The organism is Catalinimonas alkaloidigena (assembly GCF_900100765.1).
Classification (GTDB): Bacteria; Bacteroidota; Bacteroidia; order Cytophagales; family Flexibacteraceae; genus Mooreia; species Mooreia alkaloidigena.
Genome location: NZ_FNFO01000016.1, coordinates 1 through 82,474, shown reverse-complemented (window position 1 = coordinate 82,474; position 82,474 = coordinate 1). Strand labels below are relative to the sequence as shown.

64 protein-coding genes are annotated in these 82,474 nt (G+C 57.9%); 34 read left to right on the top strand and 30 right to left on the bottom strand.

Going from position 1 to position 82,474, the window contains the following annotated elements; translation table 11 throughout:
* Positions 1 to 202 precede the first annotated feature (202 nt).
* Positions 203 to 979, top strand: a complete 777-nt coding sequence (locus BLR44_RS26885; RefSeq protein WP_143017499.1) for an SGNH/GDSL hydrolase family protein — start codon at positions 203 to 205, stop codon at positions 977 to 979.
* 112 nt (positions 980 to 1,091) lie between these two features.
* Here the strand turns inward: BLR44_RS26885 and BLR44_RS26880 are convergent, their stop codons facing one another.
* Positions 1,092 to 2,597: a tail fiber domain-containing protein gene (locus BLR44_RS26880; protein ID WP_089688305.1), complete on the bottom strand. Its 1,506-nt coding sequence runs from the start codon at positions 2,595 to 2,597 to the stop codon at positions 1,092 to 1,094.
* 404 nt (positions 2,598 to 3,001) lie between these two features.
* Between BLR44_RS26880 and BLR44_RS26875 the strand changes: the two genes are divergently transcribed.
* Entirely contained in the window at positions 3,002 to 3,883 is an 882-nt protein-coding gene (locus tag BLR44_RS26875) for a hypothetical protein (protein ID WP_089688303.1), read from the top strand.
* Between the two features lie 58 nt (positions 3,884 to 3,941).
* Here BLR44_RS26875 and BLR44_RS26870 read toward each other — a convergent pair whose 3' ends face one another.
* The 5 genes from BLR44_RS26870 to BLR44_RS26850 all read right to left on the bottom strand — a co-directional run bounded on the left by BLR44_RS26870 (position 3,942) and on the right by BLR44_RS26850 (position 11,002).
* Complete coding sequence (locus BLR44_RS26870; RefSeq protein ID WP_089688301.1) at positions 3,942 to 5,081, bottom strand: FAD-dependent oxidoreductase; 1,140 nt, start codon at positions 5,079 to 5,081, stop codon at positions 3,942 to 3,944.
* A 187-nt stretch (positions 5,082 to 5,268) separates the two neighbouring features.
* On the bottom strand, positions 5,269 to 5,793 hold the full coding sequence (locus tag BLR44_RS26865) for a Rid family hydrolase (RefSeq protein ID WP_176956232.1): 525 nt from the start codon (positions 5,791 to 5,793) through the stop codon (positions 5,269 to 5,271).
* A gap of 51 nt (positions 5,794 to 5,844) precedes the next feature.
* Positions 5,845 to 6,309, bottom strand: a complete 465-nt coding sequence (locus BLR44_RS26860) for a hypothetical protein (RefSeq protein WP_089688298.1) — start codon at positions 6,307 to 6,309, stop codon at positions 5,845 to 5,847.
* Positions 6,310 to 6,383: 74 nt separating this feature from the next.
* The gene (locus BLR44_RS26855) at positions 6,384 to 7,844 is read right to left on the bottom strand and encodes a SusD/RagB family nutrient-binding outer membrane lipoprotein (protein ID WP_245706186.1); all 1,461 of its coding nucleotides are present in this window, start codon (positions 7,842 to 7,844) and stop codon (positions 6,384 to 6,386) included.
* A gap of 29 nt (positions 7,845 to 7,873) precedes the next feature.
* On the bottom strand, positions 7,874 to 11,002 hold the full coding sequence (locus BLR44_RS26850) for a SusC/RagA family TonB-linked outer membrane protein (RefSeq protein ID WP_089688294.1): 3,129 nt from the start codon (positions 11,000 to 11,002) through the stop codon (positions 7,874 to 7,876).
* A gap of 676 nt (positions 11,003 to 11,678) precedes the next feature.
* Between BLR44_RS26850 and BLR44_RS26845 the strand changes: the two genes are divergently transcribed.
* From BLR44_RS26845 to BLR44_RS26810, 8 genes are all read left to right on the top strand, one after another.
* Positions 11,679 to 12,365 carry a hypothetical protein gene (locus BLR44_RS26845; RefSeq protein WP_089688292.1) on the top strand — a complete coding sequence of 229 codons (687 nt, stop codon included), beginning with the start codon at positions 11,679 to 11,681 and terminating at the stop codon, positions 12,363 to 12,365.
* A gap of 166 nt (positions 12,366 to 12,531) precedes the next feature.
* Positions 12,532 to 13,785 (top strand): ABC transporter permease, encoded by a 1,254-nt coding sequence (locus tag BLR44_RS26840; RefSeq protein ID WP_089688290.1) that lies wholly within the window; start codon positions 12,532 to 12,534, stop codon positions 13,783 to 13,785.
* A 43-nt stretch (positions 13,786 to 13,828) separates the two neighbouring features.
* Entirely contained in the window at positions 13,829 to 16,255 is a 2,427-nt protein-coding gene (locus tag BLR44_RS26835) for an ABC transporter permease (protein ID WP_089688288.1), read from the top strand.
* Between the two features lie 143 nt (positions 16,256 to 16,398).
* Positions 16,399 to 18,813, top strand: coding sequence for an ABC transporter permease (locus BLR44_RS26830; protein ID WP_089688286.1), 2,415 nt, complete (start codon positions 16,399 to 16,401; stop codon positions 18,811 to 18,813).
* Positions 18,814 to 18,997: 184 nt separating this feature from the next.
* On the top strand, positions 18,998 to 20,404 hold the full coding sequence (locus tag BLR44_RS26825; RefSeq protein ID WP_089688284.1) for a T9SS type A sorting domain-containing protein: 1,407 nt from the start codon (positions 18,998 to 19,000) through the stop codon (positions 20,402 to 20,404).
* A 10-nt stretch (positions 20,405 to 20,414) separates the two neighbouring features.
* A complete protein-coding gene (locus BLR44_RS26820; protein ID WP_089688282.1) occupies positions 20,415 to 22,859 on the top strand; it encodes an ABC transporter permease in 2,445 nt (814 codons plus the stop codon).
* A 239-nt stretch (positions 22,860 to 23,098) separates the two neighbouring features.
* Positions 23,099 to 25,519: an ABC transporter permease gene (locus BLR44_RS26815; protein ID WP_089688280.1), complete on the top strand. Its 2,421-nt coding sequence runs from the start codon at positions 23,099 to 23,101 to the stop codon at positions 25,517 to 25,519.
* 198 nt (positions 25,520 to 25,717) lie between these two features.
* A complete protein-coding gene (locus BLR44_RS26810) occupies positions 25,718 to 26,908 on the top strand; it encodes an acyltransferase family protein (protein ID WP_089688279.1) in 1,191 nt (396 codons plus the stop codon).
* Here BLR44_RS26810 and BLR44_RS26805 read toward each other — a convergent pair.
* The 3 genes from BLR44_RS26805 to BLR44_RS26795 all read right to left on the bottom strand — a co-directional run bounded on the left by BLR44_RS26805 (position 26,905) and on the right by BLR44_RS26795 (position 28,675).
* Positions 26,905 to 27,345 carry an SRPBCC family protein gene (locus BLR44_RS26805; RefSeq protein ID WP_089688277.1) on the bottom strand — a complete coding sequence of 147 codons (441 nt, stop codon included), beginning with the start codon at positions 27,343 to 27,345 and terminating at the stop codon, positions 26,905 to 26,907. The two genes, BLR44_RS26810 and BLR44_RS26805, sit on opposite strands and share 4 nt — an antisense overlap.
* A 105-nt stretch (positions 27,346 to 27,450) precedes the next feature.
* Positions 27,451 to 28,029 carry a Crp/Fnr family transcriptional regulator gene (locus BLR44_RS26800; protein ID WP_089688275.1) on the bottom strand — a complete coding sequence of 193 codons (579 nt, stop codon included), beginning with the start codon at positions 28,027 to 28,029 and terminating at the stop codon, positions 27,451 to 27,453.
* A 13-nt stretch (positions 28,030 to 28,042) separates the two neighbouring features.
* Positions 28,043 to 28,675 (bottom strand): hypothetical protein, encoded by a 633-nt coding sequence (locus BLR44_RS26795; RefSeq protein ID WP_089688272.1) that lies wholly within the window; start codon positions 28,673 to 28,675, stop codon positions 28,043 to 28,045.
* Positions 28,676 to 28,821: 146 nt separating this feature from the next.
* Between BLR44_RS26795 and BLR44_RS26790 the strand changes: the two genes are divergently transcribed.
* From BLR44_RS26790 to BLR44_RS26780, 3 genes are read left to right on the top strand one after another with little or no spacing between them, the layout of a single operon-like run.
* Positions 28,822 to 29,121 carry a DUF427 domain-containing protein gene (locus BLR44_RS26790; protein ID WP_089688324.1) on the top strand — a complete coding sequence of 100 codons (300 nt, stop codon included), beginning with the start codon at positions 28,822 to 28,824 and terminating at the stop codon, positions 29,119 to 29,121.
* A 2-nt stretch (positions 29,122 to 29,123) separates the two neighbouring features.
* The gene (locus tag BLR44_RS26785; RefSeq protein WP_089688270.1) at positions 29,124 to 29,591 is read left to right on the top strand and encodes a DUF1569 domain-containing protein; all 468 of its coding nucleotides are present in this window, start codon (positions 29,124 to 29,126) and stop codon (positions 29,589 to 29,591) included.
* Between the two features lie 33 nt (positions 29,592 to 29,624).
* Positions 29,625 to 29,831, top strand: coding sequence for a hypothetical protein (locus BLR44_RS26780; protein ID WP_089688268.1), 207 nt, complete (start codon positions 29,625 to 29,627; stop codon positions 29,829 to 29,831).
* A 147-nt stretch (positions 29,832 to 29,978) separates the two neighbouring features.
* Here the strand turns inward: BLR44_RS26780 and BLR44_RS26775 are convergent, their stop codons facing one another.
* The 5 genes from BLR44_RS26775 to BLR44_RS26755 all read right to left on the bottom strand — a co-directional run bounded on the left by BLR44_RS26775 (position 29,979) and on the right by BLR44_RS26755 (position 34,825).
* The gene (locus tag BLR44_RS26775; RefSeq protein WP_089688267.1) at positions 29,979 to 30,833 is read right to left on the bottom strand and encodes an SMP-30/gluconolactonase/LRE family protein; all 855 of its coding nucleotides are present in this window, start codon (positions 30,831 to 30,833) and stop codon (positions 29,979 to 29,981) included.
* 108 nt (positions 30,834 to 30,941) lie between these two features.
* Entirely contained in the window at positions 30,942 to 32,306 is a 1,365-nt protein-coding gene (locus tag BLR44_RS26770; RefSeq protein WP_089688264.1) for a DUF2254 domain-containing protein, read from the bottom strand.
* 170 nt (positions 32,307 to 32,476) lie between these two features.
* A complete protein-coding gene (locus BLR44_RS26765) occupies positions 32,477 to 33,112 on the bottom strand; it encodes a flavodoxin family protein (protein WP_245706185.1) in 636 nt (211 codons plus the stop codon).
* 11 nt (positions 33,113 to 33,123) lie between these two features.
* Positions 33,124 to 33,966, bottom strand: a complete 843-nt coding sequence (locus BLR44_RS26760; RefSeq protein ID WP_245706184.1) for a DUF4440 domain-containing protein — start codon at positions 33,964 to 33,966, stop codon at positions 33,124 to 33,126.
* A 7-nt stretch (positions 33,967 to 33,973) separates the two neighbouring features.
* On the bottom strand, positions 33,974 to 34,825 hold the full coding sequence (locus BLR44_RS26755) for an aldo/keto reductase (protein WP_089688319.1): 852 nt from the start codon (positions 34,823 to 34,825) through the stop codon (positions 33,974 to 33,976).
* A gap of 168 nt (positions 34,826 to 34,993) precedes the next feature.
* On the opposite strand from BLR44_RS26755, the gene BLR44_RS26750 reads away from it, so the two are divergent.
* The 4 genes from BLR44_RS26750 to BLR44_RS26735 all read left to right on the top strand — a co-directional run bounded on the left by BLR44_RS26750 (position 34,994) and on the right by BLR44_RS26735 (position 39,252).
* Entirely contained in the window at positions 34,994 to 35,890 is an 897-nt protein-coding gene (locus BLR44_RS26750) for a helix-turn-helix domain-containing protein (protein ID WP_089688262.1), read from the top strand.
* Between the two features lie 97 nt (positions 35,891 to 35,987).
* The gene (locus tag BLR44_RS26745) at positions 35,988 to 36,707 is read left to right on the top strand and encodes a carboxymuconolactone decarboxylase family protein (RefSeq protein ID WP_089688260.1); all 720 of its coding nucleotides are present in this window, start codon (positions 35,988 to 35,990) and stop codon (positions 36,705 to 36,707) included.
* Positions 36,708 to 36,726: 19 nt separating this feature from the next.
* Positions 36,727 to 37,221, top strand: a complete 495-nt coding sequence (locus BLR44_RS26740) for a cupin domain-containing protein (RefSeq protein ID WP_245706183.1) — start codon at positions 36,727 to 36,729, stop codon at positions 37,219 to 37,221.
* Positions 37,222 to 37,482: 261 nt separating this feature from the next.
* Positions 37,483 to 39,252 carry a glycosyl hydrolase family 28-related protein gene (locus tag BLR44_RS26735; RefSeq protein WP_143017498.1) on the top strand — a complete coding sequence of 590 codons (1,770 nt, stop codon included), beginning with the start codon at positions 37,483 to 37,485 and terminating at the stop codon, positions 39,250 to 39,252.
* A 42-nt stretch (positions 39,253 to 39,294) separates the two neighbouring features.
* Here the strand turns inward: BLR44_RS26735 and BLR44_RS26730 are convergent, their stop codons facing one another.
* Positions 39,295 to 40,281 carry a glycoside hydrolase family 43 protein gene (locus BLR44_RS26730; RefSeq protein ID WP_245706187.1) on the bottom strand — a complete coding sequence of 329 codons (987 nt, stop codon included), beginning with the start codon at positions 40,279 to 40,281 and terminating at the stop codon, positions 39,295 to 39,297.
* 354 nt (positions 40,282 to 40,635) lie between these two features.
* On the opposite strand from BLR44_RS26730, the gene BLR44_RS26725 reads away from it, so the two are divergent.
* Positions 40,636 to 41,073, top strand: coding sequence for a hypothetical protein (locus tag BLR44_RS26725; protein ID WP_089688254.1), 438 nt, complete (start codon positions 40,636 to 40,638; stop codon positions 41,071 to 41,073).
* 51 nt (positions 41,074 to 41,124) lie between these two features.
* Positions 41,125 to 41,898, top strand: a complete 774-nt coding sequence (locus tag BLR44_RS26720) for a DUF3667 domain-containing protein (protein ID WP_089688252.1) — start codon at positions 41,125 to 41,127, stop codon at positions 41,896 to 41,898.
* A gap of 21 nt (positions 41,899 to 41,919) precedes the next feature.
* Here the strand turns inward: BLR44_RS26720 and BLR44_RS26715 are convergent, their stop codons facing one another.
* Positions 41,920 to 43,278, bottom strand: a complete 1,359-nt coding sequence (locus tag BLR44_RS26715) for a Gfo/Idh/MocA family protein (protein ID WP_089688250.1) — start codon at positions 43,276 to 43,278, stop codon at positions 41,920 to 41,922.
* Between the two features lie 431 nt (positions 43,279 to 43,709).
* Between BLR44_RS26715 and BLR44_RS26710 the strand changes: the two genes are divergently transcribed.
* Positions 43,710 to 46,163 carry an ABC transporter permease gene (locus tag BLR44_RS26710; RefSeq protein WP_089688248.1) on the top strand — a complete coding sequence of 818 codons (2,454 nt, stop codon included), beginning with the start codon at positions 43,710 to 43,712 and terminating at the stop codon, positions 46,161 to 46,163.
* Positions 46,164 to 46,177: 14 nt separating this feature from the next.
* On the opposite strand, the gene BLR44_RS26705 is transcribed toward BLR44_RS26710, so the two are convergent.
* Together BLR44_RS26705 and BLR44_RS26700 are read right to left on the bottom strand one after the other, a co-directional pair.
* Positions 46,178 to 46,603: a thiol-disulfide oxidoreductase DCC family protein gene (locus tag BLR44_RS26705; protein WP_089688246.1), complete on the bottom strand. Its 426-nt coding sequence runs from the start codon at positions 46,601 to 46,603 to the stop codon at positions 46,178 to 46,180.
* A 90-nt stretch (positions 46,604 to 46,693) separates the two neighbouring features.
* On the bottom strand, positions 46,694 to 47,155 hold the full coding sequence (locus tag BLR44_RS26700) for a hypothetical protein (RefSeq protein WP_089688244.1): 462 nt from the start codon (positions 47,153 to 47,155) through the stop codon (positions 46,694 to 46,696).
* A 218-nt stretch (positions 47,156 to 47,373) separates the two neighbouring features.
* On the opposite strand from BLR44_RS26700, the gene BLR44_RS26695 reads away from it, so the two are divergent.
* Both BLR44_RS26695 and BLR44_RS26690 read left to right on the top strand, forming a co-directional pair.
* Positions 47,374 to 48,651 (top strand): Gfo/Idh/MocA family oxidoreductase, encoded by a 1,278-nt coding sequence (locus BLR44_RS26695; protein WP_089688241.1) that lies wholly within the window; start codon positions 47,374 to 47,376, stop codon positions 48,649 to 48,651.
* Positions 48,652 to 48,686: 35 nt separating this feature from the next.
* Positions 48,687 to 52,100 (top strand): DUF1080 domain-containing protein, encoded by a 3,414-nt coding sequence (locus tag BLR44_RS26690; protein WP_089688239.1) that lies wholly within the window; start codon positions 48,687 to 48,689, stop codon positions 52,098 to 52,100.
* Between the two features lie 141 nt (positions 52,101 to 52,241).
* Here the strand turns inward: BLR44_RS26690 and BLR44_RS26685 are convergent, their stop codons facing one another.
* Positions 52,242 to 53,933 carry an alpha-amylase family glycosyl hydrolase gene (locus tag BLR44_RS26685; protein WP_089688237.1) on the bottom strand — a complete coding sequence of 564 codons (1,692 nt, stop codon included), beginning with the start codon at positions 53,931 to 53,933 and terminating at the stop codon, positions 52,242 to 52,244.
* 154 nt (positions 53,934 to 54,087) lie between these two features.
* On the opposite strand from BLR44_RS26685, the gene BLR44_RS26680 reads away from it, so the two are divergent.
* Positions 54,088 to 56,640 (top strand): glycoside hydrolase family 95 protein, encoded by a 2,553-nt coding sequence (locus BLR44_RS26680; protein WP_089688315.1) that lies wholly within the window; start codon positions 54,088 to 54,090, stop codon positions 56,638 to 56,640.
* 61 nt (positions 56,641 to 56,701) lie between these two features.
* Here the strand turns inward: BLR44_RS26680 and BLR44_RS26675 are convergent, their stop codons facing one another.
* The 5 genes from BLR44_RS26675 to BLR44_RS26655 all read right to left on the bottom strand — a co-directional run bounded on the left by BLR44_RS26675 (position 56,702) and on the right by BLR44_RS26655 (position 61,852).
* A complete protein-coding gene (locus tag BLR44_RS26675) occupies positions 56,702 to 57,610 on the bottom strand; it encodes an SDR family oxidoreductase (protein WP_218127208.1) in 909 nt (302 codons plus the stop codon).
* An 87-nt stretch (positions 57,611 to 57,697) separates the two neighbouring features.
* Positions 57,698 to 58,213 (bottom strand): glycosyl-4,4'-diaponeurosporenoate acyltransferase CrtO family protein, encoded by a 516-nt coding sequence (locus tag BLR44_RS26670; protein ID WP_218127207.1) that lies wholly within the window; start codon positions 58,211 to 58,213, stop codon positions 57,698 to 57,700.
* Between the two features lie 90 nt (positions 58,214 to 58,303).
* Positions 58,304 to 59,260 (bottom strand): hypothetical protein, encoded by a 957-nt coding sequence (locus BLR44_RS26665; protein WP_089688235.1) that lies wholly within the window; start codon positions 59,258 to 59,260, stop codon positions 58,304 to 58,306.
* A gap of 498 nt (positions 59,261 to 59,758) precedes the next feature.
* A complete protein-coding gene (locus tag BLR44_RS26660; RefSeq protein WP_089688233.1) occupies positions 59,759 to 60,553 on the bottom strand; it encodes a TIGR03915 family putative DNA repair protein in 795 nt (264 codons plus the stop codon).
* A 36-nt stretch (positions 60,554 to 60,589) separates the two neighbouring features.
* Entirely contained in the window at positions 60,590 to 61,852 is a 1,263-nt protein-coding gene (locus BLR44_RS26655; protein ID WP_089688231.1) for a putative DNA modification/repair radical SAM protein, read from the bottom strand.
* 218 nt (positions 61,853 to 62,070) lie between these two features.
* Between BLR44_RS26655 and BLR44_RS26650 the strand changes: the two genes are divergently transcribed.
* The 5 genes from BLR44_RS26650 to BLR44_RS26630 all read left to right on the top strand — a co-directional run bounded on the left by BLR44_RS26650 (position 62,071) and on the right by BLR44_RS26630 (position 67,447).
* Entirely contained in the window at positions 62,071 to 62,973 is a 903-nt protein-coding gene (locus tag BLR44_RS26650) for a CHAD domain-containing protein (protein WP_089688229.1), read from the top strand.
* Between the two features lie 83 nt (positions 62,974 to 63,056).
* Positions 63,057 to 63,653, top strand: coding sequence for a TlpA family protein disulfide reductase (locus BLR44_RS26645; RefSeq protein WP_089688227.1), 597 nt, complete (start codon positions 63,057 to 63,059; stop codon positions 63,651 to 63,653).
* Positions 63,628 to 64,740, top strand: coding sequence for a DNA polymerase IV (dinB, locus tag BLR44_RS26640; RefSeq protein WP_218127206.1), 1,113 nt, complete (start codon positions 63,628 to 63,630; stop codon positions 64,738 to 64,740). Before BLR44_RS26645 ends, dinB begins: the two co-directional genes overlap by 26 nt.
* Positions 64,741 to 65,061: 321 nt before the next feature.
* Positions 65,062 to 66,297 carry a pyridoxal phosphate-dependent aminotransferase gene (locus BLR44_RS26635; protein ID WP_089688224.1) on the top strand — a complete coding sequence of 412 codons (1,236 nt, stop codon included), beginning with the start codon at positions 65,062 to 65,064 and terminating at the stop codon, positions 66,295 to 66,297.
* Positions 66,298 to 66,538: 241 nt separating this feature from the next.
* Entirely contained in the window at positions 66,539 to 67,447 is a 909-nt protein-coding gene (locus BLR44_RS26630; protein ID WP_089688222.1) for a helix-turn-helix transcriptional regulator, read from the top strand.
* A 14-nt stretch (positions 67,448 to 67,461) separates the two neighbouring features.
* Here BLR44_RS26630 and BLR44_RS26625 read toward each other — a convergent pair whose 3' ends face one another.
* From BLR44_RS26625 to BLR44_RS26615, 3 genes are all read right to left on the bottom strand, one after another.
* A complete protein-coding gene (locus tag BLR44_RS26625; RefSeq protein ID WP_176956230.1) occupies positions 67,462 to 67,863 on the bottom strand; it encodes a response regulator in 402 nt (133 codons plus the stop codon).
* 82 nt (positions 67,864 to 67,945) lie between these two features.
* Complete coding sequence (locus tag BLR44_RS26620) at positions 67,946 to 69,436, bottom strand: sensor histidine kinase (protein ID WP_089688218.1); 1,491 nt, start codon at positions 69,434 to 69,436, stop codon at positions 67,946 to 67,948.
* A gap of 120 nt (positions 69,437 to 69,556) precedes the next feature.
* Complete coding sequence (locus BLR44_RS26615) at positions 69,557 to 71,380, bottom strand: sensor histidine kinase (RefSeq protein WP_089688216.1); 1,824 nt, start codon at positions 71,378 to 71,380, stop codon at positions 69,557 to 69,559.
* A 277-nt stretch (positions 71,381 to 71,657) separates the two neighbouring features.
* On the opposite strand from BLR44_RS26615, the gene BLR44_RS26610 reads away from it, so the two are divergent.
* From BLR44_RS26610 to BLR44_RS26600, 3 genes are all read left to right on the top strand, one after another.
* Entirely contained in the window at positions 71,658 to 73,295 is a 1,638-nt protein-coding gene (locus BLR44_RS26610) for a CTP synthase (protein WP_089688214.1), read from the top strand.
* Positions 73,296 to 73,443: 148 nt separating this feature from the next.
* Positions 73,444 to 75,288, top strand: coding sequence for a membrane protein insertase YidC (gene yidC, locus BLR44_RS26605; RefSeq protein WP_089688212.1), 1,845 nt, complete (start codon positions 73,444 to 73,446; stop codon positions 75,286 to 75,288).
* 5 nt (positions 75,289 to 75,293) lie between these two features.
* Complete coding sequence (locus tag BLR44_RS26600; protein WP_218127205.1) at positions 75,294 to 76,502, top strand: glycosyltransferase family 87 protein; 1,209 nt, start codon at positions 75,294 to 75,296, stop codon at positions 76,500 to 76,502.
* Here BLR44_RS26600 and BLR44_RS26595 read toward each other — a convergent pair.
* From BLR44_RS26595 to tgt, 3 genes are read right to left on the bottom strand one after another with little or no spacing between them, the layout of a single operon-like run.
* Positions 76,492 to 77,394, bottom strand: a complete 903-nt coding sequence (locus BLR44_RS26595; protein WP_089688210.1) for a DMT family transporter — start codon at positions 77,392 to 77,394, stop codon at positions 76,492 to 76,494. The genes BLR44_RS26600 and BLR44_RS26595 overlap by 11 nt on opposite strands.
* Positions 77,394 to 78,470, bottom strand: coding sequence for an LptF/LptG family permease (locus BLR44_RS26590; RefSeq protein WP_089688208.1), 1,077 nt, complete (start codon positions 78,468 to 78,470; stop codon positions 77,394 to 77,396). Before BLR44_RS26590 ends, BLR44_RS26595 begins: the two co-directional genes overlap by 1 nt.
* A gap of 25 nt (positions 78,471 to 78,495) precedes the next feature.
* Positions 78,496 to 79,626, bottom strand: a complete 1,131-nt coding sequence (gene tgt / locus BLR44_RS26585) for a tRNA guanosine(34) transglycosylase Tgt (RefSeq protein WP_089688206.1) — start codon at positions 79,624 to 79,626, stop codon at positions 78,496 to 78,498.
* Positions 79,627 to 79,884: 258 nt separating this feature from the next.
* On the opposite strand from tgt, the gene BLR44_RS26580 reads away from it, so the two are divergent.
* From BLR44_RS26580 to rsmG, 3 genes are read left to right on the top strand one after another with little or no spacing between them, the layout of a single operon-like run.
* Complete coding sequence (locus BLR44_RS26580; RefSeq protein ID WP_089688204.1) at positions 79,885 to 81,003, top strand: glycosyltransferase; 1,119 nt, start codon at positions 79,885 to 79,887, stop codon at positions 81,001 to 81,003.
* On the top strand, positions 80,994 to 81,602 hold the full coding sequence (locus BLR44_RS26575) for an RNA polymerase sigma factor (RefSeq protein ID WP_089688202.1): 609 nt from the start codon (positions 80,994 to 80,996) through the stop codon (positions 81,600 to 81,602). Before BLR44_RS26580 ends, BLR44_RS26575 begins: the two co-directional genes overlap by 10 nt.
* A gap of 45 nt (positions 81,603 to 81,647) precedes the next feature.
* Positions 81,648 to 82,271, top strand: coding sequence for a 16S rRNA (guanine(527)-N(7))-methyltransferase RsmG (gene rsmG, locus BLR44_RS26570; protein ID WP_089688200.1), 624 nt, complete (start codon positions 81,648 to 81,650; stop codon positions 82,269 to 82,271).
* The last annotated feature ends 203 nt before the right edge of the window (positions 82,272 to 82,474 follow it).

Below are 82,474 nucleotides of genomic sequence, written 5' to 3'. Positions count from 1 at the left end.
TTTAAACTCAGAGGAAAATGATCTTCTCTTTTGCATAGGACTTTAAGTTAAAAGTTTACACTTATACTGCTGTCCTATTTTTCGGGTCCACTATAACCGTCTGGAAACGGATCTGCTCTCTGCATTCAATTCCTGCTTTTGCCGTACCCCGATTGCATTTTCCCCGGGGTTGTCGTAGTCTTACCCCCTACGTTTGAATGGCATGATTGAACCTACGTCCCGCCGGGAGTTTCTGCAACGGGTCGGACTGACCGGCCTGGCCGCAATGGCCGCCCCCGGTCTGCTGGCCGCCGCGCCCCAGCCCCTCCCCCCGTCCCAGGCACCGAAAAAAGGCATAACCCTTCTGTTTCAGGGCGACTCCATCACCGACGGCAACCGCACCCGCGACCAGGACTGGAACCACGTGATGGGCCACGGGTACGCCTATCTGATCGCCAGTCGGCTCTGGTACGACTACCCGCAGGAAGGTCTGATGTTTTACAACCGGGGAATCAGCGGGAATAAAGTGAGCGATCTGGAAGCCCGCTGGGAAGAAGACGCGCTGGCACTAAAACCGGACCTGATCAGCATTCTGGTCGGCATCAACGACGTCTATTTCATCGTCGAGGGTACCCTGAAACAGTCCATCGCCCAGTTCGAAGCGACCTACCGGCAGATGCTGGAGCGGACCCAAACGGCGCTGCCCGAGGTGACCCTCGTACTCTGCGAGCCGTTCCTTCTGCCGTTGGGGCGGGTCAACAAAAAGACGGCTGTCTGGGAAAAAGAGACCGCACAACGGCAACAGGTCACCCGCACGCTGGCCGACGAGTTCGGGGCGGTGTTTGTGCCGCTGCAAGCGCCCTTTCAGGAAGCCCTGCAACAGGCACCGGCCGACTACTGGATCTGGGACGGCATCCACCCCATGCCCGCCGGTCACGAACTGATCGCCCGGCAGTGGCTCCGCACGGTGGGAGAAAAACTACCGTTTCTCCGCAAATAGCATCGGTCATAGCCGTCGTGACACGCCAGACTGCTTCAGGACTCATGCAAAAGGTAGCACGGTTTGCCAACCTAACTGCTTTCTGCAAACGAAACCCCCGTTTGCTAAAGACTTATCGGGTCACTACCAGTTTCTTGCTGTCGACCGCCCGTCCGTCGACGATCAGTTGATAGACGTAAGTACCCGCTGCCAATTGCCCTTCCGACAGCGTTACCTCCCCTTCGGGCTGGCCCAGCAGATTCTGACGGTAGAGTTCTTGACCCGTCACACTGAAGACCTTCAGGAAAGCGCTGGTAGCCGAAACCGGAAACTGGTAGCGAATGGTCGTGGCCTGATGCGCGGGATTGGGCCTATTCTGCCAGAGTCGCGCGGCAGATTCGCCGGGAGTGGCCTGACTCAGCACCGCCGCCCGCAGTTCGGTCAATTCCTGCCGCAGCGTTTCGACCTCGGTCTGCAGTGCCGTATTTGTCCGGTGGAGCTCTTTGACGGCATTGACCAGCAGGTACGTCAGGGCGGTGGCGTCGTAATCCAGGTACTGTTCTTCTTTTCCGGTAGTATCCTGGTAGGTGAACGTCCCCACCATGTAGGGGGCTACCGCCTGCACCTCCTGTGCAATGACGCCGACGAACGCTTCGCGCTGGGGCATGTCGGCTTTCCCGTTGTACTCGAAGCGGACCGGGCGGATCTGCTCCACGACCGAGAGGCCTTCTTCAAACGGCTGGATGTTCTGTTTCAGGCGCTTGTCCGAAGCTACTGTCCAGGAGGAAGAACCGGGTTTAGCCGCCGAATTGACCCCCAGGTGCAGGCGATACGAAGGAGCCGTGGTGCCAATCCCCACGTTGGTGTTTTCAGAGGCGTTGTTAATGCCATGAATGGAGCCTAATACCAAGCAATTGGAAGCTGTTACGTACGCACGGTTCCCAAGGGCCGTGGTATTTTTAAGATTGCTCCCGGAAGGTCCGGCTTCGGTGCCCAGCGCCGTATTGGCATTGCCCGTCGTGTTGTGGTAACCGGCAAAGTACCCGACAAAGGCATTGCGGCTTCCGGTCGTATTCGCCGTTCCCGCCGCATACCCGACCAGGCTGTTGTAATTACCGGTGGTGTTGGCGTAGCCGGTGCTGTATCCTTCAAAAAGATTGTAGCCGCCCGTCGTGTTGTGGTAGCCGGAAAAGCCCCCCGTAAACGTGTTGAAGTTTCCGGTCGTGTTGCTCGTCCCGGTATACTGGCCCAGGAAATTGTTCCCCCCACCGGTGGTGTTCAGATTCCCGGCCGCGTAGCCGAAAAAGCTGTTGCCGACACCGGTACTGTTGTAATATCCCGCGCCATAGCCGAAAAAGCTGTTGCTGCCGCCCGTGGTATTGAGGTAACCTGCGGCATAGCCAAAAAAGCTGTTGCCGGTGCCGGTCGTGTTGCGGTAGCCCGACAGGGCGCCCTGAAATGAATTATGCGTGCCGGTGGTGGTGAAATACCCCGACGCGTAGCCAACGAAGGTATTGTAGTTGTACGAACCCGAGTTGCTGTAACCGGCGTAAGCACCGGCGAAGTAATTGGTTTGCGCGAAGGCGTGCGAGGTCAGCCACCCGGCCAACACCCCGCCCAAGAGGAGGGACGTTTTCATGCGTGTAGGAGAAACGAATGTGGATGAAAGAATGCAGTGAAGCCGGGTGATCTTTCGTACGCCGGAAGGACTCCGCAGGTCAAAAGATCAGAAGGGACAACGGGCCAAAGGTGCGGGGATTTTTTACCGCATTCAATAACCCTTTACACACATTTTGGGGTTGTGCTTCACCGCAATTGCACCCGCCCTCGTCCCCAACCGGCAAGCAAACAACCATGCAAAGCGTTTGCACGCGCCGCCGGTTCGTTTCTGCTCCAAAAGGGTTATTGACAACCCGGCCAAAGCGCGGTTACTTGCCTCGGCTGAAACGTGGGGGTACAGCGTTGCGTGCGACAGACCGCTTGTATTCCCCGCCAGCACTGGTATCAAACGATGACTGCCTCACCGGAACCCTTTTTCTGGATATGCTTTCCCGCTCCACGCTCACCCCTACCCCGTCTACGCGCTTCGCACGGCACCTCAGTCGGCTGTACCTCATCCTCGTGCCCATCGCCACGGTACTGCTCGCCTTTGGCCTCGAGCCTGTCAACTACCGGTGGTACGTTCCTCCCTGGCTAATTCACGTCTGCCTGATGGGGCTGGCCGCTCGGCAGCTGGGCGGGCAGGGATTTCGGAAACAGGATGTCGCTTCCAAGCGGCTGGTCTGGAGCGCCGTACTGTTACTCGCCCCCTGGCTTTTTATTTCCCTCTTCGCGGGCATGGGTCCGCCCCCTGATTCGGTTGAAGGCTGGCTGGCAACCGTCACCGAACAGCAGGTTCGGTACGCGATGCTGACGGGAGCCGGCGTGTGTGTTGCCGGAGGGATTACGCTATTGCAGGACGCGCTCCGGCAGCTGGGAGAGCCGCTATGGGCACGACTGGGCGGGATGCTGATTCAACTGGCCCTTCCCCTGTTTCTCCTGAACATGGCCTTCTGGAGAAGTTTCCTGCCGGAAGCCTTCGGCCAGTTCGTCGCGTCCGGTGTCGCCACGCGCCCCGGGTGGTACGCCCCACTCCGCAGTCTTTTCGCCTGGATCAGCGCCGTGGAAGTTGGCCTTACTTACCTGGCGACGGCGGCGTTTGCCGTGGCCCTCCGCTCGTGCGGTTGGTTTCGGCCGTTTCCGACGAGGCTCTACCTGATTTTCAGCACAGTAGGCGTACTCCTGGCCGTTCTACCGCCGTCGGTGCCGGAGCCCTGGGCTACCGCCAGCTTCGCGGTTTCCATTCCGGCGATGCCTTTCCTCATGCCCTATTCTATGGGCCTCCAGCTTCTGTGGCGAGCCGGGAACACACGCGTCGATGCATAAAAAAGGGCAATGCCTTTACGACATCGCCCTGTAACCCAATCCATTCTAAATGTGTCGTTTACCCCCGCATCAGGTCGATGGCTTCCTGCAACGCCGCCACTACTTTCTGGGTCTGTTCCAGGCTGGGGGTGGTGTCCCAACTGTCGACGATGGCGTTCCCGCCGAGGATGATGCCGTCGTTGCGCGGAATGAAATAGCCGTTCGGGGTGCTGAGGCGGTAGTTTACTTCCGGCTGCGGGACCAGAAACGAAAGCTGCCCCGCAATGGGCATCAACTCGGCATCGTTGAACAGCGCCTTGGCGCCGATGCCAGTGCAGTTGACCACGCAGGCTTCGGGTAGGGCGTCTACCTCTTCCAGCCGATCGAACGACTTGATGCGCAGGGTCCCGCCGTAGTCTACAAAATCGTTCATCAGCCGATCCAGGTAGGCCGGAATCTGAAAAACCAGCACCGTCTGCCGACTGACGTACTCGGCCCGGAACGGGTTTTCGCGGCGCTTTAGCACCGTAGGTTCCGGCAGTTCGTGGGGCAAGTGCAGCGTACTGACGTGGCCGTCGTGGCGTTGCGCCGCCGCAGGGTCGTGAATTGTATAGTGCTCCACCCAGTTGGTGACGCCGCCGCGTCCCAGCATGTTCTGGTGCGCCCGGAACGAATAGGTCGCCGCTTTTTCCCAGAAGGCCGAAAATTCGGGGGTGATGCGCTCGGTCTCGCAGAGGCGATACGTGGGCGACCAGGTCCCGGTGGCTTTGCTCGACGTAATGTCGGGCGGCAGGTCTTTGGTGTAGATCGTCACGTCATAGCCCCGGCTTTGCAACGTACGGGCGGTGGTCAGGCCGATGACGCCACACCCCATCACGGCGATCTTCTTCTCGCCGGTCAGTTGCACCAGATCGGCCGCGTGGTGGGCCGTTCCCCACGACAGCGACCAGCCGCTGCCGCCGTGCCCGTAGTGGTGCACAATGGTTTTGTTTCCCAGCATTTCGGTTTCGACGCGCGGCCCCGACAGGCGGTACGGGCGCAACCCGACGGTTTCTTTGATGATGCGGTCGGACGAAACCCGCAGTTTGGGCAAACGCCGCATCCCGCCGCGCGAAGCGTACGGAATGGTACCCGAAGGGGCCGGTGCACAGCTACTAAGTCCCGACATCAGGCCCAGGCCGGCCAGCCCCGATGCGGCAATAAAATGACGACGATCCATGAAGTTAGGTATCGGTAGTGATCGAGTTTAGCGTTATGAAATTTAAAGTTCAACGTTGAAAGCATAAGACTCAAAGCGCTTTACGTTCGGCGTGATGCCGGGCGGTACTTTTCACGGTCTACGGAAGGACTGCTCACGCGCAACACTCTGCGCTTCGCGCCCTTCACGCATTCAGTTATTCAATCATTCACTCTTTCTTCTGCACCGCGACGGCTTCCAGTTCGATGAGCATGTCGGGGTTCACGAGGTGGCTCACGCCGAGGGTGGAGCGGGCCGGGCGCGTGGGGTTGGTTTCGTTGTTGAAAAACTCGCCGTAGGCTTTGAACCACGCCTGAAAATCGGGAGCGCCCGTGGAGTCGGGGCCGAGGAAGGCCCGCAGTTGCACCACGTCCGCCAGGCTGAGGCCGTGTTGCTGCAGGTTCGCATCAATGCGACGCAGCGCGCCTACCGCCTGCGTATAGGTGTCGCCGTAGCGGGCAGAAGAGCCGGGCGCGGCGGCAGAATCCAGGAGCGGCGCGACCGTGCCGGCCGTGATGTGCAGGGTGTGCCCTGCCGGAACAATGGCCCCGGCCGAAAAGGGCGTGGTTTGCGCACCGTAGAACGTCACGCTGTCGGGGGCCGTGTCCGGAGCGGCCGAACCTGGCGTGGCACAGCGGCTGAGGAGGCCCAGCAGAAAAAGGGAAATTAGGGATAAGGAGAAAGTTCGCATCATACAAAAAAAAGCCCGCCTTCCACACACCAGGGCAAGACGGGCTAACATGGACTATTCAACCGTTACTTTTGAGAGCTTCATAAAATCCTGGCCTTCGTAATTGCCGGACCAGCCGATGGTGACCGAACTGCCCGCCGAAGGATTGACCATGCCCAGTTCGGCCCAGGTGGTCGACAGCGTGGCCTTCCCGTTGGCGTCGGTCGTCAGCGACATCAGGTCCGTGTTGCCGTTCAGCTTGATCAGCAACGTCAGGTTCGTGACCGGAATGGAGTCGATGTTGGCCGACGGAATCGCCGGGTCCACCTTTGTGGGATCGTATTCCAGAATGTGGCTTTTGTCCAGGTCGTAGACCGTGGCGGTGACTTCGATGGCCTGTTCGGCCCCCAGGTTGACGTTGGCCACATCGACCAGCACGGGCGATACGATGCGGTCCATCTTGACGTCCTCGTCTACGCACGCTGAAAGCATCGCTACTGCGCCCGCCATCAGCACACTGAAAAGCGTATGTTTTTTCATGAGTTGTGTTTCTCGGGAATAAAGGAGTGAAAAGGGGCCGTCTGCAGTCCACGACCGGACGGCCCCGGTTAGGTTTAGTTTTCTACCCACCAGAGTTCGGTGTGCATGTTGTCGGTGCCCAGCATCGAAATGCCCTGTTGCAGGTTCGCGTTGTTCAGCGACTGCTCCGAGGTCGGATAGACAATGCGTGTCGGCACGTCACCGTCGTTCTGGAACGCCGATTGCGGGTCGTCGGGCGGCATGACCGGATAGCCCGTGCGGCGGTATTCGGTCCAGGCTTCGATGCCTTCTCCGTAGAGGGCGATCCATTTCTGGGTCATGATCGTAGCCTTGTCGGCCGTCATGCCCTCGAGGTAACCGGCCGGCATTTCCAGACCGTACTGCTCAAACGACGCTTCCACGGCCATCGTGAAGTATTCCTCGGCGGTTTTGCCGGAAATGTCGCCATCCAGGGCCGCTTCGGCCAGTACGAAGAGCAGCTCCGAATAACTCATGATGATGCTGGGCGCTTCCGGACGCAAAAAGTAGTCGCCAATTGTCGAAGCCGTGCCCAGGTAGTTGGTCGCCACGGCATCGGGCAGGCCGTTCGGCATGCCCATATAGGCGCCCTCCGGGTTGGCGTTGGCGTACACCTCCAGGCGCGGATCGTCCAGCGCTTTCAGTTTGTCGACCAGCGTTTCGCTCATACTCCAGTCCGAACGGTTGTCCTGACGCATCACCTGATGCCACTCGTTGTTGCTGGGCAGCGACGACGTGTGTTGCAGGTAGGCGTAGTCGTCGTTGCTGGTAAACATCGGATACGTAGTTGGATCGTCGAGCATTTTCTGCATCTCGGCTTTGTATTCCGGAATTTTGTGCACGACGCGGTTCATCAGTTTCAGCCGTAGCGAGTTGCCGAACTTTTTCCAGCGCAGCACATCGCCTCCGAACATGATGTCGCCGGCCGAGGCCTCCGGTCCACCTTCCATCAGCTTGGCGTTGGCTTCGTCCAGCATAGCGATGATGCCCCGGTACACGGTTTCCATGTCGTCGTAGGCGGGCGAGAACGAAGGATCGTCCGATGTGCCCTTCAACGCATCAGAGTAGGGAATCGGGCCGAAAATGTCGGTCAGCAACGAGTACGTCCAGGCGGTCATCACCATCGACATGCCTTCGTAGGTGGCATTCTCGTAGTCGGCTCCCGGAGCGGTCAGAAGCATGATCCGCTTGAAGTTGATGAGCGATTCGGAATAGAATCCGTTCCAGGTCGCCGAGTTTACCGAGGGCTGCACGTTGTAGTTGTCGCCTTCGTTGGTGTAAATGTTACGCGCCCAGTACTGCACCCAGCACATGGCCAGGTCGATGTTCACACGCTCGTTCCGTGTGCGATGCCCCCACGCGCGGTCTACGGTTTTTTCCAACGCGTAGGGCAAAATCACCTCCGGTCCTACTTCTTCGGGACCGTTGGGGTTGGTATTCATTTCGTCGAATTCGCCGGTACAGGCCGCACTTAGCAGCAAACCCGCCAGCAAACTGTTTCGAAGCGCTATTTTCATAAGGCTCATAAGAAGCTAATGTGGAGAGATTAGAAGGACAGGTTGACGTTGAAACCGATGCTGCGGCTGCTGGGCAAGGTACCGTAGGTATAGCCCTGACGGTTCCCCCCTTTTTCGTCTACCTCGGGGTCGATGTGCGGCGTGCGGCGGTACAGGATCGCCAGGTTCCGGCCCACGGCCGAAATGCGGGCCGACTTGATGAAGATGTGCTCGAAGAGCGAGGACGGCAGTTGGTACGACAGCGAGGCCTGACGCAGCTTGATGTAGCTCGCATCGAAGACCCCGGCTTCGTGGTACTGACGACCGCTGTAGCGCTTGTAGAACGTAGTGGCGTCGGCCACGACGGTGTTGGGCACGTACACGGGCGATTCGGCACTGCCCACGTTCATCACGCCGAGGCCAATTACGCCCTCTTCACGTCCGACGGCCGTCTCTTCGACGATACCATCGTTCCGCATCAGGCTGCTCCCCATGTCGAAGATGTCGCCGCCCCAGCGGGTGTCGATCAGCGCGCTCAGCGAAATGCCTTTGTACGTGAAGGTGTTGTTCAGCCCACCCAGCCATTTCGGGGTGATGTTGCCGATCACCTGCAACGTGGGGTTCGTGGTCGGCAGACCGTTCTCGAAAATGATCTGTCCGTCGTCGGTGCGGGCGTAGGCAATGCCGTACAGGGAACCGTACGACTGTCCGACCCGTGCTTCGGACGATACGCCGCGCTCGGTCCACAGGACGTAGTTGGTCAGCCCGTCGGCCAGTTCCACGACTTGGTTGCGGTTACGCGACCAGTTGAGGGCCACATCCCAGGTAAAGCCGGTGGCGGTTTTGACCGGCGTTCCGCTGATCATCACCTCCCAGCCTTTGTTGGTAATTTCCCCGGCGTTCAGGTAACGGCTGGCGTAGCCCGACGCCTGCGAGATGGAAACCGCCAGAATCTGATCGCGCGTGGTTTGGTTGTAGTGCGTGACGTCCAATCCCAGACGACCGTTCAGGAAGCGCAGGTCAATCCCCAACTCCACGCCGGTCGTAATTTCCGGTTTCAGGTTCGGATTGAAGATGGTGTTGCTCTCGTAAAAAGCAGGAACACTGCCGTTCCAGGGCGAGCTGGCCTGGTACGTGGCCCGCAGGTTATAGGGCTCGGTATCGCTACCCACCTGCGCCCAGCTGCCCCGCACTTTGGCGAACGACAGAAGCGGGCTGGAGATCGGCAGCAGATCGGTCAGCACGGCGCTGAGCGAAGCGGAGGGGTAGAAAAACGAGCGGTTAGCCGCCGGAAGCGTCGACGACCAGTCGTTGCGGGCGGTCAGGTCGAGGAACAGCGCATTGCGCCAGCCCAACGTTGCGGCACCGAACACGCTGTTGACCACCTTTTCGCCTTTGTAACTGCGATCTGTATTCGGGTTCCGGTTGTTATTCAGCGAATAGATGCCGTCGATCACCAGTTGGTTTACCTGCGAAAAGACGGTTTTGTCGGTATTGCGGCGATTGACCGCCCCCAGTTGCGCCCGGACCGAAAAGGCATCCTGAATGGTTTTGTCAAACGTCAGGATTACGTCCGAGTTGGTTTCCTGGCGGCGGACCATTTCTTCCGAAAAAGCACCTGGCGTAAACGTGCCGCCTTTGGTCCGTTCGAAGTTGATGATGTTCGTGCGCGAATCGGACCACACGTCCGTACCCGAGCGGGCCATCAGCGACAGCCAGGGCGTAAACTGATAGGTGAGCGCCAGGTTGCCGAGCATACGATCTTTTTCGTTGCCGTAGGGCAGCATCTCCTGCAGGAAATACGGGTTGGTAAAGTACGTATGCTGCCAGTTGGGCGGCAAATCATCGCCGGGCCGCTGGATGTGCACATCGACGTAATCGCGCCAATTGCGCAGCTTGTCGTAGTCGGTCTGCCGGTGGTGCCAGATGAAGTTCTGGCTGCTCTGGTAGCTGCGGTTGTCGGAGCCCGATTTGATGTACTCGGCCGAAATGCTCGCTTTCAGCTTGTCGGTGACGTCGTAGTTGGAGTTGAAGCGGAAGTTGTACCGATGAAAATCGTTGAAGTCCATGATGCCCGTCTGGTTGAACGAGCCGATGCCCAGGCGGAAGCTGCCTTTTTCGCCGCCGGCCGAAATGCCCGCGTTGTAGGTCTGCGTCACGCCCGTGCGCCAGTGTTGCTCCCAGTTGTCGGGCATAGGCAGCAGCGGCGTGGTTTCCGTACCGGTCCACCACTGACGTACCGGCCGGCCGTCCATGGGCGAGCCCCAGCTTTCGTCCGTTCCGGACGTGCCTTTGTAACCGTCGACCGTGCCGCTCCACCCGTCGGCATACCACGTGCGGTAGCCGCTTCCTCCTCCGTAAATGTCCTGAAAATCAGGCTTCACAAGCGGATTTTCGAAGCTCATGCTGGCGCTCAGGTCTACCCCGATGCCTTTGGTACGTGCGCCGTTTTTCGTCGTGACCAGAATGACCCCGTTGGCCGCGCGCGAGCCGTAGAGGGCCGCTGCGTTCGGGCCTTTCAGCACGCTCACGTTGGCGATGTTGTCGGGGTTGATTTCCGAAAGCCCGCCGCCGAAGCGGTTGTCGTCCGCACTGAGGGGGTCTTTGGCGTTTTCCATCGGCACCCCGTCGATCACCACCAGGGGCTGGTTGTTGCCCCCGACCGACGAAAAGCCGCGAATCACAATCTGCGAACCGCTGCCCGGGCCGCCGTTGCTGTTGACCTGCACCCCGGCGATCCGTCCCGACAGGTTGTTGACCACCGAAGCTTGTTTGGCTTCGGCAAAGGCCTTCCCGTCGATTTCCTGGACCGTATACCCCAGGGCTTTCTTTTCACGTTCGATCCCGAACGCCGTCACTACCACTTCCGAAAGCTGTTCGATGCTCTCTTTCATGGCGAGGTCGATGCTCGTCCGATTGCCAATTTCTACGGTTTGGGTTTCGTAGCCAATGGCCGAATACACCAGCATGGTTGCGTCGGCTGGTACCGGTAGCGAATACTTCCCGTCGATGTCGGTAATGGTTCCTGTCGTTGTTCCCTGTACCAACACGTTGACGCCCGGCACACCCTCCTGGGTGGTAGCGTCTTTCAGGGTACCCGTAATTACTCTCTCCTGGGCACGGAGGGTTGCCACACTCACAAACGTGAGCAGCATTAGCCATAGTAATCGTTTACTCATGCGCTTACATTAAATTGAATTGAATAGTCACTAAAAACTGTCGTTCTACCGATCGGAAAAGCATAGGTATCCCCGGTGCGCTGCGGCGTAGCAAGGCACGGTGTGCACAACGCGCCCGGAAGCGTCCGCGGCGGCTGTCAGAATACAGGTAAGAGGGGTGGTGGGAAAATGAGGTGGCACGTATGACCCGGGATCTGTGCCGACAGTTTTAACCAGGGTGGTGGCAATCGAGGAAAAAACCGGAATCGGAAAGGCGTAGGCTGCCTGCAAACCAGTCACTGCGGCCTCCCGCCACAGCACCAGTTTACAGAATTTAATTTCAAATAAACCTATTTACACAACTTTAAATCTCTACCTAATCAGCAAAAATCAAATATTATTTCACTGCTTGCTAGTTAACTCACCCTCACCATAAATGCAAGGAAAAAATTTATTTTTTTGAAATACTTACCTCGTGATTTTAACTAACTTTTAATTATTTCATATCTATTTTAAAAAAGTCACTTCATTTTTTAACTCACTTTTTACATAACACCATTCACTCAATAAAATTGACTTCATTTTTTAACTTACTCTTTTGAATTAGCGATTTTTCGTGGCGTCGTTTCTACGTATCGGATTACGTAGAGAAGCCGTACCTTCCAGCAAAAGGTAACCACCACTACCCACCACTGCCATGTACCGCTTTTTTCTACTTCTCTGCCTGCTGGTTGGCGGGGGACTCGGCGCTCAGCCTGACCAGACGCCCGTACCCTGGCACCCGCTCCAAACCACTACATTTTTGCCCGTTCCGAATGCCGAACCTACCTGGCAACCTGGCTACGTACGCACCGTAGCCGGCGAATGGCGCTCGGTCGATGCACTTCGGTTCGACATGCTGAAACATCGGCTGGAAACCATCGAAGACGGCAAGACACAGTTTTACGATCCGGTCGTTTTGCCCGAATTTATTCTGATGGATGACGAAGGACAGATGCACCGCTTTATCCGCACGCCGTATCCGCACCTGTTCGGTCCTCAGCTTGCATTTATGGAGGTGGCCTCGGAAGGCCCCCGCCCCGTCCTGCTGTTCCGCAAACCGCACATGCGAATTGCCCACCGCAACTCGATCTATACGTTGCAAAACGACGAGACCGCGCAGGAAATCGCTACGGATCTCTACACGTTCGACGACCGCGGGCGGCTGGTACGCATCCCCCGCCGCCGGAAAGCCGCGTTGCGGTTGTTCGGCGAGCACCAGGAAGCCATTCAGTATTATGCCGCACAGCATCGGCTCCACTTCCGTTCGCCGCAGCACCTGGCGCGGATGGTCGTCTACTACAACGCCCTTGTGATGTCCGAACGTCACACGGCAGCGCGTTAGTCCTGCTTGCACCCCAGAGAGCCTTCGGGCTCTTTCTTTCTTGTCCGAAAGTGCACACGCGTTGTTCGCTTTCGGACATTTTTATGCCTGATACCGGGGCAAAACCGCTTCCTGGGGCATTGGCAAACTTCTTGGCATAGGACACGGTAGCTAACGTCGTACCCCTATGTTTCACTACTACCGAAAAACGGCCGCCCCCGCAGGTACTCTTCACAAGGGCGCTTCCTGGCTCGCTCTGCTCGGGCTTTCTTTCGGACTGGGCGGCTGCCTCCTGTCGGGACTGCTGCTGCAACACGAGTACAGCTACGACCGCTACCACGAGCACGCCGATGCGCTGTACCGCGTCAATGCGCTGGTGGCGACCACCGCCGGCACGCCTGAACATCAGGCGACTACCACGCCCACCTTGGCCCGCCAACTGCGCGAAAGCCTTCCGGGAATTGCCAACGTAACCCGGGTGGTCCATCCGCCCGCCACGCTGGAACACCTGCTCCGCCACGGCGACCGCACGTTTCTGGAGCGGGGTGGCGTGCTGGCCGATGCGACTTACTTTACCATGTTTACGTACCAGTTTCTGGCGGGCAACCCCCGCACCTGCCTGCGCGAGCCCAGCAGTGTGGTGCTGACCGAGCCGCTGGCCCGGAAGCTGTTTGGAGAAACCCTCGGCCTCAACAGCACCATCACGGTAAGCGACGGCCTGGGCACGTACGACTTTCACGTGACGGGGATCGTGGCCGAGCCCGATCAGCCTACCCACCTGGAGGCACGCTTTTTTATGTCGATCAACAGTCCGGGCTGGGGCGCGTTGCTGGATTCGGTACAACGAGCGGCCAGCGCACCGGTTATCTACTCCTACCTCCGTCTGGACGAAGACATGCCGCGCGAAACCCTGGAAGCCAGCCTGCCCGACTTTCTGCAACAGGCCGCCACAACCGATCCCACCCTCACTACCTTACAAGCGCTTTACCTGCAACCCATCCGTGACATTCACCTGTCGGCCGACTTCGCGCAGAGCGCACCGCAGGTACGATACGTCTATTTACTCTTTTTCTTCCTGGCCGGTACGGCGGCCATCGCCGTCACGTCGGCGGTGTATCTGGTACGCCACCAACAACGGCAGCTCGACCCGCAGTCGGCCACGTCCCGCCAGGTGGCGGGGGAACTGATGCAGATTCTGGGCTTGGCGCTGGTGCTGGGCTATGGTCTGGTAGAGTTAGCCCTCCCGCTGTTCCATCCGCACCCGGCCCCGCTGCTCGCCCTTACGTCGGCGGGGTGGCCGCTGTACCCGCTCGTGGCGGGGATGCTTGCTCTGAGTGGCGGTCTGCTGACCGGCCACATGCCCTGGCTTCTCTTTCCCACGTTTCACGACCTCGCGCTGGTCCAACGGCCGGAAACGGTATCACCTGTAGTCCGCGCGTAGTCTCCTCGCCTGTTTCCTACGTTTCTCACCCTACCCCGTTCTCATGCTTCGCAATTACTGGAAAATCGCGGTCCGTCAGCTTCTGAAACACAAGGCCTTTTCGCTGATCAACCTTCTGGGGCTGTCCGTGGGCGTGGCCTGCTGCCTGTTGCTGCTGCTCTTCATCCAGCACGAACGCAGCTACGACCGGTTTCAGGAACACGGCGCTTCGCTGTATCGCGTCAATACCCTCTTTACAAGTGCCGACGGCGTTTCCCACCGGATGGCGACCACCTCGCCCCCGATCGTGATGAAAATGCGGGAAGAACTGCCCGAAGTAGCCAACGCCACGCGCCTCGTGTATCCTCCCGGCACCCCCGAACACCTGCTGCGGCACGGCGACAAGATGTTTCTGGAGCAAGGCGGGGTGCTGGTCGATTCCACGTTTTTTCAACTGTTTACGTACCAGTTTCTGGCGGGCGATCCGTACACCTGCCTGCGTGAACCGCGCAGCCTTGTGTTGACCGAAACCATTGCCCGGAAGCTGTTCGGCGACGACCTCGGGCTGCATCAGGTCGTGAGCGTGAGCGACAACGGCGGGGCCTACGACATGCAGGTGACCGGAATAGTGGCCGAACCTACCCAACCTACGCACCTGGAGGCGCGGTTCTTCATGTCGATGAACAGCACCGGTTTGGGCGAATGGATCACCGGCATGGACGAGTGGGCCGGACAAAACTTTATCCACGCGTACCTCACGCTCCAGCCCGGCACCACGCCAGAAGCGCTAGAAGCCAAACTGCCGGCGTTTCTGAACCGCCACGGAGCCGACGACTTTGCACGCGCCGCCATCCAGAAATCGCTTTACCTGCAACCGGTCCACGACATCCACCTCTATTCCGATTTCGGGGGGAGTAGTGCGCGCATCGGCTACGTCTACATCATGGCGGCCATTGCGGCCTTTCTGCTCCTGATTGCCTGCATCAACTTTATGAACCTGTCGACGGCACGCGCCGCGCAACGGGCCAGCGAAGTAGGCATCCGCAAAACCATGGGGGCCGAACGCGGCACGCTGATCCGGCAGTTTATGGGTGAGTCGCTGCTGCTGGTGGGCCTCGCCGTCGTGACGGGATGCCTCCTGGCGGATCTGCTGCTTCCTTACTTCAACCACCTGACCGGACAAACGCTACGGCTTTCGGTCGATGCGTGGCTCACGTACCTGCTGATGCTGGGAGGTGTGCTGCTGGTGACCGGTCTGCTGGCGGGGAGTTACCCGGCGCTGTTTCTGTCGTCGTTCAACCCCATTCAGGTGCTAAAAGGCCGCATGCACACGTCGCTGAGCGCGGGCCAGCTGCGCCGCATCCTCGTGGTCTTTCAATTCGTGGTGGCCATCGTCCTGATGGCGGGTGTGGGCATCATCTTCCAGCAACTGCACTACATCCGTCAAAAGAACCTGGGCTTTGCGTCCGAAGCGCGGCTGGTGATTCCGCTCCGCACCCACGACGCCAGCACGCACTACCCCGCCTTGCGCGAAAAGCTGCTGCACCAGACGGGCGTGGCGAACGTCACCGGAGCCGTCTACGTACCGGGACAACTTGTGCTGATGGACTGGCGGCTCTACCGTGAAGGCCATTCGATGGAACAGGCCGAGCGCGTTACCTACAATGAAGTCGATTACGAGTACCTGGCGCTGATGGACATCCCGCTTCTGGCGGGCCGCAATTTCGACCGGTCCCGCCCCACCGACAGCACCGAATTGCACATCATCGTCAACGAAGCTACCCTGGCCGCCTTCGGCATTCCGCTCGACCAGGCGGTCGGTGAGCACCTGAAAACGGACCTGGCCGAAGGCACGGAGTCGCTGGAAATTATCGGTGTGATCCGCGATTACCACCAATACTCGCTACACAACGCCATTGATCCTCTGATGCTCCACCTGCCTTCGCGGCGCGCTTTTGACCAGACAGTGGTAGCGCTCAACACGGCGGACGTTCCGCAAACGCTGGCCGCCCTGGAAACGGCCTGGAAGGCGCTTAATCCCGATCTTCCGTTCGAATACAGTTTTCTGGACGAAAATCTCGGCCGCCTCTACGAACAGGACCAGCGGATGGGGCAGATCATCGGCAGCTTCGCAGGCGTGGCCATCCTGATCTCGTGCCTGGGTCTGTACGGCCTGTCGGCCTACGTCGCCGAACGGCGCACGAAAGAAATCGGCGTCCGAAAAGTGCTGGGCGCCAACGTGCAGCACCTGGTCGTTCTCCTCTCGAAAGAATTTACGATCCTCGTACTCATCGCCTTCGTGATTGCCACCCCACTGGCCTGGTACGCACTCGCGCAATGGCTCGCCGGCTTTGCTTATCCCATTACGCTGGGGCCGGGAATCTTCCTGCTGGCGGGCCTCACCGCCCTGGCCATTGCCTGGTTCACCATCAGTTACCAAAGCCTGCGGGCTGCCCTGTCGAATCCGGTCCGTTCGCTCAGGAGCGAATAAAATGATTGGATGATTGGATAACAGAATGATGGAATCAGTGGGCCGTACTGCAACGCATCATGCCAGAGACACTTCACTCGTTAAGCCGTAAGCTTTGAACTTCTGACCCCTGAACTTCTACCTCTTCTCCCCCCACCTACGCTATGTTTCGCAATTACCTGCTTGTGGCCCTACGCAACCTCGGACGGTACCGGGCCTACACGTTTCTGAACCTGATGGGCCTGATTACCGGACTGGTGGCCTGTCTGCTGATTATGCTCTGGGTGCACGACGAACGGACGTACGACCGGCAGTTTTCCGACGTGGAGCGCCTTTATCGCGTGAATGTAGCGGTGGGCGACCGGCCGATTTTTGCCCTGACGTCGTGGCCGTACGGCCCTACCCTCGCGCGCGAAGTCGCGGGGGTGGAAAAATCGGTTCGGGTCTGGCAAACAGCGGGCGTGCTGCTGGGGCAGGGCGACTTGCGGATTCAGGAAAGTGCCAGTTTTTTCGCCGATTCGGCGTTTCTGTCGCTGTTCGATTTCCCGGTATTGGTGGGCGAACCTCAGACGGCGCTGGCGGCTCCTTTTACGATGGTGCTGACCGAGTCGCTCGCGAAGCGGCTGTTCAACCGCATCGACGTGGTGGGCGAACGGGTGCGGGTCGATAATCAGGACGACTATACCGTGACGGCGGTGGTGGCCGATCCGCCGACCAACACGCACGTGCAGTTTCAATTGCTGCGCTCGATGGCCACGTTCTACGCACAGGCACAGCAACAGGGCTTCGATCCGGAGACGCAGTGGATGTCGTTCACGAACCAGTCCACCTACGTGCGGCTGACGCCCGGCACCGCGCCATCCGACGTGGCGGCCCAGTTTCCGGCGATGTTCGAACGACACATGGGCGACCTGATCGAGCGCATGGGGCTGAAGATTGCGGCAGAATTACAGCCCGTCACCGCCATTCACCTTCATCCGGTGGCAGAAGAACTCACGCCCGGCGGCAACCGCGCGTACGTCATCATCTTTACGCTGATCGCGCTGTTCATTCTGGGCATCGCCTGCATCAACTTCATGAATCTGGCGACCGCCCGTGCCACACGTCGTGCCCGGGAAGTCGGGGTGCGCAAGGTGGCGGGGGCCTACCGCGGCCAGTTGATCGGCCAGTTTCTGAGCGAATCCCTCCTGCTTACCCTTGCCGCGCTGGCCGTGGCGCTGGGAACCGCCGAACTGTTGCTGCCGGCGTTCAACAACCTGACGGGCAAAGCCTTATCGCTCGCTTTTGTCGGAACGCCCTGGGGCCTTCTGCTGCTCCTGGTCTTTGGGCTGGCCGTGGGTTTGCTGGCAGGGCTCTATCCGGCCTTTGTGCTGTCGGGATTCCGCCCTACGGAAGTACTGAAGGGCAGCGGACAGGCGGCCCGGGTAGCTACTGGAACCCAGGTGGTCACGCTGCGGCAGGGCCTGGTGGTGACGCAATTTGCGCTTTCGGCCGGACTGATCATCTGCACCCTGATGGTGTACCAACAGCTGAACTACCTGCAAAACAGCCAGTTGGGCTTCCAGAAAGAGCACGTGCTGACGCTCAACCTGCCCGGTGACTCGACGGTGCAGCGTCATCTGGAATCGTTCCGTACGGCGTTCACCCAACATCCGATGGTGCTGGGAGCCACGACCGCCAGCGTAGTGCCCAGCCTGAACGAAAACTACAACCCGGTTGCCAAAGAAGGTGCCGCGCCAGACGACAGTCAGATCATGTACGTGGTGCAATCCGACCCGCATTACCTGCAGACGCTGGGGCTGGAACTGAGCGCCGGACGTAATTTCTCGGAAGAGATCCCCTCGGACCAGACCGACGCGTTTCTGATCAACGAAAGTGCCGCCAAAGTACTGGGACTGGACAATCCGGTCGGCGAGCGGCTGGAATGGCGGGGCGGCCCCGATGCGCGCACGGGCACCATCGTCGGCGTGGTGAAAGACTACCACTTCCGGTCGTTGCACGCCACCATCACCCCCGCCCTGTTCTTCCTGAACGCCCAGCGGGCCAACTTTCTGGTCGTCCGGCTCCGTCCCGGCTATCCGGCCGAGGCGCTTCACGACCTGGAACGCGCCTGGAAGTCGCGCCTCCCCGACTGGCCATTCAATTACCAGTTTCTGGACGAATCGTTCGGACGCCAATACCAGGCGGAAGAGCGTTTGGCGCGGCTGTTCACCGTCTTTGCCGGGCTGGCCATTTTCGTCGCGTGCCTGGGACTGTTCGGCCTGGCCGCGTACACCACCGAACAACGCACCAAAGAGATTGGCGTCCGGAAGGTGCTGGGGGCTACCATTCCGCAAATCCTGGGGCTGCTGTCCCGCGAATACGCCATGCTCCTGGGCGTGGCGTTTGTCATTGCCGCGCCGGTGGCCGGTTACCTAATGCGCTCCTGGATGACCAACTTCGCGTACCACATTGGCTTTTCGGCATGGCCTTACCTGTTTGCCGTAGGGCTGGTGCTGTCCATCGCCCTTCTGACGGTCAGCGTACAAAGCCTCCGCGCCGCGCTGGCCAATCCGGTCCGTTCGCTCAGGAGCGAATGAAATGATTGAATTACTGAATAACAGAATTGGAGAATCCGTGGGCCGTACTGCAACGCATCACACCAGAGACGCTTCACACGTTGAGCCTTAAGCTTTGAGCGCTGAGCTTTAAACCCCTAACGCTGAACTTTATAACCTTCCCACTTTCTAAACCTGCAACCTTTTAACGACTCCCAACCAACCCATGCTGCGTTTGCTTACCCTCGTACTTCTGATCGGCCTTTCCCTGCGGGGAGGGGCACAAGTGCCCTCGCCCTTCTGGAGCGAAACGACCGCTACCCCCGTGGCTTCAACCGGATTAGGCAACCTGAGCATCGCGCAGGATCCGACGACCGACGATATATGGGTAGGCACCGTAGAAGAAGGGATTTTTCGTAGTCACGACCGGGGCATGACCTGGGAAGCGGTGCTGCCGCTAGAGGACCTTCCGGTCTCCTTTCTGGCAATTACGCCCCAGGGCACGGTATACGCCCTGGTGGGCGCCAATGCCTTGTACCGCTCGGACAACGGAGGCGAAAGTTGGTCGTCGACGCCCCTTGAAACCACGTTTTCGGTGACCGATCTGCTCGTGGTGGGAGAAGACACCTTATTTGCTGCCACGGGCGATCTGGTCGAAGGGCCGAACGATTCGGGATTGTTCCGCGGGGCGGGGATCTTCCGCTCGGTGGATCGGGGGGCGACCTGGCAGGCGCTGGACCTGGGCCTCGGCAGCGGACGGTACGTCGCCCACCTCGCCCGCGACCGGCAGGGGCGGCTGTTTGCTGCCGTGAACGAATACCATGCCCGCGACGGGCGTCTGCTGTACTCGACCGACGAAGGAACCAGCTGGTACCCCATGCCGACGCCCCGGTTCGAAACGGGCGGCAGTGCCCCGAACGAAAGCAGCATTGTGCAGATTTTCGCGCTGGACGTCGCGCCGGACGATTCCCTGTACCTCAGCTACGGCGGGGCCTTTGGTTCGGCCAGCACGCAGGTCACCCTCGTCCACTCGTTCGAGGGGGCGGTGGCCGCCCTGCCCTGGCAGCACAAACAGGTGGTTCCCATCGGGTACGCGTGGGATTACCCCGAAATTCACAACCTGCTTTTTGTGCCCGACCGGGGCCATGTGTACGTCAACCGGCGCACGATGGCCACACCCACCAACGGCAGTATCTTTGTATCCGACGACGGGCAAGCGCCGTGGCAGTCCGTGCCGCTGTATCCGGTCGGTCCGCGCTATCACCAGTGTCAATTTGCCCGGCAACACGACGGGCGTATATTCGTCGTGCAGGAAGGCGACCACCGGGTTTACTTCACGGACCATAGCCAACGCACCCCGACGAGCGCTCCGCAAGATGAGTTCGCGTGGGCCGTCTCCGTCTTTCCCAATCCGGCGGACGACTTCATTTCCGTACACGTGTCCGACGCGGCCCCCGTCCGCCTCCTGCTGCAAGACCTCACCGGACGGACCGTCGGCCAAACCGAACGGCAGCCGTCGGGCGGGCACGTCACCTTCCCGGTAGCGGGCTTGCCCCGTGGGGTTTACCTGCTGTCGGTCACGCAACGTCAACGGCACTTCCACACGCGGGTTGTGCTCACTTCTTCACACTAACGCTCAAGGTATGCTTCGCAATTACTTCCTCACCGCCTGGCGGAACCTCCGCAAACAGAAAGGCTACTCCTTTATCAACATCCTGGGTCTGGCCGTCGGCGTGGCCTGTTGCCTGTTGATCGTGCTGTTTGTGCAGGACGAGCTGAGCTACGACCGCCACTTTCCCAACGCCGAGCGCATCTTCCGGGTGAAGAGCGAAATCCTGTTTGGGGGCAACCACATGTACGGCGCGGTGGTGCAGGACCCGATGGCCGAAACCCTGGCGCGGGATTACCCGGAAGTGGAAGCCAGCGTACGGTTCCGCGAACAGGGTTCGTTTCTGGTGCGGCGGGGCACGCAGGAGAACCTGAAGGAAGAAAAGGTGATCTACGCCGACAGCACACTCTTCCAGGTATTTCAGCTGCCGATGTTGCAAGGCAATCCACAACAGGCGCTGCGCGAACCCCAGACGCTGCTGTTGAGCGAATCGGCCGCCCGGCGCTATTTCGGTCCTGAACTGGACAAAGGCGAGAGCATCCTCGGCCAGACCTTGGTGCTGGACAACGAAGTCGACTACCGAGTGACGGGCGTGGTACCCGACCTGCCTTCCAATACCCACTTTCACTTCGACGTGTTTCTGTCGATGGTTTCGCTGGAAGAGAGCCGACAGGACAACTGGCTGAGCCACAACTTCGTCACGTACGTGCTGCTGACCGATCCGGCCGCGGCCCCTGCACTGGAAGCCAAAATGCCACACCTGATCGAGACCCATATCCTGCCGCAGGCCGCGCAAGTGCTGGGCGTGAACGACACAGAAGCGTTTGAAGCTTCGGGCAACAAGCTGGTATACACCCTCCAGCCCCTCACCGACATCCACCTGCATTCCGACCTCACGGCCGAGCTGGAACCGAACGGCAGCATTTTGTACGTGTGGATCTTCTCGGCCATTGCGGCGTTCATCCTCCTGCTGGCCTGCATCAACTTCATGAACCTGGCCACGGCCCGCGCCGCGATGCGCGCCAAGGAAGTGGGCATTCGCAAAGCCGTGGGCTCGCTGCGGCAGCAACTCGTCGGGCAGTTTCTCAGCGAGTCGGTGCTGGTCAGTGCCGTGGCCTTTGTGCTGGCCGTCGCCCTGGTGCAACTGGTGCTGCCGTTTTACAACAACTTCACCAACAAAACCCTGACGCTGTCGCTGGTGGGCACTCCCTGGACGCTACCGCTGCTGCTGGTCGGGGCGCTGGTGGTGGGCCTGCTGGCGGGCAGCTACCCGGCGTTTTTCCTGTCGGCCTTCCAGCCGATCCGCGTTCTGAAGGGGCAGGTCGTCAGCGCCTCGCGGGGGGCGTTTCTGCGGAAGGGGCTGGTCGTATTTCAGTTCGTCACCTCCATCGTGCTGATCATCGGCACACTCGTGGTCGGGCGGCAATTGCAGTACATTCAACAGAAAAAGCTGGGATTCAACAAAGAACAGGTGCTGTTGATCAACGACGTGTACGCGATGGGCAACCAGGTGCAGTCGTTCAAGGAAGAGATCAAAAAACTGCCCGGGGTGGTGAACGCCTCGGTGACAGGGTACCTGCCCGTGCCCTCGTACCGCAACGACAGTCCGCTGTTCCCCGAAGGAAATACCGATCAGGAAGCGGCCGTTTCGATGCAAAACTGGTTTGTCGACCACGACTACATCAACACCTTCGGCATGGAGATCGTGGCGGGCCGCGACTTCTCGGTCGACTTCCCCAGCGACTCGTCGGCCATTCTCCTGAACGAGTCGGCCGCCCGTGCCTTTGGGTTTGAGAACCCGATCGGTCAACGCCTGAGCAGCATCACCGACTTCCGGACGGGCGCGACCGAAAGCCTCACGATCATCGGCGTCGTGAAAGATTTCCACTTCGAATCGCTCCGTCAGCACATCGGTCCGCTGGGCATGCGCCTGGGGCGGAGTCAGGGAAGTTTATCGGTTCGTGCCCAGACCCGCGACCTGCCTCAACTGATTACGGCCCTGGAAACCAAGTGGAAAGCGCTGGCTCCGGGGCAGCCGTTCGCCTACTCGTTCCTCGACGACCGGTTCACGGAAACGTACCGCACCGAACAGCGGCTGGGGTCCATCTTCATGGCCTTTGCCGGGCTGGCCATTTTCATCGCCTGCCTGGGTCTGGTTGGGCTGGCCACCTACACCGCCACCCAGCGCACGAAAGAAATCGGCGTCCGCAAAGTACTGGGGGCTTCAGTATCGCAGATTGTCCTGCTTCTGTCCCGCGAGTTCGCGCTGCTGGTGGGCGTGGCCTTTCTGGTGTCGGTCCCGCTCTCGCTGTGGATCATGCACCGCTGGCTCGATGCCTTCGCGTACCGCACTGACCTGAGCTGGCAGCCGTTCGCCCTGGCGGGAGGTGCCGCCCTGGTCGTAGCGCTGCTGAGCGTGGGGCTGCAATCGCTAAAGGCCGCCCGTAGCAATCCGGTCCGTTCGCTCAGGAGCGAATGAAATGATTGAATGGCGCGAGGCGCGGAGCGGAAGAAGTTCTGAGTTTTGAGTTTAGAATTTACAGTCTTCAGTGGGCGGTTGGCAATTCGCAGTTGGGAAACGAAGTGTGACGCATCGTCGCAAACGCACTTTAAGTCGCCCGGCTTGAGCTTTAAACTCAGAACTCAGAACTTTAAACTCGATAACTCTGAACTCAGTAACCTTCTACCCTTACCACCTTCCAAACTCAATAGATCGCCATGTTCCGTAACGACCTTTTGATTGCCTTCCGCCACCTCCGCAAACAGTCGCTGTTTACCCTGCTCAACGTGACGGGTCTGGCGGCGGGCATCGCCTGCTGTCTGCTGGTATACCTGTTTGTGACGCACGAACGGAGTTTCGATCGGCAGCATCCGCTTCCGGAGCGGACCTACCGGGTGGTGGAGCGGACGCGAACGCCCAACGGCGAGGAAATGGGAGCGACCACGCCCTACCCGCTGGCAGAAGCCCTGCGGGAAGAGTTTCCGGAGCTGCAGGTGGCGGGGATTCACGCGCAAGGCGACGACCACCAGTTGACGCTGGCCGACGGACAAAAGTTCGAGGAGAACGGGGTGGTTTTCGCCGAGCCGCAACTGCTCGACATCCTGTCGTTCGACCTGATCCGCGGCGAAGGGAAAACGGCGCTGGCCTACGCCGACGGGGTGATCCTGGCCGAAAGTCTGGCGCAGAAACTCTTTGGCAACGCCGACCCGATGGGGCAAACGTTCCGCTACGACAACGAAGTCGATCTTACCGTACGCGGCCTTATGCGCGACCCGGCGGATAACATGCACCTGCCCGTGCGGATGCTGATCGCGCGCGAAGCCCTGTCCGAAAAAGTGCTGGGGTTCCCCACCGACCGCTGGGGATTGCGCATGGCGGGTTTCGTGTACGTGATTCTTCCCGAGGGAACGCACCCCGCTGCGTACACCGACCGACTGGCCGCGTTCGGTAAAAAGTACCTCCCCCCGAATAACGCCGAGCGTCATACGTTTGCCCTGCAACCGCTGCTGACCATCCGCTCCGATGAAACGTACGCGGGCTCGAACGTCGGCCCGACGGTCAGTACGACGTACCTGTGGTTTTTCTCAATGGTGGGGCTGCTGGTGCTGGCCGTGGCGGCGATCAACTTTGTGAACCTGGCCACAGCGCAGGGCGTTCGCCGCGCCCGCGAGGTGGGCGTCCGCAAAGCCATTGGGGCAGAGCGCCTGCAACTGATCCGGCAGTTTCTGACCGAAACGGCGGTCATGACCGTACTCGCATCCCTGTCGGGACTTCTGCTGGCCGAACTGATGCTACCCCTGGTCAACGGTTTCCTGGAACAGCCGCTTACGGAGCGACTCATCACCAGCCCGCGCCTCCTCGGGTTTCTCGCGCTTCTGACGCTCCTCCTGACGGTGCTGAGCGGCCTGTATCCGGCATTTGTCCTGTCGGGTTACCGCCCCACGGCCGTGTTAAAAGGGCAACGGGGCAGCGTTACGCCCGGTGGCCTGTGGCTGCGACGCTCGCTGGTGATCGCCCAATTTGCCGTGTCGGTGGCGCTGTTGGCGGGCATGTTCATCGTCGGGCGGCAACTGCGGTATTTCCAGAACCGCGACCTGGGGTTCCGCCGTGACCTGATCATCAACCTGCCGCTCCCGCAGCAACAGGTCAGTACGCAGCTGGCCGAACGGCTGCGGCGGGTGCCGGGCGTGCAGGCCGTTTCCCTGGGCGTCGGCACACCGGTTTCCGAAATGCAGTTCACGACCAATCTTACCCCGGACCCCGCGACGCCGAACGAACGCATTTCCATCGACGTAAAAACCGTCGATGCAGAATACCCAGCGATGTTCGATCTGCAACTGGCGGCGGGCCGGTGGCTCACCCTTTCTGACGAAATGCAGATGCAGGATACGATACCAGCCGACGGCTCGGTCGTGCCGATGGTGGTCAACGAAGCCTTGGTCAAAACCCTGGGACTGACGCCGGAAGCGGCCCTGGGCCACCGGTACGTCATCGGCCTGTACGATTACCAGGGGGAGATTGTCGGGGTGACGAAAGATTTTCACCTGTCTTCCCTGCACAACCGCATCACGCCGATGGTGATGCTGAACTTCCCTCCGTTTTACCTCTCGGCCATGGTGCAACTTGCGCCCGACCGCGTTCCTGAAACCCTCGCGCAGGTGCAGGACGTCTGGAGCGGCCTCTATCCCGAGTACGTTTACTCGTACCAGTTTCTGGACGACCACCTGGCGACGCTGTACCAGCGCGAAGAGCGCATCGGGAAGCTGTTTCGCTTTTTCGCGGGCGTGGCGCTGCTCATTGCCTGCCTGGGGTTGATCGGCCTGGTGGCCCACACGGTTTCGCAACGCACGAAAGAAATCGGCGTCCGCAAGGTGCTGGGAGCCTCCATCGCCGACATCGTGATTCTGCTGAACCGCGAGTTTACCTTTCTGGTACTGGGTTCGCTGCTGATCGGCATTCCGGTGGCGTGGTGGGGCATGCACCAGTGGCTCTCCGGATTCGCCTACCGCATTCCGCTCAACCCGCTGTGGTTCCTCCTCGCCGGCCTGACTGCCCTGGTGGTGGCCTGGCTGACGGTCAGCTTCCAAAGCGTGCGCGCCGCCCGCAGCAATCCGGTGCATTCACTTAAAAACGAATAGATTGTAAACTCGCCCCAGCAATCACAATACTCGCTGAGAGGGGGAACCGGGCGTTACGTCCTGAGTATTCGGAAAGGCCAGACGCTTTATCAACAAAAGATGGGGTGCTACTGATCTACTTTCGCTTCGACAGAAAATCAACCCCTGGTGCCTTCGTAGGCAGGACCTTTTACTGCTTCCGGATGGGGCTGACTGTTAATGCTTGGGGTTCTTGTGCAGTTGATCTGCGAAAGTTTTAATAGTTTCCCGACTTTTAAGGCACGTTTTTCTACCGCTTCGGTTTTGGAGCGGCCTTTTTCAGACCGTATGCATTCGCGTCCTTCGCTCCCGAATCTCGACCCTCTTCGTTTTGTTCTTGCTCTGCTCGTTATTCTCTTCCACATCCCACAGCTCTCCCACAATCAGGGTTTGCCTGCTTTCGACAACTTTCCCCTTTTTCACCGGGGCAGCGAGGCGGTCTTTGCTTTTTTCACGTTGAGCGGTTTTCTCATCATCCGCCTGTTGTACCTAGAGAAAGAAAAGACGGGGGCGGTCGCCATCGGACAGTTTTATACGCGTCGCATCCTGCGCATCTTCCCCCTCTACTACCTGATCCTGATTTTTGGTTTCGTATTCTACCATGTCCTGCTGCCGTTGCTTGGCATTCCGTTTCCGATTGAGTACAATCTGGTGGAGGGAATCCTGCTGTGCACGTTTTTTCTGCCTAATGTTTTTGTGAGCTTGTATAACCCCGGTGGCATTCTATCCATTCTGTGGTCGCTCGGCGTCGAAGAGCAATTTTACCTGGCAGTAGCCCCCGCGATGGCGTGGCTCCACAGCAGTTTCTTTGTGCCCTTTCTGGCGGCCTTTACTGTGGTAAGCCTTGGCCTGCTCTCCACGTTTGCCAACCCATTTTACCTCCACTTCTACTACTTTTCGTTCGGAGGGCTTTTGTCGGTACTGGCCGAACAAGGCAGGCTACAGGGGCTACGGGGCAATCGGCCGTTTCAAGTGTTAGTGCTAGGCGTGACGGTCTGCCATTTTTGTACCGATCTGGTCACGTCGCTTCCGCTCGTGACCTACCACGCAGTAAACACCCTGCTGTTTGGCTTTCTCCTCTTCACGCTGGCCTACGATCCTCTCTTTACCATCCGAAACCGCTGGGCACTGCACCTGGGAAAAATTTCCTACGGCCTCTACATGTATCACGCCATCGTGATGAACCTAATGGTTTTCGTATTTCTAAAACTAACGGCCCAAATGGTTCTTCCCGATGCTCTCGTCATTGTTGCGATCAACGTTGGGGTAATCGGCCTGACAATTTTAGTCGCGCACGTGTCGTATCGCTTCTACGAAGGGTATTTCTTGCGGCTGAAACGCCGCTACCGTCCGCTCAGTGCGGAAGGTTAAGCCATCGCCTCGCAAGCGATCTTCAATTCCCGGAGCGATTGCCCCATCCCTTTGGCGAGGGTTCGGTTGAAAGCGCCTTTGAAAAGACGGGCCAGCAGGCCCTCCATGCTTTCGCTCACCGAGACTTGCGTCCCGCCGGGTTTCGCTTCAAATTCCCAGTTGTGCACGGCGTGGATGCCGAAGACCTCGCCCGTCCAGCCGAGTCGCTTTTCGGGCTCGACCGTGTGCAACGTCGAATGGATGTGCATGCCACCGGTTTTCCAGTCGAACGTGGTGCGGGGTTGCAGTGGCCCGTGCAGTTGCGCGCGGGAGACGTCTCGTTGCCAGGTAGGCCACTGCGCAATGTCGGACAGCACGCGCCAGACGCGCGTGGGCGTGGCGTGAATCAGCACGGATTGCGCACAAACGACGGGGGCTTGTTGGTTGATCGGTTTCATGAGAAAAAGACTTGCGTTGAGATGAGCTGAAGCTCGATTGCTGTGGAAGCAAAGATCCTTCGCAAAGGCGCACGTCCACTTGATCTAGATCAAGAAATGCTCCCCTCACTCGCCGTAGTCAAGGCTTTTTTTCCGCAACCGGCTGAGCGTTTCGGGCGTCATGCCCATCATCGAGGCCAGGTACTGCAGCGGCACGTGGTTGAATAACTCGCGGTCCTGGGCAAATAAGGTGCGGTACCGCGCTTCGGCCGGCAGGGAAAGCAGGTGCAGGATGCGCTCCTCCAGTGCCATGAAACACCGCGCCAGAAACCGCTTTTCCAACGCGTGCCAGTGGGGCACCACCCGCCCCAGATCCAGGTAGTCGGCCTTCGTGATGGTGAACAGTTCGCAGTCGGACAGCGCCTGGATCGAACTCCGAGAGGGTTGCTCGAACATAAGTCCGGCCAGATCGGTCACAAAATACCCTTTCGTGCCGATCCACTGCGTCACCTCCCGGCCCGTCAGGTTGGAAAACACGCGCAAAAAGCCGGAGCGGATAAAACTCAGCTTGTCGCAATAGCGCCCCGCCTTCAGAAAGTACTCGCCTTTGGCCAGGGTCGTCGGCTCGAAATACGAGGAAATCTGGGCCAGATCGTCTTGCGTAACGCCAAAGTAGCTGCGGATGTAGTGTTCGAGTTCGGTCATGCGTCGGCGGTAGTTACCGGTCCATCAGGGCTTCGGTTTCGGGAATGGCGCCCTCGTCGATGGCGGCAACCAGCGCACTCAGGTAATGCCGAATCATTTTCAGATCCGTCAGGTACCACTGGTACTCGGGCTTCAGCGAACCATCGGCTGCGTAAAAACGGTCGGGGTCATAGGCCTCGAACCGAAGCAACCGGCGGCAGTCGGCCTGGTAGGCTTCCACGCGCTTGTCGATCAGGGCAATCAGGTTAGAACCGGAGCTGATGTTGCGCAGGTAGGCACTCCCCACGGTGGTAAAGTGCTCTTCGTTAAACGCCGACCGGACGATGAAGTAGTTTTGGGTAAAATCGATGCGGTAGAAGAAATCGAGTCGCGGTCGTTCGCCCCGGGCCATCCGCGTTTCGTACGACTGCACCGTGGTATCGATCACGACCTGCAACCGTTTGGCCTGCGCACTGATGTCCTGCAACTCGTACACGAAACTCTGGTAGTAGTTTCGGCGGACTTGCTCGGCGGTGCGTTCTTCTTTCAGGTTGCTCAGGTAAAACGCGGCGTAGACGCCCACAAACACCACCACCAGGTCGAGTAGGATGCCGCGCAGGCGCGCTCCCCGGAAATTCCACCGTACGGACTTGACTCTTCTCATCATCGTGCAGTACTGCTTCGGACCCGCGCAGGGCCACTCGTCCGCCAATATAGCCAAATCAGGACAGCGTTCAAGCCCTTCGGTTCAACAACCAAAGCCCACGCCGTGCGTACCACTAGGGAGTAACCAAAGCACGAAAACCCATGCAAATGCAAGCGATCTGGAACGGCCACGTGATTGCCGATTCGGATAAAACCTTAGTGGTGGAAGGCAACCACTATTTCCCCCCGGAGTCGGTACACGACGAGTACCTGGAGAAAAGCACCACTCACACCACCTGCCCCTGGAAAGGCGAAGCATCGTATTACACGCTGCTGGTCGACGGAAAAGAGAACAAGGACGCGGCCTGGTACTACCCGGAACCGAAAGAAGCGGCCCAGCAGATCAAAGGGCACATTGCGTTCTGGAAGGGCGTGGAAGTGCGCGCGAAAACGCCCGCTGCGCTGTAGCCGTGTCGGAACTAAACACCACGCAGTTTCTGCAGGAAACGGTTCCGGCCATGCTGGACCGACTGGAAGCCGGCGCGCCCCGCCGCTGGGGCAAAATGTCGCCGCAACACGCCGTCGAGCACCTGTCGTATACCGTCAAGCTGTCGAACGGCAAGGTGACGATGGCGCAGGTAACGCCCGACGACCAGCTGCCCCGCTACCGGGAGTTTCTGATGAGCGACCGCCCGTTTCGGGAAAATACGGTGAGCCCGGTGATGCCGCCTGAGCCGCCGCCGCTGCGCTATCCGGACCTGGCGACGGCAAAAGCGAAAGTGAAGCAGGAACTACAGGATTTTTACCGTTATTTTGCAGCGCATCCGACCGCCCAAACGGTCAATCCGGTCTTCGGGCCGTTGACCCGCGACGCATGGGAGCGATTTCATGCCAAGCATTTCGCTCATCATCTGCGGCAGTTCGGCCTGGAAGCTTAATTCATTTATTCTTTACCCACATAACTCTGTTTTATGCGAGTGCTCGGCTTCATCTTAGCCATCGTTGGGGCAGTGGCCCTGATCATCACCGGCATCGACTATGCCGATAATACCGACAGTTTCAACGTGTTGGGCGCGGAAGTCACCGTGAGCCAGGGCGAAACCCTGCCGCTGATCATCAGCGGGGGCGTGCTGCTGTTGGGGATTATTCTGGTGGTGGCCGGCGGCAAGAAACGATAAACGCTAGTTCCGTCCTGAACGACAAGCCTGAGGGTCCGCGCGATCGTCAGGCTTTTTTGTGTGCCCCGGTAGCGACAGACTTACTGGCGTTGCTACCAGGGCGTTCTGCGCCCTAGTAGCATTCAGATATTCTAGCATTCCATATTCTTACGGCCTTGCTCCTTTGGCACGCATGCGAAGGGTATAAGCGGCTTTGGAAGCCGTGATGAACAATTGGTCGCGGTTTTTACCCCCGAAGCAGACGTTGGCCGTCCACGGCTGGGGCACGTCGATGTGTTCGAGCTTTTCGCCGGAGGGGCTGTAGATCGTCACGCCGTTGCCCGCCAGGTAAAGGTTGCCCTGCGTGTCGACCGTCATGCCGTCGACCATCTCTTCGGCGAAAGGCTGCTTGTCGGCAAGGCTGCCGTCCGGTTCGATGCGGTAGCGAAAAACGGTTTTCTTCGACATGTCGGCAACGTAGAGAAACTTGCCATCGGCTGTGCCGACCACTCCGTTGGGTTTGCCGGTTTCGTTGTCGACACGACGGGCTTCTTTCGCGCCAGGCGCCAGGTAATAGAGCTTTTCGCCGCCGATGCCGGGGTCGGGGCTGGTCCGTTCCCAGTAGTCGCGCTGAAAGTACGGATCGGTAAAGTAAAGCCCCCCGTTTGGAGCTACCCAGACGTCGTTAGGGCCGTTGAAACGGTGCCCCTGAAAATCGTCGAGCAGCACGGTCACCTTCCCTTTCGGACTGATCGACCACAGTTGGTTGTGTTCGTCGGCACAGACGATCATGTTTCCCTTCCGGTCGAAAAAGGTGCCGTTGGCGCGCCCGGCCTTTTCCATAAACACCGACAACTGCCCGTCGGTGTCGTACTTCCAGATGGTGTTGTTGGGCTGATCCGTAAAGTAGACGTTGCCCTTGGCGTCGACCGACGGGCCTTCGGTGAATTTGAACTGATCGGATACCAGGTGCAGGGGGGCGCCGTCGGCCACTCGCGAGGCGGAGGTGGTAGTTTGACTCATAGCCGGATGTGTAGTTCCAAAAAATGCCAGGAGTATCGGGAGGCGGAAGAAAACAGGGTAGGTTCTCATGCTACAAGTATACGCGAATCAGGGGGAACACGACGATGCTTACAGCGCCCACGATCCGCCCGAGGGCTGTTGTTCGGCCGAAAGTTCCGGGAGTTGCGTATCGATCAGCAACGCGTTGAGGTAACGCACTTCCCCGTTGACGGCCTCCCGGTCCAGCGGGTTATCCAGATGCGCGTCGGCATCGAACAGCGTCGCCTGGATGTGGTGCAGAAGCGGTGCCGTGTGGCGACGCTCCAGGTCGGAAAACAGCAGTTGCCGGTACGCCTTCAGCAGCGTGGTCAGCACCACCACATCTTCTTTACCATAGTGCCGGATGGGCGTCAGGTAACGCAGAAACATTTCGTCGAGGTCCGGGTCGGTCCGCACAATGCGGACCGTAGCGGTGTCGTCGAGGTAGAGGTGCGCGTTGCGCGCGGCCATCTGGTGCGCAAACAAATCGGTCAGGTAGTGGATCACCTTGATGGCCGTTTCCGGATCGTTGGTGGAGGGACTCAGCGCCCGGATGGCAATCTCCATCAGGCGTTTGAAGCCGTGCAGCGCGCTGTCGCGCAGGTACTCGTTGTCGTACGACACAAACTGCTGCATCACCGCCTCGCGTACGTCTTCCTCCTGCCGGATGTCGCGACTGACCCGCAAAAACGGATACCCTTTAACCAGAAACGTACCTTCGGTCGGCAACACCTTCAGTTGCAGGTCGTGGGCCGCGGTCAGCTCGACCAGTCGCTTCGTGCGAAACCCCCGGTAGTAGCCGGAGTCGGGAAACGGGAGCGTCACCCACCCGGTCGAGTCGGGTTCAGTGGCCTCGGCCGGTACGTGGTTGTCCAGGTCCTCCTGCAACTCTTTCAGCGTGCTGCGGTACAGCTTTTCAACCATGTAGTCGACCCGGATCGACTGCGAAACGGTGTGGATGAAAAAGATAAAAACGCCCAGGCACACCACCACCAGCACCATGCACAGGGCCAGCCCCAGTCGAGGCACGGTTACGCTACTGCTGGCCGCGTCGGCCTGGATGCCCAGCCGCAAAATCAGCGCGTAAATGATCGTGCCGATGTACAAGCCCAGCGTGTTCTGGTAGACCGGTTCGGTAATGACCTGCGGAATGACGCGCGGTGAGAACGACGAAGCGGCCTGGCTCAGCACCACCATCACCATCGAAAACGAAAAGACGGTCAGCGAGATCATGCCCGTCAGCACGGCGTTCAGCAACGAGACGGTGTTGCTTTTGTCTTCGAACATCCAGAACGCCAGCGACTGGGTCAGTTGCTGTACCGGATAAGCCTGTTCTGCCCAGACGATGCCCACGGAAGCCACCAGAAACCAGAACGAGATGATGGCGGGCCGGAACCCAATGCTGTTGACGACCGTCAGGAAGAGTTTGATCAGGCGGTTGAACCAGGATTTCATGCAAAACAGGATTGATTACCCCGGTATACGGGAACCCGGCTGAAAAAGGTAAAACGCGGGGGATGAATTACTGAATTACTGAATTACTGAATTAAATACATGGGGGGCGGGGCGCGGGGGCGTTGGCATCAAGGGAGCTCTACCACAAGTCGATCTCCTGCTACTTCCGGTCAGCGCCGGGGGACGGCAGGCAAAAGGCGGATGTTTTCCAGCCAGCGTTGGACCTGCGTTCGGGCTTCCTCGGCTTTCTCGCCCTCCATCACGAAGTAAATCCCGTCGCGCTCCACCCCGCCCGTGATCGAAAAGCCGTCCAGCACGTTGCTGTTCGGGCAGAGTTCCCGGACAGTCCTGAAGCCGCTGCCGACGCCGTAACCGGCATTGGTGTTGAACGGAACGACGGTCTTGCCGCTCAGGTCGACCTCGTGCAGAAAGCTTTTCATCGGCGGCGGCAGTTGCATGCCCCACGTCGGAAAGCCCACGAACACGACCTCGTAGCGTTCCAGATGCTCGATCTTGGTTTTCAGGGGCGGCAAATAGCCGGTTTCGTTTTCCTCGGCGACCTGTTGCACCGTTGCCGGGTAGTTCGCGGGATAAGGCGTTTCCAGTTCGAGGGCCACCAGCGTCCCGCCGACCTCACGCTGAATGATCTCCGCCAACGCCCTGGTGTTGTTCGTACGCGACAGGTACACAATCAGGGTATCACCAGAAGCGCCCACCGTCTTCTCCGGCGCACGCGCCTCCCCCCGCGAACGACAGGCACACGCCGCCAGCAACAGCAAGCCCATAAAAAACAGGTTACGCTTCATGCTGCCCTGCGCTAACGTTCCGGAGTCAGCAAGCGGGTGAACGAAAGGGAACCCAGCTTCCAACTGCCGTTTTCCTTCACGTAGACTTCGGTCACCATAAAGGGGTTGGTCACTTCATTGCCCCCTACTTCGGCCAGAAGATCGATGCGGTTGAGCAAAATGTCCGTCTGATCGATAACGTTCACCGACACCTCGTGGATATCGGCTTTTTTGTACCAGATCCCTCCGCTTTTGATGATGGACAGTTCCTGTTCTGTGCCCCAACTGCCGCCCATGTGGACAAATTGGGCTTTGGGGTGGAAGAGGCCGGAGAGCTTATCGACATTCTTGGCGGCCATCCACTGCCACTTGTCTCTGGAAAGCTGGATGAGTTCCTGCGTTGCATCAGAGTTGCTTGCCGTCGAAGGCAGGATGCTGCGGTACGCTTCTTCGGCGACGGGCTCCAGCCATTGCGTGGGTTGGTTACCCGTCAGGCCGAGGTACGCAAACGAGGTGTTCGGGGTAGCGGCGTGCCAGTGCTCCACACCGGGCAGGCACTTAATCACGTCCCCTTTCCTCACGATCTGCACGGGCTGGCCGCGCTCCTGGTAATAGCCAGTTCCTTGCGTAATCAGCAGTTGTTGCCCGGCCGGATGCACGTGCCAGTCGAGTTTGGCACCGGGTGCAAAAATGGCCTGCGCCACGCTGTAGTCGAATGTCTGATCCGCCTCGCTTACGTGGCTGAGCCAGACGTCGCCCGTGTGATGTACGTTCGCGGCCTTTTCGCCTTGGGGAAAAAGGGGCGTTTCCTGTGCCACTGCCGGGGTAGCGCCGGCCATCAGTCCGAAAATCAAGAGTGCGTGTTGTGGTTTCATGGGTAGGTTATGCGTTTAATGTTCGTTCGCCCAGCCATTTCACCATGGCCGGATCGCGGTGATCGAAGAAGCTGCTCGTTTTTTGGTCGAGCGTTTGGATAGCGGCCATGTCGTAGTCGCTGAGCTGGAAATCCAGGCTCTGGAAGTTCTCGGCCATGCGTTCCTTGCGTACCGATTTTGGAATGGCGACGATGCCGCGTTGGGTCAGCCACCGCAGCACGACCTGCGCGATGGTTTTGCCGTACTTCTTTCCGATGCCGGCTAGCCCCTCGTTTCTGAACAAGTCGTTTTTGCCTTCGGCGAAAGGCCCCCAGGCTTCGAGTTGTACGTTCTGCGCCTGCGTGAACTGCTGCGCCTCGTGCTGCTGATGAAACGGATGGATTTCGATCTGATTAATGGCCGGTACGATGTCGTGGTGGACGATCAGATCCATCAACCGGTCCGGCTGAAAGTTGCTGACCCCAATGGCCCGCACCTTTCCATCCCGGTACAGTTCTTCCATAGCTCGCCATGCGCCGTAAACATCGCCCATCGGCTGGTGAATCAGGTAAAGATCCAGGTAGTCCAGTTGCAGGCGCTTCAGCGATTGGGCAAAGGCCTTTTTGGCCCCGGCGTACCCTTCCGACTGAATCCACAGTTTAGTGGTGATGAACAGCTCGTCCCGCGCGACACCGCTTTGCCGAATGGCGTGGCCGACGGCCTCTTCGTTGCCGTAGGATTGCGCCGTGTCGATCAGACGATAGCCGACGTCCAGGGCATCCAGTACGCTTCGTTCGCATTCTGCCTGATCGGTAATCTGGAAAACTCCGAATCCCAGGAGGGGCATTTCGACCCCGTTATTCAACGTGATGGTTTGCATGCGCTTCTTCTCGTAAGTAATCACAGGGCAAAGGTCCGGGCTTTTCGCGGCCGGGTTGGTATACAGATTCCGGGGATTGCTACCATTATTCCTGATGCAGGCGGCCGTCGCCCGCCGGTGCGGGAGAAAGTGCTACTTTTGACTACACCCCACACAACGAAGTACGCCATGGACCACCTGCGACGATTTGAGACCATCCGGGACTACAACACCTTCAACAACAACGAAACGCGCCATCCGCTGGTGAACGTCGTGGATGTGTCGAAGGCCAGCCCCCGACGCGCCTCCAACATGTATTTCGGCTTCTATACCGTTTTTCTCAAGGAGGTCAACTGCGGGGACCTGCGCTACGGTCGCCACACCTACGACTACCAGGAAGGCACGCTCGTGTTCATTGCGCCGGGGCAGGTCATCGGCGGTTACGACACCAGCGAACTCTACCAACCGAAAGGCACGGCGCTCATCTTTCATGCGGATCTGCTCCACGGCACCTCGCTTGGGCGGCACATGCACGAGTACAGCTTCTTTGGGTATCAGTCGAACGAGGCCCTGCACCTGTCCGAACGGGAACGGAAAATTGTGCTGGAGTGCTTCGCCAAAATCGAGTACGAGCTGGAACACGGGGTAGACCAGCACAGCAAACGGCTGATCGTCTCCAACCTCGAACTGTTTCTGAACTACTGCGTCCGGTTTTACGACCGCCAGTTCATCACCCGCGAACACGTCCACCAGGGCATTCTGGAGCGGTTCGAAGCGTTGTTGAATCGTTATTTCCAAACCAACAAACCGCAGACCCTGGGTCTGCCCTCGGTGGCCTACTGTGCCAGCGAGTTGAATTTGTCGGCCAAGTATTTCGGGGACCTCATCAAAAAAGAGACGGGGCAGTCGGCACAGGCCTACATCCAGGCCAAGGTGATTGACCGGGCCAAAGACAAGATTTTCGATCCGGACAAAACCGTCAGTGAGATCGCCTACGAACTGGGCTTCAAGTACCCGCAGCACTTCAGCCGTCTATTCAAACAACGCGTGGGGCACTCGCCCCTGGAATACCGGTCGCTCAACTAGCCCCCTTCATTTTCAACCTGGAGCTTGTTGGTGTCGCGTGCGCCGACGACTTCTGGTGAACCAAGACGCTCCCCCACCCTTTGACCGATCCTCTTTTATGAAATACGTTTCTCTGCCGTTGCTGCTGTCGCTCCTGCTGTTCGTGGGTCGCTTGCCTGCCCAGACACCCCAACCAACCACGCTGAGCCCTTCCCAACAAAACCTCGTCGTGATTGCGGCCTTAACGGCCAAAGGCGACCTGGAACAACTGCCCGCCGCTTTGGAGAACGGGTTGGCCGCCGGCATGACGGTCAACGAAATCAAGGAAGTGCTGGTCCACCTGTATGCGTACTGCGGTTTTCCCAGAAGCCTGCAGGGCCTTCTTACTTTCATGGATGTGCTGGAACAACGCAAAGCGCGCGGCATAACGGACGACATGGGGCGGGACGCTACGCCCATCACAAGCCACGCGCCGAAATACGAACGCGGAAAATACGTGCTGGAGGCGCTTACCGGGCAACCGCAGGACGGACCCAAAAAGGGATACGCCGTGTTTAGTCCGGAAATCGACGTATTTCTCAAAGAGCACTTATTTGCCGACCTGTTTGAGCGGGATGTCCTCCGTTACGAAGAGCGGGAACTGGCCACAATCGCGGCGTTGACCAGCCTAGGCGGGGTCGACCCCATGTTGCAGGGCCACCTGGGCATCGGCCTCCACCTCGGTCTGACGCAGCGGCAGTTGCAGCACCTCTTCTCGTTACTCGAGACGCACGTGGGGCCAGATGAGGCGGCCCGCGGCCGAGCAGTCCTCGCGCAGGTCGTGGCGACACGGGAATAATGGCAAACCACCCAAACAAATGAAACATAGCACCAAACACCTCGTACCGATGGTCTGGCTGGGCCTTGTGCTGCTCCCTTTCGGCGCGCAGGCCCAATCGCATTCAGACGCGAACGACGCGGTTTTTCCTCGCGGTGAGCGCCTGGAATCCCCTCATTTTACGGGAGCGGCCTGGGTCTATACGCTGGCCCCGGCCGACAGCGCCTTCGACATTCCGGTTGCTCACGTGACCTTTGCGCCGGGCGCTCGCACCGACTGGCATCGCCACCTGGGCGGGCAAGTATTGCTGGCAACCGGGGGCACGGGCTACTACCAGGAACAGGGCAAACCGCTCCGGATTCTGCGGAAAGGCGATGCTGTCAAATGCCCGCCCCACGTTCCGCACTGGCACGGTGCGGCGCCCGAAGCTGAATTTACGCAGGTGGCCATCACGCCCAACACCCCGGAAGGACGCACCCTCTGGATGCAGAAGGTAACCGACGAAGAGTACCATCAACCACCGCAGGAAAAGTAATTTGGCAACAACGGTGCAGGCGGATAGTGTTTTCGTACTGGCTAATTCCCGGGTGTGGCAATTGGACCATGATCCTGGCCGAAAGATTCCTCCAAACGCTATCCCCGTCGGCAAATCAACGCACTAAACAGAGCGGCACCACAACCGCGCTTCCCTTCTTCCGCTTTTGCTGCGTACCTTACATGCTTCCGGCGGCCCCACCCGGCCGGTTTGCGCAGGGTTTCCCATCTTTGAGCGCATTTTTTCATTGAACACAAACGCGTGAGATTCAAGCTTTTATGGATGTTGTGGTGGGGATGCTGCCTGAGTGGTAGCACACAGACCCTGCCCGCCGAACGTACGACCGACTGGAGCCGCGCCGGGACGGTTCCCACGGAGTTTCCCGACGGTGCCTGGGTCGATTTTCAGCATGCTGGCGGCTTTGCTGACGGCGTCACGCCGAACGATGCGGTCATAAGCCGCCTCCTCGATTCCTTGCGAGGCGTACCGGCGGTGCTGTATTTTCCGCCAGGAACGTACCGGTTCGAGCGGCCGCTGGTGTTGCGCGATCACCTGATTCTACGCGGTGCTTCGGCCGCTGAAACCCGACTCCGGTTTGCATTGCAGGAAGAAAAAGACCTGATTTCTGTAACGGGCAAGGTTACTGCCGATACGGCCGCGCTGACGGCCGACGCCGCTCAGGGGGATCGGCGCGTGCACGTCACGGCCTCGGCCCGGTTCCAGCCCGGCGACTACGTCTATCTGTCGGAAGACGATGCCCGGCTGGTCACTTCCGAGTGGGCGCGGGGCGAAACCGGGCAGGTAGTACAAATCAGCGCGATTCAGGGAAATGTACTTGTGCTGGCGAGCCCGCTGCGGCGGCCGTTTGCCCAGGCGTATCAGGCCCAACTCCAGCGGTGGGAGCCGGTGCAGTACGTGGGCATCGAGCAACTGGCCCTCGAACGCCTGGACGCAACCAAGGCACAGACGAGCAACCTCCACTTTCAGTACGCGGCTCACTGTTGGGTGACGTGTGTGGAAAGCATAAACGGCAATTTCGCCCACATCACGGCCAGCCACAGCACGCAGCTGGAAATTTCGGGAAGCTACCTGCACAACGCGTTTGCGTACGGCGGAGGCGGCCAGGGCTATGGCGTGATGCTCCAGTTTGCCACGGGTGAGTGCCTCGTCCACAACAACGTGTTCCGGCACCTGCGCCACGCGATGATTCTCCAGGCCGGCGCCAACGGGAATGTTCTCGCCTACAACTATTCGCGGGAACCCTACTGGGACGATCCGTTTCTGCCGACCAACGCGGCGGGCGATCTGGTACTGCACGGCAACTATCCGTACGCCAACCTGTGCGAAGGCAATCAGGTGCAGAACCTGGTGATCGACAACTCGCACGGCATCAACGGACCGTACAACACGTTTTTCAGGAATCGGATCGAGTTGTACGGGATCGTTATGAATTCGAATCCGGCCAGCGACCGGCAGAATTTTGTCGGCAACGAAATCACCAACTCCGGAGCATTCATGGGCAATTATCTGCTGGCGGGATCAGGTCACTTTGAGTACAGCAACAACCAGAAGGGCAAGCGGGTACCCGCCCAGACCGGCGACCTCCCCGAAGCTTCGCTGTACCGGAAAACGCCCCCTCCCTACTACGGAGTGCAGGAGGCGTGGCCGTCCATGGGCCCACCGCATGCGTTGAACGCACACCCCCTTCTGGCGGCGGTGCGCTGGGCCGAGGGAGGCCATACGGCCTGCGACGTCGAGACGCCCGTCACCCACCGGGAAACGCTTCCGGCGCCTCGTCTGGTATTGTACCCGAATCCGGTTCGCGACCGGCTGCAATGGCGTTGGCCTTCGTCCGCACCCGCTTCGGTCCGGTCGGTAGAAGTCTATGGCACCACGGGGCAACTGCTCCTAAGCGCCCCGTACACGACGTCGCTCGACGTGTCCCACCTGCCGGCGGGACTGTACCGGCTGGTGGTGACGCGCACCGACGGGCGACGCTACCACCAGCCGTTTATCCGGCAGGGAAATTAACCTCCCTTGCCAATCGCAATTAGTGCTTCGTAACCGGGCAAATTATTCGACGTAGGCGTCGACCGTCTGGATGGTGCCGTCCGGGTTGTAGTGCAGTTCCGTCACTTTCACGCTACGCAGGTGCGTCTTGCCTCCCGACAGGGAACTGTCGTGGTAGAAGAGGTACCACTTGCCGTTGAATTCTACGATGGAGTGGTGGTTGGTCCAGCCCAGTACCGGATTGAGAATCACGCCTTTGTAGGTAAAAGGTCCGTAGGGGCTGTCGCCGATGGCGTAGGCGATGTAGTGCGTATCGCCGGTCGAATACGAAAAGTAGTACTTGCCGTTGTACATGTGCACCCAAGACGCTTCAAAAAAGCGGCGGTCGTTGTCGCCGGTCAACAGCGGCTTCCCGTTTTCGTCCAGGATCTGCAGATCGCGCGGCGTTTCCGCAAAACTCAACATGTCGTTGCTGAGCTTCGCTACCTTGGGCATCAGCGCCGGCTGATCGTCGGCCGGATAGGTATCTTCCGGCTGGTACGAACCGGTCTGCCAGCGCTGAAGCTGTCCGCCCCAGATGCCGCCGACGTACATGTAAAATTGACCGTCTTTGTCCTGAAACACGGCCGGATCGATGCTGTAGCTGCCTTTGATGGGCTGCGGCTGGGCTTTGAACGGCCCGGTTGGCGACGCGCTGGTCGCCACACCGATGTGGAAAATATCGTCTTTGTCCTTGGCCGGGAAATAGAGGTAGTACGTTCCGTTTTTAAACGCCGCGTCGGGGGCCCACAGTTGTCGCCCGGCCCAGGGAACATCCTTGATGTCGAGCGCCACGCCGTGATCTGTCACCTGACCGCCGACGCTGTCCATCGACAGCACGTGGTAGTCGCGCATGTCGAAATGACTGCCGAGATCATCTTCCGGCACCCCCGCCTCAATGTCGTGCGACGGGTAGATGTACAGTTTGCCGTTGAAAACGTGCGCCGACGGATCGGCCGTATAAATGTCGGTAACGAGCGGATCGGACAAAAACCGCTGCTCATCGGCCATGGCCTCTTGCTCGGTCGAGTCGACTACGTCGGTGGTTTCCGTTTGCGAAGGAGTGGACTGCTGGCACGCCACCGTCAGCGCCGAAGCGCACAACAGGGTGAGGCCAGGTAATTTCGGAGAAAACGCTTTCAGCATGTTCGAGTTAGGTTTGTAGGTTTTGCAGGCAGCCGAAGCCGCACGGGAACGGCGCTAAGATACTCATTTCAACCGATTGCAAAATTACCCCTCCGGCCAACTTTTCTTGCTGCGCAACGGCCTTGTTTCTACCACGGGTCACACCAGGAAGTTGAACATTCGCACGAAGTCGTGTAGTTTTAACGAAGCCTTTTCTGCCCACGCGCCCGTTTTCTGCTTATGCACTACCTCTACCTTTTCTTCCGGTACATCAGCTACGCGAACCTGCCGTTTATGCTCGGCGGCCTTTTCTACGTCTACCGGCCTCTGCTCTTCGAGGGGTACAACCTGCTGGAAGACATCTCGTTCGCCTTCATTCTGATGGGCTTTGGGCTGTCGCTGGTGTCGTTACGCGACCTGGACCGCGTCGACAAAATCAGCCGTTGGGTCATGGAACGCGAACGCGTCTTTCAGGTCTACATCTACACGCTGCTGGCCGTCTGCTGCTTCGGGCTGGTGATGGGAAGTTACGCCCTGGTGAAGGCCTCTACGGCCGACGGGCGTCTGCTGGGCGTGGGCCTGCTGTCGATTGCGCTGGGCATGCTGGGGCTGATCAAATCGCTCATCGATCAGGCCGACTACCTGAAACAAAAAGGCACCTTGCAACCGAAACGGTGACGCCCGCCCAAAGTCTCTCTGCTTATTTCTGATGCCGATTTCCTTGCCCTGATGGACCCACGTTGCCGCAATTGCCAACACCCGCTTGCCGCGCCCCCGCACTATTGCCCCGCCTGCGGAGCGAAGGTTATTCACGAACGCCTGCGCGTCGGGCACCTACTGGAACAAGGCCTGGCGTCGGTCTTCAACGTCGACAACCGTTTCTGGCAGACGTTCCTGACGCTACTCCATACGCCCAGCCGTGTGGCGCTGAGCTACATCGCGGGCGTGCGGAAACGCTACCTGGCTCCCCTGCCCTACTTTGTGTTCATCACCGCCCTGTACGGTCTGTTCTTTCTGGTTGCCGACAGCGACAAAAGCGGCTATTTCCACGAACAGTTCATCCGCGGCTTTTTCGAAGGTGCCGAAAAATCAGTTGCCTGGCCCCAGGTCGCCGCACGCCTGCGCGTCTTCAGCCTGCCCATCATGCTGGCCACCATCCCGCTGTGCGCCTTGGCCACGTGGTTTCTCTACCGCAAGACCGACTACAACTACGCCGAACATCTGGTGCTCAACACCTACTGGCTGGCGCAATTCATCCTGGCCGATGTTGTATTTCAGGTGCTTGACAGGGCCCTGTCCAGCCTGCCGCTGCCCGACCAGCTTTTCAACCTGCTGCTCCTCCCCCTTCTGACGTGGTTCACGTATCGCTTGCACATACCTGTTTTTCAAAGTACCTCGCTCTGGCGTTTCGCCAAGCCACTCGTGTTTATGCTTGCCTTTCTGGTCCTCATGAGCATCTTCTACATCAGCATCGGCTACCTAACGGTTACCAGCTTGAACTAACGCCTGCCTTACTTTCCTCCATTACAATGCCTTCGGATCTTCGCCACGGAATCGGTCTTTGCCTTCGATGTGGGGTAGCGCGACGGGCCGTCCTTCGCGCGCCGACTGGTAGATCGCGGCCATGATGCGGTGGTCCTGCAGGCCCTCTTCGCCCGGTGTGTAAGGGCGCTTTCCTTCCAGAATGCAGGTCGAGAAATGGTCGATTTCGGCGGCAAACTGGTTTTTGACGGGCAACTGCACCTCCTCGGTACGCTCCTGCTGGCCCTCTGCGTAGGAGATCGCCAACTGCTGCCCCTGGTAGGCAAACGCCGCGTCCATGTTCATCCAACCCCGTTCGGCCATCACGCGGTAGCGACGCGATTCGTGCGCCTGGTAATGCGTGGCCGAGTTGGTCACGAGTCCGCTCGGAAAGCGCATCTGCCACGACACCATCTCTTCCACCTCGCGGAACAGCGGATCGCCCGGCGTGCTGTACTGGTAGGCGAACACTTCGGTAGGTTCTTCGCCCAGCAGAAAGCGTATTGTGTTAAGGCAGTACAGCCCGATGTCGGGCAGGGCGCCACCCCCCGCCAGCGCGATTTTGTGCCGCCAGTGGTCGGGATTGGCCGAGCTTTGTCCGTTGAACGCCTCGATGTACTTCACCTTGCCGTAGTGTTGATTCCGCACCAGGTCGCGTACCAGCCGGTTGGTGGCTTCGTACTGAATCCGGTAAGCCACCATCAACAGGCGCTGCGCCCGCTGGCAGGCCGCGATCATCGCCTCGCACTCTTCCGGCGTGTTGGCCATCGGCTTCTCACACAAGATGTGCTTACCCGCCTCCGCGCCCCGGATGGTGTACTCGGCGTGCATGCCGTTGGGCAGCACGATGTAGATTGCCTGCACCTCGGGATTGTCCTTCAGTTGGTCGTACGTTTCGTAATTGTAGCAGTTTTCGGGCTTGATGCCGTACTGCTGCGCGACACGCTGCATCTTTTCGGGGCTGCCACTCACCAGCGCCACCGGTTTCGACCTGGCACATTCGCCAAAGGCCGGCAGCAGCTCTTCCAGCGTCAGGTGACCCAACCCGACCAACGCATACCCTACCCGCTGATCGGGCGGCAACGGCGAGGGCGTCGGGGGCGACTGCCGATCTGCGTCCGACTTCCACGTTTCCAGTCGGATGGGTTCGTCTACCTGCGGGGGAATCTGCGCCGGAGGCGACTCAGGGGGCAAATTGGGGACCGCCCCCGCCCCCCGCAAGGCCTGTTGCCCGGCCGAACAGGCTCCGACCACGCTTCCCAGCGCGCCGGCAGCCAGGCCACGACCGGCCGTCTGAATAAAGGTTTTACGGGAGAAAGAACGGCGAAGCCATTGCTCCACCTGCGAATCGATTGTGCTCATGCGTTGAAAAAGTTAGAAGCTTAAAAAATGGCCGGTCGCTCAAGGGTGGGGCATGACCGGATACGTGCAACCTATAACTCCCCTCCGCGCAATTTGTTTCACGCCCGACGCGGTCTCAATTCCCTGGGTATCCAAACCTGCGACGGTTCATGGCTACGTATACAACAGCGTTTGCTTGCCCAATGCGCGCAACGCCCTCGCTCTACCCGCACGGAGAATTTTCCAGGTTGTAGATGCTTACCTGTAGCATCTGTCTTCATCGCATTCCTAGTCGGCAATATGCTGAGCGCGTTATCCTGTTGCCTGGCTGGTTCAGCACGCCGTACCGTCTCCAAAGGCCATTAACGTTCCGTTAACGTTTGGGAAAGGCCTAGCCGCTTATCTTTGGTACGATCGCTTCAGGTCACCCTGGTACCTTACCCTCCGCTTCTATGTCGCGCGCTCTGTTCTTCCACAGCTTGTTCGTACACCTACGCCATTTTCGGCGCAACGCCCTGTATGCCACGCTCAACACCCTGGGACTCGCCATTGGGTTTGCGGCGGTGACGCTGATCGGCATTTACCTCCACTACGAATCGAATTTCGAGCATTTTCACAGCCGACGCGACCGCATCTACCGGGTGACGTACCGCTTCACGGGCGACGATGGATTTGTGTCCCATTTTGCCCGGGTGCCCGCACCGTACGTCAACCAGTTGCCCGATGCCTTTCCTGACATCGAGGCGCAGGTCCGTTTTCAGAACTTCGAGCAGAAATACGTGCGCATCGGCGACCAGAAATTTCGGCCCGAGCACGCGTACGTGACCGATGCCAACGTATTCGACGTCTTTGATTTTCCGCTCCTTCGCGGCCATTCCGCGACCGCCCTTGTCGAACCGCGTACGGTGGTGCTGAGTGCGTCCCTGGCCCGCACGTACTTCGGCACGGCCGACGTGGTGGGCCAGGAACTGGCAATGGTGGGCTCCTGGAATCCCGAAGAGACGACCTACACGGTGAAAGGCGTGATGGAAGACCTGCCCTCCGACACGCACCTGCCGGTCGACATGCTCATTTCGTTTCAGGATTCGACCGAGCGCGCGGGCTGGGCGTATGTCTACACGCTGTTGCACCGCGACGCGGACATTCGGGCCATCGATGCCCAACTGCCGGAGTTTTTCCGGCAGCACGCCCCGGCGCAGGAGAGCGGAAACGTGTCGTTCGTATTTCAACACCTCCCCGACATTCACCTTCACTCCAACGTGGCGCGCGAAATCGTGCCGAACGGCAATGCCCTTTACGTGCAGATTTTCTGGTGGGTGGGCGGATTTATTCTGCTGATTGCGCTGATCAACTTCGTGAACCTCAGCAGTGCGCTTTCGCTGGGCAGGGCCAAAGAAATGGGCGTCCGCACCGTGCTGGGGGCCGGGCGGCGGCAAGTGCTGCTCGACTCCCTTACGGAAGCGATGGGCTACAACCTGCTGGGGGCCATACTCGGTGGCCTGCTGGCCTGGCGCCTTTTCCCGGCCTTCCAAGCCCTGACGGGCGCTGAGTTCCTCATGCACGGCGGGTTGCTGGTTGGTGGGCTTGTCGGCATTGCGGTGGGCAGCGGCCTGCTGGCAGGCTTGTACCCGGCGTGGATGCTGGCCTCGTTCCGGTCGGTGGACATCATCAAACTGGGAAAAGTGCGCCCCGGACGCCGGCAAGGGGCCTTTCAGGTGAAGCGCGTCATGGTCACCGTTCAGTTTATCGCTTCCATCTTGTTGATCGGCAGTGCGTTTGTGGCGTACCGGCAGTTTCAATTTTTGCAAGAAAAGAACCTGGGCCTCACCAAAGAACAGATCATTGCTATGCCCAATCTGCCCGACCACGTCACCAGCGGTTACCCCGCTTTCAAGGAAGCGATTGCGTCACAGCCGGGCGTACTGGGCGTAACGGCCTGCATGGAAGTGCCGTCGCGCGAAATTCGCGATGTCGGCTCGCTGGTCGTACACGGCACCGATCCGGCCACGGCCCCGGCGTTCGACATTCAGGTGATAGCCCCCGGTTTTACCGATGTGCTGGAAGTAACGTTGCTGGCGGGAGAAGACCGTACCCACGAGGCTCCTTTCGAGCCAGTACCCGCTTTTACGGCAGAAAATCCGGTGGAACAGTACCTGCGTACGCGTCCCCGTACGTACCTCATCAACGAAACGGGCATGCGGCTCCTGGGCTGGCAAACGCCGGACGAGGCCTTGGGTCAGCAGATCTACTGGTCGAACGGTGCCTACCAACTGGCGCCCGGTCCCATCACCGGCGTAGTAAAAGACTTCAACCAGGAAACGCTCAAAAACAAAGTCGATCCAACGGTGCTGGTATTTGAGCCCCTCTGGCTGCGGACCTTTCTGATCAAGGTAGAAACGCAAAACCTCCCCCGGACGCTGGCGGCCCTCCAGGATGTATGGGATCAGCAGTTTCCCACCTACCCGATGGAATACCACTTTCTGGATGACCTCTACGAAGCGCTCTACAAAGGCGAACGTATTCAGGTGCAGTTGCTCTACGTGTTCAGTGGGTTGGCGCTATTCATTGCGTTTCTGGGTTTGTTCAGCCTGATCGCCTACTCGCTGCGCACCCGCACGAAAGAGCTCGCCATCCGACGCATCCTCGGTGCCGACATGGCGGCCCTCATCCGACTCATCAGCCGCGAGTACCTGTGGGTACTGCTGGTCGGCGGCATCGTGGCGGTGCCCCTGAGTTACTGGGCCGTGCGCCGGTGGCTCGAAAACTTCGCCTACCGCATCGACATGCCCCTGTTTCCCTACGTCCTCACGCTAGCGCTGATCGCAGCGCTATTGCTGGCCACCGTCACGCTGCAAACCCTCCGCAGCGTCGCGACCAACCCCACCGAAAGTTTGCGGGAGGAGTGAGTCGGTTTTGGGTGTTAACCACCAAGCGCATCGTGGCGACTTTTGAGAAAGTATTGCTTCTCTTCCGACGTCATCAACCGGCACGTATTTTTCCTCGTTAGCGCGTGGCGGTTTTTCGCGATCAGTCGGTAGATCGGGTCGCGCCAGGCTTTGGGAATCACGCGGAAGACGGCGGCCCAACGGTAGGGAAATTTGAGATGCTCCGCGATCTTCAACACGGCCGAGGAGCGGTCGTAAAACTTCCCGCCTTCGTAGTACAGCATGGTATCAAAATCATCCGCCCGGTAGAGGTGCGGCGGGATAAACGTCTGCGCAAACTCGGATTGCAGGGAGGCGTACCGCAGGTTTCGGGCCGTGTTGGTATCAAAGACAAACAGCACCGCACTGTTGCAAAAGTTGCAGACGCCATCGAAAAACACAATGCCTTGGGGAGGGTTCATATTACGCAAAAAATAGAGCAGCCGATCTTTAGTGAAAACGGCACCTTCATCCGCTTTGCTTGAAGTTAAGCAATCGCAGCCTCTCTCTTGTTAAAAATTGGATGGGATTGGCTCCCTATACATAGAAACCTGAAGTGCCTCGTCGAAAGTAAAATAGATTTCATAATTTTCGCCTTTTAATACTTCAAGGGAGCTAAGCAGATACCAGCCATGCGGTCGGAAATTTAGGGGCATTGTGTCACTTTTCAGCCCACGCTCTATTAAAATCCAGTTGTATCCTTCCAATGGCTCCTTAAAACAGACTTGTTTTAAAGGCTCTTTACGATAAGAAGATGCACCGAAGTGTACAGACGAAATTGGTTTGTACGACTTCGGATATTCTTCTTCGTAGAAAGTACGTGGCTCCATCTCGCTGATCCAGAAACCATTGTTCATTTTATTAGCCTCCGTGGTAAGGCAGTCGTGTGTCAGGTTGTAATCAGCGTGTCCGCAGCTTGCCAACCCAGCGAGGGCAATTATCCTGATCACGCACTTGAACATGTATTTCTGCATAAACTATACTTTCCCTGTATTGTTTAATAACATCAACATTCATCACGAAGTAGACAAAGACTATTCGTTTGTGTAGCCCCTGATCCGATTGCGAGAGGCTAGATTCGATTCGAGGCTAAGCTTCAGCATTGATTACCCGCCAATTTTGCTTCCCGCTATGCTATTGCATCTGCCGGAAGCTCCTTACATTTACCCCACCTCCATCATTCCTTCCTTTCATGACAACACCTTCTACGAAAACGTCACGTCGCGACTTTCTTAAAAAATCGGTCGTGGGCGCGGCGGCCTTCACCATCGTCCCCCGGTTTGTGCTGGGCGGCCGCGGCTACCTCCCCCCCAGCGACCAACTGACCAAAGGCATCATCGGGGTCGGCGGCATGGGCCTGGGCCACATTCCCTACGGCGGCACGCGGGTCGTGGCCCTTTGCGACGTGGACCGCAACCACCTGCAACAGGCCGTCGACCGCGTCGGCAAGGGCGTCAAGACGTTCCACGACTACCGCGAACTGATCCAACTGCCTGAAGTCGACATCGTCCACATCGCCACGCCGCCCCACTGGCACGGCCTGATGGCCGCCGACGCGGCCCGGGCAGGAAAAGACATCTGGTGTGAGAAGCCCATGACGCGGACCATTGGCGAAGGCAAGCGTGTGGTGGAAGCGGTACAGCAGCACGGACGGATTTTCCGGCTGAACACGTGGTTCCGGTTCGAAGACATTTTTTACGGGATGCGCACGCCCGTCAAACCGATCAAAAAGCTGGTAGAGAGCGGGTTGCTGGGCTGGCCCCTGACCGTGACGGTGAGTCGCCATACGGGCTTCGACTGGAAATTCTACTGGGTCGGCCAGACGAACTTACCGACGGAAACGGTGCCGAAAGAACTCGACTACGACCTCTGGCTGGGACCGGCCCCGATCAAGCCGTACAACCCGCACCGCGTGCATCAGACCTTCCGGGGCTACTGGGATTACGACGGCGGCGGCCTCGGCGACATGGGCCAGCACTACCTCGACCCGATTCAGTACTTCCTGGGAAAAGACGAAGACAGCCCGATTTCGGTCGAGATCGACGCCCCACAGCAGCACCCCGACGCGGTCGGCACCTGGCGGCGCATCACCTACACGTACAAGGACGGCTGCAAGATTGTGCTGGACGGCGACGGCTCGCAAGAGGGAGTTCCCTACATCGAAGGACCAAAGGGTAAACTCTACCCCGGATTCCGTTCCGACATTCCCGATCTGCAAAAGAAACTCGCCGCGTTCCCCGATCCGGAGCCGCAGGTCACCGACTTTGTGGAGGCTGTCAAAAACCGGCAGAAGTTTGCCCTGAACGAAGCCAACGGCTACCGGTCCAGCACGCTCGTCAACATGGGCATCGTGGCGCTGCGCCTCAACCGTTCGCTGAAATTCGATCCCATCAAACAGGAGTTTGTCGACGATGCCGGTGCCAACCGCCTCATCAACCCACCCATGCGCGCCGGCTGGACCATGGTCTAGTCGCTTCATTTCTTCTCCCACACCTATCCCCGACCATGTTGAAACGATTTTTCTGGAACTTCCTTTTCTTCTTCCTGATTTCCGGTTCGGCCCTGTTTGCCCAGACCGACCAACGCACCCGTACCACCAAGATTGCCGACCTGCTGGCGCAGTTCCCCGCCGAAAATGCCCAGGAACTGGACGCTCATATGCAGGACATGGCCGCCCTCCAGGCCGACGGTTTGGTGGAAATGACGCTTTTGCTGTCACCTCCGGGCCAGGGCGATAACACCGCGCTGGAATATGCCCTGGGAGGCTTTTCGGCGTATGTGACGCAACCCGGCCACGAAACCTGGCGCGCCATGAGCGTGCAGGCGTACTGCCAAGCACTGGGGCAGGTGGCGCACGACGAAAACCGGGCATTCTTAATCCGGCAACTGCAGGTGGTCGGCAAAGACGACGCCGTGCCCTGCCTGCAAACCTACCTGCAAAACGACGCCCTGTGCGGTCCGGCGGCGCGCGCACTCACCACGATTCAGACGTCTGCCGCCAAACAAGCCTTGCTGAACGCGCTGCAAACGGCGCGGGGCACGTGCCAGTTGTCGCTGGTCGAAGCCCTGGGCGACGCCCGCGCAACCGAAGCCGTGGCCACCCTCACGCCACTCGCCAAAAGCCAGGACGTGACGCTGCGCAAACTGGCGCTTTCTGCCCTGGCGAACATCGCCGATCCGGCATCGGAAAGTGTTCTGTTGCCCGCCGCCGAAAAAGAGGTCTTTACCTACGCCGACGACGAAGCAACGGCCGCCCTGTTGCGCTATGCCGCACGACTGGCGGAAGAAGGCCAAACCGCCCACGCCGAAAAGCTGGCGCAAACGCTGGTGGGACGTGCTACCGAAAACCAGATCCATACCCGCACGGCGGCGCTCCGTCTCCTGACCGAACTGAAAGGCGCACAAAGCGTTCCCCTGCTGGTCGCGGCCGCGCAGGACACCCATCCGGAATACCGCGCGGCAGCCCTGCAATTTGCCATGCCCTACGCACGGGCCACGTCGGCGCAGTGGATCGCTGCGCTGAAAAAAGCACAACCCGACGCCCAAGCGGCTATCCTGACGATGCTCGAAAAAAACGACGCGACAGATGCCCTACCCATCGCCCTGAAGTCCCTGAAATCGAAAGACGAAGCGGTGCAACGCGCGGCCATCGGTGCCGCCGGACGGTTGGGAAAGCTGGACGCGTTGCCGGACCTACTCAAAGTCATGAAGAAAGGCACGCCGACACAAATCCAGGCGGTGGCCGATGCGCTGCGGCTGATGCCCGGCGAGGGCTTGTCGGACCAGATCGTAGAGGCATTGCCGAAGCTGCCCGCCCCGGCACAGGCGGCCTTGTTGTCCGTGGTGGGCGCCCGCGCCACCCCCGGCAAAATCAACGACGTTTTCGCTTACGTCTCTGCCTCCGACACTACCGTGCGGATGGCCGCCCTCCGGGCCCTGGCACCGATGGCCACCGCCAACGATTTTCCGACACTGGTCGCGCAACTGAACCAGACCACGCCCGCTTCGGAAGTCGCCGCACTGCAACAGGCGGTAGTCGCCTCTGTAGAAGCCATGCCTGATTCATCCACACGTGTGGCGCAAGTGCTACAGGCCATGGAAAACGCCCCCGCCGGAAAGCAAGCCGATTATTTCGCCATTCTGGCCGCACTGGGGGGCGACGAAGCCCTCGATGCGGTGACGACCGGATTCGCGAACGGCGATGACGCCACCAAACGGGCGGCCGTGGCGGCACTGGCCCACTGGTCGGACGTCGGGGCTACGGCAGCCCTGTACGACCTCGGTCGGCAGTCGGAAAACAAGGCGTACCTCGACGAAGCGCTGCGCGGCTACGTCGGCATGATCCAACGGTCGACGGCCCCCGATGCCCAAAAACTTCTGATGCTGCGCAACGCGATGGCCCTGGCGCAGACGCCGGAACAGAAACAGCTGATTCTGAACGAAACGGCACGGAATCGTACGTTCCCCGCCCTGCCGTTCGCGGGCCAGTACCTGGACGACCCCGCCGTACGCCAGGCCGCGGCACAGGCCGTGGTGCGCATTGCCCTGGCGAATCCTGATTTTCAGGGCGATCTGGTGCGGCAATTGTTGCAGAAAACGATGCAGGTGATGCAGGGTGGCGACAGCGACTACGAGAAAGAGGCCATCCGGAAACACCTTGCCGAAATGCCGGCAGGCGAAGGGTTCGTGGCGCTGTTCAACGGCAAAGACCTGACGGGCTGGAAAGGACTGGTAGAAAATCCCATCGCCCGGGCCAACATGAAACCCGCCGAACTGGCAGAAAAACAGGCCGCGGCCGATCAGGAAATGCGCGACGGCTGGCAGGTGCTCGACAACGGCGAACTTCTGTTCACCGGACATGGCAACAACCTGGCGACCATCAAACAGTACGGCGACTTTGAAATGTTGGTCGACTGGAAGATTTACGACGACGGCAAAGGCGACGGCGACGCGGGCATCTACCTCCGCGGGGCACCGCAGGTACAGATCTGGGATACGTCCCGCACCAACGTGGGCGCACAAGTCGGCTCCGGCGGTTTGTACAACAACCAGGTTCACCCGAGCAAGCCCCTGAAAGTCGCGGACAACCCGCTCGGCGAGTGGAACCACTTCCGCATCCTGATGCAGGGCGACCGGGTGACGGTCTACCTCAACGGCGAGTTGGTGACCGACAACGTGATTCTGGAAAACTACTGGGACCGGAACCAGCCCATCTTTCCTACCGAACAGATCGAGCTGCAGGCGCACGGTTCCCGCATCGGCTACCGCAACATTTACCTCCGCGAATTGCCGCGTCAGGAGCCGTTCGAACTGAGCGCGCAGGAGAAAAAAGAAGGCTATAAGGTCCTGTTCGACGGCACCAACATGTACGCGTGGACCGGCAACACGCAGGATTACGTGATCGAAGACGGTGTGATGGTGGTGAAACCCAGCGAAGGCAGCGGCGGCAACCTTTACACGAAAGAAGAATACAGCGATTTTGTATTCCGGTTCGAGTTCAAGCTGACGCCGGGCGCCAACAACGGCCTGGGCATCCGCACCCCGCTGGAAGGCGACGCGGCCTACGTCGGGATGGAACTGCAGATTCTGGACAATACCGCCGACATCTACAAAAACCTGCACGAGTACCAGTACCACGGTTCCGTCTACGGCGTCATCCCCGCCAAGCGCGGCTACTTAAAACCCGTCGGTGAATGGAACGAAGAGGAGGTCACGGTGAAAGGGACGAAAATCAAGATCGTGCTGAACGGCACCACGATTCTGGACGGCGACATCGCCAACGCCCGGAAAAACGGCACGCTGGACCATAAAGACCATCCGGGGTTGAAAAACGACAAAGGCCACATCGGCTTCCTGGGCCACGGCTCCGTGGTCTACTTCCGGAACATCCGCATTAAGGATCTGAGTAAGAAGAAGTAACGGACTGAGATCGGAATCAGTCCCCTCTACAGACTGGAGCTCTCTCCCGTTGGTCGAGATGACAGGGTCTATGTCATCTCGACCAACGGGAGCCGGGTGCGGTGCCAGATCTTTTATCACCTGGCATCAAATTTCATCACCCTATCCCATCCGCACCACAACGCCTTCGTTGGGAGCGAGGGTAACCGTCCCGGAGAAGCCCTCCCCTTCCCGCTGCCGGTGCGTACCGACTGCGACTTTTCCGGTTCCTTCTACATTCCAGGCGGCGGGCTGATCGCCCAGGTTCAGGACAATCAGATAGGCCTGGTCTTCGGCAGAACGTTGGTAGGCCAAGACGTGCCCCTGGCTTTTGACCCAATCGTATGCGCCGCGGTGGAGTGCCGACGTACGACGACGGAGCTGAATCAGCCGGTGGTAGAGCGACAAAATGGAGTCATGGTCTTTTCGCTGGACCGCAACGTTCCGCTGTTCGAAGTCATCGGCGAGGGGCAGCCAGGGTACCTCCGTGGTGAAGCCCGCTCCTTTGGTGTTGTCCCACTGCATCGGCGTGCGTTCCGGGTCGCGCCCCAGCCCCCGACCGGGCACCCGCTTTTCCCACGGGTCCTGTACCCGCCCCTCGGGAATGGGCACGTCGGGCATCCCGATTTCGTCGCCGTAGTAGAGCGTGGGCGTACCGCGTAGGGTCAGCAGCAGCATGGCTGCAATGCGCGTCTGCGCGGCTCCGAGGCGGGTGGCGAGCCGGTGCTGGTCGTGGTTGCCCAGAACCCAGTTGGGCCATCCGTGCGGCGGCAGGGCGGCTTCGTACCGTTGGATCAGGTCGGCGATGACGGGCGCTTTCCAGGGCGTAGAGATCAGGTGAAAATTGAACGGGAGCTGGCATCCCTCGCCGTCTTCACCATAGTAAGCCACCAGCCGCTCGATCCGCAGGTACAACTCACCGATCAACACACGGGGCATGCCCGTACGCGCCCCGTATTCGTCCAGAATCCGGCGCATCTTCCGGACCAGGTCCATCACCTCGGGACGGTCGGTCGTGTAAAGAGGTTTCAGCGCGTCGTACGGGTTTTGGCTCGTGGGGCCCTCGTCGCTCGGCGGGTTATCGCGCCACTGGTCGTCCTTGATCATCTGTCGCAAGGCATCCACCCGAAAGCCATCCACGCCCCGGTCGAGCCAGAAACGAAGCGCGTCGAACATCGCCTCCTGCACCGCCGGATTTCGCCAGTTCAGGTCGGGTTGTTCGGGCAGGTAAGCGTGGTAATAGTACTGCCCTGTCTGCGGATCGAGCGACCACGCGTGTCCTCCGAAGTTGCTCACCCAGTTGGTTGGCGGGCCGCCGTCCGGACGGGACGTCTCCACGTCGGACGTTTCCACGTTGGACGTTTCCACGCCGGGATCTTTCCAGAGGTACCAGTCGCGTTTGGGATGGTCGCGACTCGACCGGGATTCCTGAAACCAGGGATGTTCGATCGACGTGTGGTTCGGAACGTAGTCGAGGATGACCTTCAGGTGCCGCCGGTGCGCCTCTTCGACCAGGTGGTCGAAATCGTGTAACGTGCCAAACATCGGCTCGATGCCGGTGTAGTCCGTGACGTCGTAGCCGAAATCGGCCATCGGCGAGGGGTAGATCGGAGAAATCCAGATCGCATCGACGCCCAGCCACCGCAGGTAGTCGAGGCGCTGCGTAATGCCGGGCAGGTCGCCCACACCATCGCCGTTGCTGTCCTGAAACGACCGGGGGTAGATCTGGTACACCACGGCATGCTGCCACCAGGCAACGGGGGCCGACGCCTCCGGGCCGGTCACCACATCCAGAGAAGGTTTTGCTTCGCTCATATTGCTTCATACGCACGCGCGCAAATCGCGTTGAGCAAACCATTGCTTGGCAAATGGGCTGAAAATCATGACCTTCCTTCCCAAAACCTGAGTATCATTGTCGAGCCTCCGGTCCATCGTCCGCCGGGCTATTCTGACCTTTACCCTACCCCTTATGCACGTCCCACCCCGCCGCCTGTGGCTTTTTGGCCTGGTCTCCCTCTTTGTTTCCATGTCGGTGCTGGCCCAACCCGACCTGAAATTGTGGTACAACGCTCCCGCCCGTAACTGGAACGAGGCGTTGCCGCTCGGCAACGGTCGGCTGGGCGCAATGGTGTTCGGCGGGGTGGAAGAAGAATGGATTCAACTGAACGAAGCGACGCTGTGGTCGGGTGGTCCGGTCGACGCCGATCCGAACCCCGGCGCCTCACAGCATTTGCCCGAAATACGCGAGGCCCTTTTCGCGGGCGACTACGAAAAAGCGAGTGCGCTGACGAAGAAAATGCAGGGGAAGTACACGGAATCGTACGAACCGCTGGGCGATCTGGTGATTCGGCAGTCGTTCCTGAACCGCCCCACGGCCTACTACCGGGACCTGAACATTTCGAACGCAACGGCCACGACCCGTTTCACCGTCGACGGCACAGAATATACCCGCGAACTCTTTGTCTCATACCCCGCTCAGGCCCTCGTGCTGCGGCTGCGGTCCAGCCGACCCGGAGCGCTGAATTTCACCGCCTCTACCCGGAGTCCGCTGCGTTCCGCAAACGTGGTGATCGGTCCGCAGGAACTGGCCATGCGCGGCAAAGCCCCCGCCCACACCGATCCCAACTACGTGAATTACAACGAAGATCCCATCGTATGGGACGATCCGACCGGTTGCCGGGGCATGCGCTACGCGTTGCGAATGCGTGTCCAGCGTCACGACGGGACGGTCACGACCGACACCGCGGGCATTCGGGTAACGGGGGCGTCCGAAGTGTTGCTGGTGCTGTCGGCCGCCACCAGCTTCAACGGTTTCGACAAATGTCCGGACCGCGAGGGGAAAGACGAGACCGCCTTGGTGCAAGGGTACCTGAACCGCACGAACGGCCGCTCGTTCGACGAGTTGGAACAACAACACCTGCGCGACTACCGTCCTTACTTTAACCGAGTGACGCTGACGCTCAACGGCAGTCCATCGGTCGATTTTACCACGTTGGAGCGGCTGCGGCGCTATACCGAAGGCGGTAAAGATCCTGCGCTGGAGGTACTTTATTTCCAGTACGGCCGCTACCTGCTCATCTCCAGCTCGCGCCCCGCCCGCGTGGGTGTGGCGGCGACCCCGGCCAACCTCCAGGGCATCTGGAATCCGCACATGCGCCCGCCGTGGAGTAGCAATTATACGATCAACATCAACACGGAAATGAATTACTGGCCCGCCGAGGTCACCAACCTGTCGGAACTGCACCAGCCGCTGCTCGATTTCCTGGCGACGCTGGCACAAACCGGTCGGGCAACTGCCCGGAACTTTTACGGGGCCAACGGCTGGACGGCGCACCACAACACCGATCTCTGGGCGACCTCCAACCCCGTAGGCGACCTAGGCAAGGGAGACCCGAACTGGGCCAACTGGGCTATGGGGGGCGCGTGGCTCAGCCAGCACCTGTGGGAGCATTACCAGTTTACGGGCAGCGAAGCGTACCTGCGCGACCGTGCTTACCCGATCATGAAAGGCGCCGCCGAATTTTGCCTCGACTGGCTGGTAGAAGACCCGGACGGACGTCTGGTCACCGCCCCTTCGACATCGCCCGAAAACATCTTCATCACCGACCAGGGTGTGAAAGGGGCCGTTTCCATTGCCACGACGATGGACATGGCCATCGTCTGGGACGTGCTGACCAACACCATCGAAGCTTCGAAGAAGCTGGGCGACGATCCTGGTTTCCGGCGCAAGCTCCAGGAGGCCAAACGGCGGCTGTACCCGCTTCAGATCGGGAAACGCGGCAACCTGCAGGAGTGGTACAAAGACTGGCAGGACGAAGACCCTCAACACCGCCACGTATCGCACCTGTTTGCCCTCCACCCCGGCCGGGAAATCTCACCCCTACACACCCCGAACTATGCCGAGGCAGCACGCAAAACGCTCGAACTTCGGGGCGACGGGGGTACCGGCTGGAGCAAAGGCTGGAAGATCAACTTCTGGGCACGCCTGCACGACGGCAACCACGCCTACAAGCTTTTGCGCGAGCAACTGAAACTCACCGGTGCCGAAGGCACCGACTATGCCAATGGGGGCGGCACGTACCCGAACCTGCTGGACGCGCATCCGCCGTTTCAGATCGACGGGAACTTCGGGGGCACGGCGGGCATCGCCGAAATGCTGTTGCAAAGCCACGACGGGATGCTTACCCTCCTCCCCGCCCTTCCCGATGCCTGGTCCAGCGGGCGCGTTACCGGCCTGCGCACCCGCGGGGGCTTCGAGGTAGACCTCACCTGGAAAAACGGGCAGATCGAAACACTCACCGTACGGTCGCAAGGCGGGGGCAATTGCCGCATTCGCGTCCCCAATGCGCTGGTGCTGCGGGGCAAAACGCTGCTGCGTGCGGCGGAAGGCACAAACCCTCATCCCTTTTTTCAACTTCCGGAAAATCAGTACCGTACCCCCTCGGACGACGTGCCCGGCGGAGGCTGGACCTACGACTTTATGACGGAAAGCGGCGGCACGTACCAGTTGCGGAAAAAGTAAATGCAAAAAGCCCTCCGCAGCGACGATGCTCCGGAGGGCTTCTTTTATCAAACTCATTAGCTTAGTAAGGCATCATACCTCCCGTCACGCCCATCACTTCGCCGGTGATGTAGCTCGACTCCTGCGAGGCCAGCAACACGTACATCGGGGCGATTTCGGCAGGTTGGCCGGGACGACCCAACGGGGTGCTGGAACCGAATTTCTCGATCTTGTCCTGCGGCTGCCCGCCCGAAGGTTGCAGCGGCGTCCAGAACGGACCGGGAGCCACGGCATTGACCCGAATGCCTTTTTCGGCGACCTGACTCGCCAGCGCTTTCGTAAACGCAACAATGCAGGCTTTGGTCTGGGCGTAATCCAACAGGATTTCGGAAGGATCGAAGGCTTGAATCGACGTCGTGTTGATGATGGTTGCTCCGGCGTCCATGTGCGGCAACGCCGCTTTACTGATCCAAAACAGGGCGTATACGTTGACTTTGAACGTGTTGTCGAACTGCTCGGTGGTTAGCTCGGCAATCGACTTTTGTGCAGTTTGCCTTCCGGCGTTGTTGACCAGAATGTCCAGTCCGCCCAGCTTTTCCACGGCCTCTTCCACCAATTTTTTGCAGAACGCTTCGTCCGAAATGTCGCCCGGAATCGGGAAGGCCTTGCGGCCCTCGGCTTCGATCAGTTTTACCACTTCCTGCGCGTTGGCTTCCTCGCTCGGCAGGTAGTTGAACGCAATGTCGGCGCCCTCGCGGGCGTAGGCAATGACGGTCGCGCGGCCAATGCCCGAGTCGCCGCCGGTCACCAGTGCTTTGCGGCCCTTCAGGCGGCCAAAACCCTGGTAGCTGCCTTCGCCGTGGTCGGGTGCCGGGTCCATCAGGTCGACCGAGCCGGGACGCTCCTGCGGCTGTTTCGGAAACGGCGGACGCGGATATTGGGTCAGGGGATTCTGTTTTTCGTATTGATTTTTTGTTTTAATCACAGTCATTTTACGAGGAGTTAGGTCAAAAATTAGACGTAGCTACATACACTACTCTCTGTAAAACGGCGGAACGCCCGTTTGGTTTGAAACCTATCAGGCTTTTGTGGCGGATAGCGCTGCAATTAGTCGCCGCTTGTTCTGCTGTTGCAGCAACGCGGGATACAAGTTCATGAACACATTGGTCACCAATAACGACCATGTTAACGCCGGATGTTCGAAACACAGGACGTTGACAAGCACGGCGACACCGACCAACCCAAATCCAATCAGGTGGCTGATTTCCGAGTAAACCATTTCCTCTCGAACGGCTTCTAATGCTTCACGCGAAGGGCGGCCCGGCAGCGTCAACTTTTGATTCAGATACCGAAAAAAGGTATGGACAACGATCCATTTGAAAATGCCCAGGCCGATCCATCGGTTCAGTCGGTTGCCGGGTAGGAAAACCCAGTGAGCAAGCTGTTGGTAATCACTTCGCTTGCGCAAGAGTTCGTTCAGCAACCGCCCCAGAATCCAGGACCAGAATACGATGGAGATGGTAAGCGCAAGAGTCATCGGCACGTTCACGGCAGACAAGGTAACCATCCCCGCCCATCCGGCAAATCCCCCCAAAGCTTCTTGGGAATTTACACAGTTCTATACACGATCGGGGGGCTTGCACCTGCAGCACAAGCCCCCCGATGATGTGGATGCAACCGAAACTTAAAGCTTTGAGAGCTGTGACTTGTATTTCGTTGCTTTCGAGACAATCTTGTTCTCGATCAAGGTCAGCGTTTCGGGTTTCAATCGTTTTTTTCCCAGAAAAGCAAAGAGTACAACATCGTCCTTCGTGGAGATGATCACGTTATAATGGTAAGTAATGAGTGGGCTTTGTGTGTAGATTGGAAAATCCCTCCAGTAAAAACTTTTTTCATCGCCCTCTAATCGCTTCTCTTCAATCCCTTCTTCCGTGGTGAGTTCGCTTCCGCTCAAGTGCCATGCCTTCAAAGCATCTTTTAAGTCCGCGGTTCGTTCAGCCGCCTTCTCAGGATTTTTATGAGTGCTTTTAGGCACCAGAAACGTTTTTTCTTCAATACGATCGTAAAAGTTCACGACGCGCTCCTTGTATTTGTTCTTCATCGCCCGGTAGCTTTTATCGCCCTCTTGCTCAAGTTGTATCGCAGCGTTCAACGACTCGTTGAGCATGTTGATCATCAAACGGATATCGTTTTTAGAACTCAAATCCAAGCCGTTGATGATCGCACTGGCAATGGTTTGCCGCTTGGGTGCCGTCACCATCAGAACGGCCGACCAGTTGTTATATTTATCGATGTAGTAATGCAATAAGATGGCTTCCTGATCTTTCTGCTTTACCAGTTCACGATAGTCAAACGCTTTGATTTCGTAGGATGTGGCGTCGTACGACGATTCCAACATGGCCTCTTCCCAAATCGTATTATAGTAGTTTACCTTTTCCTGTACATCTTCAATTTTATCGAACCGACCTTTTTTAGTCATCCGCTTGATGTATTTTTCTGAGGTCTCAAAGCTCGGAATCAACAGCTTTTTCCCCTCCACCAAAGAATAATCAAACTTTTTTATGGGGTTGAGCTGCGCATAGCCAACCTGGCAGAAGGAGACGGCCAAAAAGAAGAAGAGTAGTTTTTTCGCCCTTTTCATGGGTTATGAGTTATGGTTAAATTTTAAAAGTTATAGCAACTTAGTTGCTCGTTCAACGCCGACCAGAAGTCGATCTGAACCACACGTTTGCGCTATGCCGGCTTTTGTAAAAGGTATAGCGCTGCCTTTGTTAAGGGCGGATCAGATTAGCGCATTGGCACGAGAAGGCTAAAAAAATGGGCTATTATTTGTTACGGCAAATTGTGCATTTTGTCGGATTTGACCAGATTAATCTGTTCGATTTCCTTACTTATCGAAATCACTCAAAAGCAATACCCACAAAAACAATCTTTCAACGTTTGAGAGGTCTCTCTCTTTTCTTGCAAAGGACGCACTATGGCCCGTGCTGGCTTCTTTCTAAAAGCGTCCATTTTACAGAATCTTGGCTGTGGTATCATGTCGGTCCGGCCCCTAAACGCATTTAGCGCTTGTGCTTTCTCGCCAGAAAGTACAAGCGCTAAACCGTATTATGTATTCACGCTGACGCGGATGCGATAGTTACCCTTTCAGAGCGGTTGGAATAGCCCTGGGGCGGCTGAGTTCCGGTTGCTTTTCGGTGAGGAAACGCCAGTACCGCTGCGGGACCATGCGGCGGTGGAGTTTCAGGTTGCGGCGGGCCGGAATGTTAACCGACTCGAAGTAGGTTTTCCAGAGGTGCTGGTAGACAGGCTCTTGCGCTTCGTACGACAGGCGTCGGCTCTCCCCCTCTTCCAGCTCGAATTCGATGCGCTGCAGCTCCTGCCGGTCGAAGTGGAGGCCATAGCGGCGGCGTCCATCATAAATGAGCCATTCCTGGTCGGCGTAGCGCTCGACGAAGTGCGGCGCGATGATGGGCAGCACGTTGAAGTCGGGTTCGATGTGGGCGTAAAACAGGCCTTCGTCCGTCTTTTCAAAGCGCACGAAGGCCTCCATGCGGTGTTGTTCGATCCAGACGCGGTGGCCGGTCCGCGCCACCCACAGCACCGAAACGGCTCCGTACTGCTCCTCGACCCAGCCCATGTCGGCAAAAGTCCGCTGTGCGTAGTCGAGCAATTGCGCTTCGCGTTCGGGCTTCTCCGAGAGAAAGCTGTAATAAAAATGCTGCTGGGCTTCGGGCGAAAGGCGCTTCTTCAACCCTTCCCAGACCCGGGCCGCCTTGGCGTCGTCGGTTTGGATGCGGTACACAGAACTGAACACATCGGGCTGATGCCGGTGCGTAGGCACCAGGCGGACGCGAGACCAACGCCGTTCGTAGTACTCGAAAATGCCGGTCAGAAATCCTTCGAACGTATTGTCATAAAGAGCAGAAATCATGATCGTATCCGGTTAAGGTTGAAAAAGAAAGAGGCTTCAGGCGCTTTGCGCAAACAGCGTGAGTTGGGTCGACAGGTTGCGGTACTTGCTGTAGCCGCCGCTCAGCAGTCGGACTTTGAGCCGCTCGCTGGCGTAGTCGCGGGCGTCGTATCCGGAGCCCGGGCCGGTCAGGAAAAAGCGGGCGCGGTTCCAGACCACGCCAAACTTGCGCAGGTGCTCGGGGTGTAGCGACTGGTACTTGCGGGCCGCCACAATCCGCTGCGCCGACCGGTGCCCGATGCCCGGCACGCGCAGAATCAGTGCGTAGTCGGCGGTGTTGACATCGACCGGAAAAAAGGCGCGGTTGCGCAGCGCCCACGAGACCTTCGGATCGACGTCGAGGTCGAGGTGCGGAAATTGTTCGCTGACAATTTCGCCCAGCTGGAAGCCGTAGAGTCGCATCAGCCAGTCGGCCTGGTAGAGGCGGTTTTCGCGGATCATCGGCACGGGCGTCCCGATGCCGGGCAGGCGGCCGTCGTCCGAAATGGGTACGTAGCCCGAATAGTAGACGCGCCGCAATTCGAATTTCTTGTAGAGCGAGTCGGCGGTGGTCAGGATCTGCTGATCGTTTTCGGGTGTTGCACCGATTACCATCTGCGTCGATTGCCCTGCCGGTGCAAACAGCGGCGCTTTCGTTGATTTTTTGCGCTCCTCCTTAAATTCCTGGATGCCCGTTCTGAGGTGATCCATCGGCACAAACACGTCCTGGTGGTTTTTCTCCGGCGCGAGTTGTTGCAGACTCATCTCGGTCGGCATTTCGATGTTGATCGACACCCGGTCGGCGTACTGCCCCGCCTGACGCAACAATTCCTCGCTGGCCCCGGGAATACCCTTCAGGTGGATGTAGCCCGAGAAGTTGTGCTCTTCGCGCAGCTTTTTTGCCACACGCACGAGCCGCTCCATCGTGTAATCGGCGTTCTTGAAGATGCCCGAACTCAGGAACAGCCCTTCGATGTAGTTGCGGCGGTAAAAGTTGATGGTCAGGTCCACGACCTCCTGCACCGTAAAGGCGGCACGTTTCACGTCGTTGCTCCGGCGCGTCACGCAGTAGGCACAATCGTAAATGCAATGGTTGGTGAGCAGAAGTTTGAGAAGCGACACACAGCGGCCGTCTTCCGTGTGCGTGTGGCAGATGCCCATACCGGTGGCGTTGCCCAATCCGCCTTCGTTTTTTCGCTTGCTTCCGCTCGACGAGCACGAGACATCGTACTTCGCAGCATCGGCCAAAATTTGCAATTTCTCCTGGAGATCCAGCTTCATAAAAAGTTCATTACAATACAAAACAAACCAACACTTCTTTCAACAGAAAATCAGCAATTAAGCTTTCAAAATTAAGCAAATAGCATCAAAATACCTAGCAAATATCCTCTTGAAACATACCAAAACAAACCAATGCACTCGATTATACTTTCGTGCGGTGGCTTGTGTTCTATCGAGGGATTTCAGCGTTGCGTAACTTCAGGGAAGGTGCTTCGCTTATGAGTTATCGCTTCCACCCACACGAACCGCTGGCAACGGCCATTCGGCGCGTAACGACCGAGCAACTGGGAAAAGCGCAGGTTGCGTTGCAGCACCTCGACGATCCGCATGAGTCGGTTCACACGCTCCGCAAGTGCATGAAAAAGGCCCGGGCCGCCGCGCGCCTGGTGCGCTCCGAACTGGGAGAAGCCTCCTATCATCAGGCGAACGCCTCCTTTCGCGATACGGCCGCCCTGTTGTCGGAAACCCGTGACATCACTGCCCTGATCGACACCCTGAATCGGTTGCGGTCCCATTACCGCACGTCCCTCCACAGCGCAGCCTTTACGCGCGTGCGGCGCTCGCTCTACTACCAACGCAACAAAGCCACCGAACACCTGACGGCAGGCAAGCTGGTCCCGGAAGCACTGGCGCGCCTCCAGGCGGCACAAACGCTGGTAAACGGCTGGCAATGGCAGGACGAATCGTTCGGAGCCATGGCCGAGAACATCGCTCGCACTTACCAGCGCGGACGCAAGGCACTGGCCCAAGCGTACGACTCCGGCGAAGCCGCCGACTTCCACGAGTGGCGCAAACGCACCAAGTACCTGGGCTACCAGTTCCGGCTGTTGCGTGTGGTCTGGCCTACGGTGATGAAGGCCTATCAGCACCAGTGGGAACAGCTGGGCGCGTGGCTGGGCGACGACCACGATTTGGCGGTGTTGCAGCAAAGCGTGCAGGCGGAAACCCTCCCCTTCCAGGACAACGCTTCGGCCGAGCTGCTGCTGGGCATTCTCGAACGGGAACAGGCCCGGTTGCGTCAGTTGGCCTATCCGCTGGGCAAACGGCTCTATCACGATAAGGCCGACCGGTTTGTGGATCGTCTGGCCTGCTGGTGGAAGATGGCGCAACACGCGCCGTAGCGCGCATGCAGTGTGGTGGTGGGCAATGCCTGAAATGTCATCCAGGTTACACAGGAAGGGCAGCGCGCTCGTTACTTTTGCGCATGACTCGTAAAAAACCGCTTCGCTTTTTCCTGGACTGGCTTCTGCTGCCGACCGTTATTCTGGTGCTGTACCTGTCGGGCTGGTTGCCCGAGGTGCAGGGATTTGTGCAACGTGGTGTGCTGGCGACCGGGCTTTTCAACCCGACGACCGAACAGGAAGCCGCCCCGGCGGCGTATGACCTGGCCCTCGTACCGTTTGCCGGGGGGCCCGCCGCGTCGTTGCAACAGTGGCGCGGGAAAACGATTTTTCTGAACTTCTGGGCGTCGTGGTGCCCGCCCTGCGTCGCCGAAATGCCCGACATTCAGCAACTCTACGAAACGATGGGCGACGAAGTGGTCTTTGTGCTAGTGGACCTGGACGAGGACCGTGCGAAGGCCGAGCGCTTTCTGGCACGCAAAGGCTATACCTTCCCCGTATACCGACTCGCCGGATCGTTGCCCGCCGCCTACGCCTCGAACTCCATTCCCACCACGTACGTCATCTCTCCCGACGGCGAAATTCGCTGGCGACACGCGGGCATGGCGCAGTACAATACCGATCAATTCCAACAGTTTCTGCGTACTTTGGAGGATGATGCGCAAGATCATCCACGTTGACATGGATGCTTTTTATGCCGCGGTGGAACAGCGTGACCATCCGCACCTGCGGGGCAAGCCTGTAGCGGTGGGCGGCAGCAGTCAGCGCGGCGTAGTCGCCACGGCCAGCTACGAAGCGCGTCCATTCGGTGTGCGCTCGGCCATGCCGTCGTGGCAAGCCATCCGGCGGTGTCCCGACCTGATTTTCGTCAAACCCCGCTTCGAAGTATACCGCGCCGTTTCGCAACAGATTCGCGCCATCTTTCACGAGGCGGCCGACCTGGTGGAGCCGCTTTCGCTCGACGAAGCGTACCTCGACGTTACGAACGACAAGTGGCAACTGGGCTCGGCCACGCTGGTCGCCCAGGAAGTCAAACGGCGCATCCACGAGACCACCGGCCTGACCGCTTCAGCGGGTGTATCGTATAACAAGTTCCTGGCAAAAATCGCCTCCGACCAACGCAAGCCCAACGGTCTGTTCGTCATCACCCCACCCGAAGCCGAATCGTTTCTGGAGGCCTTGCCCGTCGAAAAATTTCACGGGATTGGAAAAGTAACGGCCGCCCGCCTCCACCAGATGAACCTCCGAACCGGGGCCGACCTGAAAGCCTGCACGGAGGCCGACCTGACCCGCTGGTTCGGCAAGGTGGGCAAGTTCTATTACCAGATTGTGCGCGGCGTGGATGAGCGGCCTGTTAACCCGAACCGCATTCGGAAATCGGTGGGTGCGGAACGGACTTTTTCCCAGAACCTGACCCAACTGGAAGCCATGAAAGAGGTCTTGGGGCAACTCGCCGAACGCATTGAGGACCATTTGCAGGCCAAAGAAGCGACCGTCGGTGGGGGGCGCACCCTCACGCTGAAGGTACGCTACGGCGACTTCACACAACTGACGCGCAGCTTCACGGATACGACGCCCCTGCACACGGCCGCGGCCATCGCACAGGCCGGCGTCCGATTGCTACAAGAGGTCGATTTGCAGGAGCGCGACGTGCGGCTGTTGGGCCTTTCTGTCTCCAATCTGGTTTCCGAAGCCTCGGCACTCCCTGAAGACCAGCCGACGCCGGGCACCCAGCTGGTGCTCCCCTTTCTGAAAGCATCGGGATGAGCCCGCCGTCATGCGCGAACCAGGCGATCCTGCCCGTAGAACTTACATCCGTACGATTCCTATTTTCTCCATCGAATTAAGGTGGTCGGTTACAATTTTTCGGTGGAGGGCCTCTGTTCTTTACATTCTTTTAAAATAGTGCATCTATCTTTGCAAACAGCACAATAAAGTTCCTACCTTTCGTTTTGGGATCAAGCAAATCCCGGCCTTAACAACAGTCTTCCATCACAAACCTATGACCCGCGGGGGAGCAGTCGTTCCTGAAACTAATTCTTATTCAGTACTTTACCCCCTTCGGTCGTTTTTTACGTAAGTCAACGTATGATCCGCAAAAGCAGTAAGCTCAACCAAGTCAACTACGAAATCAGAGGCCCCATTTTCGAGAAAGCTCGCGAACTGGAAGAGGCCGGTCATAACATTACGCGTTTGAACATTGGCAACCCCGCGCCGTTCGGCTTCACTACGCCGACGGAACTGGTCAATGAGATTGTACAGAATCTGGTACACGCGCAAGGCTACATCGATACCCGCGGACTGCCGGCGGCACGCGAAGCGATTCGCCGCTACAGCGCCATGAAGGGCATTACCGACGTGCGCATGGAAGACATTTACGTGGGCAATGGGGTGAGTGAGCTGATCATGTTCACCATGCAGGCCCTGTTGAACGATGGCGACGAAGTGCTGATTCCTTCGCCGGACTATCCGCTGTGGACCTCGGCGGTAAATCTGGCCGGTGGACGGGCGGTGCATTACCGTTGCGACGAGGCGTCGGACTGGATGCCCGACCTGGCCGACCTCGAATCCAAAATTTCGCACCGCACCAAAGCGTTGGTGGTGATCAACCCCAACAACCCGACCGGCGCGGTGTATTCGGAAGAGCTATTGCAAAAAATGGCCAAGATCGCCGAGCGCCACCGGCTGGTGCTCTACTCGGACGAAATCTACGACCAGATTCTCTACGACGATACGGTGCACCATTCGATCGCCTCGTACGTAAAAGAAACGCTTTGCGTTACCATGAACGGTTTGTCGAAGAACTCGCGCGCGGCGGGGTTCCGGGCGGGCTGGGCCGTGGTGAGCGGGCGCCGCGCCGAGGCCAAATCGTACCTGGAAGGTCTGACGACGTTGGCCAGCATGCGTTTGTGCAGCAATGTGCCCACGCAGTTCGCCATTACGGTTGCGCTGGACAGCCCGTCGAGCATTCGGCAGATGACCCTTCCGCAGGGACGGCTACGTCAGCAGCGCGACCTTTGCATCGAAAAACTCAACCAAATTGAAGGCATCTCGTGCGTAATGCCGCGTGGCGCGTTTTATGCTTTTCCCAAGATCGATCTGAAGCGGTTCCGGGTGGAAAACGACCAGCAGTTTATTCTAGACATTCTGCAGGAGACGCGCATTTTGTTGGTGCAGGGCACGGGCTTCAACTGGCCGGAACCGGATCACTTCCGGGTGGTATTTCTGCCGCCAGTCGAGACGCTTGGACCCGCCCTGGATCGACTAGGGAGCTTTTTGGCTTCGTATCGCGGGACACAGATTACAGAGTTGCAGCGGGCTTAAAAAAATAATTCCGGCCTTGGTGAAGGCCGGAAGTATATTGGTGTTCGGTTTTTACTTGGCACCCTTTTGGTGTGAATTGGGTTGCAAGTAGATCCAGTACCGAGGAACTGTGACGAATTGTACTATGGTTGCCTGAACAGCTGTACTAATTGGTGGTGTTGTCAAAATTGGATACTTTTACTCTACGAAAATTACATTATCGACTCAAAGTATATCACAATATACTCATAATGACTTTTCAATGAGTTCTTTCATCCCACAATACAATTTAGAACCCGATTTTTTACTTAAAAAGAGCATTCTTTTCGAGGTAAAAGAGACATTTCTAACGGTTTACAACTTTTTTGACCCCCACCAGAACGTTCCTCTCCAGAGTCAGTACCTTACCTTTATTGCAATTATCCGGGGAGACGCCATGCTGAAACTGGGCGACGAGAATCTCGATCTGCTCACGGGCGAATCATTTCTGCTGCTGCCCGGCACCCAGGAGCACCTGCAGTTTCCGCGCACCTCGTACGCCAATCCGGTGCAATGTATGGTGATCGAGTTCCCGATGCAACGCGTGGCCGATACCCTTTCGTTGATCAACGAGTATTACTCGGACGGACAGGACGAGATTTCGGACCGGCAGGTGTTGCGGTCACGGTACAGCCGTGTAAAAAGCGAGCAGGTGTTCCGGTCGGTGACCAAGCTGTTGCAGGTGATGGAGGAAGAAGTTTCCTGTAAGAAGCTGTTGATTGACACGAACATCACGGAACTCTTGATCCGCACCATGCAGACGCCACTCCAGGGGGTCATTTTGGAATACAGCCGTCCGTCGGCGCACGGACACCGCATTGAATTTACGGCCAATTACATCCGTCAAAACCTCGCGACCCCCATCACCCTCCAGGCACTGGCCGACCAGGCTTGCATGAGCAAAGCCAGTTTTCTACGCCACTTTAAGCAGGAGTTTGGCGTAGCGCCCATCGAGTACATTAACCGGGAGCGCATTCGCCTGTCCAAGAAGCGACTGGCCGATCCACAAAAGACCGTGGCCGATGTGGCGTTCGAGCTCGGCTTTAAAAACGCCGGGTATTTTATCCGTACGTTCAAAAAATACGTCGGCACCACACCCAAAAGCTACCAGCAGCAGCTCATCGCATCTTAGTCGCCTTCTTGTTATTAAGACGTCGCAAAAAACTGATCGCGGATGGTACGCAGTTTGTCTTCCGTCAGGGGCGTCATCACAAAATCGGCAACGTCTTCGTAGGCATGAGCCCGATCAATGTCTTTCTGATACACCGAGGAAGAGAGAATCATCAGCACCACATCTTTGGCAAAATCGGGACGTATCTTCTGATAAGCCTCCAGAAAATCCCAGCCGCTGATGTGCGGCATGTTCAGATCCAGTAGAATCAGGTCCGGCAATTGGTCGGCATCGTGGCAGGCATCGCCCAGAAAATCCAGGGCTTTGCTGGCCTGCGCGAACGTCAGAACCTCTTGCGCCACTTGGGTATCGGCAATCATCTCTTCGTATACAAAGTGATGGATGTGGTCGTCGTCCACGATCATGATTCGTTGCAAAGCCCCCATAGACTGTTTTGTGATGCGTTAGCGTGAGTTAATGTACGCGCCCCCGCCGCTTCGGTTAAGCCGCGGGCGAGGTTCAGGCAAAGTTTTTCAGGAAAATCCGGAACGTAGTACCGACGTCGACCTCGCTCTCCACGTCGATGTGCCCTTCCAACACTTCCAATTGCTTTTTTACCAGGTACAGCCCAATGCCCCGGCCTTCGGTGCCCTCGTGAAAACGCTGATGCAACTGAAAAAGGCGGTCGCTGTATCGGGCCAGATCAATGCCTAGTCCGTTGTCGGCGACCCGAATGTAGATGCCACCGGACGCCGGCGTACTTTCGATTCGGATTTGGGGCGCACGGTCCGGGTGGCGGTAGCGCACGGCGTTGGTCACCAAGTTTTGTAAAATACTGCGCAAAAAGCTGTAATTCGACGTGATGACGGGGGCGGCGTCGAAGTCGGCCTGCACAGTCGCCTGCGTCTGACGAATCTGCTCTTCGATGCTTTCGAGTACAAATTGCATCAGCTCGGACAACACCACCGGGCGCTTGTAGACGCTCCCCCCCTTCCGCACCTCCACAATCTCGGTCAGGTCTTCCAGCGTCAGAGCCATTTGCTCGACGGCATGGTCCAGCTTTTCCATGATTCGCAGGTTTTTCTCGTGGTTGGCACCCGACCGGTCGCACATGCGCATCAAACTTTGCATGTTCACGACCGGTGCGCGCAGGTCGTGCGACGTGATGTAGGCAAAGTTCTCCAGTTCGGTATTGGTCTGGATCAGCTTTTCGAGCACCTGTTTGTAGGCGGTGATGTCGCGCGAATGCGACTGCAGTTGCACGGCTCCGCCGTTCCGGCGCAGTTTGATGATCTTGTCCATCCACCGGAAACTACCGTCCCGGTGTTTCATCCGTACTTCCAGCCGATCGAAGGGCAGCGTTTGGTGGAGGCGCAGATGTGCCTGCAACTTGGCCAGGGTGGGCCGATCGTCCGGATGCACCAGTTCGGCAAACGGACGCCCCAGCAGTTCGTCCGGCGCAAAGCCCAGCAATTCCTGTACGGAGCTGCTCAGCCAGGTGTAGGCAAAGGTTTCTGTTTCGTGTAACCCGATCAGGTCCTTGGTACTTTCCGCCAGCAGTCGGTAACGCTCCTCACTTTTCTGCAACGCCTCCTGGGCGCGGCGGCGGGCCTGGTTTTCTTCCGCCTCGCGCAGCACGCGCCGGATGACAAACGGCAGGCGGTGGATGTTGTCTTTCAACAAAAAATCGGACGCTCCTTTTTGCAGCGTTTCTACGGCCCGTTCCTCGCCCAGCGTCCCGGTGGTGAAGACAAACGGCAGAAAAGGGTACTGCTGCCGGACGATTTCCAGCGCTTCCAGCCCGTTGAAACCCGGCACCGTATAGTCGGCCAGGATCAGGTCCGGGGGCTCGCGCAAGTAGGCCATAAACTGCTCTTGCGTAGACGCAATCTGCGCTTCGAATACGATTTTGGCTTTCCGGAGTTCACGCTCCAGCAGTTCAGCATCGCTAAGGTAATCTTCCAGAATCAGGATGCGGATGGGGCGTTCGGTGAAATCCGAGGGGTCCATAGAGAATTTGTGATAAGCGGTGGTGGTGTCTGGATTAGTAACGTGGGGCCGCGGCACAGGTTAGGCGGTAGTGGTGCTTATTGCGCCAAGCGTCTACTTCGCGCTCCTGTAGTAAGGCACTCATACATCCATCGCCACCGCGGACCCTGGCTCCCAGGTTGAAGCCACCGGCTGATGCACGGGTAACGTAAAGGTAAACGAGGCGCCTTGTCCCGGTACCGCCACCGCCGCCACCTGCCCGCCATGACGCTTGACGATGCGGGCCACGGTAGCGAGTCCGATGCCGGTTCCCTCAAATTGATGCGCTACGTGCAGCCGCTGAAACACCTGAAACAGTTTCTCGACATCTTTCATATCAAACCCCACGCCGTTGTCTTTTATAATAAAGGTATGGTAATGCTCGTCGCTGGTTGCCTCGACTTCCACAAGGGGGCGCGACTTTTTTGCGGAAAACTTTAAAGCATTCGACACCAGATTCCAGATGACGATGCGCAACAGGTTGCGGTCAGCAAAAACGGCCGGTAGTGCGTCGGGAAGCCGCAGTTGCGCACTTCCGCCGTAGGTCGCGTTCACTTCCTGAAAAACTTCCTCAAAAATGGGCGCAGTGGGCAACGTGGTTCGCCTGATTTCCAACCGCCCCAACCGCGAGTAGTTCAGCAGCGCTTCGATCAGGCGGTTCATGTGTTGTACACTGTCTTCGATCACGGACAGCATGCGACGGCCTTCGGCATCGAACACGTCGGTATACTCCTGCCGCAGAATGCGGACAAACCCATCGATGGACCGCAAAGGCGCACGCAGGTCGTGCGAGACAGTATAGCTGAAGGACTCCAGTTCGCGGTTGGTATCCAGAATCTTCTGGTTTTGCTGCTCGAGCGATTGCTCGTATTTTTTTTGTGCATCGACATCCTGCACAATGCCGATCAGCCGCCGCGGCTGTCCGTCGGTTTCGGGGGTACGGAGCACGCCCTGCACCAAAACCCACTTCCACTCGCGCGTCCCGGTCAGCAAGCGCAGTTCGAGGCGAAAAGGCGCAGCCGGAGTCGTAGGTTGGTCCAGATAACCCGTCAACGCCTGCCGTAGGCCCGCCCGCTCGTCGGGATGGATCAGCGCCAGTGTGGCCGTTCGGTTTAACGTCGTAGTTTCGGTGGGCTGATGGAGTAGCTCGAACAGCCGGCTGTCGGCCTGGAGCGTATGGGTTGTCAGGTCCCACTCCCACAGGGCAAGCCCGGCCCCTTCCGCCGCCAGCTGAATTTTCTGCTCCTTTTCCCGAAGTAAGCGTTCGTTTTTGATCTGTTCCGAAATGTCGGTAGCAATGCCGCACACGGCAATGGCCTGGCCTCGCGCATCGTACAACGGAAATTTGACGCTGATGTAGTCGCGCACCTCACCGTGGAACGGCACACGCTCCAGGTAACTTTGCCGGGTGCCGGTTTCCAGCACGTGCTGATCGTGGGCGCGCAGCATCTGACTCACGGCCTCTGAATACAGTTCCGTATCGTTCTTCCCCCGGATGGCGTCCTCAGTCAGGCCGTAGAACTCGCTGTACCCCCGGTTCACCATCAGGTAGCGTCCTTCTACATCTTTCACAAAAATGATCGTCGGCGAAAAATCCAGAATCGCCTGGAGTAGTTGTCGGCTCTCTTCCAGCCGCAGCTCGGGACCCTGACCAGCGATGTTGGAGTGTACAGCGTTGGCTGCGCCTGGTTCCGCTTGCAGGGCCTGAAGTGCTTGCTCGGCACGCCGGTGTCGTAAAACCGCCCCCTGCCACTGCCAGATGCTCCACACCAACACCACGCCCAGCCCGCCGACGACCCACGCGCCGGTAGTACGGAACCAACCCAGCGCCAAGCCGATGGTCAGCAAGGCGCCCACGCCCGCCACCAGGACGAGCACGCTTCCTACCCGTCTACCCCACTTTCCCGAAGATGTACCGATGCTCATGACGTCCGGATCAGTCTAGCGTACGCAAAAAATAATGAGAGGCATTCTTATCTCGTCGTTGTGCCCGCGAAGTCGGCCGCCGACTCGCTGCACCTTCAGGCGTTGGGCGTCCCGACGGGAGGCCACCCGGAGGTTTCGCACAACAACACATTCAAAGATAAGGGCTTCGGATAGAGCTGTGCTTTTTTCACGACTTTTTTCCAAAGGGAGCGGGCAATCTGACGGAAAAACGTACCTTTGTATCCCGTAGGTACACCAAATACAGAGGAGCACACGCATGGCGTCTACCAAGTATATCTTCGTTACCGGCGGGGTCACATCATCTTTAGGAAAAGGTATTATCTCCGCCTCCCTGGCTAAACTTTTGCAAGCCCGGGGTTTTTCCGTCACCATCCAAAAGTTCGATCCTTACCTGAACGTCGATCCAGGTACGCTCAATCCGTACGAACACGGGGAGTGTTTCGTCACCGACGACGGGGCCGAAACGGATCTGGACCTGGGTCATTACGAACGGTTTTTGAACATTCCCACGTCGCAGAACAACAACGTGACGACCGGACGGATTTATCACAACGTCATCTCCCGGGAGCGGGCCGGTGACTTTCTGGGTAAAACCGTTCAGATCATCCCGCACATCACCGACGAAATCAAGCGGAATTTCTGCCTGATGGGCGAAACCGGGAAGTATGACATCATCATCACCGAAATCGGGGGATGTGTCGGCGACATCGAGTCGCTGCCGTTCATCGAGGCAGTACGCCAGTTCCGCTGGGATGTGGAACCGGAAGACACCTGTGTGATTCACCTGACGCTGGTGCCGTACCTCCGGTCGGCCGGCGAACTGAAAACCAAGCCGACACAACACTCGGTGCGCAGCCTGTCGGAAGCCGGTGTGCAACCCGACATTCTGGTATGCCGGACCGAGCATCCCCTGCCGCTCGACATTCGCAAGAAGATGGCGTTGTTCTGCAACGTGCACATCAACTCGGTGATCGAGTCGATCGACGCAGAGACCATTTACGACGTGCCGCTGCTGATGCGGAAAGAGAAGCTCGACGAGCGCGTGATGTCGAAACTGCGGTTGGAGTCGCGCCAGGAACCCGATATCGATTCGTGGAAAGATTTTCTGGGTCGGTTGAAAAACCCCACGGAAGAGGTCACCATCGGCCTGATCGGGAAGTACACGGAACTGCGCGATTCCTACAAGTCGATCGCAGAATCGTTTGTGCACGCAGGCGCTCAGAACGAGTGCAAAGTAAACATCCGGTGGATTCAGTCGGAAAAACTGCAAGACCTGGAGTCGCTTTCGCTGCTGGAAGACCTGGACGGCATTTTGGTAGCTCCCGGTTTCGGCGAGCGGGGCATCCAGGGAAAAATTAACGCTGTGCGCTACGCCCGCGAAAACAAAGTGCCGTTCTTCGGCATTTGCCTCGGGATGCAATGCGCGGTGGTAGAATTTGCACAGAACGTGCTGGGACTGAAAGACGCGGCCTCCCGCGAGATGGACCCTAACACGCCGCACCCGGTGATCGACCTGATGGAAGATCAGAAGAAGGTGACCCAAATGGGCGGCACTATGCGCCTGGGAACTTATCCCTGCGAACTGAAAGAAGGCAGCAAAGCCTACGACGTATACGGCAAGAAACTCATCAGCGAACGGCACCGCCACCGCTATGAATTCAATAACCAGTACCTGGACCAGTTCGAAGCGGCAGGGATGCTCCCGGTGGGCATCAATCCGGAATCGGGACTGGTGGAGATCATCGAACTGGCCGACCATCCGTGGTTTCTGGGGGCACAGTACCACCCGGAACTGAAGAGTACGGTGCTCAACCCGCACCCGCTGTTTGCCCGGTTTGTCCACGCAGCCATTCAGCACACCAAGCACAAAAATGTAGTGCCCGTCCGTAGCTAAATCCTTATCTTTGCGCCCCTGAAATGGAGGAGTGCTGTGCGCAGCGGGCACGCCACGTGTGGGCGTTACCGCACCGGCGCCTTGGCCTTTGGGGCGCGGCACTTCTTCGCAACGGGCTTAACGTATTCACCATTCAACGGATCGTCACTTGGATCGGAATCAATTAACGGGGTTCGTCCTCATCTTTGCCATTTTATTGGGCTACTGGTTTTTCTTCAGACCACAGCCTGTCTCCTCTCCGCCCGACGAGCGCGGAACAGAACAAGTTCTTGACTCCGTCGCCGATACCCCCGTGGCCGCCTCCGAACCCGACGAGGCCTTGCCCGATTCGGTGCGCGAGGTGCGAAATCAGCAGCGCTACGGCTCGTTTGCCAACGCCCTGCAGGGCCAGGCCCGCGAAATCGTACTGGAAAACCAGGACGTTAAAATTGCACTCGATACACGCGGTGGTCGCATCAAAACCGTTGAACTGAAAGGGTACAAAACGTATCAGGGTCAACCCCTGGTGCTGTTCGATGAGCAGAATGCCCAACTCGATCTTTTGCTCGGAACGGCCAATGGCGACATCAACCTGGCCGATCTGTACTTCCAAACCGATGCTCCTGCGCAACTGACCATTGCCGAAGGCGATAGCCAGCAGGTAACATTCACGCTGCCCGTGGCCGGTGGCACCATCCGCCAGACGTACTCCCTGGCGGGGCAGGGCTACCAAATCGGGTATGCGCTGCAAGCTTCCGGCCTGGATGGCGTGTTGCGTTCTGAGAATCTGGTGATGGACTGGCGCGATCGGATGCCCAACATGGAAAAGGACATCCAGCAGAGCCGGGCCATGGCCACGATCAATTATTACGGCGCTGAGGACGGTTTCGATGAGTTGGACGCGAAATCGCAAGATCCGCAGTCCGCGACTCCGGAAGAGCCGTTGCAATGGGTGTCGTTTAAGCACAAGTTTTTCACCTCGGCCCTGATCGCCGACGGTGCGCCCTTTCCAAATGCTCAGTTAACGACCCAGATCCCGAACAGCGAGACGATTGTCAAAAACGTGGAGGCACGGCTTTCGTATCCGGTATCGGCGTTGCAAGAGGGCAATGGGGCGCAGTTCCGCTTCTACTTCGGTCCTAACGATTACAAGATCCTGAAAAAAGTCGCTCCCGACTTCGAGGACAACGTGTACTTGGGCTGGACGCTGTTTGCCTTCATCAACAAGTTCATCATCATCAACCTGTTCCAGCTTCTGGAGAAGGTCTTCAGCAACTACGGCATCATCATCATTGTCATGGTGCTGATCATCAAGTTGTTCCTGCTGCCCCTCTCGTACCGTTCGTACCTTTCGACCGCCAAAACGAAGGTGCTGAAACCGGAGTTGGACGAACTGAAGGCCAAGTACGGCGACGATATGCAGAAAATGCAGGCCGAGCAGATGAAGCTCTACCAGCAAGTAGGCATCAACCCGATCAGCGGGTGTATTCCCTTGGTGTTGCAGATGCCGTTCCTGCTGGCAATGTTCTACTTCTTCCCCAATGCAATCGAACTGCGCCAGGAACCGTTCCTATGGGCCGAAGACCTTTCGACGTACGACTCGATTTTCAATCTGCCGTTTACCATTCCGGGATTCGGGGCGCACGTCAGCTTGTTTACCCTGCTGATGACGGCGTCGCAAATTGCGTTTACTTACTACAACAATCAGGTGCAGGCCTCGACCATGCAGGGCCCCATGAAGTCGATTACGTACATCATGCCCGTGGTCTTCATGTTCGTGCTAAATTCGTATCCGGCCGGTCTGAGTTTCTACTACTTCGTATCGAACCTGATCACCATCACGCAGCAGAACGTGATCAAGCGGTTTGTGGATGACGATAAGATTCGCGCCAAGCTGGAAGCCAACAAAGAGAAGAAGAAAACGAAGAAGAAATCGGGTTTTCAGGAGCGTCTGGCCGCTGCCATGAAGGCCGCTGAAGACCAGCAAAAGCGCCAGCAGACACGTAAAAAGTAAGCGCTGTGGCCTTGCTCTCTCCGCTAAAACACCCGCGTTGGCAAGCGCCACCGGTGCTGCTGGGGGCGTATTTGCTGTTGGGCCTCCTTGCTTCGATCATTCAGGTACTGAAGCCCGAAGCGACCTGGGGCGATTCGGGGTATCTCTACCCTCAGTATAATAACTGGCTGATCTTCAGGGCTTCTTTCTTTCACCTGATCCACCATCAGGCCTTATATGAACTGTCGCTGGCCGAGTACGCCGACCTGTTCAAATATTCGCCGACCTTCGCGCTAAGCATGGGACCGCTGGCGTGGCTACCTCCGGCCGTAGGTTTTTTCGGGTGGAACCTGCTGAATGCGGGCTCACTTTACTGGGCACTCAGCCGCCTGCCGCTTCAGCAACCGGCCAAAGCGCGCATGCTCTGGTTCACGCTGGTAGAGCTGCTCACGAATCTGCAAAACGCTCAGAGCAATGCCCTCATCGCGGCCCTGTTCATCGGCTCGTACGTTGCTTACGAGCACCGCAACCCTACCTGGGCCATGCTGATGATCGTGGCCAACGGCTTTATCAAGATTTTTGGCATTGTATCCGGTGCCCTGTTCCTGCTGTATCCGCAAAAGGGCAAAGCCCTGGGGTGGGGACTGGGGTGGCTGCTGGTACTGGCCCTGTTGCCCCTGTTGGTTATTTCGCCGACCGAATTGGTAAACTATTACCAGCAATGGGGCGAGCTGCTTTCGCGCGACCATGGCGGGAGTTATGGCTTTTCGGTGATGGGCTGGCTACACAGCTGGTTCGGTTGGGATGCACCCAAGCTGGGCGTGTTGGGCGTTGGGATAGTTCTCTTTCTGTTGCCCTACGCACGCGTCCAACAATACGCCTCGCCCTCGTTTCGTCTGTTGCTCCTGGCTTCGATGATGATCTGGGTGATCATTTTTAATCACATGGCCGAATCGCCCACGTTTGTGATCGCCGTTGCAGGCGTAGCAATCTGGTACTTTATACGCCCCCGCTCAAAGGCCGATCTGGTGTTGCTCGTCCTGGTCCTGGTTTTCACAGCCCTCTCGCCTACCGACCTGTTCCCCAAATTCATCAAACGGGAGTTTTTTCGCCCATACGCCATCAAAGCCGTTCCCTGCATTCTGGTCTGGGGAAAGATTCTTTACGAACTGATGACGGAAGACTTCCGAAAGCCGCAGGCCGACGAATCCCTTAGCTTCTCCGCTAATCGATGATGGTGGGGACGTGCTGCCGACGTCGTGTTAAGCGTTTGCCGATCGGGTAAGCCAGAACGGCCAGTAGGATGACGCCCGTGCCCATGTAAAATTCAGGGGTCATTTCCTGGTGCTCGCCAAAGATGATCGCCGCCAGCACAATGCCGTAGACAGGCTCCAGATTGTTGGTCAGGTTGATGGCAAAGGCCGTAAATTTCTTCATCAGCCGTACCGATTCCGCGTAAGCATAGACCGTACACACCACCGCCAGCAACAATAGCCACAGGTAATCCCACCCGACCGGAAGCCACTGAATTCCGTCCGGGCTGATCCAGGTACCGTAGAGAGGCAGGAACAGCGCGACCGTCAGCCACGCGCCAACCATTTCGTAGAACGTGATGACCAGCGGGGTTTGAAATTGCGTAAAGCGACTGTTGAAAATGGTAAAGACCGCGCCCAAAATGGCGGAAGCAAGCGCCATGGTCAGCCCGAGTGCATGATCGAATTCGAACCGGAAGATGATGTACAGCCCCACCAGCGCCAAGCCACCCAGCCCTACCTCGAACCACTGAAACTGCCGCCGGGTCAGCAGCGGATCAAGCAAACTCGTCCATAGCGAACCCGTGGCCATGCCGGCCAGGCAAACCGAGACGGTGCTGACACGCGCCGCTCCGAAAAACAAGATCCAGTGAAACCCGATAAGGCTACCCGTCAGCAGAAATTTGATGAGTTGCGATTGCGAGATCCGCAGCGAGCGCTTGCGGAAGTAGAGCAGTACGTAGAGCGCGCTGAACGCGATAAGCGTGCGGTAAAATACGATCTCGACGGACGGCAGGATCATCAGTTTTCCCAGGATGGCCGTAAACCCCCAGATAAAAATGACCCAGTGGAGACGAAGGTAATCTTTCCACATCAGCGTGGTACGTAACGGTATAAGATGAGGCCTACCCCCCCGAACACAATGTTCGGAATCCACGTGGCCATATAGGGTGATATGCTTCCCCCCTGCGCGATGCTGCGGCTGGTCAGGAAGAAGATGATGTACACAAATGCTAAAAAGAATCCGAGGGCAATCTGAAACCCAGCACCTTCGCGGGTTTTGCGGGCCGACACAATGACGCCAATTATGGTCAGAATTACAATGGCAAAGGGTGACGTATACCGCTGGGCCTTCTCGATTTCGTACGTGGCAATGTTATCGGCTCCCCGGCTTTTCAGTTCATTGATGTATTCGTCGAGTTCCGTCAACGTCAGGGTTTCCTGCAGGCCGTAGGTGCTGGCAAAATCTTTCGGTTGCAGGTTGATCGTCGTATCGATGGCGTTGCCGTACGTGATATCTTCCTGATCGCCCCGGAAGGTATGGACGGAATAGTCGTCGATGTGCCACTTCTCTTTTTCCTTATCCCAGCTGATCTTCTTGGCCTTCAATTTCTGTTTCAGCTTCAGGCTGTCGATTTCCTCCATCGTAAACTGGTACCCCACGTCGATGGTGTTATTGTAGCTTTCCAGGTAGACGTAAGTGGTCGGTGCAACTTTGACGTGGATGTCGCGCCCATCGAAGTAATAGGGATTTTTGGTGTACTGGATTTCGAAAGCGACGCGGGTTTTATTTGCATTGGGAATGACCCAGCCGGTTAGCCAGAAAATCATTCCTCCGATGATGACCGCCCCCATCAGGTAAGGCACCATGATCCGTTTGAAGCTGATGCCGCTGCTCAGCATTGCCGTAATTTCCGTGTGGGAAGCCAGCCGCGCCGTTACAAACACCACCGCAATGAACGTGGTGATGGGGCTCAGCATGTTGGCCCAATACGGAAACAGATTAAAGTAATAGTCGAACAGAACGGCCGACCATGGCGGGTTGGTTTTCAGGAAGTTATCGTTCTTGTCCGTAAAGTCGATGACGCAGATCACCAATACCAGCACAAAGACCACGAACACATACGAGGTCAGAAACTTTTTGAGCAGGTAACGATCCAGAATTTTCATACGACAAATGCTTAACAAACCGGGTTTACAGGCGACGCATCAGTTGCTCCACCATTTGGTTTTTCCATGCAAGAAACGTTCCTTCCTGAATGTGCCGCCGCGCTTCCCGCACCAACCACAGGTAAAATGTCAGGTTGTGGATGCTGGCAATCTGCGGACCGAGCATTTCTTTGCTGGCAAACAGATGGCGTACATAGGCCCGCGAATAAGTGGTACTTACGTGCCCGCCTAAGCCTTCGTCAAGGGGTGTAAAATCGTTTTTCCATTTTTCGTTCCGCATGTTCATAATGCCCTGCGTCGTAAACAGCATGCCGTTGCGGGCGTTGCGGGTCGGCATCACGCAGTCGAACATGTCTACGCCTAACGCGATGGCTTCCAGAATGTTGGCCGGAGTGCCCACCCCCATCAAATAGCGTGGTTTGTCGGTCGGCAGAATGTCGCAGACCAGTTCGGTCATTTCGTACATCTGCTCGGTAGGCTCACCGACCGAAAGGCCGCCGATGGCGTTTCCCTCGCGTCCTAGAGCCGCAATGGTTTCTGCCGAGTGACGACGCAGTTCCGGATATACACCACCCTGCACAATGGGGAAAAGTGTCTGTTCGTAGCCATACCGACCCGAGGTGGTGTCGAATCGGTCACAACAGCGCTTCAACCAGCGGTGCGTCATGTCCAGCGATTCGCGGGCGTATCGAAAGTCGCACGGATACGGCGGACATTCGTCGAAGGCCATGATGATGTCGGCCCCGATGCTCCGCTGAATGTCCATGACCCCTTCGGGGGTAAAGGTGTGTTTAGAACCGTCGATGTGGGAGCGGAACGTTACCCCCTCTTCTTTGATTTTGCGGGTTCCGGCCAGCGAATAGACCTGATAGCCGCCACTGTCGGTCAGAATGGGACCATTCCAGTTCATGAAGCGGTGTAAGCCCCCGGCTTTTTCCAGGATGGGAAGGCCCGGTCGCAGAAAAAGATGGTACGTATTGCCCAGGATAATTTGCGCATCGATGTCGGTTTGCAGCTCTCGCTGCTGGACGGCTTTTACGGTGCCGACCGTGCCGACAGGCATAAAAATGGGCGTCTCGATTGTGCCGTGCGCGGTTTCTACTTGACCCAAGCGAGCCTTGGAATGAAGGTCGGTACCGACCAGGGTAAATTTCATGTGCCTTTTATTTCGATAAAGGTGAGGTTCCTTACATCTACCGTCACAATACACCCCCTCCGACTCACCTGTTGCTATTTGTTTAACAAAATACTGAAGCCACCAGACTCAGGTTTGGCATGAAGGGAATAAGCGCCCCTTGCTGATACCTTACCTGCTCCGCTGAAACGGCAAATTTACCGATTTCAGGCTGCTTTATTTGCTATCTTTCCGCCTCCTTTTCAGGTGGCTTTTTGGTGCGTCAGTTGTCTCAGTATCATGCATTTATACTTCGTTTATACCCTTATCGGGATCTTTGCCCTAAGTCTGTTGATTCAGATGTTTTACCTCCGCGTGTTTGCGCGTCTTTCCTCATTACAGGTCAGTGCCTCGTCTCCGGGCAGAAAAGTAGAGAAAGTATCGGTAATCGTCTGCTGCCGTAACGAACTGGAAAACATGCAGGTACTGCTCCCCTTGCTGCTGAAGCAAAACCACCCGGATTACGAAATCATCGTGGTCGACGACCGCTCAGCCGATCCCTGCTACGACTACCTGCTTCAGCAACGCGACACCCAGGATAAAATCCGGTTGGTGCGGATCAACGAAACGCCGGACGAAATGAATCCGAAGAAATACGCACTGACGCTGGGGATTAAGGCCGCCAAGGGGGATGTGCTGCTGTTGACCGATGCCGACTGCGTACCGAGCAGCGAGCAATGGATCAGTAACATGCAGGAGAGCTTCTCGAACGAGAAAGAGATTGTATTGGGCTATGCGCCGTACCGGTCGGAGCGCGGCTGGCTGAACACGCTCATTCGCTACGAGACGTTTTTCTCGGCCATTCAGTTTCTGTCGTTTGCGGCAGCGGGTCGTCCTTACATGGGCGTCGGTCGTAATCTGGCTTACCGGAAGTACCTGTTCATGCAGAACAAGGGCTTTACAAACCACATTCGCATTACCGGAGGCGACGACGATTTGTTTGTGAATGCGGTGGCCCGCCCCAACAACGTGGCGCTTTGCTTGGATCGGGGCGCGCAAACGGTATCGATCCCAAAGACTTCATTACAAAAGTGGTATCGGCAAAAACGCCGCCATCTCTCCGTAAGCAAGCATTATAAATCTTCGGATAAAGCCATGCTGGGGCTTCTTTCCCTCTCGCATTTTCTGTTTTGGTTTAGTGCCGTAATTTTATTTACCATCCCGAACTTTTGGCCATTGGCTGCCGTTGGCGTCTTAATAAGAATCGGGGCACAAACTTTTGTATTTCGCCGTATTGCACGTAAACTTGAGGAAGATTTCAACTGGGCATTGTTCCCGATCCTCGACTTTTTCTACGTGTTTTACTACGTAATATTCGGGGTGCCCGCGGTCTTTTCTAAACGCATCCAATGGAGTTAGATAATAAATCATTTTCCGATAAGGCACTTCAGGACTTCGAACTGATTCGCTTGGCGAAAGAGGGCGACGAAAAAGCCTATGCCGAGTTGATGAAAAAGTACAAGAAGTCGGTGTACCACACCCTTCTGAAGATGGTCCGCAACGTCGACGACGCAGAGGACCTGACGATCGAAGCCTTCGCCAAAGCATTCCGTAACCTTGATAAGTTCGACCCAAAGTTTACGTTTAGCACGTGGTTGTTCCGCGTAGCGACCAACAACTGTATCGACTTCATCCGGAAGAAGCGACTCGATACCATGAGCATCAGTTCGACCTATGTGGACGACAACGGTTCGGACGTAGGTATCGATCTGCGTGACAACACGCTCAACCCGCAGGAGGAAGCCATCAAGTCGCAGAAGATCGACATCATGCGGACGATCGTGACCAAGTTGCCCCCTCGTTACCAAACGCTGGTGAAGCTGCGGTACTTCAAGGAGTATTCGTACGATGAAATTGCCAAGGAGCTAGACGCGCCGCTGGGCACCGTGAAAGCGCAACTGCACCGCGCCCGTGAGTTGCTCTACGACATGGTAAAAAACCGAAAAGACGCGATTTAATTGCCTTTTGATCCGTAGTTTTCCGCTACGGATTTTTTATTACCCATGGTCCAGATCCTTCAAGAACATTTCCCCGACCTGACAGCGCATCAGGTCCAACAGTTTGAGCAATTGTTTCCTCTCTACCAGGAATGGAACAGCAAAATCAATGTCATTTCCAGAAAAGACATCGATCAGTTATACACGCATCATGTCCTGCACTCGCTGGCCATCGCGAAGTTTGTGCAATTTCTTCCTTATACCGAAGTACTGGACGTGGGCACAGGTGGCGGTTTTCCGGGCATTCCCCTCGCAATTCTTTTCCCGGAAGCTCGCTTTCACTTAGTAGATTCTATCGGTAAAAAAATCAAAGTGGTGGAAGAAGTAGCCACCGGCCTCCAGTTACAAAATGTAACGTACCAGCAGGCACGGGTAGAACAGTTGCCAGGTATGTACGATTTTGTGGTCAGCCGTGCAGTAGCCCCTCTGAAACAGATCATGCAGTGGGTAGGCAAAAAGATTGTAAAGCACTACCAACACCCCATTCACAACGGGATCATCTGCCTGAAAGGTGGTGATTTGCACGAAGAAACGCGCGAAGTAAAGCGCAAAGTCGAAGTAGTGGCGCTAAATCGCTATTTCCAAGATCCTTACTTTGAAACCAAGAAGTTGGTGTATATCCCCTTCTAATTAAGCGTCTACCTTAAGAAAGACTTAAGTGCAATTAATAAGCGGCTGGAACGCTCAGGGATCGTCATGCCGTACCGGCAAGTATGCCTAGTTTGTGGAGGCGTTTTCACAGGATTAGCGTATGAGCAACGCCGGATCGTCCTGGAGTGAAGCCTCACCGCTGCGCCTGCCGTATACACCCTGCTAGGCGCTGCCGGGTTGGG

What these genes read in the sequence shown, in the direction of transcription:
- BLR44_RS26885 (WP_143017499.1), top strand. Translation starts at nt 203, where the DNA reads ATGATTGAACCTACGTCCCGCCGGGAGTTTCTGCAACGGGTCGGACTG.
- BLR44_RS26880 (WP_089688305.1), bottom strand. Translation starts at nt 2,597, where the DNA reads ATGAAAACGTCCCTCCTCTTGGGCGGGGTGTTGGCCGGGTGGCTGACC.
- BLR44_RS26875 (WP_089688303.1), top strand. Translation starts at nt 3,002, where the DNA reads ATGCTTTCCCGCTCCACGCTCACCCCTACCCCGTCTACGCGCTTCGCA.
- BLR44_RS26870 (WP_089688301.1), bottom strand. Translation starts at nt 5,081, where the DNA reads ATGGATCGTCGTCATTTTATTGCCGCATCGGGGCTGGCCGGCCTGGGC.
- BLR44_RS26865 (WP_176956232.1), bottom strand. Translation starts at nt 5,793, where the DNA reads ATGATGCGAACTTTCTCCTTATCCCTAATTTCCCTTTTTCTGCTGGGC.
- BLR44_RS26860 (WP_089688298.1), bottom strand. Translation starts at nt 6,309, where the DNA reads ATGAAAAAACATACGCTTTTCAGTGTGCTGATGGCGGGCGCAGTAGCG.
- BLR44_RS26855 (WP_245706186.1), bottom strand. Translation starts at nt 7,844, where the DNA reads ATGAAAATAGCGCTTCGAAACAGTTTGCTGGCGGGTTTGCTGCTAAGT.
- BLR44_RS26850 (WP_089688294.1), bottom strand. Translation starts at nt 11,002, where the DNA reads ATGAGTAAACGATTACTATGGCTAATGCTGCTCACGTTTGTGAGTGTG.
- BLR44_RS26845 (WP_089688292.1), top strand. Translation starts at nt 11,679, where the DNA reads ATGTACCGCTTTTTTCTACTTCTCTGCCTGCTGGTTGGCGGGGGACTC.
- BLR44_RS26840 (WP_089688290.1), top strand. Translation starts at nt 12,532, where the DNA reads ATGTTTCACTACTACCGAAAAACGGCCGCCCCCGCAGGTACTCTTCAC.
- BLR44_RS26835 (WP_089688288.1), top strand. Translation starts at nt 13,829, where the DNA reads ATGCTTCGCAATTACTGGAAAATCGCGGTCCGTCAGCTTCTGAAACAC.
- BLR44_RS26830 (WP_089688286.1), top strand. Translation starts at nt 16,399, where the DNA reads ATGTTTCGCAATTACCTGCTTGTGGCCCTACGCAACCTCGGACGGTAC.
- BLR44_RS26825 (WP_089688284.1), top strand. Translation starts at nt 18,998, where the DNA reads ATGCTGCGTTTGCTTACCCTCGTACTTCTGATCGGCCTTTCCCTGCGG.
- BLR44_RS26820 (WP_089688282.1), top strand. Translation starts at nt 20,415, where the DNA reads ATGCTTCGCAATTACTTCCTCACCGCCTGGCGGAACCTCCGCAAACAG.
- BLR44_RS26815 (WP_089688280.1), top strand. Translation starts at nt 23,099, where the DNA reads ATGTTCCGTAACGACCTTTTGATTGCCTTCCGCCACCTCCGCAAACAG.
- BLR44_RS26810 (WP_089688279.1), top strand. Translation starts at nt 25,718, where the DNA reads ATGCTTGGGGTTCTTGTGCAGTTGATCTGCGAAAGTTTTAATAGTTTC.
- BLR44_RS26805 (WP_089688277.1), bottom strand. Translation starts at nt 27,345, where the DNA reads ATGAAACCGATCAACCAACAAGCCCCCGTCGTTTGTGCGCAATCCGTG.
- BLR44_RS26800 (WP_089688275.1), bottom strand. Translation starts at nt 28,029, where the DNA reads ATGACCGAACTCGAACACTACATCCGCAGCTACTTTGGCGTTACGCAA.
- BLR44_RS26795 (WP_089688272.1), bottom strand. Translation starts at nt 28,675, where the DNA reads ATGATGAGAAGAGTCAAGTCCGTACGGTGGAATTTCCGGGGAGCGCGC.
- BLR44_RS26790 (WP_089688324.1), top strand. Translation starts at nt 28,822, where the DNA reads ATGCAAGCGATCTGGAACGGCCACGTGATTGCCGATTCGGATAAAACC.
- BLR44_RS26780 (WP_089688268.1), top strand. Translation starts at nt 29,625, where the DNA reads ATGCGAGTGCTCGGCTTCATCTTAGCCATCGTTGGGGCAGTGGCCCTG.
- BLR44_RS26775 (WP_089688267.1), bottom strand. Translation starts at nt 30,833, where the DNA reads ATGAGTCAAACTACCACCTCCGCCTCGCGAGTGGCCGACGGCGCCCCC.
- BLR44_RS26770 (WP_089688264.1), bottom strand. Translation starts at nt 32,306, where the DNA reads ATGAAATCCTGGTTCAACCGCCTGATCAAACTCTTCCTGACGGTCGTC.
- BLR44_RS26765 (WP_245706185.1), bottom strand. Translation starts at nt 33,112, where the DNA reads ATGAAGCGTAACCTGTTTTTTATGGGCTTGCTGTTGCTGGCGGCGTGT.
- BLR44_RS26760 (WP_245706184.1), bottom strand. Translation starts at nt 33,966, where the DNA reads ATGAAACCACAACACGCACTCTTGATTTTCGGACTGATGGCCGGCGCT.
- BLR44_RS26755 (WP_089688319.1), bottom strand. Translation starts at nt 34,825, where the DNA reads ATGCAAACCATCACGTTGAATAACGGGGTCGAAATGCCCCTCCTGGGA.
- BLR44_RS26750 (WP_089688262.1), top strand. Translation starts at nt 34,994, where the DNA reads ATGGACCACCTGCGACGATTTGAGACCATCCGGGACTACAACACCTTC.
- BLR44_RS26745 (WP_089688260.1), top strand. Translation starts at nt 35,988, where the DNA reads ATGAAATACGTTTCTCTGCCGTTGCTGCTGTCGCTCCTGCTGTTCGTG.
- BLR44_RS26740 (WP_245706183.1), top strand. Translation starts at nt 36,727, where the DNA reads ATGAAACATAGCACCAAACACCTCGTACCGATGGTCTGGCTGGGCCTT.
- BLR44_RS26730 (WP_245706187.1), bottom strand. Translation starts at nt 40,281, where the DNA reads ATGGCCGATGAGCAGCGGTTTTTGTCCGATCCGCTCGTTACCGACATT.
- BLR44_RS26725 (WP_089688254.1), top strand. Translation starts at nt 40,636, where the DNA reads ATGCACTACCTCTACCTTTTCTTCCGGTACATCAGCTACGCGAACCTG.
- BLR44_RS26720 (WP_089688252.1), top strand. Translation starts at nt 41,125, where the DNA reads ATGGACCCACGTTGCCGCAATTGCCAACACCCGCTTGCCGCGCCCCCG.
- BLR44_RS26715 (WP_089688250.1), bottom strand. Translation starts at nt 43,278, where the DNA reads ATGAGCACAATCGATTCGCAGGTGGAGCAATGGCTTCGCCGTTCTTTC.
- BLR44_RS26710 (WP_089688248.1), top strand. Translation starts at nt 43,710, where the DNA reads ATGTCGCGCGCTCTGTTCTTCCACAGCTTGTTCGTACACCTACGCCAT.
- BLR44_RS26705 (WP_089688246.1), bottom strand. Translation starts at nt 46,603, where the DNA reads ATGAACCCTCCCCAAGGCATTGTGTTTTTCGATGGCGTCTGCAACTTT.
- BLR44_RS26700 (WP_089688244.1), bottom strand. Translation starts at nt 47,155, where the DNA reads ATGCAGAAATACATGTTCAAGTGCGTGATCAGGATAATTGCCCTCGCT.
- BLR44_RS26695 (WP_089688241.1), top strand. Translation starts at nt 47,374, where the DNA reads ATGACAACACCTTCTACGAAAACGTCACGTCGCGACTTTCTTAAAAAA.
- BLR44_RS26690 (WP_089688239.1), top strand. Translation starts at nt 48,687, where the DNA reads ATGTTGAAACGATTTTTCTGGAACTTCCTTTTCTTCTTCCTGATTTCC.
- BLR44_RS26685 (WP_089688237.1), bottom strand. Translation starts at nt 53,933, where the DNA reads ATGAGCGAAGCAAAACCTTCTCTGGATGTGGTGACCGGCCCGGAGGCG.
- BLR44_RS26680 (WP_089688315.1), top strand. Translation starts at nt 54,088, where the DNA reads ATGCACGTCCCACCCCGCCGCCTGTGGCTTTTTGGCCTGGTCTCCCTC.
- BLR44_RS26675 (WP_218127208.1), bottom strand. Translation starts at nt 57,610, where the DNA reads ATGACTGTGATTAAAACAAAAAATCAATACGAAAAACAGAATCCCCTG.
- BLR44_RS26665 (WP_089688235.1), bottom strand. Translation starts at nt 59,260, where the DNA reads ATGAAAAGGGCGAAAAAACTACTCTTCTTCTTTTTGGCCGTCTCCTTC.
- BLR44_RS26660 (WP_089688233.1), bottom strand. Translation starts at nt 60,553, where the DNA reads ATGATTTCTGCTCTTTATGACAATACGTTCGAAGGATTTCTGACCGGC.
- BLR44_RS26655 (WP_089688231.1), bottom strand. Translation starts at nt 61,852, where the DNA reads ATGAAGCTGGATCTCCAGGAGAAATTGCAAATTTTGGCCGATGCTGCG.
- BLR44_RS26650 (WP_089688229.1), top strand. Translation starts at nt 62,071, where the DNA reads ATGAGTTATCGCTTCCACCCACACGAACCGCTGGCAACGGCCATTCGG.
- BLR44_RS26645 (WP_089688227.1), top strand. Translation starts at nt 63,057, where the DNA reads ATGACTCGTAAAAAACCGCTTCGCTTTTTCCTGGACTGGCTTCTGCTG.
- dinB (WP_218127206.1), top strand. Translation starts at nt 63,628, where the DNA reads ATGATGCGCAAGATCATCCACGTTGACATGGATGCTTTTTATGCCGCG.
- BLR44_RS26635 (WP_089688224.1), top strand. Translation starts at nt 65,062, where the DNA reads ATGATCCGCAAAAGCAGTAAGCTCAACCAAGTCAACTACGAAATCAGA.
- BLR44_RS26630 (WP_089688222.1), top strand. Translation starts at nt 66,539, where the DNA reads ATGAGTTCTTTCATCCCACAATACAATTTAGAACCCGATTTTTTACTT.
- BLR44_RS26620 (WP_089688218.1), bottom strand. Translation starts at nt 69,436, where the DNA reads ATGGACCCCTCGGATTTCACCGAACGCCCCATCCGCATCCTGATTCTG.
- BLR44_RS26615 (WP_089688216.1), bottom strand. Translation starts at nt 71,380, where the DNA reads ATGAGCATCGGTACATCTTCGGGAAAGTGGGGTAGACGGGTAGGAAGC.
- BLR44_RS26610 (WP_089688214.1), top strand. Translation starts at nt 71,658, where the DNA reads ATGGCGTCTACCAAGTATATCTTCGTTACCGGCGGGGTCACATCATCT.
- BLR44_RS26595 (WP_089688210.1), bottom strand. Translation starts at nt 77,394, where the DNA reads ATGTGGAAAGATTACCTTCGTCTCCACTGGGTCATTTTTATCTGGGGG.
- BLR44_RS26590 (WP_089688208.1), bottom strand. Translation starts at nt 78,470, where the DNA reads ATGAAAATTCTGGATCGTTACCTGCTCAAAAAGTTTCTGACCTCGTAT.
- tgt (WP_089688206.1), bottom strand. Translation starts at nt 79,626, where the DNA reads ATGAAATTTACCCTGGTCGGTACCGACCTTCATTCCAAGGCTCGCTTG.
- BLR44_RS26580 (WP_089688204.1), top strand. Translation starts at nt 79,885, where the DNA reads ATGCATTTATACTTCGTTTATACCCTTATCGGGATCTTTGCCCTAAGT.
- BLR44_RS26575 (WP_089688202.1), top strand. Translation starts at nt 80,994, where the DNA reads ATGGAGTTAGATAATAAATCATTTTCCGATAAGGCACTTCAGGACTTC.
- rsmG (WP_089688200.1), top strand. Translation starts at nt 81,648, where the DNA reads ATGGTCCAGATCCTTCAAGAACATTTCCCCGACCTGACAGCGCATCAG.